The following is a 110,462-nucleotide window of genomic DNA, read 5'->3' as shown; positions in this document are numbered from 1 at the left end:
TCAAATCGGGGGCACCGCGGGCACGGCATGGGCTTGAAGCATAGCGGCGCGGATCAGGCGGCGCCGGCCCGGCGACGGCGCCAGCGAAACAGCCCCAGCGTTGCCAGAGCAAAGGCACACCAGATCAGTGGTTCGAGCCAGAAGCGGGCCCAGAATTTTTGCCACGCCGGCAGGCCGGTCGATTCCGGCGTGAAGAAGTCGAACAGACCGTCGCGCAAAGTCCAGGCGATCCAGCCCCGGAACAGCAGCGTGCCCAGCGACAGCAGCAGCGTGACGCCCAGCGCGAACCGCGAGCCGCCGAAGGCCAGCCAGACCAACGCCACCACCGCAGCCGCGACGGGCCCGAACATCATGAGGAAGAAGGTGTCCACGGTTTTCGAGAGTGATTGCTACAGATGGGGATGGCAGCGCTACGGCCTCGAAGGGTTGGATGCCATGGTGGGCCCGACCGAGTATTACAGCGCCTTCGTGTGATTTCATGGATCACCCGTGACTCCAAACACCGGGCCGGGCGCGGGACGGACGCGGCCACCTAAAATGCCCGGTTCCCCCGCCCGTCACTCCCGAAAGCGCCCTCCCCGATGTCCGCCCCGCGCAAGCTCTTCGTCACCACCGCCCTGCCGTATGCCAACGGCAAGTTCCACATCGGCCACATGATGGAGTACATCCAGGCCGACATCTGGGTGCGGAACCAGCGAATGAACGGCGCCGAGGTCAACTTCGTCTGCGCCGACGACGCGCACGGCGCGGCCATCACCATCGCGGCCGACAAGGCCGGCGTGACACCGCAGGCCTTCGTGGCCGAGATCGCCGCGGGCCGCAAGCCCTACCTGGACGGCTACTACATCTCGTTCGACAACTGGCACTCGACCGACGCGCCCGAGAACCACCAGCTCGCACAAGACATCTACCGCGACCTGCGCGCCAACGGCCTCATCGAGACCAAGAGCGTCGAGCAGTTCTACGACCCCGAAAAGGGCATGTTCCTGGCCGACCGCTTCATCAAGGGCGAGTGCCCGAACTGCCACTCGAAGGACCAGTACGGCGACAACTGCGAGGTGTGCGGCGCCGTGTACGCCCCCACCGAGCTGATCAACCCCTACTCGGCCCTCTCGGGCGCCAAGCCCGAGCTGCGCAGCTCGGACCACTTTTTCTTCAAGCTCTCGGACCCGCGCTGCGAGGCCTACCTGAAGGAATGGACCGCGGCCCCGGGCCATGTGCAGTCCGAAGTGCAGAACAAGATTCGCGAGTGGCTCTACAAGGACGACGAAGGCAAGGGGGGCCTGGGCGACTGGGACATCAGCCGCGACGCGCCCTACTTCGGCATCGAGATCCCCGATGCGCCCGGCAAGTACTTCTACGTGTGGCTCGACGCGCCCGTGGGCTACTTGGCCTCGCTCAAGAACCTGCTCGATAAACGCTGCATCGAGCTGGGCGGCGACGGCATCTCGTACACCGAGTACATGGCCGACCCGGACCTGGAGCAGGTGCACTTCATCGGCAAGGACATCATCACCTTCCACACGCTCTTCTGGCCCGCGATGCTGCACTTTAGCGGCCGCAAGGCGCCCGATGCGGTGTACGTGCACGGCCACCTCACGGTGAGCGGCGAGAAGATGAGCAAGAGCCGCGGCACCGGCATCGACCCGCTCAAGTACCTGTCGATCGGGCTCGATCCCGAATGGCTGCGCTACTACATCGCCGCCAAGCTCAATGGCCGCAACGAAGACATCGACTTCAACCCCGAGGACTTCGTCGCCCGCGTCAACAGCGACCTCGTGGGCAAGTACATCAACATCGCGAGCCGTGCGGCGGGCTTCATCGGCAAGCGCTTCGGCGGCAAGCTGGGCGAGGTGTCGGCCGATGGCGATGCGCTGTTGTTCGCGCTGCGCGACGCGGCCGGCCAGATCCATTCGCTCTACGACGGACGCGACTACGCCCGTGCGCTGCGCGAAGTGATGGCGCTGGCCGACAAGGTGAACGAATACGTCGACCAGAACAAGCCCTGGGAGCTGGCCAAGAAGGAAGGCGCCGAGGCCCGCCTGCACGACGTGTGCACGGTGTGCATCGAGGCCTTCCGCCTGCTCACGCTGTACCTGAAGCCGGTGCTGCCGGCGCTGGCCGTGAACGTCGAGGCCTTCCTCAAGATTTCGCCGCTGGCCTGGCCGGACGCCGCGCAGCCGCTGCCCGCGGGCCACGCCATCGGCGAATACAAGCACCTGATGCAGCGTGCCGATGCGAAGGTGGTCGACAAGCTGTTCGATGCGCCCGAGCCCGTGGCTGCCGCAGCCGTGGAAGCGGCGGCGGATGCGCTGCCCGGCGGCGAAGCCATCGCGCCCACGATCACCATCGACGACTTCGTGAAGATCGACCTGCGCATCGCCAAGATCGTGGCGTGCGAGAAGGTCGAAGGCTCGACCAAGCTGCTGCGCCTGACGCTCGACGCCGGTGAGGGAAAGACCCGCAACGTCTTCAGCGGCATCGCCTCGGCCTACCAGCCCGAGCAGCTCGTGGGCAAGCTCACGGTGCTGGTCGCGAACCTCGCGCCGCGCAAGATGAAGTTCGGCATCAGCGAAGGCATGGTGCTGGCCGCGAGCCACGGCGACGAGAAAGCCAACCCGGGCATCCATGTGCTCGAACCCTGGCCGGGCGCAACGCCGGGCATGCGGGTCCGTTGATCGAGGAGATCACACCATGTTGCTGCGCGCCTTCCTGCTTCTTTCGCTCGTCGCCGCGCTGAGCGGCTGCGCGGTGGTCACCGTCGCAGGCACCGCCGTGAGCGTGGGGGCCGGCGCAGTCGGCCTGGCCGCCGACGCGGCCATCGGCACCGCGCGCATCACCGGCAAGGCCGTGGGCGCGGCAGCCGACGCGGTCATTCCGGACAGTAAGTAAGCCACTGGAATTCAGCGCGGCAGGCCCAGCTGCGCGACGTGCGCGGGCGTGTGCTGCGCTTTTTCCTTGCGCACGAAGGCCGAGCGCAAGGCCGCATGCGGCTCGCTGCGGTCGAAGAAATTGCGGCGCATGTGCGTCAGTTCTTCATCGCGGTACTGCTGCAGCGGTTTCACCGATTCGTCTTCCGCGCGTTTCGCCTGCTTTTTCGCGATGCGGGCGGCCAGGTCGGGCGAGGCCGCAAGTTGCGTGGCCAGCCGCATCACTTCATCGCCCAGTTCTTCCGGCGCGGCCTGCAGCACGCGCTCGGCCATGCCGAGCTCGACCGCGCGCTTCGCGCTCACCGGCAGCGCCGATTGCGTGAGCCGCTGGGCCTCGGCTTCGCCCACGCGGCGCGGCAGCGTGTAGGTCCAGTATTCGGAGCCGTAGAGGCCCATGAGCTTGTAGTGCGGATTGAGGATGGCGCCGTCCCTGCACCACACCTCATCCGCCGCGAGCGCGAGCATCACGCCGCCGGCCGCGGCGTTGCCGCCCAGCGCCGCGACGGTGAGCCGGTCGGTGGTGGTGATCACCGCCTCGACCAGGTCGTTCATCGCATGGATGTTGGCCCAGGATTCCTCGGCCGGATCGGGCGCGGCCTCGATCACGTTGAGGTGGATGCCGTTCGAGAAAAAGTCGCGCAGGCCGCCGAGCACGAGCACCGAGGTCGGCCGGGTGCGGGCGAAGCGGTAGGCCTCCAGCAGGCGGCGGCATTGCACGCGGCTCATCGCGCCGCCGGGGAACGAGAAGTTCAGCACGCCGACCCCGCCATGCTCGCTGTAGCGCATGTCGGTCCAGGTGCGGCGGCCGGCCGGCAGTTGCAGCGGCGCGGGCACTTCGGGCAGGCCGGCGGGAAGCAGATCGCCGAGCGCGTCGGCGGCCGGCAGCTTGAAGCTGGCAAGCCCCGAGCCCGGCGCGCGCCAGGGGCGCATTTGCACGATCCAGACCGCGCCGTCGATCGTGGCGCGGCAGACGGCACCGGCGCGCGTGGCGATCAGCTCGCCGGGCGTGCCGCGCAGCTCGTCTTCGGGGTACGCGCCGTGCAGGTACCACTGCGCGCCGAGCAGTTCGTCGAGCACGCCGGGCTGCGAATCGGCGGCGCGCAGCTGGCGCAGCACCGATTCGGTCGATTCGCGGGTCCAGTCGATGCGGCGCTCCGCCTGCTTCAGGAACGGACGCCAGCCCGCCGCGAGATCGGCCGCCTTCTGCCGCTTCGGCTTGTACTTGCCCGAGGCGAAGCGCTCGACCGCCAGCAGCACCGCGTCGATGGCCGCGTCGGCCACCTCGCCGCGGTAGAGATCGCTCTTGCCGGCCAGCGGCGGCACCTTCAGCGGCGACCATGCCCAGACATCGCCCGCGTCCATCTCCGCCACGGCCGCGAGCACGGTGACACCCCAGCTTTGCGCGCCTTCCCGCAGCGTCCAATCGAGGGAGGACGGGCCGCGGTCGCCCGGCGGACCGGGGTGGACGATCAGGCAGGTGTGGGCGCTCCAGATGTCCTCGGGGATCGCGGTGGTGAGCATCGGCGCCACGATGAGCGCCGGCGCATGCGTTCGCACCGCTTCGCGCAAGGCGTCGTCGTTGCCGAGGGCCAGCGCGACGCCGACGGTGTGGCCATGGTCCTGGAGTTCGGCGAGAACCCTCTGCGTCAGGCTGTTGAACGCGCTTGCGACAAGCAGGATGTGCATGGACCCGGCTCCCTCTGTAATGTCAGTTTCAAATTGTCAATTAATGTGAAAACTGTATCTGCATCCTCCGTTTTGGATAAGTTGATCGAAAGTACGCATCGAGGCGGATGGCCCCCTCGATGGCGCTGCTCGCAGGGCCTGCAGGCCACAATCGGCCATCCATGCAATCGCCGCTGAACCTCACCCGCTTTCGCCCCCGCCTGCTGGACGCGTTGGCGGACTACGACCGGGAGCGTTTCTTCAGGGACCTGGGCGCGGGCGCGACGGTCGGCATCGTGGCGCTGCCGCTGGCCATGGCCTTCGCCATTGCCTCGGGGCTCAAGCCCGAGGCCGGCATCTGGACGGCGATCATCGCGGGCTTTCTGATCTCGCTGCTGGGCGGCTCGGCGGTGCAGATCGGCGGGCCGGCTGGCGCGTTCATCGTGATCGTCTACGGCATCGTCGAGCGCTACGGCGTAGCGAACCTGCTGATCGCCACCGCCTGCGCCGGCGTGCTGCTGTTCGCGGCGGGGCTCTTCGGCCTCGGGCGGCTGGTGCGCTTCGTGCCGCTGTCGATCGTGGTGGGCTTCACCAACGGCATCGCGGTGCTGATCCTGCTGTCGCAGTTGAAGGACCTGCTCGGGCTCTCGGTCGGGAAGATGCCCGCCGACGCGTTCTCGCAGCTGCATGCGATGGCGCTGCAGATCGGGACCTTCAACCCCTATGCCTTCGCGCTCGGCGTGGCCTGCCTGGCCGGGCTGGTGCTGTGGCGGCGGCTGCCTCGCATGGATATCCCGCTTTTGCAGACACGTGCGGCGCAGATGGGCATGCGCGTGCCAGGGCCGATCGTTGCGCTCGTCACGCTCACGCTGCTGTCGTGGGGCTTTGCGCTGCCGGTGGAAACCATCGGCACGCGCTTCGGCGGCATTCCCGAGGGCGTGCCCGATTTCGCGCTGCCCGACTTCTCGTGGGAGACGGTCAAGCAACTGGTGACGCCGACGCTCACCATCGCCCTGCTGGGCGCCATCGAATCGCTGCTGTGCGCGCGCGTGGCCGACCAGCTGAGCGGTCAGCCCCGCCACGACCCGAACCAGGAACTGATGGCGCAGGGCATCGCGAACATCGTCACGCCCTTCTTCGGCGGCATGCCGGCCACCGGCACCATCGCACGCACGGTGACGAACATCCGCTCGGGCGGCAGTTCGCCCATTGCGGGCATCGTGCATGCGGTAACGCTGATGGTCGTGGTGCTGCTGGCCGCGCCGCTCGCGCGCCATGTGCCGCTTGCGGTGCTGGCGGGCATCCTGGTGTTCGTGGGCCTGAACATGGGCGAGTGGCGCGAATTCACGCCGGGCCAGTTGCGGCACTTCAGCCGGCATTACCGGCTGTTGATGCTCGGCACGTTCTTTCTCACCGTCGTGTTCGACCTGACGGTGGCGGTGCAGGTGGGCATCGTGCTCGCGTGCGCGCTTTTCATCCGGCGCATGAGCGGGCTCTTCAGCGTCGAACTCGAGACACTGCAGCCGCCGGTGCTCACTTACCGCATCTACGGCGCGCTGTTCTTCGGTGCCGCGGCCAAGCTCGACGAGGCGGTGAATGCGGCCGAGCGCTCGCCGCGCGGCATGACGGTGGTGCTCGACGCCACGCACCTGATCTACCTCGACGCCACCGGCATCGATGCGCTGCGGCAGTTGCACCGCGCGGTGCTGGCGCGCGATGGGGTGCTGCGGATCGAATCGCTGCAGCCGCAGCCGCGCGAGGTGATCGAGCGCTCGGGCTTTGCGGAAGAGCTGGCGGCCGGAAGGCCGCACACGGCTGAAGGCTAGTTGGCTTCGGTCGCGCGGTCGGGCGACGAGCCGCTGCGCACCACGCGCTGGTCGTCGTTGAGCGTCGCGGTGAACACCATCGGCGAGTTCGGCGGCTGCACCCAGCGCCACTCCCATTCGGTCTCGCGCTTGAGCGCATAGGGCGTGACCTTGGCGGGCTTGCCGAGCAGCTTGCGCAGGTCTTCCATCATCATCCCGGGCTGCACCTTGGCGAAGTTCTCGGGCGTGAGCACTTGGCGCAGCGCGCTCATCTTGCCGTCACGGCCGATGGTGATCATGTAGTTCTTCTGGCCCTGGGGCTGGCGGTTGTATTCGAAGACGCGGCCGCCATCGGGGGCGTCCCAGATGTTCTCGGGCTGGCCGAATTTGGTGCGGACGTCGGCCTCGGTGGCGACGCCTTCTTCGAGTTCGGCGATGCGCTGGTTGTCGCAGCCCGCCAGGCCAATCACCACCGCCAGCAACGCCGTTGCCATGCCGATCTGCCACTGTTGCCGATGTTCCATGCCGTCCCCGGTAAAATTCAGGCTACAAAGGTCCAGTCTATGTCCATCTTCCGCCGCCCCCACTACTCTTCCGAGATCACCAATTTCATCGAGGAGATGAAAGAAAAGAAGCCGACGCTGGAAGCCGAACAGCGCGCCGGCCGCGCCCTCCTCTGGGACAAGCACCTCGACCGCAGCCTGCTCGAGGAGTACAGCGAAGCCCGCGTGCCGATGCAGCCGTACGTCTACCAGACCCAATCCAAGTAAATGGTGCCAGTTTGGCATCCAGCCCTCGTCTGCATTGCGCCGACAGCTATTGAATTGATAGCGCTCGCCCAATGAGCAGAGACGAGGACAACGACACGCCGGTGATGGCGATGCCCGAGGTGGTCGACCAGGTCGCGCTCGCCAGGCTCTATGGCGAGCCGTTGTTCGCGATGCCCAAGGACCTGTACATCCCGCCCGAGGCGCTGCAGGTCTTTCTCGAAGCCTTCGAAGGTCCGCTGGACCTGCTGCTCTACCTCATCAGGAAGCAGAACTTCAACATCCTCGACATCCCGATGGCGGGCCTCACGCGGCAGTACCTCAGCTACGTCGACGAGATTCGCCAGACGAACCTCGAACTCGCGGCCGAGTACCTGCTGATGGCCGCGATGCTGATCGAGATCAAGTCGCGCATGCTGCTGCCGCCCAAGAAGGTGGCCGACGGCGAAGAGGCCGAAGACCCGCGCGCCGAGCTCGTTCGCCGCCTGCTCGAATACGAGCAGACCAAGCTGCAGGCCGCCGCCATCAGCGCCATGCCGACCTACGGGCGCGACTTCTGGAAGGGGCAGGTCTACATCGAGCAGTCGCTCAAGCCCCGTTTCCCCGACGTGAACGTGATCGACCTGCGCGATGCGTGGGCCGACATCATGAAGCGCGCCAAGCTCGTGCAGCACCACAAGATCTCGCGCGAGGAGCTCAACGTGCGCGAGCACATGAGCATCGTGCTGCGCCACCTGCAGGGCCAGCGCTTCGTGGAGTTCGAGAAACTCTTCGACGTGTCGCGCGGCGCGCCCGTGCTGATCGTCACCTTCATCGCGATGCTCGAGCTCGCGAAGGAAACGCTGATCGACATCACGCAGGCCGAAGCCTTCGCGCCGATCTACGTGCGCCTGGCCTATTCGCCAGCCTGACCCCACCACCGAAGATTTCGCCGTGCTCGATTTCGACGTCCTCATCGTCGGCAGCGGCCTCGCCGGCCTCTCCGCCGCGCTGCACCTGGCGCCCACGCACCGCGTGGCCGTGCTCACCAAGCGCGCGCTGAACGACGGCTCCAGCGCCTGGGCGCAGGGCGGCATCGCGGCGGTGCTGGCCGCGGGCGACAGCTTCGATGCGCACGTGGAAGACACGCTCGTTGCCGGCGCGGGCCTGTGCGACCCCGAGGCGACGCGCTTCGTCGTCGAGCACGCGCCCGAGGCCATCGGCTGGCTGCGCGAGCTGGGCGTGCCGTTCTCGGAAGAAGGCGGCGACTTGCACCTGACGCGCGAAGGCGGTCACAGCCAGCGCCGCATCGTCCACGTGACCGACGCCACCGGCGCGGCCGTGCAGCAGGTGCTGATCGAGCGGGTGCGCCGCACGCCGAACATCACGCTCTTCGAGCACCACACGCTGGTCGACCTGGTCACCGGCACCAAGCTCGGGCTGAAAGACCCGTCCTGCGTGGGCCTCTACGCGCTGGACGACGCCACCGACGAGGTGCTCGCCTTCCGCGCGCCGCACACCATCCTGGCGACAGGTGGCGCGGGCAAGGTCTACCTGTACACGACGAATCCCGACACGGCCACGGGCGACGGCATTGCCGCCGCGTGGCGCGCGGGCTGCCGGGTGTCGAACATGGAGTTCATCCAGTTTCACCCGACCTGCCTGTACCACCCGCATGCCAAGTCGTTCCTGATCAGCGAGGCGGTGCGCGGCGAAGGCGGCCTGCTGAAGTTGCCCGACGGCACGCGCTTCATGCCCAGGCACGACGAGCGCGCCGAACTCGCGCCGCGCGACGTGGTGGCCCGCGCCATCGACTTCGAGATGAAGAAGCACGGCCTCGACTGCGTGTACCTGGACATCTCGCACCAGCCCGCCGCCTTCCTGAAAGAGCATTTCCCCAACATCCTCGCGCGCTGCGCCGAGCTGGGCATCGATATCACGCGCGAGCCGATTCCCGTGGTGCCGGCCGCGCACTACACCTGCGGCGGCGTGCTCAGCGACCTTGCCGGCCGCACCGACGTGCCGGGCCTCTACGCCATCGGAGAGACCGCCTGCACGGGCCTGCACGGCGCCAACCGGCTCGCCAGCAATTCGCTGGTCGAGTGCATGGTGTTCGCGCGCGCCGCAGCGGGCGCCATTGCCGGCGCGCCGGTGCATGACGGCATCGCCCTCCCCGCGTGGGACGAAAGCCGCGTCACCGATGCCGACGAGGCCGTCGTCATCTCGCACAACTGGGACGAGCTGCGCCGCTTCATGTGGGACTACGTGGGCATCGTGCGCACCAACAAGCGCCTGGAGCGCGCGAGCCACCGCATCGCGCTGCTGCAGGCCGAGATCCAGGAGTTCTATGCGAACTTCCACGTCTCGCGCGACCTGCTGGAGTTGCGCAACCTGGTCCAGGTGGCCGAGCTGATCGTGCGATCGGCCCAGGCCCGCCACGAAAGCCGCGGGCTGCATTTCAGCCGCGACTATCCTTCGCTTGCCGAACCGACTGGCCCCACCGTACTGGTGCCGCGGGCGGACTGACGACCCACCCGTTTCGCGTTTTTCTTCACTCAAGGATGCCCGGCCACCGACGCCCGCAGGGAGAAACCCAACCATGTCGAACACCACCCACACCCCATCGCAAGAAACCACGCCGGCGTCCCCCTACGGGACGCTGCCTCCGGCCTCGACGCCGGCTTCCCGCAAGCCCGTGAGCCTGCCGCGCCTGGCCGACATGCACGCGCGCGGCGAGAAGATCTCGATGCTCACCGCCTACGACGCCACCTTCGCGGCCATGGCCGATGCGGCGGGCGTCGATTGCCTCCTGGTCGGTGATTCGCTCGGCATGGTCTGCCAGGGTCTGAACAGCACCGTGGGCGTGAGCCTGGAGACCATGCGCTATCACACCGACAGCGTCTCGCGGGGCCTGCGCCGCGTGCAGGGCACGGCCTGGCTGATCGCCGACCTGCCCTTCGGCAGCTACCAGGAATCGCGGGAGCAGGCCCTGCGCAGCGCCACCGTGCTGATGCAGGCCGGCGCGCACATGGTCAAGCTCGAAGGCGGCGGCTGGACGACCGAGACGGTGCGCTTCCTGGTCGAGCGCGGCATTCCGGTGTGCGCGCACCTGGGCCTCACGCCGCAGACCGTGCACGCGCTCGGCGGCTACCGCCTGCAGGGCAAGGGCGACGCGGGCGCGCTCCTCAAGCAGCACGCGCATGCGCTGCAGGATGCGGGCGCCACGATGCTGGTGCTCGAAATGGTGCCGGCCGCGCTCGCCGCCGATCTCACCGCCGAACTGAAGCACTGCGCCACCATCGGCATCGGCGCGGGCAAGGCCACCGCCGGCCAGGTGCTGGTGTTGCACGACATGCTGGGCATCAACCTCGGGAAGATGCCGAAGTTCGTGCGCAACTTCATGGCCGACGCGCCGGGCGTGCTGCCCGCGCTCAAGGCCTACGTTCAGGCCGTCAAGGACGGCAGCTTTCCCGACGATCAACTCCACGCCTGGTAAGGGACCGAACCCATGTACATCGCACACACCATCGCCGAGCTGCGCGACCACCTCTCGGCCTTCAAGCGCCCCGCGTTCGTCCCGACGATGGGCAACCTGCACGACGGCCACATCGCGCTCATCACGCAGGCCAAGCCGCTCGGTGACGTGACGGTGGCGAGCATCTTCGTCAACCGCCTGCAGTTCCTGCCGCACGAGGACTTCGACACCTATCCGCGCACCTGGGAGAACGATTGCGCGAGGCTGCGCGACGCCGGCTGCGACGTGCTGTTCGCGCCCGACGAAAAAGCGCTCTACCCCGAGCCACAGACCTGCAAGGTGCATCCCGACCCGGCGCTGGCCGACATCCTCGAAGGGCACTTTCGCCCCGGCTTTTTCGTCGGCGTGTGCACGGTGGTGATGAAGCTCTTCACCTGCGTGCAGCCGCGCGTGGCGGTGTTCGGCAAGAAGGACTACCAGCAGCTGATGATGATCCGCCACATGGTGCGGCAGTTCGCGCTGCCGATCGAGATCGTGGGCAGCGAGACCTTCCGCGCCGACGACGGGCTCGCGCTCTCGTCGCGCAACGGCTACCTGAGCGAGACCGAGCGCGCGGAGGCGGTGCAGCTGTCGAAGGCGCTGAAGGCGATGGCCGTCGCGGTGCAGTCGGGCGAGCGCGATTTGGCCGCGATCGAAGCGCGGGCAATGCAGACGCTGACGGAACGCGGCTGGCAACCGGACTATCTTGTGCTGCGACGCCGCGCCGACCTGCAGGCCCCGTCGGCTGGCGAGCCGCTGGTGGCGCTCGCTGCCGCACGGCTGGGCAGTACGCGCCTGATCGACAACCTGGAAATCGACGCCCTCACCCCATGACTTACAGCGTCAAGGAAATCTTCTACACACTGCAAGGCGAAGGCGGCCAGGCCGGCATGCCGGCCGTGTTCTGCCGCTTCGCAGGCTGCAATCTCTGGACGGGCCGCGAGGAAGATCGCGACACGGCCGTCTGCCGTTTCTGCGACACCGATTTCGTCGGCACCGATGGCACGCTCGGCGGCAAGTTCAAGAGCGCCGACCAGCTCGCCGACACCATCGCCACGCAGTGGCCGGCCAACGACGCCGAGCACCGTTTGGTGGTGCTGACCGGCGGCGAGCCGCTGCTGCAGGTGGATGCGGCGCTGGTCGATGCGCTGCATGCGCGGCGCTTTCGCATTGCGGTCGAAAGCAACGGCACCGTCGCGGCGCCCGAAGGCATCGACTGGCTCTGCATCAGCCCGAAGGCCGGTGCGCCGTGGGTGCAGCAGCGCGGTCAGGAACTGAAGCTGGTGTGGCCGCAGACCGCGTTCGACCTCGACACGATGGCGCGCACCGGCGAATTCACGCACCGTTTCCTGCAACCCATGGACGGCCCCGACCGCGTGGCCAACACCGAACTCTGCATCGCCGAATGCATGCGCCAGCCGGCCTGGCGCCTGAGCGTGCAGACCCACAAGATCACCGGTATCAGATAGCTCGCCCCCAGGGCTTCGCGCACTTCGTGTCGCTCCTCCCACCCCCTACCGGGGGCAACACCGGTGGCCCGGCAAAGCCGGTTCCACGGTGTTTCCCTAAAAGTCACGTCAATTCGACCCGTCATGCGCTTCACCATCAGCCAACGCTTTTTCTTCGACGCCGCCCACACGCTCAAGCGCGAGATCGAAGTGGAAGGCAGCCGCCGTATCCACGGCCACACGTACCACGCCGAAGTCTGGCTCGAAGGCCAGCGCGATCCCGTCACGGGCATGGTCATCGACCTGGGACTGCTGCGCCGGCGGCTGGAAGACGTGCGCGAACTGCTGGACCATCACCTGCTGGACGACGTGGCGGGGCTGCATCCGCCGACGCTCGAAAACCTCTGCCTCTTCATTGCGGACGCGCTGCCGGAGTTCCGCTCTTCTTCGCTCGCACGGGTGCGTGTGTGGCGCGAAGCGTTGGGCGACAGCTGCACCCTGGAGTTCTAGTCAGGCCGCGCCGATGCCGGCAACGAGGCTGCCGGGCGCCTGACCGTTCTTGAGGCCGGCGGTGAACGCCAGCATCCGGTCGATCGGCAGGCGGGCGCGCAGGCCCAGCGTGGGATCGACGTGGATTTCTCCCGCGCCCGTTTCGAGCGCGTTCGCCAGCTCCGCCAGCCCGTTCATCGCCATCCACGGGCAGTGCGCGCAGCTCTTGCAGGTGCCGCCGTTGCCGGCCGTGGGCGCCTCGATGAAGGTCTTGCCGGGGTTCAGCGTGCGCAGCTTGTGCAGCATGCCGGTGTCGGTGGCGACGATGAATTCCTTGGCGTCCATGCGCTGCGCGGCATTCAGGATCGCCGAGGTCGAGCCGACCGCATGGGCCAGCGCGATCACGTCGGCCGGCGACTCCGGATGCACCAGCACCTTCGCCGACGGGTGTTCCTTGATGAGCAGTTCGAGCTCCAGTGCCTTGAACTCGTCGTGCACGATGCAGGCACCGTTCCAGCTCACCATGTCCGCGCCGGTCTGGCGCTGGATGTAGTCGCCCAGGTGGCGGTCGGGGCCCCAGAGGATCTTGCGGCCCTGCGCGTGCAGCGCGCTCACCACGTCCAGCGCGCAGCTCGAGGTGACGAGCCAGTCGGCGCGCGCCTTCACGGCCGCGCTGGTGTTGGCGTAGACGACCACGGTGCGGTCGGGATGCTCGTCGCAGAACGCGCTGAATTCATCGACCGGGCAGCCCAGGTCGAGCGAGCAGTTCGCGTCGAGGTCGGGCATCAGCACGCGCTTCTCGGGCGAGAGGATCTTGGAGGTCTCGCCCATGAAGCGCACGCCCGACACCACCAGCGTGGTGGCGGCGTGGTCGCGGCCGAAGCGCGCCATCTCGAGCGAATCGCTCACGATACCGCCGGTTTCTTCGGCCAGGTCCTGCAGGTCGGGATGCACGTAGAAGTGCGACACCATCACCGCGTTGCGCTCGCGCAGCAGGCGGCGGATGCGTTCCTTCAGCGCGACGCGCTGGTCCGGCGAGGGCTCGGCGGGCACGCGCGCCCAGGCGTGGCGCGTGTCGCAGACGGCGCCTGCCTTTGCCGTGGGTTGCTCGTAGTCGACATCGATGACCGGGGACGACATGGGCGGATCAGCTTTCCTGGAAACGCATCGAGTAGTCGATGGCTTTGACATCTTTGGTCAACGCGCCAACCGAGATGCGGTCGACACCGGTCTCGGCCAGGGCGCGGAGGCCCTCGAGCGTGACGCCACCCGAAATCTCCAGCACGGCCTTGCGGTCTTCGCCGGCCTCGTCGTTGATGCGGACCGCCTCGCGCAGCGTGGGCAGGTCCATGTTGTCGAGCAGCACCATGCGCGCGCCGGCGCCGAGCGCCTCGCGCAACTGGGCCAGCGTTTCGACCTCGACTTCGACGAAGGCAGCCTGCGAAGCCACCGGTGCTACCGCGCGCAGAGCGGCGGCGACACCGCCGGCTGCGGCGATGTGGTTTTCCTTGATGAGCACCGCGTCGTAGAGGCCGATGCGGTGGTTCAGCCCGCCACCGGTGCGCACCGCGTACTTCTGCGCGAGGCGCAGGCCCGGCAGCGTCTTGCGGGTGTCGACGATGCGGGCGCGCGTGCCCTTGACGGCATCGGCGTACAGGGCGGTCTTGGTGGCGACCGCGCTCAGCAATTGCAGGAAATTGAGCGACGTACGCTCGGCCGTCAGCAGCGCGCGGGCGGCGCCTTCGATCTCCAGCACGGTCTGGTCGGCCGCACAGCGCTCGCCTTCGGCGCAGAGCCAGGTGATGCGCACCTCGGGGTCGAGTTGCCGCAGCGTGGCTTCAACCCACGGCGCGCCGCAGACCACGGCGGATTCGCGTGCCAGCACGCGGGCGCGGGCCTTGCGGGCTGGATCGACCAGCGAGGCGGTCAGGTCGCCATCGGCGACGTCTTCCTGCAGCGCCCGGGTGGCGTCGGCGAGGGCCAGCGCGGCCACGGCCGACGCTGAAAAATCAAAGCGAAGGCTCATGGCTCTTTGTCTCTGCGTTTTTTAAGAGGATTGGCGAGAGGAGGCCGCGGCGCCGGACGGAAGCGATTCCGGCACCGGGTCGCGGCCGGTCAGGGCGGCGACGGCATCCTTGGGGCTCACACGGCCGTCGAGCAACGCGACCACGCCCTCGGCGATCGGCATTTCGAGCCCCAGGCCGCGGGCGCGCTGCACCACGGTACGCGCGCAGTACACGCCTTCGGCGACGTGGCCGAGCGAATCGACGGCCTGCGCCAGCGTGCGGCCCTGGGCCAGCAGCAAACCGACCTTGCGGTTGCGCGACAGATCGCCGGTGGAGGTCAGCACGAGATCGCCCAAGCCCGAGAGGCCCATGAAGGTTTCGGCGCGGGCGCCGAGCGCGAGGCCGAAGCGCGTCATTTCGGCCAGGCCCCGGGTGATGAGCGCCGCGCGGGCGTTGAGCCCGAGCGCGAGGCCATCGCACAGGCCCGTGGCGATGGCGAGCACGTTCTTGACCGCGCCGCCGACCTCGACGCCGACGATGTCCTCGTTGGCGTAGACGCGCAGGGCCGGTCCGTGGAAAGCATCGACCAGCGTGTCGCGCACCACCGCATGCGGGCTCGCGGCGACCAGCGCGGTCGGGCGGCCTTCGGCGACTTCCTGCGCGAAGCTCGGGCCGCTGAGCACACCAGCTATCAAATCGGGAGCAACCTGCGCCCATATTTCGTGGGCGAGCAGGCCAAAGGATGTGGGGGATGCATCGCGCGCAGGCTCGACGCCCTTGCACAGCCATGCGACCGGCGCGGTGCAGCCGCGCAGCGCGATGAGCTGTTCGCGCAGGGCGGCCATCGGGGTGGCGACGATGACGAGATCGGCGCCGGCGTGCGCCTGGCCGATATCGCCCGCCCGCACGGCCAGCGAGGCCGGCAGCGCCAGCCCCGGCAGGTAGCGGGTGTTTTCGCGGGCCTTGGAGATGGCATCGGCCTGGGCGGCATCGCGCGCCCAGAGCGTGACCTCATGGCGGGCAGCGGCATTGACGGCCACTGCCGTGCCCCAGGCACCGGCGCCATGAACGCAGATCTTCATCGGCGTTGGCGGCAGTTGTGCAGGCTTACTGCGCGAGGGTCGGCGCGGGCTGGCCGGCGGCCTGTGCCTGCTGCTGCTCGTACATCGCCTGGAAGTTGATTTCGGCCAGGTGCACGGGCGGGAAGCCGCCGCGCTGGATCACGTCGGCCACGTTGCCGCGCAGGTACGGGTAGACGATCTGCGGGCAGGCGATGCCCAGGATGGCGCCCATCTGGTCTTCGGGCAGGTTGCGGATCTCGAAGATGCCGGCTTGCTTGGCTTCGACCAGGAACACGGTCTTGTCCTGGATCTTGGTCTGCACGGTGGCCGAGACGGTGATCTCGAAGATGCCTTCGGCCACGGGCTGGGCGTCCACGCCGAGCTGGATGTCGACGGTGGGCTGCTCCTGCTCCAGCAGGATCGCGGGCGAATTGGGTTGTTCGAGCGACAGGTCCTTGAGGTAGACGCGCTGGATCTGGAAGATGGGATCTTGGGCTTGCTGGTCGGCCATGGCTGAACTTTCGAGGATCAAAACAATGCCCGCCGGGGAGAGGTTCCCGCAGCGGGCTGCAGATGGATGAGCAGGCGATTATCGCCCGCCCACAAGACGGTTCCGGCTAAGCCCTGTTTCAGGCTGCCTGGAGCAGCGGAACCAGGCCGCCGCGGCTGTCCAGGGCCATCAGGTCGTCGCAGCCGCCCACGTGGGTGTCGCCAATGAAGATCTGCGGCACCGTGCGGCGCTGGGTGATCTCCATCATGGTGTTGCGGGCCTGTGGGTCGGTGTCGATGCGGATCTCTTCGATCTGCTCGACGCCCTTGGACTTGAGGATCTGCTTGGCGCGTATGCAGTAGGGGCAAACGGCGGTGGTGTACATCTTGACGGCTTGCATACGCTGTATCTCGGGGAAGTTTCAGGCCTTTTCAACAGGCAGATTAGCTTCTTTCCACGCCTTGAGCCCGCCGGCGACCGCTTGGGCCTGCTCGTAGCCGAGTTTCTTGGCCATGGCCACGGCGCGCTGAGCGCGGGCGCCGGTGGCGCACACCAGCAAAAGCGGCACGTTCTTGTTCTTGACCGTGCTGGCCAGCTTTTCGTCGAGCTGGTTCAGGGGCACGTTCTTGGCGCCGATCATGTGGCCGGTGGCGAATTCTTCGGGCTCGCGCACGTCGACCAGCACGGCGCGCTCGCGGTTGATGAGCTGCACGGCGCCCTGGGCCGTGAGCGTCCCGCCGCCAGAACCCCGGATCAGCGGCCAGGCCAGCATGCCGCCCGAGCTGAGTGCGATCAGGATCAGCATCCAGTTCGCGGTGACGAATTCGATCAATTTCACGGGGGTTCCTTGGATGGCAAACCCGGGATTTTAGAATGCTGGTTTTCCCAAGCGCATCCAAAGGCCTCCGACATGCACAAACTGGTACTGATCCGCCACGGCGAATCGACCTGGAATCTCGAAAACCGCTTCACCGGTTGGACCGACGTCGATCTGACCGAAACCGGCGTGGAGCAGGCCAAGCAGGCCGGCCGGCTGCTCAAGGCCGAGGGCTACGACTTCGACGTGGCCTACACCAGCGTGCTCAAGCGCGCCACCCGCACCCTCTGGCACACGCTGGACGAACTCGACCGCACCTGGCTGCCCGTGGTGCATTCCTGGCGCCTGAACGAGCGCCACTACGGCGGCCTGCAGGGTCTGAACAAGGCCGAAACCGCCAAGAAGTACGGCGACGAGCAGGTGCTGGTCTGGCGCCGCAGCTACAGCACCCCGCCGCCGCCGCTGGAAGCGGACGACCCGCGCAGCGAACGCAGCGACGTGCGCTACGCCAAGCTTTCGCCCGAGCAGATCCCGCCGACCGAGTGCCTCAAGGACACGGTGGCGCGCGTGCTGCCGTTCTGGAACGAATCGATGGCGCCGGCCATCCGCACCGGGCGCCGCCTGGTCGTGGCGGCCCACGGCAACTCGATCCGGGCGCTGGTGAAGTACCTGGACGGCATCTCGGACGACGCCATCGTCGGACTGAACATCCCGAACGGCATTCCGCTGGTCTACGAGCTCGACGACGATCTGAAGCCCCTGCGCCACTACTACCTCGGCGATGCCGCCGCTGCCGAGAAGGCCGCCGCCGCGGTGGCTTCGCAAGGCAAGGGCTGAAAAAAGAAAACCCCGCGTGCCGGTCCCCCGTGGAACCCCGGCAAACAAATTGCTTCCAAGCTGTGTATATTGGTTCGACAGCCGCCGACAAGGACAACCACTCATGATGGGCCAGAAACTGAAGATCACCGGCTGGGTCGCCGCCGGCGCCGTAGCTGGCGTCCTGACCACCGTCTCCCTGCAGACGGTCGCACGCGGATCGCTTGCGCCGCTCCCGCTCGAGGAATTGCAGCAGCTCGCTGCCGTGTTCGGCATGGTCAAGAGTGACTATGTCGAGCCGGTCGACGAAAAGAAGCTCATCTCCGACGCCATTTCCGGCATGGTCGCCGGGCTGGACCCGCACTCCCAGTACTTCGACAAGAAGTCCTTCAAGGAATTCAGGGAAGGCACGACCGGCCGCTTCGTCGGTGTCGGCATCGAGATTTCCCAGGAAGACGGGCTCATCAAGGTGGTGTCGCCCATCGAAGGCTCGCCAGCCTTCCGTGCGGGCCTCAAGCCCAATGACCTCATCACCAAGATCGACGACACCGCCGTGCGCGGCCTCTCTCTCAACGAAGCCGTCAAGCGCATGCGCGGCGAGGCCAACACCAAGGTGCTGCTGACCATCTTCCGCAAGGACGAGAGCCGCACCTTCCCGGTCACGATCACGCGCGAGGAAATCCGTACCCAGTCGGTGCGCGGCAAGATCATGGAGCCGGGCTACGGCTGGATCCGCTTGTCCCAGTTCCAGGAACGCACGGTCGACGACTTCGTGAAGAAGGTCGAAGACCTCTACAAGGAAGACCCGAACCTCAAGGGCCTGGTGCTCGACCTTCGCAACGACCCGGGCGGCCTGCTCGACGCGGCGGTGGCGGTGTCGTCGGCCTTCCTGCCCGAGAACGTGACGGTAGTGACCACCGACGGCCAGCTGGCCGAAAGCAAGTCGGTCTACAAGGCGGCGCCCGAGTTCTACCAGCGCCGCTCCGGCAGCGACCCGCTGCGCAACCTGCCGGCCGCGCTCAAAAGCGTGCCACTGGTGGTGCTGGTCAACGAAGGCTCGGCCTCCGCCAGCGAAATCGTGGCCGGCGCGCTGCAGGACCACAAGCGCGCGATCGTCATGGGCAGCCAGACCTTCGGCAAGGGCTCGGTGCAGACCGTGCGCCCGCTCGGCCCGGACACCGGCCTCAAGATCACCACGGCGCGCTACTACACGCCGAGCGGCACCTCGATCCAGGCCAAGGGCATCGTGCCCAATGTGCTGGTCGATGAAAGCGCCGAGGGCAGCCCGTTCGCCGCCCTGCGCATGCGCGAGGCCGACCTCGAGAAGCATCTGGCCAGCGGCCAAGGTCCGGAAACCAAGGACCCGGAACGCGAGAAGGCCCGCGACGAAGCCCGCAAGCGCCTCGAGGAAGAAGCCAAGAAGCCGCCGCAGGATCGCAAGGCGCCCGAGTTCGGCACCGACAAGGACTTCCCGCTCGTGCAGGCGCTCAACCGCCTCAAGGGCCAGCCTGTGCTCGTGAGCAAGACGCAGGTCATTGTCGAGAACAAGGACGAGAAGAAGGAAAACTGAAGCCGGTGACCGGGCCGCACGCAACGTGCGGCTCGCGCCGGTAGCGGCTTCTTCATTCGCGAAGGAACGGGGCGCGCATGGACGATCACGACCTGCTGCGCTACTCGCGGCACATCCTGCTTGAAGAGTTCGGCATCGACGGCCAGGCGCGCGTCAGTGCCGGCCGCGCCTTGGTCATCGGCGCGGGCGGATTGGGTTCTCCCGTCGCCCTTTACCTGGCAGCCGCCGGCGTCGGCCACATCGCGCTGGTGGACGACGACGAAGTCGACCTCACCAACCTCCAGCGCCAGGTCGCCCATACCAACGCCCGCGTGGGCCACCCCAAGGTCGAATCCGCCGCGCAGGCGATGCGCGACATCAACCCCGACATCGCCATCGAGACGCATGCCCTGCGCGCCGACGAGGCCCTGCTTTCGCGCCTCGTCGCGGCTGCGGACGTGGTGGTCGACTGCTGCGACAACTTCGCGACCCGCCAGGCCGTGAACCGCGCCTGCGTGGCGCACTGCAAGCCATTGGTGGCAGGCGCTGCCATCCGCTTCGACGGCCAGCTGAGCGTGTACGACACCCGCGACGCGGCCTCCCCTTGCTACGCCTGCCTGTTCCCGCCCGATGCGGCCTTCGAGGAAACGCGCTGTGCGGTGCTGGGTGTGTTCGGCCCCGTGGTCGGCACCATCGGCACGCTGCAGGCCAGCGAGGCGCTGAAACTGCTCGCCGGCATCGGCCCTTCGCTCGCGGGCAAGCTCTTGATGTTCGACGGGCGTAGCACGAGCTTCGACACCCTGCGCGTGGCGCGCGATCCGCACTGCAGCGTCTGCGGGCAGCGACCTTCTTCCAACCCTTAGAGTTGCTCAGGGCTGCTTCGCGCCCTTGGCCCTGGCCGCGCCATTGGCCGCGGCGCCAGCGGTGGGCTTGTTGGCCTCCGCCACCACGTCCTTGCAATTGGCATCCTCTCCCGGCCCGGTCTCGATGGTCGCGGCCAGCGCCAGCAGCGGATTAACGGCGCCCAGCGCAAGCGCCGCCAGACCGCGTCCGGCCAGCGGCCCGATTTCGACCCCACCCGAGGGCGCGCCGAAAGTGCCGCCCACCACCAGCGGCGTGCGCAGCGACAGGATGTTCTTCGACTTGGGCTCCGGCCGCACGACGAAGTCCAGCGTTTCATTGGCCAGGCTGGCCTGACCGGTGGCGGTGAAGAGCGCATTGGTCGTGTCCACCACGAGCGTGCGCCCGGTCATCAGGCCCTTGTTGACGTCGAACGCCACGGCCGCGCAGCGCAGTTCGACATTGCGGTCGCCGCGCAGCAGGAACTTGATGATGTCCCCACCCACCAGCGTCGCGAACACGGGCAGCAGGTTGCCGAACTGACCCCGACCCGCCAACACCGCCACGTCGCCTGACGACCCGCCCAGCCAAGAGGCCACCGAGTTGCCCGAGCCAGAGAGGTTGAGTCGTCCGTCGAGCCGGCCGACGCTGTTGCCCGTGGTTTCCAGCTTGGGGAACAGGCGCGCGAGCTGCATGCCGCGCAGCTCGAGCGAGGCGCGGATGTCCGCCGGATTCTTCGCCGCATCGATGCGGATCGCGCCGGCCAGCTTGCCGCCGCCCACGCCCAGGTCGAGCGGATCGAGCGTCAGCACACCGTCTTTCAGCTTTACCTGCACGCTGCCGCGGTCGAGGGGAATCTCGCGCACGTTCTTGATGCGGTCAGCCGTGTACTTGACGTCGGCGTTCATGGCGCGCAGACGCTCGAAGTCCAGTGGCGCCGTCGGCAGCACCTTGGCGCCGGCCGGGCGTTTGACCTGGGTGATGCTCGGTGGCGGCGCCACGCCTTCGACCGCGCTGGCCGATCGCGCCGTGGGCGGCAAGCCGATGAGCGGGCCGAGGTCGTCCATGTCCATCACCTTGGAGCGCAGGTCGCCGGCCAGGTACGGCACCTGGGTGGCCTGGTCGAAGCGCATGTCGCCGGCGATGTCGGACAGGCCCAGCCTGCCCTTGAGCCCGGCTACCTGCCAGAGGGTGCCGCGCTTGGTCAGGTCACCGCTCAGGGCATAGGGCGAGGTCTGCGGCAGCGCGATGCCCAGCAGGGGGAACAGTGCGCCCAGCGTCTGGCCCTTGAGCTGGAACTTGGCGTCGATGCCGTCGAGCCCCGCCAGTTCTGCCACGGTGCCGGAGGCCTTGAGCTTGGTCTGGCCGGCCGCCGCGTTGATCTCCAGCGGGAATGGCGGCGCGCCGGCCGCATTGATCTGCAGCACGTTGCCCGTGCGCCCGTCGGCCGTCAGCGGCTGTCCCTTGTAGCGGCCCTTGATGCGGTAGCTGAGAGGCATCGCTCCCAGGCTCGTGTCGTATTTCACGTCGGCGTGCAGGTCGACGCCCAGGTGCTTGGCGAGGAAATCGATGGCCCCGCTGTCGATCTGCATGAGGCCGATGCTCGGCACCGTGCCGCCGTCGGAGGTGTCCTTGCCGAACGCCCAGGTGCGGCGCCCGTCCTGCTCCATCTGCAGCCCGAGCGTGGGCGAGAAAAGCGCGAGGCGCGGAATGACGATCTTGCTGGTGACCAGCGGCCAGATGCGAATGTCGAACTCGGCGCGGTCCGCCTTCACGAGATAGGGGTCGCGCGCCCACGAGGGATTGGCGAATTCGATGCCGTCGAATTTCACCGTCGCCGCGCGCCAACCCAGATCGACGTCCAGCCGCCGCGTGATCTCGAACTTGCGCCCGGTCTTCTCGCTCACGTAGCGATTGACCGGTTCTCGCAGCACGTCCCACGGAAAGAACATGAGGACAACCAGCAGGGCGACGAACAGCAGCACGATCGAAGCCAGCAGTTTTTGCCACAGCGGGCGAGTGCGAAGGATGTTCGTAGCCATATCGTCTGAATAACCTTCTTGTGTCTGCCGCCGGGTCGGCAACCAACCGCAACAACCGTGCGGTATTGCCTACGAGCAGCCCACGGCGAACTGCCTCGTCGGAACACGCCTACAGCGCCCGGTCCATGAACCCTGCATGATGCGCTTCGGCGAAGCCTCAAGCTCCGTGCAGAGGCATTCCCGTCAGCGGGACGCTAGGGATGCACCCGCCAACGTGAGAGGAAGCGCGGTTCGGCATGGACTCCAGATTGCAGACATACGTCGTCGAAGACAACCTCACGATCCGTGAAAACCTCATTGGCACTCTGGAAGAACTCACTTGCACCACGGTCGTCGGATTCGCCGAGACCGAAGACCATGCACGCGCATGGCTGCTGCACGCCGACAACGAGTGGGACCTTGCCATCGTCGATCTCTTTCTCAAGCAGGGAAGCGGGCTGGGCGTCCTTCAGGCCTGCCAGTCACGCAAGCCGACCCAGAGGGTGGTCGTGCTCAGCAACTATGCGACACCCGACATCCGGCGGCGCTGCGCCGAATTCGGTGTGGACGCGGTGTTCGACAAATCGAACGAGATCGACGCACTGGTCGATTTCTGCATCGAACAGGCGAAGGCATTGCGCGCTTCGCCCGGAACCTAGCCCGGGGGCTCGCAGTTCAATCGATGAGCTTGTTCTTCAGCGCGTAATACGTGAGGTCGCTGTTGGAGGAGAGGTTCATCTTCTCCATCAGGCGCGTGCGGTAGGTGCTCACCGTCTTCACCGACAGCGACAGTGTCTTGGCGATGTCGCCAGCGGTCTCGCCCTTGGCCAGCTTCAGGAACACCTGGAACTCGCGCTCCGAGAGCTGTTCGTGCGGCGCGGCGTCGTCCTTGCGGTCGAGCTGGCGTGCGAGCAGTTCGGCCACGGCGGGCGTGATGTAGCGCCGGCCCAGCGAGATGGTGCGAATGGCGTTCACGATCTCGATCGGATCGCATTCCTTGTTCAGGTAGCCGCTCGCGCCTTGGCGGATCAGGTTCATCGCGTAGTGCTCTTCGGGGTAGCCGCTCAGGATCAGGATGCCGACATCCGGCGCCTTGGCGCGGATCATGGCGAGCGCGTCGATGCCGCTCTGCCCGGGCATGGAAAGGTCCATTACCAGCACGTCGAGCTCGGTGGTGCGTACGAGCTCGATGGCTTCGCGCCCGCTGGCTGCCTCGCCCGCCACGCGCAGGTCCACGTGCTCGGAGAAGAACTGCCGGAGCCCAGATCGCACGATGGCGTGGTCGTCCACAATTCCAATTTTGATCATCTGTTACTTTCGTCGTTGTGTTGCGCGCATCTCGGCCGCAACATGCCGGTCCCTGAATGTTGTCAATTATTGACGAACTTGCGTTGAACGCAGCTTTGAAAGTTTCATGCACTGGCTAGCCCCTCCAAGAATGGCCTTGAGCCTGCTGCTCGCGGCACTGGCCGCGCTGGCCCTCGTCGGCATCAACGAGGCCGGGTTTCGCCAGTCCACCCGCGCCCTGGCGGACATCGACGAGGCGCAGAGGGGCCGCGGCGTGGTCAACCAGATCCTGCAGAACATGCTGGACGCCGAAACCGGCCAGCGGGGCTATCTGCTGACGGGCGAGGCCAGCTACCGGCAGCCCTACGACACGGCGATCAAGGAGGTCGACGGCAACCTCGCGACCCTGCGGCAGCTGTACGCCGGGCGGCCGGCCGAGATGGCCCAGATCGCCGAGCTCTCGAAGCACGTCCTGCGCAAGATCGCAGAGATGGACATGAGCGTGCGGCTGCGCCAGGACGGCAAGGAAGACGCCTGGAAATTCGTCATCACGACCGACGTGGGACGGGAGGAGATGGACGCCATCCGCGCCACCGCCCTCCAGCTGGTCAATGTGAGCAACAAGACCCTGCACGATGGTCAGGTGCAGGTGCTGCGGTCGCTGCAGCTCGCGCGCATCGGCACGGCCGTGGTGGCGCTCGCGGCGCTGATCGCCTTCTTTCTCTACCTTCGGCAGACGCACGCCCTGCGCTCCATCGGCGAGCGCCAGCAGGAAGCGCTGCAGCGCGAGCGCAACGCGCTCGAGGACGAGGTGCGCGAGCGCACCGCCTCGCTGGCCGAGCTGGCCACCCACCTGCAGGACGTCCGGGAAACCGAGCGCGGCTACCTCGCACGCGAACTGCACGACGAGCTCGGCTCGCTGCTCACCGCCGCCAAGCTGGACGTCGCGCGGCTCAAGTCGCGCCTGGCGGAGTCGCCCGATGCCACCACGCGCCTGCAGCATCTGACCGAGCTGCTCAACAGCGGCATCGCGCTCAAGCGCCGGATCATCGAAGACCTGCGGCCCTCGTCGCTGTCGAACCTCGGGCTGGTTGCGTCGCTGGAGATCCTGGGGCGCGAGTTTGCCGAGCGCTCGGGGCTCCAGGTCGAGATGGCGCTGGAGCCGGTGACGCTGGACGAATCGCGTCAGCTCACGATCTACCGCATGGTGCAGGAGAGCCTGACCAACATCGGCAAGTACGCCGAGGCCGGCGAAGCGACGATCGTGATGAAGAACTACGAGAACCATGTGATCGTGGAGGTCTCGGACAACGGCAAGGGCTTCGACACGCAGCGCATGCGCCCGTCCACGCACGGCCTGGCGGGCATGCGCCACCGGGTGGAAGCGGCGCGCGGCAAGCTCACGATTTCATCGACGCCCGGCCGGGGCACGCGCCTGAGCGCGATGCTGCCCGTGGTCAAGCCGGCATGACGGGACTCGCCCCCAGGCTGCGCGCACTTCGTGTCGCTTCGCCAACCCCTTACCGGGGGCAACACCGGTGGCCCGGCGAAGCCGGTTCCACGGTGTTCACCAACCAAAGCGGCACTCCTTCACGCCTCGGCGCGGGCTGACTCGGTCGTCTCCTACGCTCCCCGCCCCCGGTCGCTGACAGGGTGCAAAGGGGGCCCCGCTTAAGGTTGCTCCTGTGCCATCCGATTCCTCTCACGAAGACCGGATGCGCCGTTCTCAAAAACAACGAGGGAAGCCTCGAAGGAGTTCCACATGTTGCATTACGCCGTGGTGTTTCTGGTCATCGCACTCATTGCCGCCCTGTTCGGCTTCGGTGGGATTGCAGCCAGCGCAGTCGGGATCGCCAAGATTCTTTTCGTGATCTTCGCTGTGCTCGCCATCGCGAGCTTCCTGGCCGGCTTGCTACGACGCAAGTAGCGTAGTTACGATCAACAGGCTCCCGCATTTCATCTTCCCGGAAAGGACTCTCACATGAACACGACGACCAAGACCCCTTCGCAACTTGCCGACGAGGCGCGCCAGACCGCCAACGACGCGGTCGAGACGACCCGCGCCTACGCGCAGAACGCGGTGAATGCGGCGGGCGAAAAGGTCCGCGAATTGCGCCGCGATACCGAGCCTGCCGTCGAGCAACTCGCAGCCCGCGTGCAGCAAGCCGTTCAGCGCGGCCTGGACGCCGCATCGACCACCAGCGCACGTGCGCAGCGCCGCCTGGAGCAGGCTGCCGACGTCACCGGCCGCTACATTTCCGACCAGCCCGTTCGCTCGGTGCTGCTCGCCGCCGCTGCCGGTGCCGCCATCACGGCCCTCATCGTTCTGGCCAGCCGCCGCAGCCGGGACGACTACTGATCGCTTGAGCTTTTTTCTTCGTTCCCTCGCTCCCCGGCACCATGCTTCATCCGATTTTCTCCACGGTGCTCGGGCATCCGGAACTCGTTGCTGAACACCTCGCCAACTACGCCGCCCTCGTCCGCCAGGAATCTGCTGAAGCAGGGCGTGGCCTCGTCGCCCGCATCGTCGCGGGCGTGCTGGCAGCAGCCAGCGTCATGCTGGCCCTCGGGCTGATCGGTGTGGCCGTGCTGCTCGGCGTGCTCCACGGCAGCTTTCACTGGGTACTGGTGGCCGTGCCGGCCGTCGCCGTGGTGATCGCGGCCGTCTGCGGCTGGTATGCGACGCGCCCCAGCCCGAGCTACGGTTTCGACGACCTTCGCTCGCAACTGGATGCCGACCTGCAGGCCTTGCGCGCAGCCGGAGCCGACCATGACCAGTGATACCGAACGTCCCTCGTTGACCCCGCAGCAGCGCCTGGCCATTTCGCGCCGCGCGCTGGTGCGGCAACTCCATGGCGGCGAGGCTCGCGGCCACGATCGTCCGGCGCTCGATGGCGATGGCGATGCCGACGACGAACTCGAATACGCGCACCACGACACCTCGGGCGAGCCGGCGCATGAACGGCGCGCCTCCCGCAACGGCAACAACATCTGGGGCGGCGTGGCCCGCAGCGTCGTGCAGCGCTGGTGGCGCCGCCACCCGGCCCATGCGGTGGGCCAACTCGCTCGCCCGGTGCTGGAGCACTACGCGCGCAAGGAGCCGGCCAAGCTCATGGCCGCCGCCGCGGCCACCGGTGCATTGCTTGTGCTCGTGAAGCCGTGGCGACTGCTGTCGGTCACTGCCGTGCTGGCAGCGGTCCTGAAGACATCCGACGTGGCTGACGTCGTCAACACGTTGATGCAGAAGACCCCAAGCCCCCCACGAAAGGACTCTCCATGAATGCAGATGCTTCCTCCTCTGGCAAAGCTGCGCAGCCCTACAAGCACCTGGTGCTCGACCAGAACGCCATCGACGCTGCCGGCAAGAGCCTCGACGAAGGTGCCGTGACGCCCAGCTACGGGCCATGGCGCGATGACGTCGTCAAGCTCCTGAACGACGCGCTCGCCACCGAACTCGTGTGCGTGCTGCGCTACAAGCGGCACTACTTCACCGCCAACGGTGTCGAGTCGCCCAAGATCGCCGAAGAATTCCTGGTGCACGCCAACGAAGAATCGGCCCACGCCGATCGCATTGCCGAGCGCATCGTGCAACTGGGCGGCGAACCCGATTTCGCCCCGACGCACCTGCTGGAGCGCAGCCATGCCGGCTATGACGAATCGACCGACCTCCAAGCCATGGTGCGCGCCAACCTCGTGGCCGAACGCATCGCGGTGGAGTCGTACCGGCAGATGATCGTGCTGATCGGCGACAAGGACCCGACCACCCGCCGCATGCTCGAAGACATTCTTTCCGACGAGGAAGAGCACGCCGACGAGCTCAAGGATTGGCTCGGCCACTGACCTACCGCCCGATCGACTCGACCGGGCCCGAGCGGCCCGCCCATGAAAAAAGCCCGGTCGAACCGGGCTTTTTCATTGGGAGCGGAGAAGCGCGATCAGCTCTTCACTTCCAGCTCGTTGCTCACCGAAGTCACGCCCTGCACGCCCTTGGCGATTTCCTCGGCACGCGCCTTCGCGGCTGCCGTCGGTGCCGGGCCCTTCAAGCTCACCGCGCCACCCTTGGTGTCGACGTTGATCTTGATCGCGCTCAGGTCCGGGTCCTTCGCAAGGCCCGCGGACACCGACGCTGTGATGGCGGCATCGTCCACCGTCGCGCTCACGGCGGCGCCGGCGTGCTTGGCGGCCTCCTTCACGTTGGCCATGCCTTCCCTGACCTCGGAAGTGGTGCCGGAGGCATCGACCTTCGCCTTGGCGTCCTTCACGGCTTCTCCGGTCTTGGCGGCGGCAGTTTCAGCCGCCTGCTCGGTCTTGGCCACCGCGCTGTCGAGCTTTTCGCCAGCGGTGCGGTTGTCGGACTTGTCGCAAGCCGCCAGCGTCAGCGCGGCGCCGGCCAGGAGCACGGCGAGCCACGCGCGCGAAGACGTCACGGCGATGGGTTGTTGGGGTTTGTTCATGGGAATCCTCCAGAAATGAGTCGCGCCCCGATGGCGCAACCCTGGCCGGTCAAAGCTTGTCGGCACCCGACTTGATGGCGTCCTTGGCCTTTTCCTTCACATCGCCGTAGGTCTTCTGAACCTTGCCGGCGGCCTGGTCGGCGATGCCTTCGCCTTCGAGCTTCTCGTTGCCGACAACCTTGCCGGCCACTTCCTTGAGCTTGCCCTTGGCTTCTTCGACGCGGCCTGCCACTTGATCCTTGTTCATGTCGCTTCCTTCCTGAGTAGATGAGATGGGTGGAACCGAGATGGCCCACTCATTTCAATCTAGTCGCCACCCGCCGTCCCGGGGTATCGCCGGCACCCCGAAGCGGTGTAGGACAACAAGGCTCAAGCCGTGACGATCCATCCTTCAAGCGGATCGAACTGCACGGGCAATCCGTAGCCCGGTCCGGGGCTCGCGGCGCGCTGCAGGCCCCATGCGGCCTGCAGGAGGCACAGCACCGCGTCGATGTGGTCGCCGCGCGCGTCGGCCAGCAGTTCGGCGCGCTGATCGGCATTGAGCTGAAGGCGCAGGCCGAGCCGCGTCGTGCCCGCCTCGAGCCCGGCGAGCAGATCGGTGCGGGCCGCGAGGCGTTCGGGCGTCTGCTTCGCGAGGTCGTCGCTCTTGTAGCTGCGGCGGCCGATCAGTTCGCGCGCGAGCAGGCCCGGGTAGGCCTCCAGCGCGATGCGGTCCTCGTGAATGCCTGCGTGCAGGCCCGGCAGGCTGGCACCGGCCGCCAGCAACAGAGGCACGCCGGCGTGCAGCATGAAGGCGACCGGCGGATTGACCCACTTCATAGACGGGCTCGACCCCGCGGGTGCATCGGCGGCCCGGTGCGCGAACTTGCCACCGGCAGGGCGCGCGGCGCAGAAGGCGGCGAAGGTGTCGCGGATCTCCGCGCGGCCGAGGCTCGCATAGTGCGCCATCAGCGGTGCCCATTCGAGCGGCCATTTCAGGTGCTCGACCAGTTCGCGCGGCAGGCTGAATGGAAAGTCGAAACCGCCGACCCACGCGGGCGTCTCGCGCAGCCCTCGGCCCCAGGCCTCGAGCGTTGCGAAGCGTTGAAGGCTGGCCAGCCTGACGCCGTCCGTGCCGGCCATCTCGCCGACGGCCACCACGATCGGCTTGCGGGTTGTCGGTGCGCTCGAGAAATCGCAACCGAACAGCATGGCCCGCCTTCGTTCAGCCCAGCGCGAGCGCCACGACGCCCGCGGCGATGAAGAGCGCGCCCAGCAGCCGCAACAGCCGATCGCCTTCGCGCAGCAGATGCCCGCCGATCAGCGCAGCGAACAGCATCGACACCTCGCGTGCCGGCGCGACGTGCGAGATCGGCGCCTGCTGCACCGCATAGAGCACGAGCACATACGAAACCGGGCTGATCGCCGCCACCAGCAGCGCGTACTTCCACTGCTCGCGCCACATGCGCGCGGTCGTCGCGCGGTCCTGCAGCGCGGCGGGGAGCAGCAGCGCGAGGCGCACGAAGTTGCTCATGTAGTCGAGCAGGATCGGCGACATCGCGAGGAACTTGACCGCATAGCTGTCGGCCACCGTGTAGGCCGCGATGAACGCGCCCGTCAGCACGCCGTAGCGGATGCCCTTCTGCACGCGCTCGCGCTGGACCGGGTCATGCTTCCTGTGAAAGAGGCGCGGGCCGCCGGCCACGAGGAACACGCCGAGCACCACGCCGAAGATGCCGGCCACGCCAACCAGGCTGATCTTCTCGCCAAGGAACAGGATCGCCACCAGCGACGACAGCAGCGGCCCCGAGCCGCGTGCGAGCGGATAGACCACGGTGAGGTCCGACTTGCGGTAGCCGCGCAGAAGAATGACGTAATAGAAGACATGCAGCACGCCGCTCAGCACGATGAAGCCCCACTCCTTCGTGCCCCAGGTCGGCACGACGCTCCAACCCAGCACGATGCCCACGGGCGCCCACACCACGGCCATGAAGACGCCGCTCTGGAACGCGAAGCGCGCGTCGCCGTTCGCCTTCTTGGCGGCGATGTTCCAGCTGGCGTGAATGACCCCGGCCAGCAGGATCAGCGCAAAGGCGGAAAGCGGCACCCCGGCGGAACCGGGATCAGTGGCGGCCGACGATGGCGGCGGTGGCCATCAGCTCTTCGAGCAGCGCCAGCGAGACCTTGCCCGAGACCTTGTACGGGTCGAGCTCGGGCTTCTCGGAATACTTGAGCAGCGTCGAGGCATTGAGCTTCGAGAGGTTGACCTGCCCCATCGTCCAGCCGCCGAAACGGCGCTCGGAGATTTCTTCGTAGTGCAGCAGCACCACGTCCTTGTGGCGCGCATCGCGCTGGATGTGGCCGTACAGATCGCTGATGGCGTCACGCCCACCCTCGATGGCTTGCAGGAAGGTACCGGCACCGTAGCAAAGGATGCCGGTGATGCCGCACGCCGGGTTGTGCGTGCGCGACTTCGCAAGGATCGCCTCGATGGCCGCGGGGCTGGTGTCGACGGCGCGGCTCGCGTAGAGAAGACGGACCAGCATGTTCAGCTCTTTCTCGGCAGGAGGGAAAGGAATTCGCGGCGCAGGCTCGGGTCTTTCAGGAATACGCCGCGCATGACGGAATTGATCATCTTGCTGTCCATTTCCTTCACGCCGCGCCAGGCCATGCAGAAGTGCTCGGCTTCCATGACGAGCGCAAGGCCGTCGGGCTGCGTCTTTTCCTGGATCAGGTCGGCCAGCTGCACCACGGCCTCTTCCTGGATCTGCGGACGGCCCATGACCCATTCGGCCAGGCGCGCGTATTTCGACAGGCCGATCACGTTGGTGTGCTCGTTGGGCATCACGCCGATCCAGAGCTTGCCGATGATCGGGCAGAAATGGTGCGAGCAGGCGCTGCGCACGGTGATCGGGCCGACGATCATCAGCTCGTTCAGGTGCTCGGCATTGGGGAATTCGGTGAGCGCGGGTGGCGGTACGTAGCGGCCGCGGAACACCTCGTTCAGGTACATCTTGGCCACGCGGCGCGCGGTGTTGTCGGTGTTGTGGTCGTTCTCCACGTCGATGACGAGGCTCTCGAGCACGGCCTTCATCTTGACCTCGACCTCGTCGAGCAGCGACTCCAGTTCGCCGGGCTCGATGAACTCGGCGATGTTGTCGTTGGCATTGAAGCGCTTGCGCGCTGCATTCAGGCGCTCGCGGATCTTGACGGAGACGGGCGTGCCCTCGTCATCGTCTTTTCGATCGGGGAGCGGTTCGACGTCGGTTTTCCTCAGCATGGCGGGGATCGTACCAGTGAATGGCTCCAAGACATTCGGGCTGCAACGCCCGTCCCTTCTCGGAACAATGCTATCAATTAGGTAGCGTGAAGTCAGCTACCAGCGGGAGGTGATCGGACATCCGCGCCCAGATCGGGCCGCGCGGGACGGTGCAGGACAGCGGCTCGAGCTTGCGGCCGTAGACGAAATCGAGCTGCGCCACTGGCAGCCGCGAGGGGTAGGTGAGCGTGCGTGGGCCGCGCAGGTCGCTGGCGTCGCGCAGGCCCATCGCGTTCATGGCATAGCGCATGCGCGCGCCCCAATCGTTGAAATCGCCGGCCACGACCACGGCCTCGTCGGCCGGCACTTCGCGGTCGATGAATTCCCGCAGGCGCGCGATCTGCCGCACACGGCTGCCCTTGATGAGGCCCAGGTGCACCACGATGGCATGCACCGGTTGCCCTTCGACTTCCATCACGACGTGCAGCAACCCGCGTTGTTCGAAGCGGTGGTCGGAGATGTCCTGGTGGCCGGTACGGATCACGGGCCAGCGCGTGAGCAGCGCATTGCCATGCTCGCCATGGCGCGTGACGGCGTTGGTCTCATAGACGGCGGTGTAGCCCTCGGGGGCGAGGAAGTCGGCCTGCGGCAGCTCGGGCCAGCGCGCGAATCGGGCGGCGGCCTGCCGGTTCATCTTGCGCACCTCTTGCAGGCAAATGATGTCGGCGTCGAGTTGCTCGATCGCGTGGCCGAGGTTGTGGATCTCGAGTCGCCGGGCGGGCCCGATGCCCTGCACACCCTTGTGGATGTTGTAGGTCGCGACCCGGAGGTTGTTGGCTGCTGTTGCGGCTACCGGCTGGTTCATCGCGCAAATTCTGGCAGCAACAGAATGGCTTCGGCGTTCGACGGGGAAAAGCACAGGTCGGCGGCCTCGTGGTACGGCAGCCATTTCCAATCGGTGTGTTCGCGCGGATCGAGCCGGGGCGCCAGGCGATCGGGCACGCAGAGGCTGAACAGGTGCTCGGTGTTGTGCGTGACACCGGGCTCGTAGCGGGCACGCCAGCGCGGGTAGATCTCGTAGACGTTGCGCAGTTGCCAGTCGACCAGTTGCGAGGCGAGCGGCGTGCCCTCGCTGCAATCGATGCCGGTTTCCTCGGCCACCTCGCGTGCGGCGGTGAGCGCGAGCGGCTCGTCGACCGCGTCCTTGCTGCCGGTGACCGACTGCCAGAAGTCGGTCTCGGCATCCGCACGCCGGATCAGCAGCACATCGAGTGCCGGCGTGTGGATCACGACCAGCACCGACTCCGGGATTTTCCAGGGCCGGGTGCTGGTCGTCATGGCTGCATCAGGCCGCTTGGGGCGTGTTGCGCAGCTTGATGTGCAGTTCGCGCAGCTGCTTCTCGTCGACCGGGCTCGGCGCCTGCGTCAGCAGGTCTTGCGCGCGCTGGGTCTTGGGGAAGGCGATCACGTCGCGGATCGACTCGGCGCCGGTCATCAGCATGACCAGGCGGTCCAGGCCGATGGCGATGCCGCCGTGCGGCGGGGCGCCGTACTGCAGCGCGTCCAGCAGGAAGCCGAACTTGAGCTGCGCGTCCTCGGCACTGATCTTCAGCGCGCGGAACACCTTGCTCTGCACTTCCTCGCGGTGGATACGCACCGAGCCGCCGCCCATCTCGATGCCGTTGAGCACCATGTCGTAGGCCTTGGCGATGCACTTCTCGGGGGCGGTGTCCATGAGGTCTTCGTGGCCGTCCTTCGGTGCGGTGAACGGGTGGTGCACGGCGCTCCAGCGCTGGCCTTCCTCGTCGAACTCGAACATCGGGAAGTCGACCACCCAGAGCGGCGCCCAGCGGTCGTCGAACAGGCCGCTCTTCTTGCCGAAGGCGCTGTGGCCGATCTTCACGCGCAGCGCGCCGATGGCGTCATTGACGATCTTTTCCTTGTCGGCGCCGAAGAACAGGATGTCGCCGTTGCGCGCGCCCGTGCGGGCGATGATCTCGGCCAGCGTGTTGTCGTCCAGGTTCTTCACGATCGGGCTCTGCAGGCCTTCGCGGCCGGCTTGCGCGTCGTTCACCTTGATGTAGGCCAGGCCCTTGGCGCCGTAGATCTTGACGAACTCTTGATACGCGTCGATCTCGCCGCGCGACAAGCCGCCCTCGGCACCGCCGCCCGGCACGCGCAGCGCCACGACACGGCCGCCGGCCATGGTGGCGGCGTTCGAGAACACCTTGAATTCCACGCGCTTCATGAGCTCGGTGAGTTCGGTGAATTCAAGCTTCACGCGCAGGTCAGGCTTGTCCGAGCCGTACTTGAACATCGCGTCGCCGTACGTCATGGTCGGGAACACCGGCAGGTCGATGCCCGCGGCGTTGCGGAACACGTTGCGGATCATCCCTTCGAACATCTCGCGGATTTCTTCTTCGGCGAGGAACGAGGTCTCGATGTCGATCTGCGTGAATTCGGGCTGGCGGTCGGCACGCAGGTCTTCGTCGCGGAAGCACTTCACGATCTGGTAGTAGCGGTCGTAGCCGGCCACCATCAGCAGCTGCTTGAAGAGCTGGGGCGACTGCGGCAGCGCGAAGAAGCTGCCGTCGTGCACGCGGCTGGGCACCAAGTAGTCGCGCGCGCCTTCGGGCGTGGACTTGCCCAGCATCGGCGTCTCGATGTCGATGAAGCCGTTGGCATCGAGGAACTTGCGCGTCTCCATCGTCACCTTGTAGCGAAGCATCATGTTGCGCTGCATGGCCGGGCGGCGCAGGTCGAGCACGCGGTGCGTGAGGCGGGTGGTTTCCGAGAGGTTGTCGTCGTCCAGCAGGAACGGCGGCGTGACCGACGGGTTGAGCACCTTGAGCTCGTGGCACAGCACTTCGATCTTGCCGCTCTTGAGCTGGTCGTTCACGGTGCCTTCGGGACGGGCGCGCACGAGGCCGGTGATCTGCACGCAGAACTCGTTGCGCAGGCCCTCGGCCACGGCGAAGGTGGAGGCGCGATCGGGGTCGCACACCACCTGCACGTAGCCTTCGCGGTCGCGCACGTCGATGAAGATCACGCCGCCGTGGTCGCGGCGACGGTTGACCCACCCGCACAGGGTGACGGTCTGGCCCAACAGGGCTTCGGTCACAAGACCGCAATAGTGAGTACGCATGGCCATAGGGATGACTTCCGGCGCCGTCGTGGCGCGTTCGTTTTTATGAGTTGGATGGCTTGATCGCCACCGTGGAGGGGCCGCCTGGAACGACCACCCCCATCGAGACGATGTACTTGAGCGCTTCGTCCACGCTCATCTTCAGTTCGACGCAGTCGCTGCGGCGGAGCATGACGAAGTAGCCGCCCGTGGGATTGGGCGTGGTCGGCACGTAGACGCTGAGGAATTCCTCGGTGCCCAGGTGCTCGGCCACCTCGTTGCCGGGCGCGCCGGTCACGAAGGCGATGGTCCACACGTTCTCGCGCGGCCACTGGATCAGCACCGCGGTGCGGAAGGCGTTGCCGTTCTCGGAGAACAGCGTATCCGAGACCTGCTTGACGCTCGAATAGATCGAGCGCACGACCGGAATGCGCCGCACCACCGCATCGCCCCAGCCCAGCAGGCGCTTGCCGACGAAGTTGCTCGCAATGGCGCCGACCACCAGCAGGATCGCCAGCGTGAGCAGCACGCCCAGGCCGCGGATGTTGTTCTCGAACAGCCATTTCTGCCAGACGGCCGGGAGCACCCACAGCGTCTGGTCCAGCGTGTCGATGATCCACTTCAGCACCGCCAGGGTGATGAACAGCGGAACGATCACCAGCAAGCCGGAGAACAACCATTTGCGCAGGGCGAGCATGGGCGGAGTCTCAGTCGGCGCTCTTGGCGGCGGGGGCCGGGGCGGGAGCAGGCGCCGGGGCGGGCGCGGAGCTCGGCGCGGCGGCGCTGGAGGAGGAAGACTCGGCGGGCTTGGCGCCTTCGCTCGCCACGGGGGCGGTGGCCGGCTCGGCCTTCTTGCCGCCGCCTTCGCGGAAATCGGTCACGTACCAGCCCGATCCCTTGAGCTGGAAACCGGCGGCCGTGACCTGCTTTTCGAAGGCGCTGGCGCCGCACGCCGGGCACACCGTGAGGGGCGCGTCGGACATCTTCTGCAAAGCGTCCTTGGCAAAGCCGCAGGCGCTGCACTTGTAGGCGTAGATGGGCATGGGGAAATAGGGTCCAAAAGCGGCGCAGCTGCCGCTCGCAAAGCCCTCGATTATAAGGGCCCACCCTGCTGCCGGGGGCGCTCTCAGGCCGCTTCGGTGGCCAGCGGCCGGTGTGGCGTGTGAGTGTTCGCTACCCACTGCGGCAGCAGCGAGCCGGCCACCATGCCGGTGAACGAAGCCAGAACACCCGCCAGTTGGGCCGGAAAAACGGCGCCCCAGGGCATTGCCAGGAACAGCAGCCAGGTGCCGATGCCCAGCAGGATCGACGCAACCGCCCCCTGCGTGGTGGCGCGGCGCCAGTACAGGCCGCACACCAGCGGCACGAAGGCGCCCACCAGCGGCACCTGGTAGGCGCCCGAAACCAGTTCGTAGATCGGCGTGCCCTGCATGCGGATGGCGTAGGCCAGCACGGCAACGCTGAACAGCAGCACCGTGATGCGCATGGTCATCAGATTCTGGCGGTCGGTGCCCGCGGGGCGGAACTGGCGCCAGATGTTCTCGGTGAAGGTGACGCTGGGCGCCAAGAGCGTGGCCGAGGCGGTCGACTTGATGGCCGACAGCAGCGCGCCGAAGAACAGCACCTGCATCACGAATGGCATCTTCTGCAGCACCAGCGTGGGCAGCACCTTCTGCGGATCTTCCTTCAGCAGCACGGCCACCTCGTCCGGCATGATCAGGAGCGCGCTGGCCACCAGGAACATCGGCACGAAGGCGAACAGGATGTAGGCCACTCCGCCGATCACCGGGCCGCGCTGGGCGGCCTTGACGCTGTTGGCCGACATCACGCGCTGGAACACGTCCTGCTGCGGAATGGAGCCCAGCATCATCGTGATGGCGGCCGCGAAGAAGAACACCATGTCGTGCCAGTTGGGCTCGGGCCAGAACTTGAAGAGGTCCTTGCTGACCGCGAAAGCCACCACCTTGTCGGCGCCGCCGGCCATGTTGCCGGCGAACATGGCGATGATCGCCAGGCCCGCAACCAGGATGATCATCTGGATGAAGTCGGTCACAGCCACCGACCACATGCCGCCAAAGAGCGTGTAGGCCAGGATCGAGACCACCCCGATCACCATGCCCAGCGGAATGCTGATGGCATTGCCCGAGAGCACGTTGAACACCAGCCCGAGCGCCGTGACCTGCGCCGAGACCCAGCCCAGGTAGCTCAGCATGATGATGAGCGTGCAGGCCACCTCGACACTGCGGCCGTAGCGCTCGCGGTAGTAGTCGCTGATGGTCAGCAGCGTCATGCGGTACAGCTTGCCCGCGAAGAACAGGCCCACCAGGATCAGGCAGGTGCCCGCGCCGAACGGGTCTTCGACCACGCCGTTCAGCCCGCCCTCGATGAACTTGGCCGGGATGCCGAGCACCGTTTCGGACCCGAACCAGGTCGCGAAGGTGGTCGTCACGATCATGAAGAGCGGCAGGTGCCGCCCCGCGATGGCGAAGTCGGTGGTGTTCTTCACCCGCTTGGCGGCGTAGAGCCCGATGGCGATGGTGACCAGCAGATAGACGACAACCAACGTCAGCAGCACGGGAATCTCCTCTAGAACAACTTCACACGCACCAGCAACTGCATGGCGAGCAACCCCAATACAAAACCTATGCCACCGTAGATGATGGTCTGGAGCAGCTTGTTGGTGCGCTTTTGCGCGGCCAGCAGCTCCAACAGCTCGCGGCGGTGATCGGGCGGCCGATTTTCCAGGAAATCGTGCAGCAATCGAGGCAATTGCGGCAGCAATTTTGCGTAGCGCGGCGCTTCGGCCTTCAGCTGCTGCAGCAGCTTCTTCGGCCCGATCTGGTCAACCATCCACTTTTCGAGGAAGGGCTTGGCCGTGTGCCAGAGGTCGAGTTCGGGGTCGAGCTGGCGGCCGAGACCCTCGATGTTGAGCAGCGTCTTCTGCAGCAGCACCAGCTGCGGCTGGATTTCCACATGGAAGCGCCGCGAGGTCTGGAACAGGCGCATCAGCACCATGCCCAACGAGATTTCCTTCAGCGGCCGGTCGAAGTACGGCTCGCAGACGGTGCGGATCGCCGCTTCCAGCTCGTCGATGCGCGTGCCCTCGGGCACCCAGCCGCTTTCCAGGTGCAGCTCGGCCACGCGCTTGTAGTCGCGCCGGAAGAAGGCCACGAAGTTCTGCGCGAGGTATTCCTTGTCCGACTCGGTGAGCGTGCCGATGATCCCGAAATCGAGTGAGATGTAGCGCCCGAAGGTCTCGGGCGCCAGGCTCACCTGGATGTTGCCCGGGTGCATGTCGGCGTGGAAGAAACCGTCGCGGAACACCTGGGTGAAGAAGATCGTGACGCCGTCGCGCGCAAGCTTGGGAATGTCGACGCCGGCGGCACGCAGACGGTCGAGCTGGGCAATGGGCACGCCATTCATGCGCTCCATCACGATCACCTCGGGGTGGCAGAAGTCCCAGAACATCTCCGGGATCAGCACCAGGTCGAGCTCGGTCATGTTGCGGCGCAGCTGGGCCGCGTTGGCAGCCTCGCGCACCAGGTCGAGCTCGTCGTGCAGGTACTTGTCGAACTCGCCGACCACCTCGCGCGGCTTCAGGCGCTTGCCGTCGGGCGAAAGTTTCTCGACCCAGCCGGCCATCATGGCCATGAGCGCCAGGTCCTTCTCGATCACGCCGCGCATGCTCGGGCGCAGCACCTTCACCGCCACGTCGCGGATCTCGCCCTGGTTGGTGCGGATGGTCGCGAAGTGCACCTGCGCGATCGAGGCGCTGGCGATCGGCGTCTCGTCGAACTGCACGAACACATCGCCGACCGGCCGGCGGAACGCGCGCTCGATGGTGGCAATGGCCACTGCCGAGGGGAACGGCGGCACGCGGTCCTGCAAGAAGGCGAGTTCGTCGGCGATGTCGGGCGGCAGCAGGTCTCGCCGTGTCGACAGCACCTGGCCGAACTTCACGAAGATGGGCCCCAGGCGCTCGAGCGCCTCGCGAAGCCGCTGGCCGCGCGGCGCGTCGAGGTTGCGTCCGATGGAAACCACGCGTGCCACCACGCGCAGCCAGGGCTTCTGAAAGCTCGTGAGCACGAGCTCGTCCAGGCCGTAGCGCAGCGCGACCCAGACGATGAACAGGCCGCGATAGAAGCGCCTCATTCGGCGTTGCCCGCCGAACCGCCAGCCTTGGCCGTGCGGTCGCCGACGAACTGGCGCAGCGCCGTCACCACGCGCCGCACGCCATTGCCCAGGGTGTGTGCGGGCACATCGCCGATCACGCGCGCGAGGTCGTCCTCGACGTCCCAGCGCACGTGGTCGACCAGCCAGTTGACCTCGGCGGCCAGTTGCACGTCGCCGACGATCTGCACCGAGGGCTTGTCGCCGCGCAGCGTGGCGCGGGCGATCTCGAAGGGGGAATCGTCGGTGACGGTCAGCGTGAGTTCAGGCGTGGAGCCTGCGGGCGCCAGGTCGAGCAGGCCGGCCGGTGTAGCGACCAGTTCCATCGTCACGAAGCGCCATTGGAAGCGCACCACCCTGCCCTGTTGGCGCAGCAACCGCTGCTGAGCCTCGGGCTCCTGCTGGAGCACATGGTTGAGGAACAGGACCGCGCGGTGCTGGATCTCGTGGACCGCCCAGTCCGGCGGCTGAAGACGCTCGCCGATGCGGTTGAAGAGGTCGCCGAGAAAAGAAAAAGGGGACGATGGTGTGGCCATGTCCCCATTATCGTTTCTGTACGCGGCGCGGCGGCCGCGAACATCTCTGACCGTTTACTGCAGCGCTTGCACGCCGGCAACCAGCCAGCCGCCGGCACCACTGGTCGGCTTGGTCATGTTCCACACTTCGCGGAACGGACCCGGGCCCGCCGAGGCGTCCTCGCGGATCATGCCGGAGAACTCCACGCTCGCCATGTAGGCGTCGGGCAGTTCTTCGATGCCGAGCAGCTTGGCGTCGAGCATCACCACTTCGGTCTTGTTCGACGCGCCACCGGTGTGGCTTGCGCGGTCGGCCAACTGCGTACGGATTTCCTCGACCATCTCGTCGGTCATCATCGAGCGCAGCATCGACACGTCGGCGCGGTCCCATGCGTCCTGCAGCGTCACGAAGTTGCGCTTGGCGGCGCCGAGGAAACCGTCGACATCGAAGCCCGCGGGAATGCCCCAGGACTGCGAGCCGCCCAGCGCGGAGCCGATCATGCTGCCGCCAGCTGCGGCGCCTGCCGCAGAGAGGCTGCTGCCATGGCGATCACCGTCGGCCGGCGTGGCGTCGAAGGCCGTGGCCGAACGCTCCCATGGCCGTGCCGAGGCATCGTTGCCCACGTTGTTCGGGCTGTACTGCGCCGGCGCGCTGGCGTTGGAGGGACTGGCGCCCGCGCCCTGGAACGCGAATCCGCCCTGGCGATTGGCACCACCCGAAGCGGCCGAGCGCGCCTTGAAGATGCGCCACACGGCCAGCGCCGCGAAGATCAGCAGGCCGATCAGCAGGATGTTGGCGAAGCCGGCGCCCAGGCCGAGCGAGCTCGCGAGCCATGCGAGGCCGAGGCCCGCGGCGAGACCGCCGAGCATTGCGCCCCAGGGACGCTTCGGTGCAGCGGCTGCCGGCGCAGGCGTTGCGGGCTTGGCAGCCGAGTTGGTCGCGTTCTGCTGCGCAGGTGCAGCGGGCGGCGTGGACTGGCGCTGCGTCACGTTGGACGATTGGCGGCCGATGGACTTGCCACCACCCACACGGGCGGCGTCGGCCTGCACGCTCACGAGCACCAGCGCAGCTGCCAGAAACAAAGAACCCAAACTTTTCATGTCGTCTCCTCTAGAGCGAAAAATTTCGCTTCATCAACACTTGATTCCAACATGCAGGGCAGCGATGCCACCCGTCATGTTGTGATAGTCCACATGTCCGAAACCGCCCTCTTTCATGAGGGTCTTGAGCTCCTCTTGCGAGGGATGCATGCGGATGGATTCGGCCAGGTAGCGATAGCTCGCGTCGTCGCCGGCCACGAGCTTGCCAAGGCGCGGCAGCACGTTGAAGGAGTACCAGTCGTAGGCCTTGGTGAGCGGCTTGGCGATCTTGGAGAACTCGAGCACCAGGAGCTTGCCGCGCGGCTTGAGCACGCGGTTCATTTCCTTGAGCGCGATGTCCTTGTGTGTCATGTTGCGCAGGCCGAAAGCCACGGTCACGACGTCGAAATGGTCATCGGGAAACGGCAGCTTCTCGGCATCGCAAACCAGCGTGGGCAGTGCAACGCCGGCATCGAGCAGGCGATCCCGGCCGGTGCTCAGCATGGCTTCGTTGATGTCGGTGTGAACCACCTGGCCGGTGGCACCGACCTTCTTCGAGAACGCGAGCGCGAGGTCGCCGGTGCCACCTGCGATGTCGAGCACGCGCGAGCCTTCGCCCACGTTCGCCACCATCACGGTGTAGGCCTTCCACGCGCGATGCAAGCCCACCGACATCAGGTCGTTCATGACGTCGTAGCGCGAGGCCACCGAATCGAAGACGCCGCGGACACGTTGCGCCTTCTCGCTTTCGTCGACTTTCTCGAAGCCGAAGTGGGTTGTACTCATGCAACCGATGTTAGGCCGGAAGCCTACACATCAAGCCGACGACCCCGCACCCACGGCGGGCATTTGTTGCTTTTTCTTCAAACGAAGAGGCGCCGCAACGCGCGTCCTTGCTACCTGCAGAGCTATCGTTTCAGTAGCACCGCAAGATTTGAAAGCATCAGTGGCTGCTGCACGAAGACCCGCCCTTGTCGATCATCGGTGCATCGCGATCGACGCCCGCCTCGGCGAGCCGGCGCTCGTACTGCGCCCACAGGTCGGCCTGGTTCGCGCCGAGTTCGTAGAGCAGGTCCCACGAGTAGATGCCGGTGTCGTGGCCATCGCTGAAGGTCGGCTGCACGGCGTAGTTGCCGACGGGCGCGAGGCCGGCGAGCTCGACATCGCGCTTGCCCGTCTGCAGCACTTCCTGGCCCGGGCCGTGGCCCTGCACTTCGGCCGACGGCGAGTAGATGCGCATCAGCTCGAACGGAATGCGAAAGGTCGCGCCGTCCGAGAAGCCCACTTCGAGCACGCGCGACTGGCCGTGCACGGTGATCGATTGCGGCGTCGGTGCGCCCGGTTTCAAGCCTGCCATAGCGGTATTGGGTGTTCCGTTCGGAAAAATTCTCGGAGGCGCGCAGTATGCCGCGCGGTTGCGCCTGCATGCGACCCGGCGCGCAAAGACCAGCGCTTAGCATCGCGGCATGCAGACACCTCAACGCCATCGATCGTCGCGCCCGGGCTGGGCAGCACTTGTCCTCTGCGCCGCGCTGACGGCCGGCGCCGCCGTGCCGGCGCATGCCTTCCTGGGCCTGCTCGGCAAGGCAGCTGGCAAGGCTGCGACCGCAGGCAAGGCGGCCGGTACGGCCGGCAAGGGCGCGGCGGTCGGCGCGGGCGCCGTCGCGGCGGAGAGCGCGACCGGCGTGGCGGGAGTTGCGGGCAAAGGTGCGGCGGCGCTGGGCGACGACGCGGCGCATGCCGCGCAGTTCGGGACGCGGACCGCAGGGCCCGAATTCAGCGCAGTGAACGCCGCGCTGCCGCCCGAAGTCGCCGCCTACCTCGCAAAGCCCGCCAAAGACCTGACGCCCAAGGACACTTCGCGAATGATGGACAGCTATCGCCAGATGGTCGAACGCGCAGGCAAGAGCGGCGACTTCACCGCGGTCGAGCGACTGCCCACATCGGCGGGCACAGGCCGCACGCTGCCGGTGAACGAGCCAAGCAAGCCGGCCACATCCGCACCCAAGACCGAAGCAGCGACCTCGTCGACGAGCATGCCGGCCGCATTGCCCATCCACGCACTGCGCGTGCTGGCCCACGCATCGCACGCAGGCAACCGTGACGCGCAGGCCGAACTGGACCGTGTGTGCCGCGATGGCAGCGTCGCATCGAAGCGCTTCTCGAAGGAAATGCGTGCCACGCCGGAATTCAAGGAGACCTGCGCGAACCGCAAGCTCGCGACGACGCGCACGGCCGCCGCGCGCTGAGGCGCCATCGCCCTCCCGCTCAGCCCTGCAGCAGCACCAGCCGGCGGACCATCTCGGCCTCAAGCTCCGGCAGCAGTGCCTGCAGTTCCGCCACGCGATCGACCGGCGCCGCGCGCTGCGCGGCCGCCCAGAACGGCGAAGGAAAGTGGCTGTCCCAGTCGAAGCGCGCGATCACATGCCAATGCAGGTGCGGCACCATGTTGCCGAGTGCGGCGAGGTTGATCTTTGTGGGCTTCAGTTGCTCGCGCAGGCATTGCTCGACAACCGTCACCGCCTCCATGCACAGCACGCGGTCCGCGGCGTCGAGGTCCGAAAACTCCGGCGCATGCTCGCGCCAGATCACGCGGTAGAAGGCCGGAAAGCCCACCTCCTCCGCATGAATCACGCGCAGCTTCGCGCCCTCGAACACGACGCGCCCGCCCGGGCCTTCGCAGAACGGGCAGCCCTGTTGCGCCGAGCCGCCGCCGGGCCGCCCCGAGGCGGCGAGCGCCCCCTCGGGGGCCAGCGAGGACACGCCAGTGCCGAGCGTGGGGGCCATGCTCATACCAGCACTCGCTCGATGCCGCCCTGGTTGGCCGCGGCCACGTACTCGGGCATCCAGTCGGCGCCCAGGATCTTGTTGGCCATCTCGACCACGATGTAGTCGGCTTCGAGCAGGCCGTTGTTCAGGTCGTTGCCGTAGCGCGAGAGGCCCTGCAGGCAGCTCGGGCAGCTGGTGAGGATCTTCACGTTGTCCTTCGCGCCGACCTGGCCGGCGTCGCGCAACGCGGCTTCGCCCTTCTTCAGTTCCTCTTCCTTGCGGAAGCGGATCTGCGTGGAGATGTCCGGCCGCGACACGCCCAGGGTGCCCGATTCGCCGCAGCAGCGGTCGTTCTTGAGCACGTTGTCGCCCACCAGCGCCTTCACCGTCTTCATCGGGTCCTGCAGCTTCATCGGCGAATGGCAGGGGTCGTGGTACAGGTAGCCGCCACCGCCGGCATCGGCGAGCGTGATGCCCTTCTCGAGCAGGTACTCGTGGATGTCGATGATCCGGCAGCCCGGGAAGATCTTGTCGAATTGGTAGCCCTGCAGCTGGTCGTAGCAGGTGCCGCAGCTCACCACCACCGTCTTGATGTCCAGGTAGTTGAGCGTGTTGGCCACGCGGTGGAACAGCACGCGGTTGTCCGTGATCATCTTCTCGGCCTTGTCGAACTGGCCGCTGCCGCGCTGCGGATAGCCGCAGCACAGATACCCGGGCGGCAGCACCGTCTGCACGCCCGCATGCCAGAGCATGGCCTGCGTGGCCAGGCCCACCTGCGAGAACAGGCGCTCGGAACCGCACCCAGGGAAGTAGAAGACCGCCTCGGTTTCCGACGTGGTCGCCTTCGGGTTGCGGATGATCGGCACGTAGTCCGCATCCTCGATGTCGAGCAGCGCGCGCGCCGTCTTCTTCGGCAGGTTGCCCGGCATCTTCTTGTTGATGAAGTGGATCACCTGCTCCTTGACCGGCGCCGGCCCCAGCGTGGCTGGCGGCGCCGCGGTCTGCTTCTTCGCGAGGCCGCGCAGCAGGTCGTTGGCCAGTCGCTGCGCCTTGAAGCCGATGCCCACCATGCCCGCGCGCACCGCCTTGATGGTCTGCGGGTTGGTCGCGTTCAGGAAGAACATCGCGGCCGCGTTGCCGGGACGGAAGCTCTTCTGGCCCATCTTGCGCAGCAGGTTGCGCATGTTCATCGACACGTCGCCGAAGTCGATCTTCACCGGGCACGGCGTCAGGCACTTGTGGCAAACGGTGCAGTGGTCGGCCACGTCCTCGAACTCTTCCCAGTGCTTGATGCTGATGCCGCGCCGGGTCTGCTCCTCGTAGAGGAAGGCTTCGACCAGCAGCGAGGTCGCGAGGATCTTGTTGCGCGGGCTGTAGAGCAGGTTGGCGCGCGGCACGTGCGTGGCGCACACCGGCTTGCACTTGCCGCAGCGCAGGCAGTCCTTCACGCTGTCGGCAATGGCGCCGATATCGCTCTGCTGCATGATCAGCGATTCGTGCCCCATGAGGCCGAAGCTCGGCGTGTAGGCGTTGGTCAGGTCGGCGTGCAGCGTGACCGCCTCGCCCGCCGGGGCGCGCAACAGCTTGCCCTTGTTGAAGCGGCCCTCGGGATCGACGCGGGCCTTGTATTCGGTGAAGGGGCGCAGCTCTTCATCGCTCAGGAACTCGAGCTTCGTGATGCCGATGCCATGCTCGCCCGAGATCACCCCGTCGAGGCTGCGCGCCAGCGCCATGATGCGCACCACCGCGGCATGCGCGGTCTGCAGCATGTCGTAGTTGTCGCTGTTCACGGGGATGTTGGTGTGCACGTTGCCGTCGCCCGCATGCATGTGCAGCGCAACCCACACGCGGCCCTTGAGCACGCGCTTGTGGATGGCCGTGCATTCGGCCAGGATCGGCGCGAACTCGGCACCCGAGAAAATCTCCTGCAGCGGCTGGCGCAGCTGCGTCTTCCAGCTCGCGCGCAGGCTGTGGTCCTGCAGTTGCGGGAACAGCGAATCGACGTTCTCCAGCCAGCTGGCCCACAGCGCACGCACCTCGTGCACCAGCGCCACGGCCTGCGCCACGCGGTCTTCGAGCAGCTCGGCGGTCGGAATCTCGTGCGCGTCGTCGGTCTTGCCCAGCGGCAGGTTGCCGCGCGCGAGGAAGGCCTCGAGCTCGTCGGTGAGCGCGAGCTTGTTCTGCAGCGACAGCTCGATGTTGATGCGCTCGATGCCATCGCTGTACTCGGCCATGCGCGGCAGCGGGATCACCACGTCTTCGTTGATCTTGAAGGCGTTGGTGTGCTTGCTGATGGCGGCCGTGCGCTTGCGGTCGAGCCAGAATTTCTTGCGCGCCTCGGGGCTGATGGCAATGAAGCCTTCGCCGCTGCGCGAGTTGGCGATGCGCACCACTTCCGAGGTGACGCGCGCCACCGCATCGGCGTCGTCGCCCGCGATGTCGCCGAACAGCACCATCTTCGGCAGGCCGCCGTGCTTCTTCGACTTGGTGGCGTAACCCACGGCCTTCAGGTATCGGTCGTCCAGGTGCTCCAGGCCGGCCAGCAGCACGCCCGAGCGCTTCTGCTCGGCGAACATGAAGTCCTTGATCTCGACGATGCTGGGCACCGCGTCCTTCGCGTTGCCGAAGAATTCGAGGCACACGGTGCGCGTGTGCGATGGCATCTTGTGCACCACCCAGCGGCAGCTCGTGATGAGGCCGTCGCAGCCCTCTTTCTGGATGCCCGGCAGGCCCGAGAGGAACTTGTCGGTCACGTCCTTGCCGAGGCCTTCCTTGCGGAAGGTGCGGCCGGGGATGTCCAGGCGCTCGGTGCGCAGCTTGGTCTTGCCGTCGGCCGCGTAGTACTGCAGCTCGAACAGGGCGCTCTCGGCGTCGTGGATCTTGCCCAGGTTGTGGCCGATGCGCGTGACCTCGAGCCATTCGGCCTGCGGCGTGACCATGCGCCACGAAGCGAGGTTGTCGAGCGCCGTGCCCCAGAGCACGGCCTTCTTGCCGCCGGCGTTCATCGCGACGTTGCCGCCGACGCACGACGCTTCGGCGGAAGTCGGGTCGACCGCGAACACGAAGCCCGCGCGCTCGGCCGCATCGGCCACGCGCTGCGTGACGACGCCCGCTTCGGTCCAGATGGTGGGCACGGGCTGGTCGAGACCGGGTAGCGGCATGTGCTCGACCTCGGTCATCGCCTCGAGCTTCTCGGTGTTGATGACGACGCTGTTCCAGGTCAGCGGAATCGCGCCGCCGGTGTAACCGGTGCCGCCCCCGCGCGGAATGATGGTCAGGCCCAGCTCGATGCAGCCCTTCACCAGCAGCGCCATCTCGGCCTCGGTGTCGGGGCACAACACGACGAAGGGGTACTCCACGCGCCAGTCGGTCGCGTCGGTCACGTGCGATACGCGGGAGAGCCCGTCGAACTTGATGTTGTCCTTGGCGGTGAGCCGGCCCAGCACGCGCGTGGCCTTGCGGCGCAGCGCCGCGACGTCGCGGAACTTGGTGTCGAAGGCTGCCACCGCATCGCCGACCAGCGCGGTGAGCTCGCCGACCAGCTGGTCGCGCGGCATGTCGCTGTCGGGAGTGCGGCGCTTCTGGACTTCGGCCAGCCGGTGCCGCAGTGCCTCGACCAGTTGGCCGCGGCGGCGCGGGTTGTCCAGCAGGTCGTCGACGAGGTAGGGGTTGCGCTGCACCACCCAGATGTCGCCGAGCACTTCGTAGAGCATCCGCGCCGATCGGCCGGTGCGGCGCTCGGCGCGCAAGGTCTGCAGCAGTTCCCAGCCGCGTTCGCCCAGCAGGCGAATCACGATCTCGCGATCGGAGAAGCTGGTGTAGTTGTACGGGATCTCGCGCAGTCGGACAGGCTCTGCGGCCTGTGCCAACAGCGTGTTCAACGCGGTCGGAGCATTCATCGGGTGGGGCGCCTCGGCCGGGCGCTGCGCGCCCATAGCCGGGCTGGGGATTTTAGGACAGGGCCTGGGGTCTTGCCGCGTGGTGCGCCCGTTGCCCTTGTGCTAGGCGTCGGCCCGACGGCCGCGGGCCCTGCAAGCCACTCCGCTCGGCCCCTTCAGTTCAGAACAGCACGCGGCTGCGGATCGTCCCGGCGACCTTCGCCAGCTTCTCCAGCGCGAGGTCGGAGGAAGCCGCATCGATGTCCATCACCACGTAGCCGATCTTCTCGTTCGTCTGCAGGAACTGCGAGGAGATGTTGATGTGGTTGTCCGAAAAGATCTTGTTGATCTCCGACAGTACGCCCGGCACGTTCTGGTGCACGTGCAGCAGCCGGTGCTTGCCCGGGTGCGCGGGCAGCGCGACCTCGGGGAAATTGACCGAGGAGGTCGACGTGCCGTTGTCGCTGTACTTCACCAGCTTCTCGGCCACTTCGAGCCCGATGTTGGCCTGCGCCTCCATCGTCGAGCCGCCGATGTGCGGGGTCAGGATCACGTTGTCCAGGCCGCGCAGGGGCGACTGGAACTCGTCCTTGTTGCTGCGCGGCTCCACCGGAAACACGTCGATCGCAGCGCCCAGCAGCTTCTTTTCCTTCAGCGCGCCGGCGAGCGCGTCGATCTCGACCACGGTGCCGCGCGAGGCGTTGATGAGGATCGAACCCGGCTTCATGGCCGCGATCTCGGCGGCGCCGATCATCCATTGCGTGGCCTGCGTCTCGGGCACGTGCAGCGTGACGATGTCGCTCTGCCCCAGCAACTGGTGCAGGTCGCGCACCTGGCGCGCATTGCCCAGCGGCAGCTTGGTGACCACGTCGAAGAATGCCACCTGCATGCCCAGCGCCTCGGCCAGCACCGACAGCTGCGCGCCGATCGAGCCGTAGCCCACGATGCCCAGCGTCTTGCCGCGGATTTCGAATGCGTTGTCGGCCGACTTGAGCCAGCCGCCGCGGTGCGCCACCGCGCTTTTCTCGGGTACGCCGCGCAGCAACAGGATCGCTTCGGCCAGCACCAGCTCGGCCACCGAGCGCGTATTCGAATAGGGGGCGTTGAACACGGCCACGCCATGTTCGCGGGCGGCTTCCAGGTCGACCTGGTTGGTGCCGATGCAGAAGCACCCGGCGGCCACCAGCTTGTGGGCCGCGGCGAACACCTCGGCCGTCAGTTGCGTGCGCGAGCGGATGCCCAGGAAGTGAACGTCGGCGATCTTCGCCTTGAGTTCGGCGTCGGGCAGCGCACCCGGCAGCGACTCGATGTTGGTGTAGCCGGCGGCGCGCAGCACCTCCACGGCCGAAGGGTGGATGCCCTCGAGCAAGAGGAACTTGATCCTGCTTTTGTCGAGGGAGGTTTTGCTGCTCATGACGGTCTCGCAAAGGGCCCCGGCCGTGGCGACAAGCTGGGCCAAAAAAGGGAGGGCGATGCTAGCATGGTGCGGCGCAGCATGCAGGCCCGCAACCCGCGCCGAGCTTGATGCCAAAGGGGTTTCCCCGATTGGAAGATGACAGCGGTCCGTGCGCCAATGTGACGCGGCTGTGTCATTCACATGCCCTAGCATCCGCGCTTTCATTTTCCCTTCAGGAGTCTTCATGCGATTCAAGACGCTCGCGCTGGCATCGGCGTTGGCCGCGACCACGCTGTTCAACGTGGCCCAGGCCCAGACCGAGATCCAGTGGTGGCATTCCATGACCGCCGTCAACAACGAGTGGGTCAACGACCTGGCCAAGCAGTTCAACGAGAGCCAGAAGGAATACAAGATCGTGCCGACCTTCAAGGGCACGTACGACGAATCGATGACGGCTTCCATCGCGGCCTTCCGCGCCGGCAACGCACCGCACATCCTGCAGGTGTTCGAAGTGGGCACCGCCACCATGATGGCCAGCAAGGGCGCGATCGTGCCGGTCGGCCAGGTCATGAAGGACGCGGGCGAGAAGTTCGATCCGGCCGCCTACATCCCCGCCGTGGCCGGCTACTACACGGCCCCCAACGGCCAGATGCTGAGCTTCCCGTTCAACAGCTCCACCACCATCTTCTATTTCAACAAGGACGCCTTCAAGGCGGCGGGCCTGCCCACCGACAAGGCACCGTCGACCTGGCCTGAAGTGGTCGCGGCAGCGGCCAAGCTCAAGGCGAGCGGCCACAAGTGCCCGTTCACCACCGCCTGGCAGAACTGGACGCAGGTCGAGAGCTTCTCGGCCTGGCACAACGTGGAGTTCGCGAGCAAGGCCAACGGCCTGCAGGGCCTGGACGCCCGCCTGAAGGTGAACTCGCCGCTGCACCAGCGCCACATCGAGAACCTCGCCAGCATGGCCAAGCAGGGTCTCTTCATCTACAAGGGCCGCGGCAACGTGCCCGAGGCTTCGTTCGTCTCGGGCGAGTGCGCCATGATCAACACGTCGTCGGGCTTCTACGGCAACGTGGCCAAGAACGCCAAGTTCGCTTACGGCCTCGCACCCCTGCCCTACTACCCGGACGTGCCGGGCGCACCGCAGAACACGGTGATCGGCGGCGCGAGCCTGTGGGTCATGTCGGGCAAGAAGCCGGCCGAGTACAAGGGCGTGGCCAAGTTCTTCAGCTTCATCTCGACGCCTGAAGTGCAGTCCGCCAGCCACAAGCGCACCGGCTACCTGCCGGTGACCACCGCCTCGTACAAGCTCACCGAGGAATCGGGCTTCTACAAGCAGAACCCCGGCACCGACGTGGCCGTGACGCAGATGATCCGCAAGGTCACCGACAAGAGCCGCGGCATCCGCCTGGGCAACTACGTGCAGATCCGCGCCATCGAGGACGAAGAGCTCGAACAGGTCTGGAACGGCAAGAAGACCGCCAAGGAAGCCCTGGACGCCATCGTCACGCGCGGTAACGAGCAGCTGGAGCGCTTCCAGAAGGCGAACAAAAGCTAACGATCGTTAACCGGGCCTCTGTGTCCGGCTAATATCGCCCGCCCCGTTCGCTCTTGCACAAGGGCGGGCCGGGCGGGATTTTTTATTCAGAGGGATCATGGAAAAACGCGTTTTCTTTCGCTCGGGCTGGCTGCCCTGGCTGTTGCTGACGCCGCAGATGGCGGTGATCCTCGTGTTTTTCTTCTGGCCGGCGGGGCAGGCCATCCTGCAATCGCTGCAGCAGCAGGACGCGTTCGGCACCTCGATCGAGTTCGTCGGGCTGCAGAACTTCAGGGAACTGTTCCACGACCCGGCCTATGCCGAGTCGTTCAAGACGACCGCCGTCTTCTCGCTGCTGGTGGCCAGCATCGGCATCAGCCTGTCGCTGATGCTCGCGGTGTTTGCCGACCGCATCGTGCGCGGCGGCGTGTTCTACAAGACCATGCTGATCCTGCCCTACGCCGTGGCGCCCGCCGTGGCAGCGGTGCTGTGGGTCTTCATGTTCTCGCCCTCGCTGGGCGTGGTGGCCTATGCCCTGGGCAAGATCGGCATCAACTGGAACCACCTGCTCGACTCCGGCCACGCCATGACGCTGATCGTGATGGCCTCGGTGTGGAAGCAGATCTCCTACAACTTCCTGTTCTTCCTGGCGGGCCTGCAATCCATTCCGAAGTCGCTGATCGAGGCCGCGGCCATCGACGGCGCGCGCCCGTGGCGCCGGTTCTGGACCGTGCAGTTCCCGCTGCTGTCGCCCACCACCTTCTTCCTTCTGGTGATCAACGTGGTCTACGCCTTCTTCGACACCTTCGCGATCGTCGATGCGGCCACGCAGGGTGGCCCCGGCAAGGACACGACCATCCTGGTCTACAAGGTCTACCACGACGGTTTCAAGGGGCTGGACCTCGGCGGCTCGGCCGCGCAATCGGTGGTGCTGATGGTGATCGTGGTGGCGCTGACCGTCATCCAGTTCCGCTACGTCGAGAAGAAGGTGCAGTACTGATGAAGCAACAAGAAAAAACCAAATTCGGCGGAGCGCAGCATGGTTGAAAAGCGCGGCACCCACGGCATCCTGGCCCACGTCATCATGATCCTGGGCGTCTTCATCGTCGCCTTCCCGCTCTACCTGGCGTTCGTGGCTTCCACCCACACCGCGCAGGAGATCGTGCAGGCGCCGATGCCGCTCCTGCCCGGCTCGAACATCGTGGACAGCTACAAGGGCGCGCTCTTCGGGCGCGAGAACAGCGCGGGCTCCAACGCCCCGGTGGCGCACATGATGTGGGTGAGCTTTGTCACGGCGATGGTCATCGCCATCGGCAAGATCTCCATCTCGCTGCTGTCGGCCTTCGCCATCGTCTACTTCCGCTTCCCGTTCAAAAAAATCTGCTTCTGGGCGATCTTCGTGACGCTGATGCTGCCGGTGGAGGTGCGCATCCTGCCCACCTACAAGGTGCTGTCGGACCTGAACATGCTGAACACGTACGCGGGCCTCACGGTGCCGCTGATCGCGTCGGCCACGGCGACGTTCCTGTTCCGCCAGTTCTTCCTCACGGTGCCGGACGAGCTCACCGAGGCCTCGCGCATGGATGGTGCGAGCCCCATGCGCTTTTTCTTCGACGTGCTGCTGCCGCTGTCGAAAACCTCGATCGCAGCGCTCTTCGTGATCCAGTTCATCTACGGCTGGAACCAGTACCTCTGGCCGCTGCTGGCGACCACGAGCGAAGACATGTACCCGGTGGTGGTCGGCATCAAGCGAATGATTGCCGGCGGCGACGGGCAGAACGAATGGAATGTCGTGATGGCCACCGCCATCCTCGCGATGCTGCCGCCCGCGCTGGTGGTGGTCTTGATGCAAAAGTGGTTCGTCAAGGGCCTTGTGGATACCGAGAAATAGGCTCGCCCCCAGGCTGCGCGCACTTCGTGTCGCGCGCGCCTTCCCCCTACCGGGGGCACCACCAGCGGCCCGGCAAAGCCGGTTCCGCGGTGGTTCTGGAAATAACAGTGCCTCGTGATAGAGGTCGAAATCGAGAAGAACATGGCTGCTCTTTCTTTACGCAACGTCATCAAGCGCTACGGCCACGGGCCGAAAGCCAACCAGGTCATCCACGGCGTGAGCGCCGAGATCGCCGACCATGAGTTCATCGTGATCGTGGGCCCCTCGGGCTGCGGCAAGTCGACGCTGCTGCGCATGGTCGCGGGCCTGGAGGAAATCTCGGCCGGCGAGATCGCCATCGGCGGCAAGGTCGTGAACCAGCTCGAGCCCTCCGAGCGCGACATCGCGATGGTGTTCCAGAACTACGCGCTCTACCCGCACATGAGCGTGTTCGCGAACATGGCCTACGGCCTGAAGATCGCCAAGGTGCCCACGCCCGAGATCAAGGTGCGCGTGGACAAGGCCGCCAAGATCCTGGAGCTCGGCCACCTGCTCGAGCGCAAGCCCCGCGAGCTCTCGGGCGGCCAGCGCCAGCGCGTGGCCATGGGCCGGGCGATCGTGCGCCAGCCGCAGGTGTTCCTGTTCGACGAACCGCTGTCGAACCTGGACGCCAAGCTGCGCGCGCAGACCCGCCTCGAAATCCAGAAGCTGCATCGCGAGCTGGGCATCACCTCGCTCTTCGTCACGCACGACCAGGTCGAGGCGATGACGCTCGCGCAGCGCATCATCGTGATGAACGGCGGCGTGATGGACCAGTTCGCGACACCCGAAGAGGTGTACTCGCGCCCGGCCACCACCTTCGTGGCGAGCTTCATCGGCTCGCCGCCGATGAACCTGCTCAAGCACGCACCGGGCGTGCGTCCGGGCCAGATCCTGGGCATCCGCCCCGAGCACATGAAGCTCGACGAAAGTGGCTGGACGGTACAGGTCGAACAGGTCGAACTGCTGGGCGCCGAGCGCCTGGTGTACGGCCGCATCGGCGACGAACAGATCATCATGCGCACCGATGAAGGCGATCACCCGCCGGTCGCGGGCGACACGGTGAAGATCGCCGCGCGCGAAGACAAGCTGCACTGGTTCGACGCCGGATCGGGCAAGCGGGCGGACTAATGCTCGCCCCCAGGCTGCGCGCACTTCGTGTCGCTTCGCCAACCCCCTGCCGGGGACGACACCAGCGGCCCGGCAAAGTCGGTTCCGCGGTGTCTCGCGAAGGAGTCAGGGGCCCACTCGAAAAATGACAATGAACTCCTGGCCCTACCCTCGCTGGGTCGCGCACCGCGGCGCCGGCAAGCTCGCTCCTGAAAACACGCTCGCGGCCTTCCGCTTCGGCGCGGCGCATGGCTACCGCATGTTCGAGTGCGATGCCAAGCTCAGCGCCGACGGCGTGCCGTTCCTCATGCACGACGCCACGCTGGAGCGAACCACCAACGGCCGCGGCATCGGCGGCGCGCAGACATGGAGCGCGCTGTCGCAGCTCGACGCGGGCGGCTGGCATTCGCGCGCCTTCGTCGGCGAGCCGCTGCCCACGCTGGAGAACCTGGCGCGCTTCTGCCTGGCCAACGATTACCTGCTCAACATCGAGATCAAGCCGACGCCCGGTACCGAGCGCGAGACCGGCGAGGTCGTGGCGCGCGAAGCGGCGCGCCTTTGGCAAGGCGCCGCGATTCCCCCGCTGCTCACCTCGTTCCAGGTCGAATCGCTCAAGGGTGCCGCCGCGGTGCAGCCCGAGCTGCCGCGCGGCCTGCTGCTCGATTCGCTCCGCGAAGGCTGGCTCGACGCCGCGCTCGACCTCGGCTGCCAGGCCATCGTCTGCAACCATGCGCTGTGGGACGCCGCCACCGTCGCAAAGGTGCACGGTGCGGGCCTGCGCTCGTTGAGCTACACCGTGAACGACGACTGGGCCGCGCAACGGCTCATCGCGCTGGGCACCGACGGCATCATCACCGACCGGGTGGACCTGTTCAGCCCCGCAGGTTGAGGCTGCCGCCGGCCGAAGCTGCACTTCTTACCGGTTCTTACGAGATGGCGGCTTCTATGATGCGGCCATGAAACGGACCTCTCGCCTGGCGGGCTTCTGCCTTCCCGCCATCCTGGCCCTGCTGGCCCTCTCGATATGCGGTGGCGCCTTCGCGCAGCCGGACGCCGGCAACGGCAACCCCAACAACAACGCCAACACCGCCGCCGCGGCGCCGGTGCCCACCGTCGCCGAATTGCGTGCGCAGTTCGCCAGGATCGCACCCGCGGGCAAGGCCAATGCCAACGCCATTCCGGGCGTCGAGGAAGATGTGCGCAAGCAGCTCGCGCAGATCAATGACATCGGCGCCCAGGCCGACAAGTTCGTCGCCTCCCGCACCGGCGACCTGGCCGACCTGAACGCGCGGCTCGGAGAATTGGGCAACCCGCCCGCCGCCGGCGCCACCGAAGACCCCAACATCACGCGCCAGCGCGCGCAGCTCACCAAGGAGCGCAATGCGCTCGATGCGGACATCCGCCTGGCCAAGCTGCTGTCGATCGACGTGCGCCAGCGCGGCACCGACCTCGTGTCGCAGCGACGCCAGCAGTTCGAGGCGGAGCTCACCAGCCGCGCCGCCTCGCCGCTCAACGGCACGTTCTGGAACGACCTGCGCGAAGCCTGGCCCGACGACCTCGCCCGGCTGCAGGCGATCGGGCTGGCGCTCGACGACGGTTTCACGCAGGCGCTGGAACCCGAGAGCCGCACGCCGGTGCTCGCCGCGCTCGTCGGTGCGCTGCTGCTCGCATGGCTGGGCGTGTGGGCCGCCGAGCACGGGCTGGCGCGCCTGGCGATGCGTGTGCTGCCGGCCGGGAGGCTGCGCCGCTCGCTGCTGGTGATCGCCATCGTCGCGACCCACGTGCTGCTGGTCGCGGTGGCCGCGCACGGCTTCGTGGAGGTGCTCAAGGCCTATGCCACCTGGGACGCGCAGGCCCGCAAGGCGCTGCAGTCGGCGGCGCAGGCGCTGACCTTCATGGCGTTCGTCATCGGCCTGGGGCGCGCGCTGCTGGCCACCGCCCGGCCGTCGTGGCGCCTGCCGCCCATTCCCGACGCCACGGCCAAGCGGCTGTCGGCGCTGCCGTGGCTTGTGGCGCTGGTGGCCGCACTCGCATGGACACCCGCGGAGATCAACGCGCTCATCGACGCCAGCTTCGCCGCCGTGGTGGGCACGCATGTGCTGACGGCGCTGCTGCTCACCGCGCTGGTGGGCACGGTCGTCTATCGCCTGAAGGCCCTGCGCGCCGACGCACCCGAGGCCGGCCTGCCCGAACGGCCGATGTGGGTCGGCCTGCTGGTCGCGCTCATCGGCGTGCTGATGATCGTGACCTGGGTCCTGGTGGCCGTGGGCTACGTCGCGCTCGCAAGCTTCCTGGCCACGCAGCTCACCTGGAGCGGCATCGTGGCCGCGGCGTTCTACGTGCTGTTCAAGTTCGCCGACGACGTGTTCATGGCACTGGTGTCGTCGCGCAGCACCTTCGGCCAGAAGCTGCAGAAGAGCTTCAACCTCGCGCCGCAGACGCTCGACCAGACGGCCACGGTGCTCTCGGGGCTGAGCCGCGTGGCGCTCTTCTTCTACATGCTGATCGCGCTGGCCGCGCCGCTGGGCACGGGGCCGGGCGAGGTGTTCCAGCGCAGCGGCAAGTTCGGCACCGGCGTGAAGGTGGGCGAATTCCAGCTGGTGCCGGGCGCCATCTTCAGCGCCATTGCAGTGGCGGTGGTCGGCTTCATCGTGCTGCGGGTGTTCAAGCGCTGGCTCACGCGCAGCTACCTGCCCAACACGAAGCTGGAGCCGGGCATGCAGAGCTCGCTCACCACGCTGCTGGGCTACGTGGGCGGCATCCTGGTGGTGGCGTTCGCGCTTTCGGCGATGGGCATCGGCATCGAGCGCATCGCGTGGGTGGCGAGCGCGCTGTCGGTGGGTATCGGCTTCGGGCTGCAGGCGATCGTGCAGAACTTCATCTCGGGGCTGATCCTCCTGGCGGAGCAGCCGGTGAAGGTGGGCGACTGGGTGGTGCTGGGCACGGCCGAGGGCGACGTGCGGCGCATCAACGTGCGCGCCACCGAGATCGTGCTGGGCGACCGCTCCACGCTGATCGTGCCGAACTCGGAGTTCATCACCAAGACGGTCCGCAACATGACGCTGTCCAATGCCGAGGGCCGCGTGCTCATCCGCCTGCCGATGCCGCTGACCACCGACGCGCAGCGGGTGCGCGAGCTGATCCTGGAAGCCTGCCGGGCGCACGAAGGCGTGCTGGAAACGCCGGCGCCTTCGCTCACGCTCGAGGGCATCGAGAACGGGCTCCTGATCTTCCAGGCCATCGCCTATGTGGCGAGCCCGCGACTGGCGGGCGGCGTGCGCAGCGACCTGCTGTTCGTGATCCTGGACGAGCTGAAGAAAGCCGGCCTGCCGATGGCGACGCCGACCACGTTCATGATGGCGCCCGCCGAGCCTGCCGCCGCTGCGCCGGCACCCGCGACGCAGAACTCGCCGATTCCCGGCATGCCGACCTGAGGCTCACTCCAGCGGCAGGGCCGTGGTGCACTTGATCTCGTTGAGACACACGCTCGAGCGCACCGCCGACACGCCCGGCATGTGCATCAGCGTGTGCATCAGGAACTGCGACAGCGACTCCAGATCGCGCGCGACCACCTTCAGCACATAGTCGAAGTCGCCGGTCACCGAGTAGCACTCCAGGATCTGCTTCAGGTCGGCGATCAGGTCCTGGAACTTGGGCAGCTCGTCGACATGGCCGCGCGCCATGGTCACGTGGATGAAGGCGATCACGCCGAGGCCGACGTGGCGCGCATTCAGCCGCGCCGCATAGCCGCTGATGAGCCCCAGCTCTTCGAGCCGCCGGTGCCGCCGCAGGCACTGGGCGGGCGAGAGATTCGCGATTTCGGAGAGCTCCAGGTTCGATGCGCGGCCATTCGCCTGCAAATGCTCAAGAATCCGCCGGTCGATGCGGTCTAGTTCAATCTCGTGCAATTTCATCTCTTACATCCTCGTTTGGATGCAATTATGTTTCTTAAAGCGGGGTAAGCACTAGCCGTCCATGCACCTTAATTGTGCAAAGTACGGTCTAGACTTCGAGGCTGCCGGGATTGCACGCGCAATTCCCGACGCCGCTGAATTCCCCGCCCCGGCGCACGCCGACGGCCCACTCAGACGCCCTCATCCCCATCCGGAGATCCTCACGTGAAAAACGCCCTGCTTCGCACCCCTTTCAGCGCCGTCGCCCTGGCCCTCGGCATGCTGGCCGCCGCGCCCTCGTTCGCAGCCGACACCAAGTCGGTGGCCGTGACCGCCATCGTCGAACATCCCGCGCTCGATGCGGTGCGCGACGGCGTGAAGGCCGAACTCAAGGCGGCGGGCTACGAAGAAGGCAAGAACCTCAAGTTCACCTACCAGAGCGCGCAGGGCAACGTGGGCACCGCCGCCCAGATCGCCCGCAAATACGTGGGCGATGCGCCCGATGTGATCGTCGCCATCGCCACGCCGTCGGCCCAAGCCGTGGTGGCCTCCACCAAGACCATTCCGGTCGTGTACTCGGCCATCACCGACCCGGTGGCCGCCAAGCTGGTGAAGAACTGGGACGCCACCGGCACCAACGTGACCGGCGTGTCGGACCTCTCGCCGCTGGAAAAGCACATCGGCCTCATCAAGCAGGTGGTGCCGAACGCCAAGCGCATCGGCGTGATCTACAGCCCCGGCGAAGCGAACTCGGTGGCCATCGTCGCCTCGCTCAAGAAGGCCGCGGCCGACGCCGGCATGACCGTGGTGGAAGCCGCCGCCGCCCGCACCGTCGACGTGCCGACCGCCGCGCAGAGCCTCGTGGGCAAGGCGGACGTGATCTACACGCCGACCGACAACAACGTGGTCTCGGCCTTCGAAGGCATCGTGAAAGTCGCCCAGCAAGCCAAGCTGCCGGTGGTGGCGGCCGACACGGCCACCGTCGAGCGCGGCGCCGTGGCGGCGCTGGGCCTGAACTACAGCGACATCGGCCGCCAGACCGGCAAGATCGTCGTTCGCATCCTCAAGGGCGAGAAGCCCGGCACCATCGCCTCGCAGACCAGCACGAACTTCGAGCTGGTGGTGAACCCCACCGCCGCCAAGGCGCAGGGCGTGACGCTGTCCGAATCGCTGCTCAAGACCGCCAAGGTCGTCGCCACGAAGTAAGAAGCCCGCTTCTTTTTCCTTATGTCGCTCATCGCTTCGCTGGGCGCCATCGAGATCGGTCTGATATTCGGACTGGTCGCGTTGGGCGTCTTCATGTCGTTCCGCATCATCAATTTTCCCGACCTCACGGTGGACGGCAGCTTTCCGCTGGGCGCCGCCGTGGCCGCGACGCTGATCGTTCTGGGCTGGAACCCGGCCGCCGCCACCGCGGTCGCCTGTGTCGCCGGCGCCGCGTCCGGTTGGGTCACGGCCTGGCTCAACGTCAAGCTCAAGATCATGCAGTTGCTCGCGAGCATCCTGGTGATGATCGCGCTGTACTCCATCAACCTGCGCGTGATGGGCAAGCCCAACGTGGCACTCATCACCGAGCCCACCGTGTTCACCATGGTCGACTTCGGCGGCATGCCGGAGCAATGGGCCAAGCCGCTGTTGCTGCTGTTGATCGTGATCGTCGCGAAGATCCTGGTCGACATGTTCTTCGCCTCTGAATCGGGTCTCGCAATGCGCGCCACCGGCGGCAATGCGCGCATGGCGCGGGCCCAGGGCATTTCGACCGACTTCCACACGATGGCGGGGCTGGCCCTCTCCAACGCGCTGGTGGCGCTGGCCGGCGCGCTCTTCGCGCAGAGCCAGGGCACGGCGGACATCTCGATGGGCGTGGGCACGATCGTCATCGGCCTGGCGGCGGTGATCATCGGAGAGACACTGCTGCCCGCGCGCAGCATGGTGATCACCACGCTGGCCTGCGTGCTGGGTGCGCTGCTCTACCGCTTCTTCATCGCGATGGCGCTCAACACCGATTTCATGGGCCTGCAGGCGCAGGACCTGAACCTGGTGACCGCCGTGCTGGTCGCGTTCGCGCTGCTGGTGCCCGCCTACAAGCGCAAGCTGGGCGGCCTCTTCAAGGGGAAAAACTGATGCTGCGCGCTCAAAACCTGGAGATGACCTTCAACCCGGGCACGCCGATCGAGAACCGCGTACTGCGCGGGCTCAGCCTGGAAATCCCGACGGGCCAGTTCGTCACCGTGATTGGCTCGAACGGCGCGGGCAAATCGACCTTTCTCAATGCGGTGAGCGGCGACCTGATCGTCGACAAGGGCAGCATCGAGATCGACGGCAAGGACGTGACGCGCCTGAACGCCTGGCAGCGCTCGGGCATGGTGGCCCGTGTGTTCCAGGACCCGATGGCCGGCACCTGCGAGGCGCTGACCATCGAGGAGAACATGGCGCTCGCGTGGAAGCGCGGCGAGCGGCGGGGTTTCGGCTTCTCGCTCAACCGGAGCCTGCGCGAGTTGTTCCGCGAAAAGCTGTCGATCCTGAAGCTGGGGCTGGAAAACCGGCTGGCCGACCGCATCGGCCTGCTCTCGGGCGGGCAGCGGCAGGCGGTGAGCCTGTTGATGGCGTCGCTCAAGCCTTCGCGCATCCTGCTGCTGGACGAGCACACCGCCGCGCTCGACCCGAAGACCGCCGCCTTCGTGCTGGAGCTGACCGCGAAGATCGTCGAAGGCAGCCAGCTCACCGCGATGATGGTGACGCACAGCATGCGACAGGCGCTGGACTACGGTTCGCGCACCGTCATGCTGCACGAGGGGCAGGTGATCCTCGACGTGGCCGGGCCGGAACGCTCGGGCCTCGATGTGCCCGATCTGCTGCGGATGTTCGAGCAGACGCGCGGCGAAAAGCTCGACGACGACAAGCTGCTGCTGGCCTGATGGTGGCAAGTGCCGTCTTCGTGCGTGCGATGCATGCGGACGACCTGGACGCGGTGCTCGCGATCCAGCTCGCCTGCTACGGCGCGGGCTTCGTGGAAGACGGTGCGCTGATCGCGCGGCGGCTGGCCGCGGCGCCGGAGACGGGGTGGGTGGCCGGACAGGACGGGGAAGTCAGGGCCTATCTGGCGGCCTATCCCTCGATCGCCGGCAAGCTCACGGCGTTGCATGGCGAGTTCGAGGTCGCATCGAAAGCCGACGCGCTGTACCTGCATGACCTGGCGGTGCACCCGGCCGCTTCAGGCCTGGGCCTCGGGCCGCGGCTCGTGCGGCATGCGTGGGAGCACGCGGCAGAGGCCGGCTGGCGGCAATCGACGCTGGTGTCGGTGCAGGCGTCGATGGGTTTCTGGGAGCGGCAGGGCTATGTGGCGACGCAGCCGGACGGCCCAGCGCAGCAGGGGCGGCTCGCGACTTACCCCGGCGATGCGGTCTACATGGTTCGCCGCATCGGCTGAACCTGTTATTTTTACCTGTTGTTTTTCAGCGGCGCCAACCGCGCATGGCGAGCCACTGCATGGTGCCGCAGACCGCCACCAGCGCGGCATAGGTCGTCATCACGCCATCGCGGCCGAACACCACCAGGCCCGCGACGAGGACCAGCACGCCGGCGCCAAAGGTGATTGCCCACTGCACCCACCAGCGCGGCGCGCCGGTGCTGCGCCCACCGAGAAAACGTGCCACGGCGGCCAGCACCAGGGCGACGAAGGCCGCGGGTGCGACGAAATTGAGCAAGTGGTTCAGGAGGGCCGAAAGGTCCATCGGGCGGGCCGCGAACATGCGGCGAGGGTTATGGCTGTCATAGGGAAAGCCATTTGTCCCTCGTCAAGCCTGGTGCGGTTGCTGATTTTATAATCACGCCCATGTCTGTCTGGGCTCTTGGCTTGAACCACACGACCGCGCCGCTCGATCTGCGCGGTCGTTTTGCGTTTGCGCTCGACCAGATCGCCCCGACGCTGCAGAGCCTGCGCAGCTCCTTCCCCAGCAGCCGCCACCCCCAGGTGGAGGCCGCGATCATCTCGACCTGCAACCGCACCGAGATCTACTGCGCCTCCGAACACATCGCGCTCGACCACACGTTCGGCTGGCTGGCCGAGAGCGGCGGCGTCGCCCCCACCCTGCTGCGCTCCCACGCCTACACCCTGCACGACGACGAGGCTGCGCGCCACGTCTTTCGCGTGGCCAGCGGGCTCGATTCGATGGTGCTCGGCGAGGCCCAGATCCTCGGCCAGATGAAAGATGCGGTGCGCGCGGCCGAGAACGTCGGCGCCCTGGGCACCACGCTCAACCAGCTGTTCCAGCGCTCGTTCGCCGTCGCGAAGGAAGTGCGTACCGCCACCGAGATCGGCGCGCACTCGATCAGCATGGCCGCCGCGGCCGTGCGGCTGGCCGGACAACTCTTCGAAGACCTGCGCAAGACGCGCGTGCTGTTCGTCGGCGCGGGCGAAATGATCGATCTCGCGGCCACGCACTTCGCGGCCAAGGAGCCGAAGTCCATTGCCATTGCCAACCGCACGCTGGAGCGCGGCGAAAAGCTCGCCACGCGCTTCGGCGGCGAGGCAATGCGGCTGGCCGACCTGCCGGCGCGGCTGGCCGAATTCGACATCGTGGTGAGCTGCACCGCGAGCACGCTGCCGATCATCGGCCTGGGCGCCGTCGAGCGCGCGCTCAAGGCGCGCAAGCACCGCCCGATCTTCATGGTCGATCTGGCTGTGCCGCGGGACATCGAGCCCGAGGTGAAGGCGCTGGAAGACGTCTACCTCTACACCGTGGACGATCTCGCGCACGTGGTGCAGCAGGGCCAGGCCAACCGCCAGGCCGCGGTGGCGCAGGCCGAAGTCATCATCGATGCGGGCGTGCAGAGCTTCATGCACTGGCTGGGCCAGCGCAGCACGGTGCCGTTGATCCAGCAGCTCAATGCGCAGGCCGACGAATGGCGCGCCGCCGAGATGGCGCGCGCCCGCAAGCTCCTGGCCAAGGGCGAATCGGTCGATGCGGTGCTCGAGGCGATGTCGCGCGGGCTCACGCAGAAAATGATGCACGGCGCCATGGCCGAGCTGCATTCGGGCGATGCCGCATCGCGGGAGCAGACGGCACAGACCATCTCGCGCCTGTTCCTGCGCAAAGAGCGTTAGCGACGCTCGTCAGCGGCCCGGCCCTGCGTGCCGCGGTCTTCCTGCGCCCTGCCGCTGCATGCGGCATTCATCCCCCATTTTTCGAGCTCCTTCTTCCGTGAAATCCTTTCTGCGTCATCAACTCGAACGCTACGTCCAGCGCCTTGGCGAGCTCGACTTCCTGCTCTCGCGCGAAGACATCATGAGCGACATGGCGCAGTACCGCACCATCTCGCGCGAGCACGCCGAGGTCACGCAGATCGCTGGCCGCTACGAGCGCTACAAGCAGCGCGAGGCCGACATCGCCGGCGCGAAGGAAATGCTCGACGACCCCGACATGGCCGAAATGGCGCGTGAGGAAATCGCGGGTGCCGAAGCCGAGCTGGTGCAGCTCGAAGAGGAACTGCAACGCCTCTTGCTGCCCAAAGACCCCGACGACGCGCGCAACGCCTTCATGGAAATCCGCGCCGGCACAGGCGGCGACGAATCGGCCCTGTTCGCGGGCGACCTGCTGCGCATGTACACGCGCTACTGCGAGCGCGCCGGCTGGCGCTGCGAAGTCGTGAGCGAGAGCGAGAGCGAACTCGGCGGCTACAAGGAAGTGGTGATCCGCATCGTGGGCGACGACGTCTTCGGCCACCTGCGCTTCGAGTCGGGCGGCCACCGCGTGCAGCGCGTGCCGGCCACCGAGACCCAGGGCCGCATCCACACCAGCGCCTGCACGGTGGCCGTGCTGGCCGAGCCCGACGAGGCCGTGGCGGTGCAGATCAACCCCGCCGACCTGCGCATCGACACCTACCGCGCGAGCGGTGCGGGCGGCCAGCACATCAACAAGACCGACTCGGCGGTGCGCATCACGCACATCCCGACCGGCATCGTGGCCGAGTGCCAGGACGACCGCAGCCAGCACCGCAACAAGGCCAAGGCGCTGCAGGTGCTGTCGGCGCGCATCCAGGAAAAAGACCGCAGCGAGCGCGCCGCCAAGGACGCGGCGATGCGCAAGGGCCTGATCGGCAGCGGCGACCGCTCGGACCGCATCCGCACCTACAACTTTCCGCAGGGGCGGCTCACCGACCACCGGATCAACCTCACGCTCTACAAGCTGCTGGCGATCATGGAAGGCGACCTGGGCGACGTGCTGGACGCCCTGCGCGCCGCCCGCGAGGCCGAGCAGCTGGCCGAGCTGGAATCGAGCCTGCCGGCGTGATGACCGACGCCACTGCACCGTCCACCGTGGCACAGGCGCTGTCTGCGGCTGTCGCCCTGGGGGTCGATCGCCTCGATGCCCAGTTGCTGCTGCTGCACGCGCTGGGCCGTGCACCGCACGACCGCGCCTGGCTGCTCGCGCACGACACCGATGCCATGTCCCATGCCGCATGGGCGGCGCTCGCGGCGCAACTGTCGCGCCGCCTGGCGGGCGAGCCGGTGGCCTATCTGCTCGGCACGAAGGAATTCCACGGCCTCGACCTGCAGGTGGATGCGCGGGTGCTGGTGCCGCGCCCGGACACCGAAACGCTGGTCGATTGGGCCCTGCAATGTCTCGAAGGCCGCGCCGCACTGCGCGTGCTCGACCTCGGCACGGGCAGCGGCGCGATCGCGCTGGCGCTGCAGCATGCGCGCCCGGATGCGCAGGTCGATGCGGTCGATGCCAGCGCCGACGCGCTCGCGGTCGCCGAAGCCAACGCCCGGCGCCTCGGACTGCCTGTGCGTTTCGCCCAGGCCCACTGGCTTGACGGTGCCGCCGGCGGCTACACGGTCATCGCCAGCAATCCGCCGTACATCGCCGCCGACGACCCGCATCTGCCGGCGCTGAAGCACGAGCCGTCCTCCGCGCTGATCGCGGGCGCGGACGGCCTCGACGACATTCGCCAGATCGTCCAGAACGCCCCCGACCACCTCGCCGACAGCGGCTGGCTGCTGCTCGAGCACGGCCACGACCAGGCCGCCGCCGTGCGCCAACTGCTCGAAACCCGCGGCTTTGCCGAAGTCCAAAGCCGGGACGACCTGGCAGGCATCCAGCGCTGCTCGGGCGGAATCTGGCGCACGGTGAAATAATCCCCTCAGCCCCCACTTTTCAGGAGTCCCCATGTCCGACGCCCAGCAACGCATCGACGACCTCGTCAAAACCAACGACCTCGTGCTCTTCATGAAGGGCAATGCCAGCTTCCCGATGTGCGGTTTCTCGGGCCGCGCGATCCAGATCCTCAAGGCCGTGGGCGTCGACACCAAGACACTCAAGACCGTCAACGTGCTCGAGGACGACGGCATCCGCCAGGGCATCAAGGAATACAGCAACTGGCCCACCATTCCCCAGCTCTACGTCAAGGGCGAATTCGTCGGCGGCTCGGACATCATGATGGAGATGTACGAGTCGGGCGAGCTGCAACAGGTGCTGAACGGCAACCCCGCCTGATTCTTCTCGGGGCCCGCCATGAGCCACGATCACGCGGACCACGGCCACTCGCATGACCATCCAGGCGATGGCGATGGCGATGACGCCGCCCCGGCCTGGAAGCACGACGGCGTGCGCGTGATCGGCGCCAACCAGCTCGACGTCAACACGGCGCAGACGCCCGGCATGAACCGGGCCGCCGCCATCAACTTCGCCCGCGTGGGCGCGCAGAAACTCTGGGCCGGCACGGTCACCATCCATGCCGATGCCAAGACCGGCGCCCATCACCACGGGCACCTCGAATCGGTGATCTACGTCGTGCGCGGCCGGGCCCGCATGCGGTGGGGCGAGAAACTCGAATTCACCGCCGAGGCCGGCCCGGGCGACTTCATCTACGTGCCGCCCTATGTGCCGCACCAGGAAATCAACGCCAGCGCGACCGAGACGCTCGAATGCGTGCTGTGCCGCAGCGACGGCGAGGCGGTGGCGGTGAATCTCGACATCGAGCCTGTAGAGAAACCCGAATCGGTCCTGTGGGTCGACCCGACCCATCCGCACGGCGGCGTCTGAGGGTTTTTCGCGGGCCGAGTCATGGCACCATGGCACTCTTCGACGTGCCACCATGACTCTCACCCAAAGCCTGCTCATCATCGTCCTGCTGATCGCGATGAGCGCGTTCTTCTCTCTTGCCGAAATCACCCTGGCCGCCTCGCGGCGCCTTCGCCTGCGCCAGATGGCCGACGAAGGCGATGCGCGCGCCGAGCGCGTGCTGCGCGTGCAGGAGCAGCCCGGCCACTACTTCACCGTGGTGCAGATCGGCCTCAACGCGGTGGCGATCCTCGGCGGCGTCGTGGGTGAGGGCTCGCTCAGCCCCTATTTCGCGCGTTTCTTCGAGAGCTGGCTGAGCGTGGAGGCGTCTGCCAATGTGGCCTTCCTTTGCTCCTTCGTGATCGTGATCGCGGTGTTCCTGGTGTTCGCCGACCTGTTCCCCAAGCGCCTGGGCATGAGCGACCCGGAGCGCATCGCGGTGCGCATGGTCGGGCCGATGCTGGTGCTGATCACCACCTTCAAGCCGCTGGTGTGGTTCTTCACCCGCTGCACCGACCTGCTGTTCAAGCTGCTGGGCATGCCGATGGCGCGGGACGACAAGATCACCTCGGCCGACATCCTCGCGATGACCGAGGCCGGTGCGCGGGCCGGGGTTCTGGCGGTGCGGGAGCAGCAGGTGATCGCCAACGTGTTCGAGCTCGACACGCGGCTCGTGAGCAGCGTGATGACGGCGCGCGACAGCATCGCCTGGTTCCTGCACGACGACCCCGAATCGGTGCTGCGCGCGCGCATCGTGGCCGAACCGTTCTCCGCCTACCCGGTGTGCGACGGGGACATCGACCACGTGCTCGGTTATGTCGATGCCAAGGACATGTTCCAGCGCGTGCTCAGCGGCCAGCCGCTCGCCTTCGACCAGGGCCTCACGCTGCACAAGGCGCTGGTGATTCCCGACCGCCTCTCGTTGACCGAGGTGCTGGAGCAGTTCCAGCAGGCGCACGAGGACTTCGCGATCATCGTCAACGAGTACAGCCTCGTGGTGGGCGTGATCACGCTCAACGACGTGATGAGCACGGTGATGGGCGACCTCGTCTCCATGCCCGACGAGGAGCAGATCGTGAAGCGCGACGAGAACTCGTGGCTGATCGACGGCATCACGCCGATCCAGGATGTGCAGCGCGCATTGCACATCGACGAGCTGCCGCATGCGGACGAATACGAGACGCTTGCGGGCTTTTTGATGGTGATGCTGCGCCGCGTGCCCAAGCGGACGGACAGCGTCGCCTGGGGCGGCTACACCTTCGAGGTGATGGACGTCGACAGTTATCGCATCGACCAGGTCATGGTCACAAAAACCTAGCCTGTCGCTTCGGCCGTTTCCGGCCAGGCGAAGCCGGTTCCGCGGTATTCCTGAAACAGAGATTCAAGCTGCCGAACGGTCGCGTTCGCGATCCCGCTCGCGTTCCCGCGCCTTGTCGTCGTAGGCCCAGAGCCGCTGGTTCGCAAACACGGCGTTCGGGTACGGCGACTTGCCGCGGCTGCCGTTGTAGCGGCCGAGGGTCATGTACAGGTCACCGTTCTCGCGGTCGAGGTAGTGGCGCAGGATCACGCAGCCAAAGCGCAGGTTGGTCTGCATGTGGAAGAGCTTGGCCGGGTCGCTGTCGCCGATCACGCGGGTCCAGAACGGCATGACCTGCATGTAGCCCCGCGCACCGGCGCTCGACACGGCGAACTTGCGGAAGTTGCTCTCGACCTGAACCAGCCCGAGCACCAGGCTCACATCGAGCCCCGAGCGCTTGGCTTCGTACCAGATGGTCTGCAGGAATTCCTTGCGCGAAGGCCAGTCTGCGATCTTCTTCTTGAGCCGCTCGCTCATTTCGCCAAGCCAGCGCAGGTAGGCCAGGCGCGCCTCGGTGGTCGTGAATTCGGGTACCGGCGGCGCCTTGTTGTGGATGGCCGAACTCAGCGCGGTGCGCACCGAGTCGATCAGGGGCTCTTCGATCTGGGCACCGGCGAAGGCGACCTGCGGCAACGCCGTCAGCGACAGGACGCCCGAAGCCGCGGCAACGCCAAGGCACTTGCGCCGCGAGATGGCCATGCCATCCGCCGCGGCGGCGGCCCCTGGGTCGTCGTTGCAACGGCCGGGGAAGCTCATGCGGCGAGCTTGCCGGCGATGAAGTCGGCGATGCCGGCCGACGGCACCTTCGTCGCCGCCGTATCGCGGCGGTGCTGGTATTCGAGCTGGCCTTCCTTCAGGCCCCGATCGGAGATGACCACGCGGTGCGGCACGCCGATCAGTTCCCAGTCGGCGAACATCGCGCCGGGGCGTTCGCCGCGGTCGTCCAGCAGCACGTCGACGCCCTTGGCGAGCAACTCTTCGTAGAGCGCCTCGGCCGCGACCTTGACCTCGGGGCTGCGGTCCATGCCGATCGGGCAGACCACCACGGTGAACGGCGCCAGCGCGTCGGGCCAGATGATCCCGCGCTCGTCGTGGTTCTGCTCGATGGCGGCGGCCGGCAGGCGGGTGATGCCGATGCCGTAGCAGCCCATCTCGAGGAACTGGGGCTTGCCGCCTTCGTCGAGGTAGGTGGCGTTCATGTCCTTGCTGTACTTGGTGCCGAGCACGAAGACGTGGCCGACCTCGATGCCGCGCTCGATGGCCAGCACGCCCTTGCCGTCGGGCGAGGCGTCGCCCGCCACCACATTGCGGAGGTCCGCCACGATTTCCGGCTCGGGCAGGTCGCGCCCCCAGTTGACGCCAGTCATGTGGAAGTCGACTTCGTTGGCGCCGGTGATCCAGTCGGCCAGCACGGCGGCCTCGCGGTCGGCGACGAGCTTGACGGGCTTCTTCAGGTTCAGCGGGCCGAGGTAGCCGGGCTTGCAGCCGAAGTGCTCGTCGATCTCGGCAAGCGTGGCGAAGCGGAAGCCCTGGTCCAGGCCCGGCACCTTGCTGACCTTGATCTCATTCATGTCGTGGTCGCCGCGCAGGAGCAGCAGCCAGACCTGCGAGCCCTTCGGGTTGCCGGCCTCATCGAGGATATCGGTGGCCAGCACCAGCGACTTGATGGTGGTCGAAAGCGGCACGCCAAGCAGTTCGGCCACGTCTGCGCAGGTGCTCTTGCCCGGCGTCGGCGTCTTCTCGAGTGCCTTGGCGGCCGCAGGACGCGGACCGGCCGGGGCGAGCGCCTCGGCCTTTTCCATGTTGGCGGCGTAATTGCTGTCGGGGCAGTAGACGATGGCGTCTTCGCCGGTGGCGGCGATCACCTGGAATTCTTCGCTCAGGTCGCCGCCGATGGCGCCGCTGTCGGCCGCGACAGCGCGGTAGCGCAGGCCGAAGCGGTCGAAGATGTTGCGGTACGCCTGTGCCATGACCTGGTAGCTGGCCTTGGCCGCGTCGAGGTCGCGGTCGAAGCTGTAGGCGTCCTTCATGATGAATTCGCGCCCGCGCATCAGGCCGAAGCGCGGACGGCGTTCATCACGGAACTTGGTCTGGATCTGGTAGAAATTCTTCGGCAGCTGCTTGTAGCTGCGGATTTCCTGGCGCGCGATGTCGGTCACCACCTCTTCGCTGGTCGGCTGGATGACGAAGTCGCGATCATGCCGGTCCTTGATGCGCAAGAGCTCGGGGCCCATCTTCTCGAAGCGGCCGGTCTCCTGCCAGAACTCGGCCGGCTGGACCACCGGCATCGTGAGCTCGACGGCGCCGGCGCGGTTCATTTCTTCCCGCACGATGGCCTCGACCTTGCGGATCACGCGCAGTCCCATGGGCATGTAGGTGTAGATGCCCGTGCCGAGCTTCTTGATCATGCCGGCCCGCATCATCAGCCGGTGGCTCGCCACCTCGGCATCGGCGGGCGCTTCCTTGAGGGTGGAGACAAAAAATCGGGAAGCTTTCATCGGGATCGGTGGGTGATGGATTCGCTGGATTCGAGGTTCGGAAGTGGGGAACTGCTCCCCCGGAGAGACCCTGAGAGCCTGCATCGCAGCTTGCCGAGGACAACCCGGCATGCATAATCGACTCAGTTCAAAAATTGGGGTTTGATTATGCTCGACCGGGACGGCTTCAGGCCCAACGTCGGCATCATCCTGCTCAACCAGAGAAACCAGGTTTTCTGGGGCAAACGCATACGCACGCATTCCTGGCAGTTTCCGCAAGGCGGCATAGACCGCGGCGAAAGTCCCGAGCAGGCCATGTTCCGGGAACTGCACGAGGAAGTGGGGCTCCACCCGGAGCATGTGCGCATCGTGGCCCGTACCCGCGACTGGTTGCGCTACGAGGTGCCGGATCGGTTCATCCGCCGTGACGCACGGGGCCACTACAAGGGCCAGAAACAAATCTGGTATTTGCTGCAACTCGTCGGACACGACTGGGATCTCAACCTGCGTGCAACCGACCATCCTGAATTCGACGCATGGCGCTGGCATGACTACTGGGTGCCGCTCGACGTTGTCGTCGAGTTCAAGCGCGGCGTCTACGAGATGGCGCTCACCGAGCTTGCTCGCTACCTGCCACGGCAGGATTTCCGCAACCGCTTCCTGCGCAGCAACGTGCGCGCCCGAGAATTCGAGCGCCATTCGCTGGACTCCGGAGCGCCCGCGGGTCTCGACTTGCCGCCCGGCGGCAGTTTCGATCCGCATCCCGACATTCCTTCTGCGAGCGATGAACCTCCTCTTCCCAACGACACGCACGGCAAAGCGCCCTTCTTTCCGACGCAACGCTGAGCGCATCCTGCTGCTTGCGTGCTTCGGCATCCTTGCTGGCTGTGCCTCTGGCAAGTACGACACCGACAACCCCGACTGGGCGCAAGCGGGTTCAGCGCCTCCGCCAAAGCGGTCCGAAACGGACAAGGAATGGGAAGAGTCCGCGGCCCCACCGCCGCCGGCCTTCAGCGAAAGCCGTCTGCTGCCGATCGAGATGCCCCCCTACATGAGCTTGAAGTTCGCCATCGACCCGGGAACCATCACGATCACGCCTGACGGCATCGTGCGCTACGTGGTGGTGGCCAGCAACCGCAGCGGTGGTGCCGTCAACGCTTTCTACGAAGGCGTGCGTTGCTCGACCGCCGAGATGAAAAGCTACGCGCGCTACAACAGCGGCGCATGGCAGGAAGTGACGAAGCAGGAATGGAAGCGCATCAAGGACCTGAATTCGCGCTATACGATGGCGTTGTCCAGCCAAGGCATCTGCCGCGGCAACGCACCGCGCAGCTCGGTCGGTGAGATGGTGCAGAACATTCGCAATCCGGTTCGCGAAGTGCAGTAAGAGCAAAGCAACGCCGAGATGAACGAACGGGGCCTTGGGCCCCGTTTTTCTTTTGGCGATCAGCTGGGCATCAGCACCATGTTGTCGCGGTGAACCATCTCGGGCTCCGCGACGTAGCCCAGCAGGCGCTCGAATTCGGCAGACGGCTTGCGGCACAGGAGCCGCGCCTCGACGCTCGAATAGTTGGCCAGGCCTCGGGCCAGCTCGACGCCCTCTGCATCGCGCACTGCGATCACGTCGCCGCGCGAGAACTCGCCCGACACGCCCGTCATGCCGATCGGTAGCAGGCTCTTGCCCTCGCCGCGCACCTTGGCCGCAGCTCCTGCGTCGACGACGACGGCGCCGCGCAGTTGCAGGTGGTCCGCCATCCAGCGCTTGCGCGCCTGGTGCTTGGCCGTCTGCGCCACCAGGAGCGTGCCGATGGCCTCGCCGCGCGTCAGGCGCAACAGGGCATCGGCCTCGCGACCCCAGGCGATCACGGTCGACGCACCCGAGCCGGCGGCTCGCTTGGCGGCCAGAATCTTGGTGATCATTCCGCCGCGGCCGATGCTGGAGCCCGCACCGCCGGCCATGGCCTCGAGCGCCGGGTCGCCGGCTGCCGCTTCGTGCACGAACTTCGCGTCCGGATCCTTGCGCGGATCGGCCGTGTAGAGGCCCTTCTGGTCCGTCAGGATGATCAGTGCATCGGCCTCGACCAAGTTGGCCACGAGCGCACCGAGCGTGTCGTTGTCGCCGAACTTGATCTCGTCGTTGACGACGGTGTCGTTCTCGTTGATGACCGGCACCACCCCCAGGCGCAGCAGCGTGACGAGCGTCGAGCGCGCATTGAGGTAGCGCTCGCGGTCGGCCAGGTCGGCGTGGGTCAGCAGGACCTGGGCGCTGCCGATCTCGTTCTCGCGCAGCTTGGTCTCGTACATCTGGGCCAAGCCCATCTGGCCGACTGCCGCAGCGGCCTGGAGCTCGTGGATTTCGTGCGGACGGGTGCGCCAGCCGAGCCGCTTCATGCCTTCGGCAATGGCACCACTGGACACCATCACGACCTCGCGCCCGTCGCGCACCAGCTGCGCGAGCTGCCGGCACCACTCGCCGATGGCCGCCTCGTCAAGACCGCGCCCCTCGTTGGTCACGAGGCTGGAGCCCACCTTGACGACGATACGGCGGGCATCCCGCAAGGCAGTGGATCCGGAATTCGAGGTCATTGAGGCGTGTCGCGGTCGTGAATGCTGCTGATTTTGCTATCTATGGAAGGGCATCGATTTTCGATGCCAGATGCCATACCGCACTCAGGCCGGATCGGGCGGCAGCGGAACAAAGCGGGGATCGACCTCGACCGGCACCTGCTCGGCCACCTGCTGGGCCTTGACCTGCTGGTAGACGGCCTGCACCAGATGCTCGCAGCCCTCGCGCGTGAGCGCCGATATTTCAAACACAGGGCCCTTGAAGCGCAGGCGCTTGACGAAGTCCTTGACCAGTGCTGCGCGCTCGTCGCCGGGCACCATGTCGAGCTTGTTCAGCACCAGCCAGCGCGGCTTGTCATACAGCGCAGCATCGTATTTCTTCAGCTCGCCCACGATGGCCTTGGCCTGGGCGACCGGGTCGACGGCATCGTCGAACGGTGCCATGTCGACCACGTGCAGCAGCAGCCGCGTGCGTTGGAGATGGCGCAGAAAGAGATGACCGAGGCCAGCGCCTTCGGACGCGCCTTCGATCAGGCCGGGCAGGTCGGCCACCACGAAGCTTTGTTCCGGGCCGACGCGCACGACGCCGAGGTTCGGATGCAGGGTGGTGAAGGGATAGTCCGCGATGCGGGGGCGCGCGTTCGAGATGGCACTGATCAGCGTCGACTTGCCCGCGTTCGGCATGCCGAGGAGGCCGACGTCGGCAAGCACCTTCAGCTCGAGCTTCAGGCTTTTCTTTTCACCGGGCCAACCGGGCGTCTTCTGGCGCGGGGCGCGGTTGATCGCGCTCTTGAAGCGCATGTTGCCGAAGCCGCCGTCGCCGCCCTTGGCGATGGTGATGACCTCGCCTTCGGTCAGGAGCTCGTACAGCACTTCGCCCGTCTCGGCGTCGCTGATGATCGTGCCGACCGGCACCTTGAGCGTGATGTCGTCGCCGGCCGCGCCGAACATGTCGGACCCCATGCCGTGCTCGCCGCGCTTGGCTTCGTGCCGTCGCGAATAGCGGAAATCGACCAGGGTGTTGAGGTTCGAGTCGGCCACTGCGAACACGTGGCCGCCGCGGCCGCCGTCGCCGCCGTTGGGGCCGCCGAATTCCTTGTACTTCTCATGACGGAACGACACGCAGCCGTTGCCGCCATCGCCGGCGGCGATGTCGATGAAGGCTTCGTCGACGAACTTCATGGGATGTCCAGTTTACAAATGAAGAAGCCCCGGCAATGCGGGGCCTCGGGTGATCAAAGTGACTGCGAGGCTTACGCCGCGGGGGTCACGTTGACCGTGTGCTTGTTCAGAGCACCCTTCTGACCGAACGACACATGGCCGTCGACCAGGGCAAACAGCGTGTGGTCCTTGCCCACGCCGACGTTCACGCCGGGGTGGAACTGGGTGCCGCGCTGGCGCACGATGATCGAGCCTGCGCTGATCAATTCGCCACCAAAAGCCTTCACGCCGAGCATCTTGGGCTTGGAATCGCGCCCGTTTCGCGTTGAGCCGCCGCCTTTTTTCTGTGCCATGGAATGTGCTCCTTAGCCGGCGATCGCGCCGATTTGCAGTTCGGTGAACTGCTGGCGATGGCCTTGACGTTTCTGATAGTGCTTGCGACGGCGCATCTTGAAGATGCCGACCTTGTCGTGCTTGCCGTGCGACAGTACCGTGACTGTCACCGTTGCGCCGGACACCAGGGGCGTACCAACCTTGATTTCAGCGCCGTTTCCGACGGCCAGAACCTGGTCGATCACGATTTCCTGGCCTACGTCCGCAGCAATCTGTTCTACTTTAATTTTTTCGCCGGAAGCAACGCGATACTGCTTGCCACCGGTTTTTATGACCGCGTACATGTATAACCTCTTAGAAATGAGTCCCCACGGCGAATTCCGCAGAGCCCAAGATTATAGCGCGGTTTGCGCCCGCTAACACCCATCGCCTCCGCGGAACCCAAGCAACCAGACGACCCTCCCTATAATTTGCGCCTTCCGGCCCCTGGGCCGCCCTCATCTTCAGCAGCGCCCCCGCGCCTCCGCTTTGCCAGTCCCCGCCGCCGACACCTCCCCCACCGCCACCGTGCTGGACCTGATTGCCGGCGACATGGTCGAAGTCGACCGCGTGATAGCGCGCCGCCTAAACACGGGCGTGCCTCTTGTCAGCCAAGTCTCTCAATACATCATCTCCGCCGGCGGCAAGCGCCTGCGGCCAGCGCTGCTGCTGCTGATGTCGGGCGCGCTGGGCTATACGGGTGAGCAGCGCTTCAATCTTGCCGCCGTGGTGGAGTTCATTCACACCGCCACTTTGCTGCACGACGATGTGGTCGATGAATCGACGCTGCGACGTGGTCGCGCAACCGCCAACGAATCGTTCGGCAATCCGGCCAGTGTCCTAGTCGGCGACTTTCTGTACTCGCGCGCATTTCAGATGATGTTGGATGCAAACAACATCCGTGTGATGGAAATCCTGGCCGAAGCAACCAACGTGATTGCCGAGGGCGAAGTGCTTCAGTTGATGAACATGCACGACGCATCACTGGACGAAACGGCGTACCTGCGCGTGATCCGCTCGAAGACAGCCAAGCTTTTCGAAGCCAGCACTCGGCTTGCCGCCGTGCTGGCCGGCGTCACGCCGGAAGTCGAGGAAGCCTGCGCCACTTACGGACAGGCACTGGGCACCGCCTTCCAGGTGATCGACGATGTTCTTGATTACGCAGGCGACGCCCAGGAAACCGGAAAGAACGTCGGCGACGACCTCCGCGAAGGCAAGACCACGTTGCCTCTTATCTTTGCCATGCAGCGCGGCACTTCGGCGCAAAGCGGGTTGGTTCGCGCCGCCATCGAGGCTGGCGATACAGCTCAGCTGGGCAAGGTGGTGGAGATTGTTCGCGAAACCGGTGCGCTGGATGCGTCCCGTGCGGCTGCGGCAGCCGAGGCAAAACGCGCAATCGATGCTTTGCGCGACCTCCCCTCCAATTCGCATGCCTCTGGTTTGCTACAATTGGCGGCTCAGTTGCTTGAGCGACGTGCCTGAAACACCTCACAAGAGTTGGCATCTAGGACGACTTCTTTTTCTTGCAACCAATCGGGGTGTAGCTTAGCCTGGTAGAGCGCTACGTTCGGGACGTAGAGGCCGGAGGTTCGAATCCTCTCACCCCGACCAGCCTTTGGCTGGCATAAATAATGGCCATGCCTGTTGCTGTGTAGCGATTTACAGCACAGGAGCGATGAGCGATGATCGTGAAGCACTTTCTCACATCTTTTGCATTCGCTGAATGGCCGCTGCCGAACTTCCAGTTAAAGAACTCTCGCAAATTGCCCTCCCGGGCTTGGCGCGTGCTCTCGTTTCGGCCGGCAAACTGCCCGCGAAGATCGCCGAGGACATTTATCAAAAGTCATTGAGCGGCCGCACGAGCTTCATCGCCGAACTGACCGGCACCGGCGCCGTCTCGGCAGCGGACCTCGCCCACACGCTTTCCACCGCCTTCGGCGCCCCGCTGCTCGATCTCGATGCGATCGATCACCAGCGCCTGCCCAAGGATCTGCTCGACCCGAAGCTGTGCCTCGCATACCGCATCGTCGTCCTCAGCAAGCGCAATAACCGCCTCATTGTTGCAACGGCCGATCCGTCGGACCAGCAGGCGGCCGAGAAGATCAAGTTCGCCTCCCAGATGGGGGTCGACTGGGTCATCGCGGAGTACGACAAGCTCTCGAGAATGATCGAAGCCGCCGCAGCAAGTGCGGCGGAGACCATCAACAGCATCGTCGGCAGCGAATTTGAGTTCGACGACGTCAGTGCGGATACATCAGGCGATGTCAGCGAGCAGGCCGTCGCCGAGGTCGAAGATGCGCCGGTGGTGCGCTTTCTGCATAAAATGCTGCTCGACGCCGTCAGCATGCGGGCCTCGGACATTCACTTCGAGCCCTACGAGCATCACTACCGAGTGCGCTTCCGGGTCGACGGCGAGTTGCGAGAAATCGCGAGTCCGCCCACGGTCATCAAGGACAAGCTGGCATCCCGCATCAAGGTCATCTCCCGGCTCGACATCTCCGAGAAACGCGTGCCGCAGGACGGCCGCATGAAGCTCAAGATCGGGCCGGACCGCGTGATCGACTTTCGTGTGAGCACGCTGCCCACGCTGTTCGGCGAGAAGATCGTGGTTCGTATTCTTGACCCGAGCAGTGCGCGCATGGGCATCGACGCGCTGGGCTACGACGCCATCGAAAAGGAACGCCTCCTTCATGCGATCGGCCGCCCCTACGGCATGGTGCTTGTGACCGGACCCACGGGCTCCGGCAAGACGGTGTCTCTCTACACCTGCCTGAACCTGCTGAATCAGCCGGGCGTCAACATCGCGACAGCGGAAGACCCATCCGAAATCAACCTGCCGGGCGTCAACCAAGTCAACGTCAATGAACGGGCCGGGCTGACCTTCGCCACGGCACTGCGAGCCTTTCTGCGCCAGGATCCCGACATCATCATGGTCGGCGAAATCCGCGACCTGGAAACCGCTGACATCTCGATCAAGGCTGCACAAACCGGGCACTTGGTGCTCTCGACGCTGCACACCAATGACGCGCCGACCACGCTCACACGCATGCGCAACATGGGCATCGCGCCGTTCAACATCGCATCGAGCGTGATTCTCATCACTGCACAGCGACTGGCACGGCGGCTGTGCACCGTGTGCCGTGTGCCGATCGACATTCCGCGTGAAGCGCTGCTTGAGGCTGGCTTCAAGGAATCGGATCTGGACGGCACCTGGAAACCCTATCGCCCGGTCGGCTGCTCTGCGTGCAGCAGCGGCTACAAGGGCCGGGTAGGCATCTATCAGGTGATGCCGATCACCGAGGCCATTCAGGAAATCATCCTGCGCGATGGCAGTGCGCTCGACATCGCGCAGCAATCCGAAGCCGAGGGCGTACGTTCGCTGCGCCAGTCGGGCCTCGAAAAAGTCAGGCAGGGCCTCACCTCACTCGAAGAAGTGGTGGCCTGCACCAATGAATAACAAACACTGAATACCGGAGATCGAATGGCAACAGTGGCATCCCCCCGCTCCTCCCAGGTCACGCACAAGGAATTTGTGTACGAGTGGGAAGGCAAGGACCGCAACGGCAAGCTGGTGCGCGGTGAACTTCGGGCCGCGGGCGAAAATCAGGTGCAGGCTGCGCTGCGACGCCAGGGTGTACTTGCCTCCAAGATCAAAAAGCGCCGCATGCGTTCGGGCAAGGCCATCAAACCAAAGGACATCGCGATCTTCACGCGCCAATTGGCGACGATGATGAAGGCTGGCGTTCCATTGCTTCAATCCTTCGACATCGTTGGACGCGGCAATGCGAATGCCAGCGTTGCGAAGTTGCTCAACGATATCCGCAGCGATGTGGAGACAGGTACATCCCTCTCGGCTGCCTTCCGCAAGTTCCCCAAGTACTTCGACAACCTGTACTGCAATCTGGTGGAAGCAGGCGAGGCGGCCGGCATCCTGGAGGATCTGCTGGATCGTCTTGCCACTTACATGGAGAAGACCGAGGCGATCAAGTCCAAGATCAAGTCGGCATTGATGTATCCGACCTCGGTGGTGGTCGTCGCATTCATCGTGGTCGCGATCATCATGATCTTCGTGATTCCCGCTTTCAAGCAGGTCTTCACGTCGTTCGGCGCTGACCTGCCCGCCCCGACACTGTTCGTGATGGCCATGAGCGAGTTCTTTGTGTCTTACTGGTGGCTGATCTTCGGAGGCATCGGTGGTGGGCTCTACTTTTTCATGCAGGCGTGGAAACGCAACGAGCGCATGCAAAAGTTCATGGACCGTCTGGTTCTGCGCATTCCGATTTTTGGCACGCTGATTGAAAAATCCTGTATCGCACGTTGGACGCGAACGCTTGCCACGATGTTTGCTGCCGGCGTGCCCCTGGTCGAGGCCCTGGATTCGGTGGGAGGCGCTTCGGGCAACTCCGTCTACGGCGATGCCACGGCCAAGATCCAGCAGGAGGTCTCGACCGGCACCAGCCTCACTGCGGCCATGACCAACGTCAATCTTTTCCCCTCGATGGTGATCCAGATGACCGCCATCGGCGAAGAATCCGGCTCCATCGACCACATGTTGGGCAAGGCGGCGGACTTCTACGAATCCGAAGTGGACGACATGGTGGCCGGTCTCTCCAGCCTGATGGAACCCATCATCATCGTGTTCCTCGGCACCATCATCGGCGGCATCGTGGTATCCATGTACCTGCCCATCTTCAAGCTCGGCCAAGTCGTCTGATGCCGGTTTCGCAAGGGTTCGACGCCGTCCTCGCCGGCGTGCTGGGGCTATTGATCGGCAGCTTCCTGAATGTCGTGATCTATCGCACACCGGTCATGATGTACCGCGAGTGGCTGTCCGATGCCGTCGCCAACCTGATGACGTCGAAGGATGTGCCCTCGCTTTGGTCGCTGGTCTTCGGTCCGAAGGCCACACCGCCCGAGGGACTCGAGGCGGCAGCAGACAAGGCCGCCGTTGCCATCGAGAAGCTTCCGCCGTTCGACCTCACCCGCCCCGCCTCGCGCTGCGGCGCCTGCGGCCACAAGATCCGCTGGTACCAGAACATCCCTGTCCTGAGCTACCTGTTCCTGCGCGGCCGCTGCGCGTCGTGCAAGACTTCGATCAGCCCGCGCTATCCGTTGGTCGAACTGGTCACCGGCGCTCTTTTCGCCCTGTGCGGCTGGCGTTTCGGCCTTACGCCGACCGGCGCGCTGTGGGCAGCGTTCGCCGCACTGCTGATCTGCCAGTTCCTGATCGACTTCGACACCCAGTTCCTGCCTGATTCGTTGAACTACACCCTGCTCTGGCTCGGCCTCGTCGGCGCAGCCATGGGCTGGACCGGCGTGGCCTTGAGTTCGGCCGTGTGGGGCGCCGTGTTCGGCTACCTCAGCCTCTGGCTTGTGTACCATGCCTACCGCCTCGTCACGGGCAAGGAGGGCATGGGTTATGGGGACTTCAAACTGCTCGCAGCATTGGGCGTCTGGCTCGGGGCCGACTACCTCATCGCCATCATCCTCGTGTCTTCGCTGGTGGGCGCCGTGATCGGCCTCACCCTGCGTTTCGTCGGCAAGCTGGCGCACAAGGACATCCCGATCGCCTTCGGCCCCTTCCTGGCCGGAGCAGGCCTCGTGTGCCTGGTGATCGGTCCAGAACTCGTGAGGCAATGGGTCCCCTTCGCGTTCCCTCTCGGCGCGCTGATCCATTGACGCCACGCATGGTGCGGCGCATCGGCCTGACGGGCGGCATCGGCAGCGGCAAGAGCACCGTGGCCGGGCTGCTGGTTGCCCAGGGCGCCGTGCTGGTCGACACCGACGCGATCGCTCGCAGCATCGCGCAAGCCGGCGGTATTGCGATGCCGGCGCTCGAGGCCGCATTCGGCCGCAGCGTCATCGCGCCGGACGGCGGCCTCGACCGGGCCGCCATGCGCCAGATCGCGTTCGCCGATGCGGGCGCCAAGCGCCGGCTCGAATCCATCCTGCATCCACTGATCGGCACGGAAACCCAGCGCCAGGCCGCGGCCGCAGGCGAAAACGCCGTGGTGGTGTTCGATGTGCCGCTGCTCGTCGAATCCGGGCGCTGGCGCGCGATCGTGGACCGGGTGCTGGTCGTCGACGCCACCGAAGCCACCCAGCGCAAGCGCGTCGTCGCGCGCTCGGGCTGGACGCCCGACGCGGTCGATGCGGTGATCGCCCAGCAGGCACCGCGCCGGCTGCGCCGGGCTGCCGCGGACGCGGTCGTTTTCAACGAGTCATTGACGCTCGCGGAACTCGAAACAGAAGTGCAGGGTCTCTGGAAGCAGTGGGCTGCGGCCACCACGCGATAATCCGAGACCTGCCGCCGCCGCGGCCGCATAACGATTACGACAAAAAGGCGCTCGCCGCAGTGCCCTCCCCGAGATGCTTTTCAACTCGTATCCCTTCATTTTTGTCTTTTTCCCGCTGGTCCTGATCGGGTTCTTTCTGATCGGCAAGCGCAACGCCCGCGCCGCCGCCGGCTTCCTCGCACTGGCCTCGCTGTTCTTCTACGGCTGGTGGAGCGTGCAGGCCCTGCCGCTGCTGCTGGGCTCGATCTGCGTCAACTACTGGTTCGGCCTGCAGTTGACGCCCGCACCGGGCCGCGACGACCGCAAGCGCAAGACGCTGCTGATCGCGGCACTGGTGGTCAACCTGGGCGTGCTGGCCGTCTTCAAGTACGCCAACTTCTTCCTTGAAAACGTCGACGCCGGACTGGTCGCGGCAGGCCTCACGCCCATCGAACTCGTGCACATCGTGCTGCCGATCGGCATCTCGTTCTACACCTTCACGCAGATCGCCTTCCTGGTCGACTGCTGGCAAGGCAAGGTGCACGAGCGCAGCTTCATCCACTACGTGCTGTTCGTGACCTACTTCCCGCACCTGATCGCGGGCCCCGTGCTGCATCACGCGCAGATGATGCCGCAGTTCGCGAACAGCGCCACCTACCGCGTCGACCCGAACAAGGTGGCCATCGGCATTGCGATCTTCGTCTTCGGCCTTGCCAAGAAACTGCTGATTGCCGACCCGCTGGGCCAGTACGCCGACATGATGTTCAACGGCGTGCACAAGGGCATCGAGCCCACGCTCTACACCGCCTGGTTCGGTGCGCTGGCCTACACGCTGCAGATCTATTTCGATTTCTCGGGCTACTCGGACATGGCGGTGGGCCTCTCGCTGTGCCTGGGCGTTCAGTTGCCGCTCAACTTCCGCTCACCCTACAAGTCGACCAACATCATCGAGTTCTGGCGCCGCTGGCACATCTCGCTGTCGACGTTCCTGCGCGACTACCTCTACGTGCCGCTGGGCGGCAACCGCAAGGGCCCGGCCCGGCGCTACCTGAACCTGTTCCTCACGATGCTGCTGGGCGGCCTCTGGCACGGCGCCGCCTGGACCTTCGTGATCTGGGGCGCCCTGCACGGCATCTTCCTGATGATCAACCACCTCTGGAACGCCAAGGTGCGACGCAATGCGACGCCCGGCCGCATCGCCCGGGTGCTCGGCTGGTTCCTGACCTTCCTGTGCGTGGTGGTCGCCTGGATCGTCTTCCGCGCCGATGGCATGCACACGGCCATGGCCATCTACAAGGGCATGCTCGGCCTGCACGGCGCGCCGCCGTCGGCGTTCAGCGAGCTGGGCCCGGTTCCGTTCCGCAAGCCCGAGTTCTTCCAGACCCTGCTGGTGGGCATCATCATCTGCCTGGCGCTGCCGCCAACGATCACGCTGGAGCGCTGGATTCCGCATCCGAAGGCCGTGGCAGGCCGACCGGTCATGGCGTGGCTCTCCACCGCGGTGCTGGCCATCGGCACCTTCGCGCTCTTCGCGTGGTGCGTCTCGAAGCTGGGCAACTACAGCCCGTTCCTCTACTTCCAATTCTGATTCGACATGACGATGCCCGCGAAAGTCTGGCTGCGGTTCTTCTTCATCGGCTACATCGTGCTGATGGGGCTGTGGATCGTTTCGCTGACCAGCCCCATTCCCTACGGCGACCTCACGCGGATCGGGCGCCTGTCCGAGCGCGAGTTCGGCTGGACCGCGCCCCCGCCGAAGGTCGACCCGGCGCTGCTCAAGGGGACGCCGGTCGATCAAGCCGACATCATGGTGATCGGCGACAGCTTCTCCATGACCTTCCGCTGGCAGTCCAAGCTCGTTGCGGCGGGCTACCGCGTCTCGACCAGTTACTGGGGTCAGTACGAGAACGCGCTGTGCGGCGACTTCGACCAGTGGGTCCAGCGCTCGGGCTTCAAGGGCAAGCTGATCATCATCGAGAGCGTCGAGCGCCTTTTGGGCGACCGCACCAAGGACAGTGCGAAGTGCCAGAAGATGCGCATGCCCTACGACGCCATGCTGCATCCCCTCGTCAAGCCGGACGAGACCGTGCCCGACCCCGCGCCCAACTGGAACGTCCAGTTCATGACCGGCATCACCACGTACTACAACACGTGGAAAGCGAAAAAGTCTGCAACCGACACCTACTTCGACTGGAACACCTGGGTGCGCCCGGTGCCGAATGGCTGCAAGTACTTCTCGCATCACGCGTGCGACAAGATGCCCTTCTTCGCCGAGGATGAGGACAACGGTCCGCTGACCCTCGCGCACCTCGAGTGGATGAAGAACTTCACAGCGGCGCACACAGCCATCCCGATCATGTGGATGGTGATTCCCAACAAGACCACGGTGTACCTGAAGCCCGACTATTCGAAGGATTTCGAAACGGGCTTCCGTGAATCGAAGTTGACGGGACCTGACCTCTTCGCTTTTACACGTGAGAAACACTCTCAGGTTCGCGATTTCTATTTCTCGAACGACACTCACATGTCGATGCACGGACAGCTCCTGCTCGGCGACCGCATGCTGGCCGCCGTGCGCGAGGTGCTTCCGACGCCCCCTTCCAAATCACCCTGAAGTTATGATCCCGCGACAGGAAACCGATAAACACGCGTGATCCTTTACGAGTACCCCTTCAACGAGCGCATCCGCACCTACCTGAGGCTGGAACACCTGTTCCGTCGCCTCGGAGAGTTGGTGCCCTCGGATTCGCCGCTGTCCCATCACTACGCCCTGGTCACGATCTTCGAGATCATGGACGTGGCCGCGCGCGCCGATCTCAAGGCCGATGTGCTTCGGGATCTCGACAAGCACAAGAACGTCTTCAACAGCTACCGGGGCAATCCGGCCATCGCTGAAGCCGTGCTCGACCAGGTCGTCGGCCAGCTCGAAGGCAACTTCGCGGCGCTCAACGGCGTCGCCGGCAAGGCCGGCCAGTCGCTGACCGACAACGAGTGGCTCATGAGCATCCGCAGCCGTGCCGGTATTCCGGGTGGCACCTGCGAATTCGACCTGCCCGCCTACTACGCCTGGCAGCACCGCACGCCGGCCAGCCGCCGCGCGGATCTGGAGCGCTGGTCGAACACGCTCTCGCCGCTGGCCTCCTCCATTTACCTCCTGCTCAAGCTGCTGCGTGACGCCGATGTGCCCTACAAGGTCATCGCCACGAACGGGCAGTTCCAGCAGAACCTGCCGCAGGGCCGCAGCTTCCAGCTGCTGCGCCTGCGCATCGATCCCCGGCTGGGGCTGGTCCCCGAAATCAGCGGCAACCGCCTGATGGTTTCGGTCCGGCTCATGCGGCACGAGGCCGACGACCGCCTGCACCAGAGCACGGAAGACGCGCCTTTTGAACTGACGCTCTGCGCATGAGCCGCCGGGCCGCTCCCAAGGCGAATGCCGCAGCGCGCAGCACAGAGGCCATCGAATGACGGGCAAGGTAAACGACAAAGGCGAGCGGATCGTCCGTTGCCCCAGTTGCGGCGGCGACAGCATCTACGCGCCTTCCAACCCCTATCGGCCCTTCTGCAGCGCGCGCTGCAAGGGCGTCGATCTCGGTGCCTGGGCCAGCGAGGAATTCCGGATGCCGGCCGAGGCGCCGCCCGACGACGATCCATTCGGCGACCCCAAGCTCCAGTAAGTAGAGCGTCGCCGCTCTAGCGGCCGCCGTCCCCGAGAAACACCTTGTCCAAATAACCCGCGTGCTCCCGCACGTAGAAGGGCCGCAGGTGCTCGCGGTCCTTGTAGACCGGCGTGCCGTCCGGCATGGACCGCACGCACTCGCCCGACTTGCAAAGCTGCGCGAGCACGTCGATGGCCTCCGCGCCGCTCGATGCAGCAATGCGCTTCAACCGTTCGTTGAGCTGCGCCTGCTCGGGCGGCAGCGGGCCGGTGGTGGTGCTGGTCAGCGCCGTCATCTGCCCCATGCGGCTGCCCTCGATCAGGCGGCGCGGTTCGAACTCCACGCTGCGCGCGTTGTCCAGCAGCAGATACACCTTCTTCTTGCTCTGGACCAGGGTGGTCAACAACTTCTCGAGCGCATCGAGCGAGCGTCCGAGCCCCGGGCCGCCGTTGTTGATCGGGTAGGCCGCGGTGCCGTCCTGGAAGTAGAAGGCCAACGGGAAATTCCCGGTGAAATAGCAGTTCCAGCAGGCGCCGACGACGACCGTGTCGATCCGCGAGTCGAGTGCCAGTTCGAGCATGCCGGTGCGCGCCTTGTCGCAACCTTCGTTGCCGTCGGACAGCACGCCCGGCACGGGCGGGCAGGCGCCGTAGGTCGCGAAATACGCCGTGGCCATCTGCCCAGGTGCGCTGCGTGCGAGCTCCAGCGCCCGGGGCGCGTACTGCTGCACATGGCTGTCGCCGATCAGCAGCACCTTGCGCGCGCCGTTGCCGGTGCGCTCGACCTTGTGCACTCCCAGCTTCTCCTGCTTGAAGCCGTCGTAGTAGTTGTCGTCCACCGTGGCGTCGGTCACCTTGCGCAGCAGGTCGCTGCCGTTGCGCGGCGGCATGCCGCCCAGCGCCAGCACACCGACCAGTGCGACCGCCACGCCGGAACCAGCCAGCGCGCGCAGCATGCCGACGCCCGTCCGCGCCCGGGTGAAACGCTCGAGAAAACGGTAGGTGGCCCACGCCAGCACGACGCTCGCGACCACCGCGCCCGCGCGCACCCACGCCGAAGGGTGGCCTTCTTCCACGATCCGCGCGTACACCAGCAGCGGCCAGTGCCACAGGTAGAGCGGATAGCTGATGAGGCCGATCCACACCATCACCCGGTTCGAAAGCAGGTACTTGTTGAGCAGCCCGGTCGGACCTGCCGCGATGCAGCTCACAGCCCCCAGCGTCGGCAACAGCGCCCACCAGCCCGGGAAGGCCTTGTCGCTGCGCGTCATCACGAGCCCCAGCACGATCAAGCCTGCGCCGAGCACCGATTGAAAATGGCTGCGCCACGCGCTCGGCGCGACGGGTTTGAGCCGCATGCACGCCAGGATGCCGCCGACCATCAGCTCCCAGAAACGCGAGGCCGGCGAATAGAACGCCGCCTCGCGGAATGGATGCACCGTCGTCACGTTGACCAGGAACGACGCCACCGCGATCACCCACAGCAGCCGCACGATCGGCCAGCGCCGACGCCACGCCACGCCCAGCAGCAGTGGCCAGAAAATGTAGAACTGCTCCTCGATGCCCAGCGACCACAGGTGCAGCAGCGGCTTGGTCTCGGCCGCGGTGTCGAAGTACCCCGACTCACCCCAGAAGATGAAGTTGGCCACGAAAGCCGCGCCGCCCGCGGCCTGCTTGCCGAGTTCGGCAAACTCCCTCGGCAGCAGCGCATACCAGCCGAAGGCCAGCGTGGCGGCGAGCACCAGCATCAGGGCCGGAAAGATGCGCCGGATGCGCCGCGCATAGAAGTCGCGGTAGCTGAAGTCGCTCGCCGCGTGGCTCTGCATGATGATCGTCGTGATCAGGAAGCCCGAGATCACGAAGAAGATGTCGACCCCGATGAAGCCGCCCGGCAGCGCATCGGGAAACGCATGGAATGCCAGCACCGACGCGACGGCGACGGCGCGCAGGCCGTCGATGTCGGGGCGGTACTTGGGATGCATCTTCGGAGTCAGGCCTCAGGCGACTTGCGGCCGATGTGCCGGCCGGTGCCGCGCATCAGGCCAGCGTCGAGACGGCCAGCGCCGCCGAAGCGGGCAGGCCGCGCTCCTGCACCAGCCATTCGAGCACCGGCAATGCGCCCGGCAGCACAGGTGCCACGTCCAGCGGCAGTTGCTGCCACGCCATGGCCTGGCCTTCGCGCATCTCGAACTCGCCGGTCCAGGCCGTCACCTTGCACCAATGCAGGCGCACCAGCGCATGCGGATAGTCGTGCTCCGTGACCTTCCACACCGAGGCACCTTCGATGGTGATGCCGAGCTCTTCCTGCAGTTCGCGCCGCAGGGCCTCTTCGACGGTTTCGCCGGCTTCGATCTTGCCGCCCGGAAACTCCCAGTAGCCCGCGTAGGCCTTGCCTTCGGGCCGGGTCGAGAGCAGCAAGGCGTCATCGGCCAGGCGGATCAGCACGCCGACCGCGACCTCGGTGTGCTTGCGCGCGCCGTTCTTCTCTTCTGCGCTCACGCGGTGCCCCGGCCTGCGTAGTCGCGGGCGAACTGGTAGGCCACGCGGCCACTGCGCGAGCCGCGTTCCAGCGCCCAGACCAGCGCTTCGGGCCGCGCCGCCGCGATGGCGGCCGCATCGACGCCGAACGACGAGAGCCACTGCCCCACGATCGTCAGGTACTCGTTCTGGCTGAAGGGATAGAAGCTCACCCAGAGGCCGAAGCGCTCGGACAGCGAAATCTTTTCCTCGATCACCTCGCCCGGATGCACTTCGCCATCGTCGGTGTGGGTGTACGTGAGGTTTTCCTTCATGTACTCGGGCAAGAGGTGGCGCCGGTTGCTGGTCGCGTAGATCAGCACGTTGGGCGTCGATGCCGCAATCGACCCGTCCAGGATCGACTTGAGCGCCTTGTAGCCCGGCTCGCCCTCGTCGAAGCTCAGGTCGTCGCTGAAGACAATGAACTTCTCGGGACGCTGCGAGACCACCTCGACGATGTCGGGCAGGTCGACCAACTCGGCCTTGTCCACCTCGATCAGGCGCAGCCCCTGGGGCGCATAGGCCTGCAGGCAGGCGCGAATGAGTGACGACTTGCCCGTGCCCCGCGCGCCCGTCAGGAGCACGTTGTTGGCCGGCTTGCCTTCGACGAACTGGCGCGTGTTGCGCTCGATCTTTTCCTTCTGGACGTCGATTTCCTTGAGCGAATCGAGCGCCATCGTGGCCACGTGCTTCACCGGTTCCAGCACGCCATGGCCGGAATTGCGGCGGCGGTAGCGCCAGGCGATGGAGGCATTCCAGTCGGCCGGCGCCGACAGCGGCTGCGGCAGGATCGATTCGATGCGGGTAATGAGCTGCTCGGCGCGCTCGATCAGCTTCTGGAACTGCTCGTTCATCGACGCCCGCCCGGCCGCCCCAAGAGCGTTGAGCGCCCCCTCGGGGGGCAGCGACGACACGAAGTGCGGAGCGTGGGGGACATCATGATCTGTAGTCGGCGTTGATGGTCACGTATTCGTGGCTGAAGTCGCAGGTCCACACTGTTTCGCTGGCGTTGCCGCGGCCGAGGCCGACGCGCACCGTGATCTCGCTCTGCTTCATCACGCGCTGGCCGTCTTCCTCACGGTACGACGGGTTGCGCCCGCCCTTGACGGCCACGTGCACGTCGTCCAGGAACAGATCGATGCCGGTCTGGTCGAGGTCGGCAATGCCTGCATAGCCGACCGCCGCCAGGATGCGGCCCAGGTTCGGGTCGCTGGCGTAGAACGCGGTCTTGACCAACGGCGAATGCGCGATCGCGTACGCGACCTGCTTGCACTCGGCTGCATCGCGCCCGCCTTCGACCTGGATGGTGATGAACTTGGTCGCGCCTTCGCCGTCGCGCACGATGGCTTGCGCCAGGAGGCGCGCCACATCCTGCATGGCCGCCACGAGGGCCTGGCCGTCGGCAGATTCGAGCGAGGTGATGGTTGCGTGCGCCGCCTTCTGCGTGGCGATGACAACGAACGAATCGTTGGTCGATGTGTCGCCGTCGATGGTCACGCGATTGAACGAGCCATCGGCCAGGCGCTTGGCCAGCGGTTGGATCAGCGACGGATCGATCTTCGCGTCGGTCGCCATGAAGCCGAGCATGGTCGCCATGTTCGGACGGATCATGCCGGCGCCCTTGCTGATGCCGGTGATGGTGACGGTGGCGCCGCCGATCTGCACCTTCTGGCTGAACGCCTTGGGGATCGTGTCGGTGGTCATGATGCCTTCGGCGGCACGTGCCCAATGGTTTTCCGAGGCGTCGGCCAGCGCGGCGGGCAGGCCGGCTTCGATGCGGTCCACGGGCAGCGGCTCCATGATCACGCCGGTGGAGAACGGCAGGATCTGCTCGGGCGCGATCTCCAGCTTGCGCGCGAGTGCGATGCAGGTGGAGCGCGTGCGCATCAGACCGTCTTCGCCCGTGCCGGCATTGGCGTTGCCGGTGTTGATCACCATCGCGCGGATGCCGTAGTTGGCGGCCAGGTGGTCGCGGCAGACCTGCACCGGCGCCGCGCAGAAGCGGTTCTGGGTGAACACGCCGCCGACCGCCGAGCCTTCGTCGATCAGCACGACGGTCAGGTCCTTGCGGTTGGCCTTTCGCACGCCCGCTTCGGCCACGCCGATGCGGACGCCGGGCACCGCGAACAAGGCGGCAGGATCAGGGGCGGACAGGTTCACGGGCATGGCGATTTCTCTAGGGGAGTTGCTGGGTCAGCTGAGTTTGCCGTGGCAATGCTTATATTTTTTGCCACTGCCGCACGGACACGGGTCGTTGCGGCCGACGCGGGCAAAGGCGGCGGCTTCGGCGCTCAGGGCGCCGGTGCCGACGGCCGCGAGGCGGCGCTGGCTTTCCTCGTCCACACGCACCTCGACTTCGCCGGTTTCGGTCGGCGCGGAATAGGTGATGTTGGCCACGTTCTCGCCGCGGCTTTCCATGGCTTCCGCGGCTTCCTCGAGTTGCTCGCCCGACTGCACGCGCACCGTCATGAGCTGGCGCGTGACTTCGTTCTTCACCGAGTCGAGCAGTTGGCCGAAGAGCTCGAAGGCCTCGCGCTTGTATTCCTGCTTGGGTTGCTTTTGGGCATAGCCGCGCAGGTGGATGCCCTGGCGCAGGTAGTCGAGCGATGCCAGATGCTCTCGCCAGTGGGTGTCGATGCTCTGCAGCAGCACCATGCGCTCGAACTGGGTGAAGTTTTCCTGGCCGATCAGTGCCACCTTGGCGTCGAAGGCCTCGTTGGCGGCCTTGACCACCTTCTCGAGCACGTCTTCGTCGGAGATCGCGTCGGAGGCCTCGACCTCCTTCTTGATCGGCATGTCCAGGCCCCATTCGGTGAAGAGGCTCTTTTCGAGGCCGTCCAGGTCCCACTGCTCCTCGACCGATTCGGCGGGCACGTACTGGCGCACCACGTCCATGAAGCAGCCTTCGCGCAGCGCGGCGATCTGCGCCGTGAGGTCGGCCGCGTCCAGGATGTCGTTGCGCTGCTGGTAGATCACCTTGCGCTGGTCGTTCGAGACGTCGTCGTACTCGAGCAACTGCTTGCGGATATCGAAGTTGCGCGCCTCGACCTTGCGCTGCGCGCTCTCGATGCTGCGCGTGACGATGCCGGCTTCGATGGCCTCTCCATCGGGCATCTTCAGGCGGTCCATGATCGCCTTCACGCGGTCGCCCGCGAAGATGCGCATCAGCGGATCGTCCAGGCTCAGGTAGAAGCGCGAGGAGCCCGGGTCGCCCTGGCGGCCCGAACGACCGCGCAGCTGGTTGTCGATACGGCGCGATTCGTGGCGTTCGGTCGCGATGATGCGCAGGCCGCCGAGCGACTTCACGAATTCATGGTCCTTGGTCCACTCGGCACGCACGTGCGCGATGTCGGCCTGCTTCGTCGCTTCGTCACGGCCTTCGTCGTTCTCGATGGCCTCGATCATCTTCTCGATGTTGCCGCCCAGCACGATGTCGGTGCCGCGGCCGGCCATGTTGGTCGCGATGGTGATCATCTTCGTGCGGCCGGCCTGCGCCACGATATCGGCTTCGCGCGCATGCTGCTTGGCGTTCAGCACCTGGTGCGGCAGGCCCGCCTGCGTGAGCAGGCCGTCGATGATTTCGGAGTTCTCGATGGACGAGGTGCCCACCAGCACCGGCTGGCCGCGTTCGTAGCACTCGCGGATGTCCTGGATCGCCGCCTCGTACTTCTCGCGCGTCGTCTTGTAGACGCGGTCGAGCTGGTCTTCGCGCTTGCTGATGCGATTGGGCGGAATGATGACCGTCTCGAGGCCGTAGATTTCCTGGAACTCGTAGGCCTCGGTGTCGGCCGTGCCGGTCATGCCGGCCAGCTTGCCGTACAGGCGGAAGTAGTTCTGGAAGGTGATCGAGGCCATCGTCTGGTTCTCGGCCTGGATCTCGACGCCTTCCTTGGCTTCCACGGCCTGGTGCAGGCCATCGCTCCAGCGACGGCCCGTCATGAGGCGGCCGGTGAATTCGTCGACGATGGTCACTTCGCCCTGCTGCACCACGTAGTGCTGGTCGCGGTGGTAGAGGTGACGCGCACGCAGCGCCGCATTCAGGTGATGCATCAGCGTGATGTTGGCCGGGTCGTAGAGCGACGCGCCCTCGGGAATCAGCTTGAGCTCGCCCAGGATGCGCTCGGCGTTCTCATGGCCGTCTTCGGTCAGGAACACCTGGTGCGTCTTCTCGTCGACCGTGAAGTCACCCGGCACCGTGACGCCCTCGCCCGTGCGCGGGTCGGCTTCGCCTTCCTGCTTCTTGAGCAGCGGCACCACTTTGTTGATGGCCAGGTAAAGGTCGGTGTGGTCTTCGGCCTGTCCGCTGATGATCAGCGGGGTGCGGGCCTCGTCGATCAGGATCGAGTCCACCTCGTCGACGATCGCGTAGTTCAGCTCGCGCTGGACCCGGTCGCCCGGCTCGTACACCATGTTGTCGCGCAGGTAGTCGAAGCCGTATTCGTTGTTGGTGCCATACGTGATGTCGCTGCCGTAGGCTTCCTGCTTTTCTTCCCGCGGCATCTGCGGCAGGTTGATGCCCACCGTGAGGCCCAGGAAGTTGTAGAGCCGGCCCATCCACTTGGCGTCGCGGCTGGCGAGGTAGTCGTTCACCGTGACCACATGCACGCCCTTGCCCGACAGCGCATTCAGGTACACCGGCAGCGTGGCGGTCAGCGTCTTGCCCTCGCCGGTGCGCATTTCGGAGATCTTGCCGTTGTGCAGCGCCATGCCGCCGAGCAGCTGGACGTCGAAGTGGCGCATCTTCATGACGCGCTTGGAGCCTTCGCGCACCGTGGCGAAGGCCTCCGGCAGCAGGGCGTCGAGGCTTTCGCCCTTGGCCACGCGGTCCTTGAACTCCTGCGTCTTCGCGCGCAGCGCGTCGTCACTGAGCTTCTCGAACTCGGGTTCGAGCGCATTGATGCGTTCCACCGTCTTGCGATACTGCTTGAGGAGCCGGTCGTTGCGGCTGCCGAAGATCTGGGTCAGGAAGTTGGTTGCCATTGGGTGGAGATGGGCGGGCACCTGACACGACAGGCACTGCGACCGGATTCCCTAAGATATGGTGAAAGCAGTTGGGCGCGCTCGTTTCGAAATCAAGTTCGGCCCCGAGCAGCCTTTTTCCCGGCGCGAACGCCGGCAAACCGGGCATTTTAGCTGTCTTGTTTCTGTCCTCAGGATTACTCATGTATCGCCGCCTCGCCCCCGCCATCAGCCTGCACCAGGCTGCGGAAGGCTCGCCCACGCTGGGCAGCCTGATGGCGCGCGCCCGCGACAGCGCCGAGCGCCTGAAAGCCGTGGAAGGACTGATTCCGCCCGCCATGCGCGGCGCCGTGCAGGCCGGGCCCGCCGAGGGCGACGTGTGGTGCCTGCTGGTCAAAGGCAGCGCGGCGGCCGCCAAGCTGCGCCAGCTCGCGCCGATGCTTGTCACGCGGCTCAAGAACAGGGGCTGGGACGTGGCGACGATCCGCATCAAGGTGCACACGGGCCGCTGATCGGCCGGCTGGCGTCTTGAATTGATTTTTTGTCTGGAAGTAGATAATATTTCCAGATGAAACCATCGACGTCGCCCGCCGACGCACGCCTCCTGCTGCTCGACAAGCACCAGGTCAACGCCCTTCTCTCTCCCGACGACGTGCTTCATGCCGTGCGCGAGGCCTTCGTGCTCCACAGCGACCGCGAAGGCCGCGTCTTTCCCGTCGTGCGCGAGCCGCTCGCCACCGGCGGCGTGTTCGGCATCAAGTCGGGCGACGTGCAGACGCAGGGACTGCTCGGCTTCAAGGCTGCCGGGTTCTGGCCCGCCAACCGGCAGCGCGGCGGCGAGCCGCACCAGGCGACGATCCTCCTGATCGACCCCGCCACGGGCCGGCCGCTGTGCATGATCGACGGCAATGCGATCACGACCGTGCGTACCGGCGCGGCCGGCGGCCTCGGCTTGCAGCAACTCGCGCGGCCCGGCAGCACGCGGCTTTGCATCTTCGGCACCGGCGTGCAGGCGCGCATCCAGCTCGACTTCGCATTGCGCCTGATGCCCTCGCTCCAGGAGGTACGCTACGTGAGCGCCACTGGCCACCGCAACACCGCCTTCGAAGAAAACTTTGCGGCCCGCTGCCGCGTCGCACCTGCCACCGACCGGAATGCCGCGGTCGCGCAGAGCGACATCGTCATCACCGCGACACCGGGCGGCGGCGCACTGTTCGACCTGGAGGCTGTGCAACCTGGCACGCACCTGAACTGCGTCGGCGCCGACACGCGAGGCAAGCGCGAACTCCCTGAGGGTTTGCTGCCGCGCGCGCGCCTTTTCGTCGACGACCGAACGCAGGCACAGCAAATCGGCGAAACCCAATGGGCGCCCGATGCGCCGAGCACCGAACTGGGCGACCTGCTGAGCGGCAAGACCCCGTTCGAGCGTGCTCCGGACGACATCACCGTGTTCGACATGACCGGCCTCGCGCTGCAAGACCTGACCGTCGCGCGCCTGCTTCACGAACGCGCGATCGGGACGGGCACAGGCACGCGCCTGGCCTGGCCCTGGTAGATCGAGGGATCAGGCGGCAGCGCCGCCGAACAACTCGGTCATGAACTGCGTCGATTTCAGACCCGTGCCCGTCAGCAGCACGACCGTGGTTTCGCCGGCCCGGATGTCGCCCCGCTGCGCCAGCACATCGATGGCCGCAGCCGCCGTCGCGGAAGTCGGTTCGGCATAAAGACCCGTCGAAGCCAACCGGCGCACCGCCGCAGCGATCTGCTCTTCGGTCAGCGCCACTGTCTTGCCATTCGTCTCGCGCAGCGCCTGGAGAATCTCCTGCAGTCGCACGGGCCGCTTGATGGCCGTGCCTTCGGCGATGGTGGGCTTCACGATGCGATCCACCAGCGTGTCCACACCCGCGACAAAGCTCGCATCCACCGGCGAGCAGTTCAGTGGCTGCGCCACGAAGATCCGCGGCAGCTTCGCGATCTGCCCCGCCGCCAGCAGTTCCTTGAAGCCAATCCAGCACCCGAGCACATTGCTGCCCGCGCCGGCGGGAATCACCACGTTGTCGGGCGCGACGAAGCCCAGGTCTTCCCAGAGTTCATAGGCCAGCGTCTTCGTACCCTGCAGGAAGAACGGATGCCAGTTGTGGCTCGCGTAGAAGATCGATTCGGACTGGCGCACCGCTTCGTATTCGGACTCTTCGCGCGGGCCCGGCACGAGTTGCACCTCGGCGCCGAAAGCGCGAATTTGCGCCACCTTCGGCGCTGGCGTGTAGCTGGGCGCGAGCACCTTCACCTGGATGCCCGCCGCCGCGCCCGCGGCCGCGATGGCCGCGCCGCCGTTGCCCGAGCTGTCTTCCAGCACCGCGTCGATGCCCAGTTGGCGCAGGAATGAAATCATCACGGACGCGCCGCGGTCCTTGAAGCTGCAGGTCGGGTTGAACCATTCGAGCTTGAAGTACGGATCGAGTCCGCCCCAGCGCTTCTGAACCAGCGGCGTACAGCCCTCGCCCATGCTCGCAGGCTTGTCGATCACGACCGGCAGCGCCGCGCGATAGCGCCACACCGAGCGCTCGCGCGCATCGATGTCGTCCCGCGTGATGCCCGCAAGCGGCGTCACCATCATCGGATTGCCGTCGTCGGAACGCCAGCGGCGCTCCGACAACTCGTGCGTACGGCCGGTGCGGGGATCGATATAGCGGGCGGGTTCCTGGCGTGTCATGCGCGGTTCTCCTGGAGGATCTTTCTAGATTTGGATAATATATCCAGATATGGACTTTCCGTACAGTTTGGATTCTTCGTCCAGAACTGGATACATTCCCGCCATGAAGAAGAAGTCCAACAAGCAGCTCCTGGAGATGCTGCGCAACATGGCCGAAGGCCTCGGCGAAACCTTCGCGCCCTTCTGCGAAGTCGTGGTGCACGACCTGAGCAATCCGAAGAACGCGATCTACGCGATCGAGAACAACCTGAGCGGCCGGCAGGTGGGGCAATCGGTCACCGAGCTAGGCCTCGCCCGCATCCGCGACCCCGAGTACCCCGCGGTGATCGCGAACTACGCCAACACCTTTTCCGACGGCCGCAAGGTCAAGAGCACCTCCATCGGCGTGAAGGACGAGAGCGGAGAGTACGTGGCCGCGCTGTGCCTCAACGTCGACCTGACGCTGTTCCAGAGCTTCCAGGGCGCGATCTCGCAGTTCACGCGCATCGACGACAGGGAGGTGCACGAGAGCCTGGACACCGGCGCGGGCCATTCGGAGCGCATCCACGCGCGCATCGATGAATTCGCAGCATCGCGCGCCACCAGTTCGCGGTCGCTCAAGCCCGCGGACCGCAAGCAGCTCGTGCAGGAACTGAAGAAAGCCGGCTTCCTGGAGATTCGCCGCGGCGCCGAGATCGCAGCGGCGCACATGGGCGTCTCGCGCGCCACCGTGTACAGCGACGCGAAGTAGCGGCGATTCGGGGTCTATTGCGGCTGCAAGCCGACCTCGTGCGCCACCTTCTGCCAGCGCTCGGCCTCGGAGCGCAGGAAGGCGCGCAGCTCGCCCGGCGTCGAGCCCTTCATCTGCACGCCCAGCACCGACATCCGCTCCTTCACCGAGGGATGCTCGAGCGCCGTGATGGCTTCGCGGCGCAGCTTCTCGATCACCTCGAGCGGCGTGGTGGCCGGCGCGACCATGGCCCACCACTGGTCGATCTCCATGCCCTTCAAGTTGCTCTCCGCGAGCGCCGGCACGTTCTGCAGGCCGGTGATGTTCACGCGCTGCGTGCTCGTGACGAGCAGCGGCCGGATCCTGTTGCCGCCCGCGAGGCTGGAGCCGCTGGCCAGCGTCGCGAAGTGGCCGGCCACCGTGCCGGCGGCCACGTCGGTCAGCGCCGGCGCCGACCCCTTGTACGGGACCATGTTGAAACGGATCTTCGTGCGGCTCGCGAGCATCTCGGCCGCGAGATGGCTCACGGTGCCTGCGCCGCTGTGCGCAATGGCCGGTGGCGACGACCTCGCGGCGGCCGACTTGATGAAGGTCCTGAAGTCCTTGCTGTCCTCGTCCATGCCCGCGAAGAACACCAGCGGCGAGGTGCCGATCATGGTCACTGGCGTGAAGTCGCGCAGCAGGTCGTAGGGCAGCCTGGCCGTCACCGCCGGCGCGATCGCATGCGGCAATTCGACGATGGCGATCGTGTAGCCATCGGGCGCCGCCTTGGCCGCCGCATCGGTGCCGATCATCCCGGCCGCACCGGGCCGGTTGTCGACGATCACCGGGCTGCCGATGGTCTGGCTCATGCGCTGCGCCATGGCGCGTGCGATGGCATCGGTGCTGCCGCCCGCGGCCCAGGGCACGACGAGCTTGATGGGCCGTTCGGGATAGGCCGCCCACGCGGGTTGCACAGCGGCGAGCAGGGTTGTACAGCCGGCGGCCAGAAAGGCCCGGCGATGAATCGTCGGCATGAAGGTTCCTTCGAAGGTCAAACGGCCGGATCGGGCCAGCTCGGATCGCTCGACGCATTGGCCGTGAGCATCACCACCACATGCGCGTCGGCGGCGATGGCACCGCTCTCGCGCAGTTGCCGCAGCGCGGCCAGGCCGCCGGCCGCGCACAGTTCGGCGCTCACGCCGGCGGCGGTGAGCAGCCGCCGCGCCGCGCGCGCTTCGTCGTCGCTCACCACCACCGCACCGCCGCCCGTGGCCGTGGCGGCCTGCCACTGCAGGTAGGTCACGGTGGCGCCCGCCGTCGAGAACTGCGCGGTGTGGCCGGGGTAGCTGCCGTTGATCGCTCCTCCCGCGAACACGCGCGCGAGACGCGGGAACGGCTCCACCAGCCAGAGCCGCGGCAGGCGCGGAATACGCCCGGCGGCCAGCAGGTCGCGAAAGCCCGCATAAATGCCCCAGGCAAGGTCACCGCGCGCGGTGGGAATCACGATGTGGTCCGGCAGGCCGGCGTCGGCCACGCATTCGGGGGCGATGGTCTTGTAGCCCTCGATGGCCAGCGGCGCGCTGCCGAGCGCGGGCAGGCGGTAGTTGGTCAGCGCGAAGTAGCCGGGGTACTGCGAGCGCTCGCGCACGAAGGCCCAGCGGCCGGCGTTGTCGGCGAACACATAGCGCCGCGCGCCCAGCGCATCGAGCTGGCGCGTGTAGGTGGCCGGCATGCCTTCGTAGGTGGCGACCTCGCAGCGCAGCCCTGCCGCCCACGCGTAGTGCGCCGCCGACACCGCCGCATTGCCCGACGACGCGAGCACCAGCGTGTGGGCGCCGAAGTCCAGCGCCTGCGCCACGCCGACCGCCGTCATCCGGTCCTTGTGGGAGCCGGTGGGATTGCTCGATTCGTCCTTGAGGCCGAGCCGCGCGACGCCGAAATGCCGCGCCAGCTCCATCATCTCCAGCATCGGCGTCCGGCCCTCGCCGAGGGTGAAGCCGGGCGCATAGGGCATGGGGATCGCGTCGTGGCCTTCCGCCATGTCCGCCGCGTCTGCCTCGTCCGCCAGGTCGGGCAGGTAGCTCGCACGCAAAGCGACATGAAACCCCGCACGCTTGCACGCGGGGCAGCCGTCGTGCGTCAGCGTGACCGGGTAGAGCGCATCGCAGCGCAGGCACTGCAGGCCCCGCAAGCGCGGATTGCGCACCGGCTTGAGCGTGCGGGCCAGCGCGGAGGGCGTGGGGCTCCCCGTGGGATGAGCCGAGGGGTCCGCTGGCAAGGCGGCGAACTTGAAGTCCAGAACTGGCGAGGGCGTCACGGGGAGGGCAGGTTGGAAGTTGTGCCTAAATCTTATGCATTCGGAAATAAAATTACGCACCTCCAGATACTCAATCGATAAATAAACTTATCGGTGGCCATCGATGCGATTTGCCGAAATCGAGACGTTCCGGGCCCTGATGCGCGGCAGCTCCACCCGCAAGGCCGCGGCCTTGCTGCATGTGACGCAGCCCGCCATCAGCCAGTCGCTCAAGCGGCTCGAAGCACAGGCGGGCATGCTGCTGTTCCAGCGCACGGGCGGGCGGCTGGTCCCCACGCCCGAGGCGCGCGCGCTGTGGATCGAGGTGGAGCGCGTGTTCATCGGCATGGACGCCATCGAGCACCGCGTGCGGAGCCTGCGCGACTTCGGACTCACCCAGCTGGAGCTCAGTTGCTTTCCCGCCTACGGCCTGGGCTTCATGCCGCGCGCCCTCGCCCGCCTGAAGGCGCACCGCGGCGCGAGCCCCTGGCCGCAGGTGTCGCTGCAGGTGCTCAGTTCCAAGGACGTGCGCGACCGGGTGGCGATGGGCATCTCCGATTTCGGGCTCATGGCCGACGAGCTCTCGCTCGAGGGCATCGACCATTCGACGTTCTCGCGCTTTCCCGGTGTGGTGGTGATGCCCGAGGGCCATGCGCTCGCGCGCTTCAAGACCATCAAGCCCGAGCAGCTGGCGGAAGCGCCCTTTCTCGCGCTCAACCCCGAGGACCCCTCGCACCAACGGCTCGAGGCGGCGCTTGCGCCCTACGGCGTGGCGCTGCGCGTGCTGGTGCAGACCCCGTACGCGGCCAGCGTGTGCGAGATGGCGCTGCGCGGCCTGGGCGTGGGGCTGGTCAATCCGATCACCGCGCTCGACTACGCGGAGCGCGGGCTGGTGGTGCGCCGGCTGTCGATCGACGTGCACTTCACCTGCATCCTTGCCCTGCCGGCGGGCAAGGTGCTCTCGGCAACGGCGCGCGACTTTCTCTCGCTCATGCGCCTGCAACTGGCCGAGGACGAGAAGCGCATGCAGCGCTATCTGCGCTGAATACCTCGATTCACTTCCAGCTGAACTCGTGGTTCAGGCCGACCACGAAGCCCGTTACGCCCCGCCCGCCCACCGGCCGGGTGCGCGAGGCGCTGATGTCCACGCTGATGAGCGGCGTGAGGCTGAAGCGGCCGCCCACGCGCGAAGTCCAGGCACCCGAGGCGCGATTGCGTTCGGCGATCAGCGACACGACATCGGTCAAGGCCCACTCTGCGGCCAGGCCAACGCGCGGCGTGCGCACGCCGGTGCCGAGCGCCCAGTCGGCGCCGAGGTTCGCGTGGATCTGCAGGCTGCTGCTCGGGCGCCAGGTCACCGGCACCACGAACTGCCCGCCCATGCGGCCGCCGCGCCGGAGATCGGACACGGTGCCCATCGACACGGCCGCGCTGAGCGGCGCGTCGCCGGCCTGGCCCAGGAAGGTCCACTTGAGCTGCGGCCCGGCGGTGATCGAGTGAACGTGCTGCACCGAGAGCCGATCGACGTTCAGCCCCAGCTCGACAGGCCCGATGCGGCACGACGGCCCGATGTGAAAACCCGTGACCGGCTCGACGCCGGTACGGCCCCACCAGGTCTCGTACTGGCATTGACCGGGATCGAGCATGCCCGCGTCGTCGACGTCGAAGTGGCCTGCGGCCTCAGCGCCCATGCTCATCAGCGCGCAGGACACCATCCACAGCCAGCCGGGATGCCAGCCGCGGCTCGATCGTCGGATTGTTGTTCTCTGCCTGTTGTTCTTCATCGCGCATCCCAGGGCACTCGGACCATTCTAGGGAGGCGGAAAGTCGGCGCGGTGACGCAGCTCAGCGGACTCAGATCTCGAACTGTGGCTGCAGCTCGCGGATGCGCTTGATGGCCACGCCGGCCGCTGCGGTGCGCGTCTCCACGCCCAGCTTCACGTACACCCGCTCCAGGTGCTTCTTGGCCGTGGCCGGGCTGCTGCCCAGGATCTCGCCGATGTCCTTGTTGGTCTTGCCCTTGACCACCCAGTACAGCACCTCGGCCTCGCGCGCGGTGAGCTTCAGGCTCAGGCTCATCGCCTCGATCACGCCGGTGTCGGACACCTCTCGCATGATGATCATCCACTCGTCGCCGTCCTCGTCCTGCCCGGTTTGCTGGTGCAGCCGCAGCGTGAGGCTGCTCGCGCCCTGCGCGATCGAGAGCGCCGGCGGCTCGATGCCGCGCTGGCGCGCATCGGGTGTGTGGCGCAGCAGCCATTCGAGCACCGCGGGCGGCGTCTCGGGCGCGCGGGTTTCGCAGTAGCGGTGCAGCAGGTCGCGCGCAAGGGCCGTCTGCCAGATCAGGCGCCCCTCGGGCAGCCGCACGGTGATGCTCGCGTAGCCGAAGGCATCGAGCGCATTGCGCGCCTGGCCGGCCTGCCGTGCGTCCTGCCGCGCGCGGCGCGCGCCCTGAAGGTGCACGTTCATGCGTGCCAGCACTTCCTTGGGCTTGATGGGCTTGGTGACGTAGTCGACGCCGCCCGCTTCGAGCGCGGCCACGAGGTGCTCGGTTTCGGTGAGGCCCGTCATGAACACGATGGGAATGTGCGCCGTCGCGGCGTCGGCCTTGAGCCGGCGCGCCACCTCGAAGCCGTCGATGCCCGGCATCATCGCGTCGAGCAGCACGATGTCGGGCCGCGCCTGCGCAACCCGTTGCAGCGCCTGCTCGCCGCTGGTGGCAATGAGCACCGTGTAGCCCGATTCGTCGAGCGCGTCGTGCAGCACCGCGAGGTTGTCGGGCACGTCGTCCACGATGAGCACGAGGTCGGCGTTGACGCCCTCGTCGCGCAGGGTTCGCGCGAGGGGCGACGTTTCGGGAGGCGGGGTGGTTGTCATGGCGCACTCACTGCTTCGGCCAGCGCCCGGCTCATGGCCTCGAACTGGAACTGGCGCGCCAGCACGCGCTGCGCCTCGGTCCATGCCATGCACTCGGGCTGTTCGGTGTCGATGTCGTCGAGCTGGTTCATGATGCCGCGAAAGTAGCCGAGGCTCACCGCTTCGTCGAGTGCGCGCAGGCGCTCGCGCGAGGGCGGCTGCATCGTCTTCGGTGCGGCCGGCGCAGGCAATGCGGCTGCGGTGTCGGTCCACTTGAGGCCGAGCCGGCGTTCGAGCCAGTCGAGCAGTTCGGTGTGGCGCACGGGCTTCACGAAGAAGTCCTCGGGCACGATGCCCACGTCGTTGTCGAGTCCCTTGTCGAAGGCGTTGGCCGAAACGATGGCGACGGAGGCATCGGTCAGCCCGAGCTTGCGTGCGCGGCGAATCGTTTCCCAGCCGTCGATGCCGGGCATCGCGAGGTCCACGAACATCGCATCGGGCCGGTAGCCCGCGGCGATGAGGTCGAGCGCATCGTGGCCGCTGGCGGCCGTGCGCAGTTCGAAGCCCAGCGGCGCAAGCACATGGTCGAGCAGGTCGCGGTCGGCCTCTTCGTTGTCGACCACGAGCAGCTGGCGGCGCGCACCTTCGTAGCCGCGGCGCGCGCGCGCCACCGGCACCGGCCGGCTCGCGCCTGCCGCCGTGTCGTGCACGCGCGGCAGGAAGAGCCGCACGCAGAACAGCGACCCCACGCCCGGCGTGCTCTGCACCTTCATCTCGCCGCCCATCAGGTCGGTCAGCATCTTGGCGATGGTGAGGCCCAGGCCCGCGCCCGGCGCCGACGCGGCGGCCGCATTGCCACGCGCGAAAGGCTCGAAGATGCGGTCGATGTCTTCGGTCGTCATGCCCGGGCCCGTGTCCTCGATCTCGATGGCCGCGAACTCGCGCGCATACGCCAGCCGCAACGTGACCTGCCCCGCCGCCGTGAACTTGATCGCGTTGCCCAGCAGGTTGATGAGGATCTGGCCCACCCGTTTTTCGTCGGCGCGCACCACCTCGGGCAAGGCGCCTGCCGCCTCGAAGCGGAACTGGAGCCCCTTCTCGGCCGCCTGCAGCTCGAACATGTCGGCCAGCTCCCGCATGGTGTCGGCAAAGCGCATCGGCCGCGCATGCAGCGTGAGCTTGCCGGCCTCGATATGCGCGATGGCCAGCGTGCCTTCGATGAGCGACAGCAGATGCTCGCCGCCGCGCTTGATGACCGCCACCGCCTGCTGGCGATGCGGCGGCACCGAGTGGTCTTCGCCCATCAGTTGCGCGTAGCCCAGGATGCTGTTGAGCGGTGTGCGCAGCTCGTGGCTGATGGCGCTGATGTAGCGGCTCTTGGCCTGGTTGGCCTGGTCGGCGGCGCGCTGGGCCTGCTCGGCGACGGCGCGCGCTTCTTCCGCGGTTTGCTTGGCGGCCTGCAGGGCGCGGTCGGTTTCGCGGTGCAGCTCGATCTCGCGCACCAGCAGATGGGTCTGGCGGTTCGACTCTTCCTGCGCGACCTTGCGGCTCTGGTGCGCGAGCACCAGCCACCACGCCACGATGCCCGCGATGACCAGCAGCGCCATGTAGGCCTTGAGAAACCCCGAGCGCAGCGCCGACTGCTGCACGCCCGCCCATGCCTCGGACACGCTGGTCTGCGACGCGAGCTCGACCGCGCTTTCGGCCAGCGCCCGCAGTTCCTGTTTGTAGAGCACGCCGAACACCACGGCCAGCAGCGGCACGATGATCAGCATGAGCAGCAGGAAATGCCCGAGCCCCGTGTCCAGGTAGCGCCAGCTGCGCCGCGGCAGCAGCCAGCGCAATGCGGCCGACCACTGCGACGACAGGCTCGCATGCGGCTTGCACAGGTCGCCGCAGCGCGCATCGAGCGTGCAGCACAGCGAGCAGATCGCACCCTGGTACGCGGGGCAATGCGCCATGTCCGGCCCTTCGTACTCGCGCTCGCAGATCACGCAGTGCTGCACCTTCAGGCGCTGGTAGCTGCCGTTCTCGTCCGATTCGACCTTCGCCCAGCGCACCGTGCGCCCGCCCGCCGCCGGAGCGAAGTGCACGGCGCCGGTCGCATCCGACGCCCGCGCCAGGTAGTACTTGCCGCCGGTTGCCCACGCCAGCACCGGCGAGGCGACGAGCGCGGTGCCCAACGCGATCAGCGCCGAGAAGGCCTGCGCCAGCGGCCCGAACAGGCCCAGGTGCGCGGTGATCGACAGCACCGAGGCCAGCGCCATCGCGCCCACGCCCACCGGGTTGATGTCCCACAGGTGCGCGCGCTTGAACTCGATGCCCGGCGGCGAGAGACCAAGCGGCTTGTTGATGACCAGGTCGGCCACCACCGACATCATCCAGGCGATGGCGATGTTGGCGAAGAGCCCGAGCACGTCGCCCAGCGCCTCGAACACGTTCATCTCCATCAGCATGAAGGCGATGAGCGCGTTGAACACCACCCACACCACCCGCCCCGGATGGCTGTGCGCCACGCGCGAGAAGAAATTGCTCCAGGCGAGCGAGCCTGCGTAGGCGTTGGTCACGTTGATCTTGAGCTGCGAGATCACCACGAACAGCGCCGTCGCGGCCACCGCCCAGCCGTAGTTCGGGAACACGTACTCGTAGGCCGCCAGGTACATCTGGTTCGGATCGACCGCGCGCTCCACCGGCACCATGTGCGTGATGGCAAGGTACGCCAGCAGCGCCCCGCCCAGCATTTTGAAGACGCCCAGCACCACCCAGCCCGGACCGCCGGCCAGCACGCCCGCCCACCAGCGCCGCCCCGTGGTGGCGGTGCGCGCGGGCATGAAGCGCAGGTAGTCGGCCTGCTCCCCCATCTGGGTGATGAGTGCGATGCCGACTGTCAGGGCGGCGCCAAACAGGTGCAGATCGAAGCCCTTGGTGCTGGCCTTGACCCCGTTGTAGTGCACGATGCCCGCGAATGCACCAGGATCGCGCACAAGCACGAACACAAAAGGCACCACCAGCATCAGCAGCCAGAGCGGCTGCGTCCAAAGCTGCAGCCGGCTGATCGCCGACACCCCGTGCGTAACCAATGGAATGACCACCAGCGCGCACACCAGATAGCCCCAGACCGGCGGGATGCCCAGCGCCAGCTCCAGCGCATAGGCCATCACGGCTGCTTCGAGCGCGAAGAAGATGAAGGTGAACGAGGCGTAGATCAGCGAGGTGAGCGTCGAGCCGATGTAGCCGAAGCCCGCACCGCGGGTGAGCAGGTCCATGTCGACGCCGTAGCGCGCCGCGTACACGCTGATCGGCAACCCTGCCAGGAAGATGATGAGCCCGGTGACCAGGATCGCCCAGAAGGCGTTGGCAAAACCGTACTGCACCAGCAGCGTGGCGCCCACCGCCTCGAGGATCAGGAACGACGCCGCCCCGAAGGCCGTGTTGGCCACCCGCCATTCGGACCACTTGCGAAAGCGCTGCGGCGTGTAGCGCAACGCATAGTCTTCGAGCGTTTCGCTCGCGACCCAGCTGTTGTAGTCGCGCCGGACCTTGACGATGCGCTGAGGCGCGTCGTCGGAGGGGATGGGCGGGACGTCGGAATTCACACCGTTTCGGTGCATCTTTCGTGCCATCCGTACGACTTTTGGCGAACAGGGCACGACTGTTGCAAAGAAGAAGGCTTGCCCATAATGGCCGACTCTTCTCCCAGCCACCCGATGCCGCTCCCATGGAACTGACCCCGCGCGAAAAAGACAAGCTGCTGATCTTCACCGCGGCGCTGCTGGCCGAACGCCGCAAGGCCCGCGGCCTGAAGCTCAACTACCCCGAAGCCGTCGCGCTGATCTCCGCCGCCGTGATGGAAGGCGCCCGCGACGGCAAGAGCGTCGCCGAACTCATGAGCGACGGGCGCTCGGTGCTGACCCGCGCCGACGTGATGGACGGCATCGCCGAGATGATCCCGGACATCCAGGTCGAAGCCACCTTTCCCGACGGGACCAAGCTGGTCACCGTCCATCAACCCATCGTTTGACCCCATTCAAAAAAAGAACTGTCATGCGCCACAGCACTTCCAAGACCCTCGCCCTGCTCGCCCTCCTGCTGCCCCTGGCAGCCAGCGCCCACACCGGCGTCGACGGCGGCCTGCACCACGGTTTCACCACCGGTTTCCTGCACCCGCTGACCGGCGCGGACCACCTCGCGGCCATGGTCGCGGTCGGCCTCTGGAGTGCGCTGGCCGCACGCCGTGCCTGGCCCGACTTGCTGTGGGCGCCGCTGGCCTTCGCCGGCATGCTGCTCGTGGGCGCGCTGATGGGCCTGGCCGGCGTGCAGTTGCCGGCCGTCGAACCGATGATCGCGGCCTCGCTGCTGGTGCTGGGCCTGCTGGTGGTCACGCGCATTCACCTGCCGGCCGTCGTCGCCATGGCGGTGGTCGGCGTGTTCGCGGTCTTCCACGGCGTGGCCCACGGCCACGAACTCGCGAGCGAAGAAGGCGCGGCGCTCACGCTGGCCGGCATGGTCAGCGCGACCGTGCTGCTGCACCTCGCAGGCATCGCGCTCGGCTGGGCACTGCGCCACGCCAACGCGTGGCTCCCGCGCGTGGCCGGTGCCGCCGTGGTGGTGCTGGGCGCAACGCTGCTGGCACAAGCCGTCTGATCGCGATGATCCCCGGCGAACTCCTCACCGACGACGGCGACCACACGCTCAACCCCGGCCGCCGCACCCTCACGCTGGTGGTGCAGAACACCGCCGACCGGCCGATCCAGGTCGGCTCGCACTATCACTTCGCCGAGACCAACGGCGCCCTCGGCTTCGACCGCGAAGCCGCGCGCGGCATGCGGCTGAACATCGCCTCGGGCGCCGCGGTGCGCTTCGAGCCGGGGCAGCAGCGCACGGTCGAACTGGTCGACTACTCGGGCGATCGCATCGTCTACGGCTTTCGCGGCCTGGTTCAAGGAAAGCTCTAAACATGGCCACCATCGGGCGACGCGCCTATGCAGAAATCTTCGGCCCCACCGTGGGCGACCGGGTTCGCCTGGCAGACACCGAACTGCTGATCGAAGTCGAGGCCGACTACACGCTGCGCGCCGGCGGCTACGGCGAAGAGGTGAAGTTCGGCGGCGGCAAGACGATTCGCGACGGCATGGCGCAATCGCAGCGCACTCGCGCCGAGGGCGCGGTCGATACGGTGCTCACCAACGCGCTCATCCTCGACCACTGGGGCATCGTGAAAGCCGACATCGGCCTGAAGGACGGTCGCATCGCCGCCATCGGCAAGGCCGGCAATCCCGACGTGCAGCCGGGCGTGGACATCGTCATCGGCCCGGGCACCGAAATCATCAGCTGCGAGGGCAACATCGTCACCGCGGGCGGCATCGACAGCCACATCCACTTCATCTGCCCGCAGCAGATCGAAGAGGCGCTGTCTTCCGGCGTGACGACGATGCTCGGCGGCGGCACCGGCCCCGCCACCGGCACTTTCGCCACCACCGCCACGCCCGGCCCCTGGCACATCGAGCGCATGCTGCAGGCGGCCGATGCGTTCCCGATGAACCTGGGCTTCCTCGGCAAGGGCAACGCGAGCCTGCCGCATGCGCTGCACGAGCAGATCGAGGCCGGCGTCATCGGCCTGAAGCTGCACGAAGACTGGGGCACCACGCCCGCAGCAATCAGCAATTGCCTCGATGTGGCCGACGCCACCGACACGCAGGTGGCGATCCACAGCGACACGCTGAACGAATCGGGCTTCGTCGAGAACACCATCGCGGCCGTCGGCGGCCGCGCGATCTGCGCCTTCCACACCGAGGGCGCGGGCGGCGGCCATGCCCCGGACATCCTGCGCGTGGTGGGCGAGGCGAACTTCCTGCCCTCTTCCACCAACCCCACGATGCCCTACACCGTGAACACGCTCGACGAGCACGTCGACATGCTCATGGTGTGCCACCACCTGGACGCCGGCATCGCCGAGGACCTGGCGTTTGCCGAGTCGCGCATCCGCAAGGAAACCATCGCCGCCGAGGACGTGCTGCACGACCTGGGCGCGATCAGCATGTTCAGCTCCGACAGCCAGGCCATGGGCCGCGTCGGCGAGGTGATCATCCGCACCTGGCAGACCGCGCACAAGATGAAGGTGCAGCGCGGCACGCTGCCCGAAGACAGCGAGCGCAACGACAACTTCCGCGCGAAGCGCTACGTCGCCAAGTACACGATCAACCCGGCCATTGCGCACGGCATCGCGCATGAGGTGGGCTCGCTCGAGATCGGCAAGTGGGCCGACATCGTGATCTGGAAGCCGGCGTTCTTCGGCGTGAAGCCTTTCACCATCCTGAAGGGCGGGACCATCGCGATGGCGGCGATGGGCGACCCGAGCGCGTCGATCCCGACGCCGCAGCCGGTGCACTTTCGCCCGATGTTCGGCGCGTATGGCGGCTCGCTCGCGAAGAGTTCGCTCACCTTCGTGTCGCAAGCCGGGCTCGCTTCGGGCATCAAGGAGCGCTACGGCCTCAGCAAGAACCTCAGTGCGGTGAAGAACATCCGCAATGTGCGCAAGAAGGACCTGATCCACAACGGCTACGCGCCGAAGATGGAGATCGACGCGCAGACCTACGCGGTGCGCGCCGACGGCCACCTGCTGACCTGCGAGCCGGCGAAGCTGCTGCCGATGGCGCAGCGGTATTTCCTCTTTTGAAACGGGGTCGGGCGCGCGCTTGACAGGCTGCGTATCCTCGAAGGTATCCGCCTCGTCATCCGGCGCCCCAGGCGCCCCTTCGCCCTTCGCAACACCCGCACCATGCTCACCGCCAACAAACTCATGCCCCAGGGCCGCGGCCTCGCGCCCGTGCTCCTCAAGCGCGCCGCCACCATCGAACTCGACTGGGACGTCCGCCAGAAAAGCCGCTTCGATGCCACCGATTCGCAAGGCCGGCAGATCGGCATCTTCCTCGCGCGCGGCACCGCGGTGCGCGGCGGCGACGTGCTGGTGGCCGAAGACGGCTCGCTGATCCGCGTCATCGCAGCGCCCCAGCCAGTGCTGCGCATCACGCATTGCACCGCCCACGGCACGCCTTTCGACCTGACGCGCGCGGCCTATCACCTGGGCAACCGGCATGTGCCGATCGAGCTCAAGCCCGATCACCTGAAGATCGAACCCGACCACGTGCTGGCCGACATGCTGCGCTCGATGCACCTGATCGTGGTTGCGGTGGAAGAAGCCTTCGAGCCCGAGGGTGGCGCCTATGGCTCGCACGAGCATGGCCACGGCAGTCACGACCATCATGGCCACGACCACAGCCACGATCACGGCCATTCGCACGCCAAGGGCCCGAAGCCGCTCGTGCTTGCTCCGGAGCTGCTTGACGACCATGACCACGCCTGAGCCAGGGCAGTCGTTGATCGGCCTCACACCGGCAGCGCCCCAAGATGCACAGGGCATCGGGTGCTTCCCGCAGCGAAATCAAGGAGGAGGCGAAGCCGGGGGACATTTGCGGAGGGAAGTACCCGGTGGCCTGTGCATTCGCCCTGAACAACAGCGGCCGGGGACCTGAAGTGGCCGAAGATAAAGCCGCCGCCCAAAGCCTCCTGCAGCTCATCTGGCTCGCCTCCCCCGCCCTGCCCGTGGGCGGCTTCTCGTATTCAGAAGGCGTAGAGGCCGCCGTGGAATGGGCCGGCATCGATTCCGAAGCCAAGGCCACTGAATGGCTTGCCGACCAGTTGCACCTGAGCTTCGCCCGCGGCGACCTCGCACTGGTCGCACAAGCCATCCCCGCCTGGCGCGCGAGCGACGCAGCGCGTATCCGCAAGCTCAACGAGTGGGTGATGACCACCCGCGAATCGGCCGAATTCTTCCTGCAGACCGAGCAGATGGGCCGCTCCTTCGTCGAGTGGCTCAAGCTGCACCACGCGGACACGGCCGAGGTTTTCGCGGACCTGCCCGCGAGCTACCCCGTGGCCTTCGCCTTCGCGCTCAGCCGCACGGGCGCCACGGTGCACGACGGCTGCCTGGCCTTCGCCTTCGGCTGGGCCGAGAACATGGTGGCAGCGGCCGTCAAGGCCGTGCCGCTCGGCCAGAGCGCGGGCCAGCGCATCCTCGCGCGGCTGGCGAACGAAATCCCCGCGGCCGTCGACCGCGCGATGCAACTGGGCGATGGCGAACGCCAAGCCTTCGCGCCCCTCCTGGCCGTGCTGTCGGCCCGCCATGAAACACAATATTCCCGCCTCTTTCGAAGCTGACCGAACCGGACAACGCCCATGACCTCCGCCCTGCACCACATCCCCCACCGCACCAAGAGACTGCCCCCCCTGCGCGTGGGCATCGGCGGCCCCGTCGGCTCGGGCAAGACCACGTTACTCGAAATGCTCTGCAAGGCGATGCGCGACAAGTACGACCTCGTCGCGATCACCAACGACATCTACACCAAGGAAGACCAGCGCCTGCTCACCGTGGCCGGTGCGCTGCCCGCCGAACGCATCATGGGCGTGGAAACGGGCGGCTGCCCGCACACCGCGATCCGCGAGGACGCATCGATCAATCTCGAAGCCATCGACCGCATGCTCGAGGACTTTCCGGATGCCGACGTGGTGTTCGTCGAGTCGGGCGGCGACAACCTCGCGGCCACCTTCAGCCCTGAGCTGTCGGACCTCACGATCTACGTGATCGACGTGGCGGCCGGCGAAAAAATCCCGCGCAAGGGCGGCCCCGGCATCACGAAAAGCGACCTCTTCGTCATCAACAAGACCGACCTCGCACCCTACGTGGGCGCCAACCTCGACGTGATGGAGCAGGACACGCAGCGCATGCGCCGCCAGCGGCCCTACGTGATGACGAACCTCAAGACCCACACGGGCGTGGCCGAGGTGGTGGCCTTCATCGAGCAGCGCGGCATGCTCACCGCCGCCTGAACAGGTTCTCGCTCAGAGTTCGCTGCCGTCCCGCAGCTGCCGCGCCTTGTAGACGAGCCGCACGCTCGCGCGGCGCGGGTCGCTGATCTGCTGCACGTAGACGTCGGTGTCGCCGCTCGTCCACGCGGCATAGGCACTGCCCGGATCGCGCGACGCGAGTTCGTTGCCGAACACGCCGCGGCCCCATTGCACGAGCTGGCCGAATGCGGAGGCGCCGCTGTCGGGCGCGGACTGCGCAGTGGCCACATATTCGACGCGCCGCAACTCCGAAGCTGCGAAGAAGAAGGTCGGCTCGAACACCAGTCCCGCCATTTCGACTGGGGCCGCGCGCCAGCTTCCGAGCAGGCCGCCGGTCAGGCGTTGCGGGCGGTGCACGCGCTCGGCGGCAGGCAGTGCCGCCTGCAACTCATCGGCCGTCATGCCGAGCCGCACGCCCGGGGGCAAGGCTTGCGCATGCAGCGCACCGGTCGCTAGAAAAATCGCGCTCGCGGCGAGCACGCGAAGAAGGGACGACAGGGTTGGAATTCGCACGTTCGGCATCGGGAGGAAAGGCGGCGGCACCGTGGGACCGCGAGTATGACGCGGAGTTCCACGGTGCCGCCGCCCACCCCCTTCAAGCCCCCGCGGTGGACCCGTGCAGCGGCAGCCGGAGCGTCAGGCCCAGCGCGCCATCGGCATGCGGCGCCGAATAGATGCGCCCGCCATGGTGGCTCGCAATGCGCTCGCAGACGCGCGCACTGGCCTGCGAAGCGGCGTCGAGCGCATCCAAGAACCGCGCGAGCGGCGGTCGCACATCTTCTGCATCGAGATCGCGCCAGTGAACGACGGCGTGCCCTCGCTCCACGCGCGCAGAAACCTGCAGCGTCGCACCGGCGGACATCACGCTCGCCGCATGCGCTGCGATCTTGGCCAGCAGTTCGCACAACTCGGCCTTGACGGCGAAGACATGCACGGCTTCGGACGGAAGCTGGATATCGAAGCGGACCGCCGCATCCGGTATTGCCCCGATCAGCGGTCGCAGGTCCTGCACGCTGCTGGCCAGCATCTTCTGCCGCGTGTCGTGGCGCGCCTGCAGCGCCACCTTGCGGGCCGATGCGCCCGCCCGCATGTTCACGACGACGAGAGAGCCCATCATCGCGAGCACGCCGGCAAGGCCAAGCGCGATGGCCACCGCAATGAAGAAGCCCAGACTGCCGGAGTACATGTGTGTACAGCCTTTCCTCAGCGCGGTCCGGGCGCGCGGTATTCCAGCGCCCCCGAGGCACCGCGCTCGCAGCTTCCAGACAGTGCATCCGCGCGCGGCCCCGGCAACGCGGGCCGCGCACCTTCAGGCTGGCCTTCGCACAGATCCCACGGCGCCATCGGCGGCCCGCGATGCTCGAAGGCCATCGGAAAGGGCGGTGGCCCACCGCGAAGCATCGGTGGCGGCCGGGGTGGCATGGGCGGCGGCAGCATGATGCAACCCGACAGGCCGGCCGCTGCCAGCATGCCCGCGAGGTGATGGATTCGTCGCGTCATTTTTTTCAATCAACTCATGGCGTTGACCAGCTGTCCGGATGCGACAGGACGAACGCCCCGCCGCACCGGCCGGCTCGTCGTCAGAACGCGTGGCGGATGCCGAAGTCGTAGCCCGTCGACGAGCGCGGCAGGTCCGTGTAGCCCACGCCCGTGCTGCCGTAGCCCGTGGTGGCCGCGGCCGCCAGGCTGCCGGTGTAGGCCGCATCGTTGCGGTTGTTCACACGCGCGACGGTGGCGTACAGCGCGGTGCGCTTGGACAGGTTGTGCACATAGCCGATGGCGAACTTGTTCACTCGCGGGTCTTCACCGGTGATGCCGACCGCGCCTTCGTTGTAGCGCACCGTGGAGTACGAAGCGCGGATCAGGCCCGCGCCCACCGGCATGCTCGCGCCGATCAGGTAGCCGTTGTAGCTGTCGTGGCTGTTGCCGACGGCCAGGTCGAACTTGTTCTTCACGTTCGAGAGCTCGCCGAACAGCTTGACCGGCCCGAAGTCGTACGACGCGCCAAGGTTGATGGTCTGCACCTTGCGCGTGAGCGAGGTGGTGTCGACCGCGACGTTCTGGCCCACCGCCAATGCGATGTCGAGCGGCCCGTTCGCGTAGCCGAAACGGCCGCCGACATAGCGGCCCGCGCTGCTGCTGGTGGCGGCGGTGGTGTCGGTGGCGCTGGTCTTGGTGTTCTCGTTCAGGCCGTACTGCACCTGGCCATAGAAGCCACCGAGGTTCGGCGGCAGGAAGTAGCCGACCATGTTGCTCGCACGCACGTAGTTCGAGTTGCCGAGGCCCGCGCTGCTGCTCACCGAATAGATCGCGCTGGTGCCCGAGCCATTGGTGCCGAACGGATCGAACACCGTGTCGTTCCAGAAGGTGGCCGTGTAGTCGCGGCCCAGCCGCAGTTCACCGAAGCCGCCGGAGAGGCTGACGGTGGAGCGGCGGTTGAAGCTGGCGATGCCGGTGGCGCCGTCGTCGTTGCTGATCGGCGATTCGAGCCAGAAGCTCGCAGCCAGGCCGCCGCCCAGGTCTTCGGTGCCGCGAAAGCCGATGCGGCTGGAGTTGTAGCCGGAGTTGGCAAGACTCCATTGGCTCTGCTTGCTGCTCGCACCCGTGACCGGGTCGCGCGACGTGGCGCTCTGGTAACTCACGCCGGCATCGATGACACCGAACAAGGTAACGGACGATTGGGCAGAGGCCAGGCCGGTGACGGCCAGCGCGGCGAGTGCCGTGAGGGATTTCTTCATTCAGGTTTCTCCGGGTTTTCAGCTGCTCTACATCGAGCGGCTGAACGGATGGTCTCGTTCAAATTTGGAGGAATCTGGTGGACGCCGCGTGCTTTGCATGCGGTGTTGTTTTGAGCGCACTCGCCGCGACACGAACGACCGACGGCATCAAGGCCACGACAGGCGCGGGGGGGGGGGGGGGGGGCCGCGCCCCCCCCCCCGCCCCCCCCCCCCCCCCCCCCCCCCCCCCCCCCGGGGGGGGCCCCGGGGCCCGCCGCCGCGGGGGGGCCGGCCCCCCCCCCCGCGGCCGCGGGGCGCCCCGCC

The 110,462-nt window shown here is 66.5% G+C and carries 113 protein-coding genes and 1 tRNA gene; 60 read left to right on the top strand and 54 right to left on the bottom strand.

Features of this window, described 5'->3' with window-relative positions; translation table 11 throughout:
• Positions 1 to 53: 53 nt before the first annotated feature.
• Positions 54 to 371 (bottom strand): hypothetical protein, encoded by a 318-nt coding sequence (locus J2W23_RS09830; protein WP_307648569.1) that lies wholly within the window; start codon positions 369 to 371, stop codon positions 54 to 56.
• 210 nt (positions 372 to 581) lie between these two features.
• On the opposite strand from J2W23_RS09830, the gene metG reads away from it, so the two are divergent.
• Positions 582 to 2,678 carry a methionine--tRNA ligase gene (metG, locus tag J2W23_RS09825; RefSeq protein WP_307648568.1) on the top strand — a complete coding sequence of 699 codons (2,097 nt, stop codon included), beginning with the start codon at positions 582 to 584 and terminating at the stop codon, positions 2,676 to 2,678.
• A 16-nt stretch (positions 2,679 to 2,694) separates the two neighbouring features.
• On the top strand, positions 2,695 to 2,892 hold the full coding sequence (locus J2W23_RS09820; RefSeq protein WP_176659435.1) for a hypothetical protein: 198 nt from the start codon (positions 2,695 to 2,697) through the stop codon (positions 2,890 to 2,892).
• Positions 2,893 to 2,903: 11 nt separating this feature from the next.
• Here J2W23_RS09820 and J2W23_RS09815 read toward each other — a convergent pair whose 3' ends face one another.
• Entirely contained in the window at positions 2,904 to 4,616 is a 1,713-nt protein-coding gene (locus J2W23_RS09815) for an enoyl-CoA hydratase-related protein (protein ID WP_307648567.1), read from the bottom strand.
• A gap of 161 nt (positions 4,617 to 4,777) precedes the next feature.
• On the opposite strand from J2W23_RS09815, the gene J2W23_RS09810 reads away from it, so the two are divergent.
• Positions 4,778 to 6,421, top strand: coding sequence for a SulP family inorganic anion transporter (locus J2W23_RS09810; RefSeq protein ID WP_307648566.1), 1,644 nt, complete (start codon positions 4,778 to 4,780; stop codon positions 6,419 to 6,421).
• Here J2W23_RS09810 and J2W23_RS09805 read toward each other — a convergent pair.
• On the bottom strand, positions 6,418 to 6,894 hold the full coding sequence (locus J2W23_RS09805; protein WP_176659849.1) for an outer membrane protein assembly factor BamE: 477 nt from the start codon (positions 6,892 to 6,894) through the stop codon (positions 6,418 to 6,420). The genes J2W23_RS09810 and J2W23_RS09805 overlap by 4 nt on opposite strands.
• Positions 6,895 to 6,963: 69 nt before the next feature.
• On the opposite strand from J2W23_RS09805, the gene J2W23_RS09800 reads away from it, so the two are divergent.
• From J2W23_RS09800 to J2W23_RS09770, 7 genes are all read left to right on the top strand, one after another.
• A complete protein-coding gene (locus tag J2W23_RS09800) occupies positions 6,964 to 7,170 on the top strand; it encodes a DUF3460 family protein (protein ID WP_013543127.1) in 207 nt (68 codons plus the stop codon).
• A 71-nt stretch (positions 7,171 to 7,241) separates the two neighbouring features.
• Complete coding sequence (locus J2W23_RS09795; RefSeq protein WP_042580524.1) at positions 7,242 to 8,078, top strand: segregation and condensation protein A; 837 nt, start codon at positions 7,242 to 7,244, stop codon at positions 8,076 to 8,078.
• 22 nt (positions 8,079 to 8,100) lie between these two features.
• Entirely contained in the window at positions 8,101 to 9,672 is a 1,572-nt protein-coding gene (gene nadB / locus J2W23_RS09790; RefSeq protein ID WP_307648565.1) for an L-aspartate oxidase, read from the top strand.
• Positions 9,673 to 9,745: 73 nt separating this feature from the next.
• Positions 9,746 to 10,642, top strand: coding sequence for a 3-methyl-2-oxobutanoate hydroxymethyltransferase (panB, locus tag J2W23_RS09785; RefSeq protein WP_307648564.1), 897 nt, complete (start codon positions 9,746 to 9,748; stop codon positions 10,640 to 10,642).
• A gap of 12 nt (positions 10,643 to 10,654) precedes the next feature.
• A complete protein-coding gene (panC, locus tag J2W23_RS09780) occupies positions 10,655 to 11,494 on the top strand; it encodes a pantoate--beta-alanine ligase (protein ID WP_307648563.1) in 840 nt (279 codons plus the stop codon).
• Positions 11,491 to 12,129, top strand: a complete 639-nt coding sequence (queE, locus tag J2W23_RS09775) for a 7-carboxy-7-deazaguanine synthase (RefSeq protein WP_176659428.1) — start codon at positions 11,491 to 11,493, stop codon at positions 12,127 to 12,129. The genes panC and queE overlap by 4 nt, the downstream gene beginning before the upstream one ends.
• A 123-nt stretch (positions 12,130 to 12,252) precedes the next feature.
• Complete coding sequence (locus J2W23_RS09770) at positions 12,253 to 12,618, top strand: 6-carboxytetrahydropterin synthase (protein WP_307648562.1); 366 nt, start codon at positions 12,253 to 12,255, stop codon at positions 12,616 to 12,618.
• On the opposite strand, the gene nadA is transcribed toward J2W23_RS09770, so the two are convergent.
• The 6 genes from nadA to J2W23_RS09740 all read right to left on the bottom strand — a co-directional run bounded on the left by nadA (position 12,619) and on the right by J2W23_RS09740 (position 16,959).
• The gene (nadA, locus tag J2W23_RS09765) at positions 12,619 to 13,737 is read right to left on the bottom strand and encodes a quinolinate synthase NadA (protein WP_307648561.1); all 1,119 of its coding nucleotides are present in this window, start codon (positions 13,735 to 13,737) and stop codon (positions 12,619 to 12,621) included. It lies immediately after the preceding gene.
• 7 nt (positions 13,738 to 13,744) lie between these two features.
• Entirely contained in the window at positions 13,745 to 14,623 is an 879-nt protein-coding gene (gene nadC, locus J2W23_RS09760; protein WP_307648560.1) for a carboxylating nicotinate-nucleotide diphosphorylase, read from the bottom strand.
• A gap of 21 nt (positions 14,624 to 14,644) precedes the next feature.
• Complete coding sequence (locus J2W23_RS09755) at positions 14,645 to 15,685, bottom strand: NAD(P)H-dependent glycerol-3-phosphate dehydrogenase (RefSeq protein ID WP_307648558.1); 1,041 nt, start codon at positions 15,683 to 15,685, stop codon at positions 14,645 to 14,647.
• 25 nt (positions 15,686 to 15,710) lie between these two features.
• Entirely contained in the window at positions 15,711 to 16,175 is a 465-nt protein-coding gene (secB, locus tag J2W23_RS09750) for a protein-export chaperone SecB (protein ID WP_013543137.1), read from the bottom strand.
• A gap of 118 nt (positions 16,176 to 16,293) precedes the next feature.
• Positions 16,294 to 16,554, bottom strand: coding sequence for a glutaredoxin 3 (grxC, locus tag J2W23_RS09745; RefSeq protein WP_176659423.1), 261 nt, complete (start codon positions 16,552 to 16,554; stop codon positions 16,294 to 16,296).
• Positions 16,555 to 16,575: 21 nt separating this feature from the next.
• On the bottom strand, positions 16,576 to 16,959 hold the full coding sequence (locus J2W23_RS09740) for a rhodanese-like domain-containing protein (RefSeq protein ID WP_218104659.1): 384 nt from the start codon (positions 16,957 to 16,959) through the stop codon (positions 16,576 to 16,578).
• Positions 16,960 to 17,064: 105 nt separating this feature from the next.
• Between J2W23_RS09740 and gpmA the strand changes: the two genes are divergently transcribed.
• The 3 genes from gpmA to J2W23_RS09725 all read left to right on the top strand — a co-directional run bounded on the left by gpmA (position 17,065) and on the right by J2W23_RS09725 (position 20,199).
• Entirely contained in the window at positions 17,065 to 17,808 is a 744-nt protein-coding gene (gene gpmA, locus J2W23_RS09735; protein ID WP_307648557.1) for a 2,3-diphosphoglycerate-dependent phosphoglycerate mutase, read from the top strand.
• 106 nt (positions 17,809 to 17,914) lie between these two features.
• Positions 17,915 to 19,357 carry a S41 family peptidase gene (locus J2W23_RS09730; protein WP_176659847.1) on the top strand — a complete coding sequence of 481 codons (1,443 nt, stop codon included), beginning with the start codon at positions 17,915 to 17,917 and terminating at the stop codon, positions 19,355 to 19,357.
• Between the two features lie 77 nt (positions 19,358 to 19,434).
• The gene (locus tag J2W23_RS09725; protein ID WP_176659422.1) at positions 19,435 to 20,199 is read left to right on the top strand and encodes a HesA/MoeB/ThiF family protein; all 765 of its coding nucleotides are present in this window, start codon (positions 19,435 to 19,437) and stop codon (positions 20,197 to 20,199) included.
• A gap of 6 nt (positions 20,200 to 20,205) precedes the next feature.
• Here the strand turns inward: J2W23_RS09725 and J2W23_RS09720 are convergent, their stop codons facing one another.
• Positions 20,206 to 22,218 carry an AsmA family protein gene (locus J2W23_RS09720; protein WP_307648556.1) on the bottom strand — a complete coding sequence of 671 codons (2,013 nt, stop codon included), beginning with the start codon at positions 22,216 to 22,218 and terminating at the stop codon, positions 20,206 to 20,208.
• 236 nt (positions 22,219 to 22,454) lie between these two features.
• On the opposite strand from J2W23_RS09720, the gene J2W23_RS09715 reads away from it, so the two are divergent.
• Positions 22,455 to 22,856 (top strand): response regulator, encoded by a 402-nt coding sequence (locus J2W23_RS09715; RefSeq protein WP_176659420.1) that lies wholly within the window; start codon positions 22,455 to 22,457, stop codon positions 22,854 to 22,856.
• Between the two features lie 16 nt (positions 22,857 to 22,872).
• Here the strand turns inward: J2W23_RS09715 and J2W23_RS09710 are convergent, their stop codons facing one another.
• Positions 22,873 to 23,505: a response regulator gene (locus tag J2W23_RS09710; protein WP_007837167.1), complete on the bottom strand. Its 633-nt coding sequence runs from the start codon at positions 23,503 to 23,505 to the stop codon at positions 22,873 to 22,875.
• A gap of 130 nt (positions 23,506 to 23,635) precedes the next feature.
• Here J2W23_RS09710 and J2W23_RS09705 point away from each other — a divergent pair, with 130 nt between their 5' ends.
• From J2W23_RS09705 to J2W23_RS09680, 6 genes are all read left to right on the top strand, one after another.
• A complete protein-coding gene (locus J2W23_RS09705) occupies positions 23,636 to 24,955 on the top strand; it encodes a CHASE3 domain-containing protein (protein ID WP_307648555.1) in 1,320 nt (439 codons plus the stop codon).
• Between the two features lie 291 nt (positions 24,956 to 25,246).
• Positions 25,247 to 25,411 carry a DUF1328 domain-containing protein gene (locus J2W23_RS09700; protein ID WP_013543146.1) on the top strand — a complete coding sequence of 55 codons (165 nt, stop codon included), beginning with the start codon at positions 25,247 to 25,249 and terminating at the stop codon, positions 25,409 to 25,411.
• 54 nt (positions 25,412 to 25,465) lie between these two features.
• The gene (locus J2W23_RS09695; RefSeq protein WP_176659418.1) at positions 25,466 to 25,843 is read left to right on the top strand and encodes a hypothetical protein; all 378 of its coding nucleotides are present in this window, start codon (positions 25,466 to 25,468) and stop codon (positions 25,841 to 25,843) included.
• Positions 25,844 to 25,884: 41 nt separating this feature from the next.
• Complete coding sequence (locus J2W23_RS09690; RefSeq protein WP_176659417.1) at positions 25,885 to 26,265, top strand: phage holin family protein; 381 nt, start codon at positions 25,885 to 25,887, stop codon at positions 26,263 to 26,265.
• Positions 26,255 to 26,764 carry a hypothetical protein gene (locus J2W23_RS09685; RefSeq protein ID WP_307648554.1) on the top strand — a complete coding sequence of 170 codons (510 nt, stop codon included), beginning with the start codon at positions 26,255 to 26,257 and terminating at the stop codon, positions 26,762 to 26,764. Before J2W23_RS09690 ends, J2W23_RS09685 begins: the two co-directional genes overlap by 11 nt.
• Positions 26,761 to 27,324 (top strand): ferritin-like domain-containing protein, encoded by a 564-nt coding sequence (locus tag J2W23_RS09680; RefSeq protein ID WP_176659415.1) that lies wholly within the window; start codon positions 26,761 to 26,763, stop codon positions 27,322 to 27,324. Before J2W23_RS09685 ends, J2W23_RS09680 begins: the two co-directional genes overlap by 4 nt.
• Positions 27,325 to 27,419: 95 nt before the next feature.
• Here J2W23_RS09680 and J2W23_RS09675 read toward each other — a convergent pair whose 3' ends face one another.
• The 17 genes from J2W23_RS09675 to J2W23_RS09595 form a co-directional block, all read right to left on the bottom strand.
• Positions 27,420 to 27,938, bottom strand: a complete 519-nt coding sequence (locus tag J2W23_RS09675) for a BON domain-containing protein (RefSeq protein ID WP_307648553.1) — start codon at positions 27,936 to 27,938, stop codon at positions 27,420 to 27,422.
• Positions 27,939 to 27,987: 49 nt separating this feature from the next.
• Positions 27,988 to 28,185, bottom strand: coding sequence for a CsbD family protein (locus J2W23_RS09670; RefSeq protein ID WP_093198234.1), 198 nt, complete (start codon positions 28,183 to 28,185; stop codon positions 27,988 to 27,990).
• Positions 28,186 to 28,307: 122 nt separating this feature from the next.
• Positions 28,308 to 29,129 (bottom strand): DUF429 domain-containing protein, encoded by an 822-nt coding sequence (locus J2W23_RS09665; protein ID WP_307648552.1) that lies wholly within the window; start codon positions 29,127 to 29,129, stop codon positions 28,308 to 28,310.
• A gap of 13 nt (positions 29,130 to 29,142) precedes the next feature.
• Positions 29,143 to 30,024, bottom strand: a complete 882-nt coding sequence (locus tag J2W23_RS09660) for a DMT family transporter (protein WP_176659412.1) — start codon at positions 30,022 to 30,024, stop codon at positions 29,143 to 29,145.
• A gap of 16 nt (positions 30,025 to 30,040) precedes the next feature.
• Entirely contained in the window at positions 30,041 to 30,463 is a 423-nt protein-coding gene (locus J2W23_RS09655) for a BLUF domain-containing protein (RefSeq protein WP_013543155.1), read from the bottom strand.
• A gap of 2 nt (positions 30,464 to 30,465) precedes the next feature.
• Entirely contained in the window at positions 30,466 to 31,197 is a 732-nt protein-coding gene (folE, locus tag J2W23_RS09650; protein WP_176659411.1) for a GTP cyclohydrolase I, read from the bottom strand.
• Positions 31,198 to 31,270: 73 nt separating this feature from the next.
• Positions 31,271 to 32,041 carry an endonuclease/exonuclease/phosphatase family protein gene (locus J2W23_RS09645; protein WP_176659410.1) on the bottom strand — a complete coding sequence of 257 codons (771 nt, stop codon included), beginning with the start codon at positions 32,039 to 32,041 and terminating at the stop codon, positions 31,271 to 31,273.
• The gene (gene nudB, locus J2W23_RS09640; RefSeq protein WP_307648551.1) at positions 32,038 to 32,514 is read right to left on the bottom strand and encodes a dihydroneopterin triphosphate diphosphatase; all 477 of its coding nucleotides are present in this window, start codon (positions 32,512 to 32,514) and stop codon (positions 32,038 to 32,040) included. The genes J2W23_RS09645 and nudB overlap by 4 nt, the downstream gene beginning before the upstream one ends.
• A 7-nt stretch (positions 32,515 to 32,521) precedes the next feature.
• On the bottom strand, positions 32,522 to 34,327 hold the full coding sequence (aspS, locus tag J2W23_RS09635; RefSeq protein ID WP_307648550.1) for an aspartate--tRNA ligase: 1,806 nt from the start codon (positions 34,325 to 34,327) through the stop codon (positions 32,522 to 32,524).
• Between the two features lie 37 nt (positions 34,328 to 34,364).
• Positions 34,365 to 34,997 carry a DUF502 domain-containing protein gene (locus J2W23_RS09630; RefSeq protein ID WP_176659407.1) on the bottom strand — a complete coding sequence of 211 codons (633 nt, stop codon included), beginning with the start codon at positions 34,995 to 34,997 and terminating at the stop codon, positions 34,365 to 34,367.
• Between the two features lie 10 nt (positions 34,998 to 35,007).
• Positions 35,008 to 35,343, bottom strand: coding sequence for an FmdB family zinc ribbon protein (locus J2W23_RS09625; protein WP_176659406.1), 336 nt, complete (start codon positions 35,341 to 35,343; stop codon positions 35,008 to 35,010).
• Between the two features lie 83 nt (positions 35,344 to 35,426).
• Entirely contained in the window at positions 35,427 to 36,875 is a 1,449-nt protein-coding gene (locus J2W23_RS09620) for a sodium:solute symporter family protein (RefSeq protein ID WP_176659405.1), read from the bottom strand.
• A gap of 11 nt (positions 36,876 to 36,886) precedes the next feature.
• The gene (gene ubiB / locus J2W23_RS09615; RefSeq protein ID WP_307648549.1) at positions 36,887 to 38,452 is read right to left on the bottom strand and encodes a ubiquinone biosynthesis regulatory protein kinase UbiB; all 1,566 of its coding nucleotides are present in this window, start codon (positions 38,450 to 38,452) and stop codon (positions 36,887 to 36,889) included.
• Positions 38,449 to 39,006, bottom strand: a complete 558-nt coding sequence (locus tag J2W23_RS09610) for a ubiquinone biosynthesis accessory factor UbiJ (protein ID WP_176659403.1) — start codon at positions 39,004 to 39,006, stop codon at positions 38,449 to 38,451. The genes ubiB and J2W23_RS09610 overlap by 4 nt, the downstream gene beginning before the upstream one ends.
• Positions 39,007 to 39,060: 54 nt before the next feature.
• Positions 39,061 to 40,086, bottom strand: coding sequence for a Tim44 domain-containing protein (locus J2W23_RS09605; protein ID WP_307648548.1), 1,026 nt, complete (start codon positions 40,084 to 40,086; stop codon positions 39,061 to 39,063).
• Between the two features lie 33 nt (positions 40,087 to 40,119).
• Positions 40,120 to 40,851, bottom strand: coding sequence for a bifunctional demethylmenaquinone methyltransferase/2-methoxy-6-polyprenyl-1,4-benzoquinol methylase UbiE (gene ubiE / locus J2W23_RS09600; protein WP_093438975.1), 732 nt, complete (start codon positions 40,849 to 40,851; stop codon positions 40,120 to 40,122).
• A 157-nt stretch (positions 40,852 to 41,008) separates the two neighbouring features.
• A complete protein-coding gene (locus J2W23_RS09595; RefSeq protein WP_176659401.1) occupies positions 41,009 to 41,422 on the bottom strand; it encodes a gamma-butyrobetaine hydroxylase-like domain-containing protein in 414 nt (137 codons plus the stop codon).
• 109 nt (positions 41,423 to 41,531) lie between these two features.
• On the opposite strand from J2W23_RS09595, the gene J2W23_RS09590 reads away from it, so the two are divergent.
• Complete coding sequence (locus J2W23_RS09590; RefSeq protein WP_176659400.1) at positions 41,532 to 42,314, top strand: hypothetical protein; 783 nt, start codon at positions 41,532 to 41,534, stop codon at positions 42,312 to 42,314.
• A 19-nt stretch (positions 42,315 to 42,333) separates the two neighbouring features.
• On the opposite strand, the gene J2W23_RS09585 is transcribed toward J2W23_RS09590, so the two are convergent.
• The 3 genes from J2W23_RS09585 to serA form a co-directional block, all read right to left on the bottom strand.
• Positions 42,334 to 42,858, bottom strand: coding sequence for an HIT family protein (locus J2W23_RS09585; protein ID WP_307648547.1), 525 nt, complete (start codon positions 42,856 to 42,858; stop codon positions 42,334 to 42,336).
• Positions 42,855 to 46,733 carry an FAD/FMN-binding oxidoreductase gene (locus tag J2W23_RS09580; RefSeq protein WP_307648546.1) on the bottom strand — a complete coding sequence of 1,293 codons (3,879 nt, stop codon included), beginning with the start codon at positions 46,731 to 46,733 and terminating at the stop codon, positions 42,855 to 42,857. Before J2W23_RS09580 ends, J2W23_RS09585 begins: the two co-directional genes overlap by 4 nt.
• Before the next feature lie 160 nt (positions 46,734 to 46,893).
• On the bottom strand, positions 46,894 to 48,126 hold the full coding sequence (gene serA / locus J2W23_RS09575; RefSeq protein ID WP_307648545.1) for a phosphoglycerate dehydrogenase: 1,233 nt from the start codon (positions 48,124 to 48,126) through the stop codon (positions 46,894 to 46,896).
• Positions 48,127 to 48,352: 226 nt separating this feature from the next.
• Between serA and ugpB the strand changes: the two genes are divergently transcribed.
• The 6 genes from ugpB to J2W23_RS09545 all read left to right on the top strand — a co-directional run bounded on the left by ugpB (position 48,353) and on the right by J2W23_RS09545 (position 56,098).
• Positions 48,353 to 49,666 carry a sn-glycerol-3-phosphate ABC transporter substrate-binding protein UgpB gene (gene ugpB / locus J2W23_RS09570; RefSeq protein WP_176659397.1) on the top strand — a complete coding sequence of 438 codons (1,314 nt, stop codon included), beginning with the start codon at positions 48,353 to 48,355 and terminating at the stop codon, positions 49,664 to 49,666.
• Between the two features lie 97 nt (positions 49,667 to 49,763).
• A complete protein-coding gene (gene ugpA / locus J2W23_RS09565; protein WP_176659396.1) occupies positions 49,764 to 50,645 on the top strand; it encodes a sn-glycerol-3-phosphate ABC transporter permease UgpA in 882 nt (293 codons plus the stop codon).
• A gap of 39 nt (positions 50,646 to 50,684) precedes the next feature.
• Positions 50,685 to 51,536, top strand: coding sequence for a sn-glycerol-3-phosphate ABC transporter permease UgpE (gene ugpE, locus J2W23_RS09560; RefSeq protein ID WP_176659395.1), 852 nt, complete (start codon positions 50,685 to 50,687; stop codon positions 51,534 to 51,536).
• Positions 51,537 to 51,677: 141 nt separating this feature from the next.
• Positions 51,678 to 52,685, top strand: a complete 1,008-nt coding sequence (gene ugpC / locus J2W23_RS09555) for a sn-glycerol-3-phosphate ABC transporter ATP-binding protein UgpC (RefSeq protein ID WP_176659394.1) — start codon at positions 51,678 to 51,680, stop codon at positions 52,683 to 52,685.
• A 124-nt stretch (positions 52,686 to 52,809) separates the two neighbouring features.
• Positions 52,810 to 53,553: a glycerophosphodiester phosphodiesterase gene (ugpQ, locus tag J2W23_RS09550; protein ID WP_307648544.1), complete on the top strand. Its 744-nt coding sequence runs from the start codon at positions 52,810 to 52,812 to the stop codon at positions 53,551 to 53,553.
• 67 nt (positions 53,554 to 53,620) lie between these two features.
• Positions 53,621 to 56,098, top strand: coding sequence for a DUF3772 domain-containing protein (locus J2W23_RS09545; protein WP_176659392.1), 2,478 nt, complete (start codon positions 53,621 to 53,623; stop codon positions 56,096 to 56,098).
• Between the two features lie 3 nt (positions 56,099 to 56,101).
• On the opposite strand, the gene J2W23_RS09540 is transcribed toward J2W23_RS09545, so the two are convergent.
• Positions 56,102 to 56,572 (bottom strand): Lrp/AsnC family transcriptional regulator, encoded by a 471-nt coding sequence (locus tag J2W23_RS09540; RefSeq protein WP_176659845.1) that lies wholly within the window; start codon positions 56,570 to 56,572, stop codon positions 56,102 to 56,104.
• A 210-nt stretch (positions 56,573 to 56,782) separates the two neighbouring features.
• On the opposite strand from J2W23_RS09540, the gene J2W23_RS09535 reads away from it, so the two are divergent.
• From J2W23_RS09535 to J2W23_RS09520, 4 genes are read left to right on the top strand one after another with little or no spacing between them, the layout of a single operon-like run.
• Positions 56,783 to 57,763 carry an ABC transporter substrate-binding protein gene (locus J2W23_RS09535; RefSeq protein ID WP_176659391.1) on the top strand — a complete coding sequence of 327 codons (981 nt, stop codon included), beginning with the start codon at positions 56,783 to 56,785 and terminating at the stop codon, positions 57,761 to 57,763.
• A 21-nt stretch (positions 57,764 to 57,784) separates the two neighbouring features.
• Entirely contained in the window at positions 57,785 to 58,681 is an 897-nt protein-coding gene (locus J2W23_RS09530) for an ABC transporter permease (RefSeq protein ID WP_307648543.1), read from the top strand.
• Positions 58,681 to 59,475 carry an ABC transporter ATP-binding protein gene (locus J2W23_RS09525; RefSeq protein WP_307648542.1) on the top strand — a complete coding sequence of 265 codons (795 nt, stop codon included), beginning with the start codon at positions 58,681 to 58,683 and terminating at the stop codon, positions 59,473 to 59,475. Before J2W23_RS09530 ends, J2W23_RS09525 begins: the two co-directional genes overlap by 1 nt.
• Positions 59,475 to 59,987 carry a GNAT family N-acetyltransferase gene (locus tag J2W23_RS09520; protein WP_307648541.1) on the top strand — a complete coding sequence of 171 codons (513 nt, stop codon included), beginning with the start codon at positions 59,475 to 59,477 and terminating at the stop codon, positions 59,985 to 59,987. Before J2W23_RS09525 ends, J2W23_RS09520 begins: the two co-directional genes overlap by 1 nt.
• 25 nt (positions 59,988 to 60,012) lie before the next feature.
• Here J2W23_RS09520 and J2W23_RS09515 read toward each other — a convergent pair whose 3' ends face one another.
• The gene (locus J2W23_RS09515) at positions 60,013 to 60,291 is read right to left on the bottom strand and encodes a hypothetical protein (protein ID WP_307648868.1); all 279 of its coding nucleotides are present in this window, start codon (positions 60,289 to 60,291) and stop codon (positions 60,013 to 60,015) included.
• 101 nt (positions 60,292 to 60,392) lie between these two features.
• On the opposite strand from J2W23_RS09515, the gene hemA reads away from it, so the two are divergent.
• From hemA to J2W23_RS09485, 6 genes are all read left to right on the top strand, one after another.
• On the top strand, positions 60,393 to 61,664 hold the full coding sequence (hemA, locus tag J2W23_RS09510) for a glutamyl-tRNA reductase (protein ID WP_176659386.1): 1,272 nt from the start codon (positions 60,393 to 60,395) through the stop codon (positions 61,662 to 61,664).
• 97 nt (positions 61,665 to 61,761) lie between these two features.
• On the top strand, positions 61,762 to 62,850 hold the full coding sequence (gene prfA, locus J2W23_RS09505) for a peptide chain release factor 1 (protein WP_176659385.1): 1,089 nt from the start codon (positions 61,762 to 61,764) through the stop codon (positions 62,848 to 62,850).
• Complete coding sequence (prmC, locus tag J2W23_RS09500; protein ID WP_307648540.1) at positions 62,850 to 63,698, top strand: peptide chain release factor N(5)-glutamine methyltransferase; 849 nt, start codon at positions 62,850 to 62,852, stop codon at positions 63,696 to 63,698. The genes prfA and prmC overlap by 1 nt, the downstream gene beginning before the upstream one ends.
• A 31-nt stretch (positions 63,699 to 63,729) precedes the next feature.
• On the top strand, positions 63,730 to 64,056 hold the full coding sequence (grxD, locus tag J2W23_RS09495) for a Grx4 family monothiol glutaredoxin (RefSeq protein WP_176659383.1): 327 nt from the start codon (positions 63,730 to 63,732) through the stop codon (positions 64,054 to 64,056).
• A gap of 18 nt (positions 64,057 to 64,074) precedes the next feature.
• Positions 64,075 to 64,605: a cupin domain-containing protein gene (locus J2W23_RS09490; protein WP_307648539.1), complete on the top strand. Its 531-nt coding sequence runs from the start codon at positions 64,075 to 64,077 to the stop codon at positions 64,603 to 64,605.
• 52 nt (positions 64,606 to 64,657) lie between these two features.
• Complete coding sequence (locus J2W23_RS09485) at positions 64,658 to 65,941, top strand: hemolysin family protein (RefSeq protein ID WP_307648538.1); 1,284 nt, start codon at positions 64,658 to 64,660, stop codon at positions 65,939 to 65,941.
• A 63-nt stretch (positions 65,942 to 66,004) separates the two neighbouring features.
• On the opposite strand, the gene J2W23_RS09480 is transcribed toward J2W23_RS09485, so the two are convergent.
• Positions 66,005 to 66,679: a lytic transglycosylase domain-containing protein gene (locus J2W23_RS09480; RefSeq protein ID WP_176659844.1), complete on the bottom strand. Its 675-nt coding sequence runs from the start codon at positions 66,677 to 66,679 to the stop codon at positions 66,005 to 66,007.
• Between the two features lie 53 nt (positions 66,680 to 66,732).
• Positions 66,733 to 68,478 (bottom strand): proline--tRNA ligase, encoded by a 1,746-nt coding sequence (locus J2W23_RS09475; protein WP_307648537.1) that lies wholly within the window; start codon positions 68,476 to 68,478, stop codon positions 66,733 to 66,735.
• A gap of 147 nt (positions 68,479 to 68,625) precedes the next feature.
• Between J2W23_RS09475 and J2W23_RS09470 the strand changes: the two genes are divergently transcribed.
• Together J2W23_RS09470 and J2W23_RS09465 are read left to right on the top strand one after the other, a co-directional pair.
• On the top strand, positions 68,626 to 69,303 hold the full coding sequence (locus J2W23_RS09470) for an RNA pyrophosphohydrolase (RefSeq protein WP_176659843.1): 678 nt from the start codon (positions 68,626 to 68,628) through the stop codon (positions 69,301 to 69,303).
• On the top strand, positions 69,242 to 69,844 hold the full coding sequence (locus tag J2W23_RS09465) for a CNP1-like family protein (protein WP_176659379.1): 603 nt from the start codon (positions 69,242 to 69,244) through the stop codon (positions 69,842 to 69,844). The genes J2W23_RS09470 and J2W23_RS09465 overlap by 62 nt, the downstream gene beginning before the upstream one ends.
• 59 nt (positions 69,845 to 69,903) lie before the next feature.
• Here the strand turns inward: J2W23_RS09465 and proB are convergent, their stop codons facing one another.
• The 4 genes from proB to rplU form a co-directional block, all read right to left on the bottom strand.
• Entirely contained in the window at positions 69,904 to 71,043 is a 1,140-nt protein-coding gene (gene proB, locus J2W23_RS09460; RefSeq protein ID WP_176659378.1) for a glutamate 5-kinase, read from the bottom strand.
• Between the two features lie 84 nt (positions 71,044 to 71,127).
• Positions 71,128 to 72,204: an Obg family GTPase CgtA gene (gene cgtA, locus J2W23_RS09455; RefSeq protein WP_176659377.1), complete on the bottom strand. Its 1,077-nt coding sequence runs from the start codon at positions 72,202 to 72,204 to the stop codon at positions 71,128 to 71,130.
• A gap of 71 nt (positions 72,205 to 72,275) precedes the next feature.
• The gene (rpmA, locus tag J2W23_RS09450; RefSeq protein WP_081267930.1) at positions 72,276 to 72,536 is read right to left on the bottom strand and encodes a 50S ribosomal protein L27; all 261 of its coding nucleotides are present in this window, start codon (positions 72,534 to 72,536) and stop codon (positions 72,276 to 72,278) included.
• A 12-nt stretch (positions 72,537 to 72,548) separates the two neighbouring features.
• Positions 72,549 to 72,860, bottom strand: a complete 312-nt coding sequence (gene rplU / locus J2W23_RS09445) for a 50S ribosomal protein L21 (RefSeq protein ID WP_042578903.1) — start codon at positions 72,858 to 72,860, stop codon at positions 72,549 to 72,551.
• A gap of 184 nt (positions 72,861 to 73,044) precedes the next feature.
• Between rplU and J2W23_RS09440 the strand changes: the two genes are divergently transcribed.
• From J2W23_RS09440 to J2W23_RS09395, 10 genes are all read left to right on the top strand, one after another.
• Positions 73,045 to 74,037, top strand: a complete 993-nt coding sequence (locus J2W23_RS09440) for a polyprenyl synthetase family protein (protein ID WP_307648536.1) — start codon at positions 73,045 to 73,047, stop codon at positions 74,035 to 74,037.
• 52 nt (positions 74,038 to 74,089) lie between these two features.
• Positions 74,090 to 74,166: transfer RNA gene (locus J2W23_RS09435), tRNA-Pro, on the top strand.
• A 112-nt stretch (positions 74,167 to 74,278) separates the two neighbouring features.
• On the top strand, positions 74,279 to 76,012 hold the full coding sequence (gene pilB / locus J2W23_RS09430) for a type IV-A pilus assembly ATPase PilB (RefSeq protein ID WP_307648535.1): 1,734 nt from the start codon (positions 74,279 to 74,281) through the stop codon (positions 76,010 to 76,012).
• Between the two features lie 24 nt (positions 76,013 to 76,036).
• On the top strand, positions 76,037 to 77,269 hold the full coding sequence (locus J2W23_RS09425; RefSeq protein ID WP_307648534.1) for a type II secretion system F family protein: 1,233 nt from the start codon (positions 76,037 to 76,039) through the stop codon (positions 77,267 to 77,269).
• Positions 77,269 to 78,234, top strand: a complete 966-nt coding sequence (locus J2W23_RS09420) for a prepilin peptidase (RefSeq protein WP_307648533.1) — start codon at positions 77,269 to 77,271, stop codon at positions 78,232 to 78,234. The genes J2W23_RS09425 and J2W23_RS09420 overlap by 1 nt, the downstream gene beginning before the upstream one ends.
• 8 nt (positions 78,235 to 78,242) lie before the next feature.
• Positions 78,243 to 78,851, top strand: a complete 609-nt coding sequence (coaE, locus tag J2W23_RS09415; RefSeq protein ID WP_176659842.1) for a dephospho-CoA kinase — start codon at positions 78,243 to 78,245, stop codon at positions 78,849 to 78,851.
• Positions 78,852 to 78,924: 73 nt separating this feature from the next.
• A complete protein-coding gene (locus J2W23_RS09410) occupies positions 78,925 to 80,418 on the top strand; it encodes an MBOAT family O-acyltransferase (protein ID WP_176659372.1) in 1,494 nt (497 codons plus the stop codon).
• Between the two features lie 12 nt (positions 80,419 to 80,430).
• A complete protein-coding gene (locus J2W23_RS09405) occupies positions 80,431 to 81,444 on the top strand; it encodes a hypothetical protein (protein WP_307648532.1) in 1,014 nt (337 codons plus the stop codon).
• Positions 81,445 to 81,480: 36 nt separating this feature from the next.
• Positions 81,481 to 82,236, top strand: a complete 756-nt coding sequence (gene zapD, locus J2W23_RS09400) for a cell division protein ZapD (protein WP_307648531.1) — start codon at positions 81,481 to 81,483, stop codon at positions 82,234 to 82,236.
• A gap of 55 nt (positions 82,237 to 82,291) precedes the next feature.
• Positions 82,292 to 82,504, top strand: coding sequence for a DNA gyrase inhibitor YacG (locus tag J2W23_RS09395; RefSeq protein WP_176659369.1), 213 nt, complete (start codon positions 82,292 to 82,294; stop codon positions 82,502 to 82,504).
• A 16-nt stretch (positions 82,505 to 82,520) separates the two neighbouring features.
• Here the strand turns inward: J2W23_RS09395 and J2W23_RS09390 are convergent, their stop codons facing one another.
• The 5 genes from J2W23_RS09390 to secA all read right to left on the bottom strand — a co-directional run bounded on the left by J2W23_RS09390 (position 82,521) and on the right by secA (position 89,982).
• Positions 82,521 to 84,467 carry an acyltransferase family protein gene (locus J2W23_RS09390; RefSeq protein ID WP_307648530.1) on the bottom strand — a complete coding sequence of 649 codons (1,947 nt, stop codon included), beginning with the start codon at positions 84,465 to 84,467 and terminating at the stop codon, positions 82,521 to 82,523.
• Between the two features lie 55 nt (positions 84,468 to 84,522).
• Positions 84,523 to 84,984 carry a (deoxy)nucleoside triphosphate pyrophosphohydrolase gene (locus J2W23_RS09385; protein WP_176659367.1) on the bottom strand — a complete coding sequence of 154 codons (462 nt, stop codon included), beginning with the start codon at positions 84,982 to 84,984 and terminating at the stop codon, positions 84,523 to 84,525.
• Positions 84,981 to 85,856, bottom strand: coding sequence for an ATP-binding protein (locus tag J2W23_RS09380; RefSeq protein WP_176659366.1), 876 nt, complete (start codon positions 85,854 to 85,856; stop codon positions 84,981 to 84,983). The genes J2W23_RS09385 and J2W23_RS09380 overlap by 4 nt, the downstream gene beginning before the upstream one ends.
• Positions 85,857 to 85,938: 82 nt before the next feature.
• Entirely contained in the window at positions 85,939 to 87,168 is a 1,230-nt protein-coding gene (gene argJ, locus J2W23_RS09375; protein WP_307648529.1) for a bifunctional glutamate N-acetyltransferase/amino-acid acetyltransferase ArgJ, read from the bottom strand.
• 27 nt (positions 87,169 to 87,195) lie between these two features.
• Positions 87,196 to 89,982 (bottom strand): preprotein translocase subunit SecA, encoded by a 2,787-nt coding sequence (gene secA / locus J2W23_RS09370; RefSeq protein ID WP_176659364.1) that lies wholly within the window; start codon positions 89,980 to 89,982, stop codon positions 87,196 to 87,198.
• A gap of 182 nt (positions 89,983 to 90,164) precedes the next feature.
• Between secA and J2W23_RS09365 the strand changes: the two genes are divergently transcribed.
• Complete coding sequence (locus tag J2W23_RS09365) at positions 90,165 to 90,473, top strand: hypothetical protein (RefSeq protein ID WP_176659363.1); 309 nt, start codon at positions 90,165 to 90,167, stop codon at positions 90,471 to 90,473.
• A gap of 56 nt (positions 90,474 to 90,529) precedes the next feature.
• Positions 90,530 to 91,516, top strand: coding sequence for an ornithine cyclodeaminase family protein (locus J2W23_RS09360; protein ID WP_307648528.1), 987 nt, complete (start codon positions 90,530 to 90,532; stop codon positions 91,514 to 91,516).
• A 9-nt stretch (positions 91,517 to 91,525) separates the two neighbouring features.
• On the opposite strand, the gene J2W23_RS09355 is transcribed toward J2W23_RS09360, so the two are convergent.
• Entirely contained in the window at positions 91,526 to 92,674 is a 1,149-nt protein-coding gene (locus tag J2W23_RS09355; RefSeq protein WP_307648527.1) for a threonine synthase, read from the bottom strand.
• Between the two features lie 103 nt (positions 92,675 to 92,777).
• Here J2W23_RS09355 and J2W23_RS09350 point away from each other — a divergent pair, with 103 nt between their 5' ends.
• Entirely contained in the window at positions 92,778 to 93,404 is a 627-nt protein-coding gene (locus tag J2W23_RS09350; protein WP_307648526.1) for a helix-turn-helix transcriptional regulator, read from the top strand.
• 14 nt (positions 93,405 to 93,418) lie between these two features.
• Here the strand turns inward: J2W23_RS09350 and J2W23_RS09345 are convergent, their stop codons facing one another.
• Both J2W23_RS09345 and J2W23_RS09340 read right to left on the bottom strand, forming a co-directional pair.
• Entirely contained in the window at positions 93,419 to 94,399 is a 981-nt protein-coding gene (locus tag J2W23_RS09345) for a Bug family tripartite tricarboxylate transporter substrate binding protein (RefSeq protein ID WP_307648525.1), read from the bottom strand.
• A 17-nt stretch (positions 94,400 to 94,416) separates the two neighbouring features.
• The gene (locus J2W23_RS09340) at positions 94,417 to 95,682 is read right to left on the bottom strand and encodes a pyridoxal-phosphate dependent enzyme (protein WP_307648524.1); all 1,266 of its coding nucleotides are present in this window, start codon (positions 95,680 to 95,682) and stop codon (positions 94,417 to 94,419) included.
• Between the two features lie 103 nt (positions 95,683 to 95,785).
• Here J2W23_RS09340 and J2W23_RS09335 point away from each other — a divergent pair, with 103 nt between their 5' ends.
• Positions 95,786 to 96,706, top strand: coding sequence for a LysR substrate-binding domain-containing protein (locus J2W23_RS09335; protein ID WP_176659357.1), 921 nt, complete (start codon positions 95,786 to 95,788; stop codon positions 96,704 to 96,706).
• 10 nt (positions 96,707 to 96,716) lie between these two features.
• Here the strand turns inward: J2W23_RS09335 and J2W23_RS09330 are convergent, their stop codons facing one another.
• From J2W23_RS09330 to J2W23_RS09320, 3 genes are all read right to left on the bottom strand, one after another.
• Positions 96,717 to 97,358, bottom strand: coding sequence for a hypothetical protein (locus tag J2W23_RS09330; protein ID WP_307648523.1), 642 nt, complete (start codon positions 97,356 to 97,358; stop codon positions 96,717 to 96,719).
• Positions 97,359 to 97,515: 157 nt separating this feature from the next.
• On the bottom strand, positions 97,516 to 98,538 hold the full coding sequence (locus J2W23_RS09325; protein WP_307648522.1) for a response regulator transcription factor: 1,023 nt from the start codon (positions 98,536 to 98,538) through the stop codon (positions 97,516 to 97,518).
• Entirely contained in the window at positions 98,535 to 102,128 is a 3,594-nt protein-coding gene (locus tag J2W23_RS09320; RefSeq protein WP_307648521.1) for a hybrid sensor histidine kinase/response regulator, read from the bottom strand. Before J2W23_RS09320 ends, J2W23_RS09325 begins: the two co-directional genes overlap by 4 nt.
• Before the next feature lie 107 nt (positions 102,129 to 102,235).
• Here J2W23_RS09320 and J2W23_RS09315 point away from each other — a divergent pair, with 107 nt between their 5' ends.
• The 7 genes from J2W23_RS09315 (at position 102,236) to ureG (ending at position 107,403) form a co-directional block, all read left to right on the top strand.
• Entirely contained in the window at positions 102,236 to 102,538 is a 303-nt protein-coding gene (locus J2W23_RS09315) for an urease subunit gamma (protein ID WP_093198389.1), read from the top strand.
• A 23-nt stretch (positions 102,539 to 102,561) separates the two neighbouring features.
• The gene (locus J2W23_RS09310) at positions 102,562 to 103,161 is read left to right on the top strand and encodes a HupE/UreJ family protein (protein WP_307648520.1); all 600 of its coding nucleotides are present in this window, start codon (positions 102,562 to 102,564) and stop codon (positions 103,159 to 103,161) included.
• Positions 103,162 to 103,166: 5 nt separating this feature from the next.
• Positions 103,167 to 103,472, top strand: a complete 306-nt coding sequence (locus tag J2W23_RS09305) for an urease subunit beta (protein WP_307648519.1) — start codon at positions 103,167 to 103,169, stop codon at positions 103,470 to 103,472.
• A gap of 2 nt (positions 103,473 to 103,474) precedes the next feature.
• A complete protein-coding gene (ureC, locus tag J2W23_RS09300; protein ID WP_176659350.1) occupies positions 103,475 to 105,193 on the top strand; it encodes an urease subunit alpha in 1,719 nt (572 codons plus the stop codon).
• A gap of 102 nt (positions 105,194 to 105,295) precedes the next feature.
• A complete protein-coding gene (gene ureE / locus J2W23_RS09295; protein ID WP_176659349.1) occupies positions 105,296 to 105,880 on the top strand; it encodes an urease accessory protein UreE in 585 nt (194 codons plus the stop codon).
• Between the two features lie 170 nt (positions 105,881 to 106,050).
• Complete coding sequence (locus J2W23_RS09290; protein WP_307648518.1) at positions 106,051 to 106,734, top strand: urease accessory protein UreF; 684 nt, start codon at positions 106,051 to 106,053, stop codon at positions 106,732 to 106,734.
• Between the two features lie 18 nt (positions 106,735 to 106,752).
• Positions 106,753 to 107,403 carry an urease accessory protein UreG gene (ureG, locus tag J2W23_RS09285; protein ID WP_176659347.1) on the top strand — a complete coding sequence of 217 codons (651 nt, stop codon included), beginning with the start codon at positions 106,753 to 106,755 and terminating at the stop codon, positions 107,401 to 107,403.
• Positions 107,404 to 107,415: 12 nt separating this feature from the next.
• Here ureG and J2W23_RS09280 read toward each other — a convergent pair whose 3' ends face one another.
• The 4 genes from J2W23_RS09280 to J2W23_RS09265 form a co-directional block, all read right to left on the bottom strand.
• Positions 107,416 to 107,943: a hypothetical protein gene (locus J2W23_RS09280; RefSeq protein WP_307648517.1), complete on the bottom strand. Its 528-nt coding sequence runs from the start codon at positions 107,941 to 107,943 to the stop codon at positions 107,416 to 107,418.
• 73 nt (positions 107,944 to 108,016) lie between these two features.
• A complete protein-coding gene (locus J2W23_RS09275) occupies positions 108,017 to 108,607 on the bottom strand; it encodes an ATP-binding protein (protein WP_307648516.1) in 591 nt (196 codons plus the stop codon).
• A gap of 17 nt (positions 108,608 to 108,624) precedes the next feature.
• A complete protein-coding gene (locus tag J2W23_RS09270) occupies positions 108,625 to 108,921 on the bottom strand; it encodes a hypothetical protein (RefSeq protein WP_307648515.1) in 297 nt (98 codons plus the stop codon).
• A gap of 80 nt (positions 108,922 to 109,001) precedes the next feature.
• Positions 109,002 to 110,159 (bottom strand): porin, encoded by a 1,158-nt coding sequence (locus J2W23_RS09265; protein ID WP_307648514.1) that lies wholly within the window; start codon positions 110,157 to 110,159, stop codon positions 109,002 to 109,004.
• Between the last annotated feature and the right edge of the window lie 303 nt (positions 110,160 to 110,462).

This window comes from Variovorax boronicumulans (genome assembly GCF_030812215.1).
Lineage (GTDB): Bacteria > Pseudomonadota > Gammaproteobacteria > Burkholderiales > Burkholderiaceae_C > Variovorax > Variovorax boronicumulans_C.
Note: the sequence above shows the minus strand (reverse complement) of the source record. Positions and strands in the feature narration are given on the sequence as shown.

Bases quoted from the DNA above. Each gene is read 5' to 3' on its own strand.
- J2W23_RS09330 (WP_307648523.1), bottom strand. From the start codon at position 97,358: ATGAGCATGGGCGCTGAGGCCGCAGGCCACTTCGACGTCGACGACGCG.
- grxC (WP_176659423.1), bottom strand. From the start codon at position 16,554: ATGCAAGCCGTCAAGATGTACACCACCGCCGTTTGCCCCTACTGCATA.
- J2W23_RS09310 (WP_307648520.1), top strand. From the start codon at position 102,562: ATGCGCCACAGCACTTCCAAGACCCTCGCCCTGCTCGCCCTCCTGCTG.
- J2W23_RS09395 (WP_176659369.1), top strand. From the start codon at position 82,292: ATGACGGGCAAGGTAAACGACAAAGGCGAGCGGATCGTCCGTTGCCCC.
- prmC (WP_307648540.1), top strand. From the start codon at position 62,850: ATGACCGACGCCACTGCACCGTCCACCGTGGCACAGGCGCTGTCTGCG.
- proB (WP_176659378.1), bottom strand. From the start codon at position 71,043: ATGACCTCGAATTCCGGATCCACTGCCTTGCGGGATGCCCGCCGTATC.
- J2W23_RS09315 (WP_093198389.1), top strand. From the start codon at position 102,236: ATGGAACTGACCCCGCGCGAAAAAGACAAGCTGCTGATCTTCACCGCG.
- nudB (WP_307648551.1), bottom strand. From the start codon at position 32,514: ATGACGACCAGCACCCGGCCCTGGAAAATCCCGGAGTCGGTGCTGGTC.
- J2W23_RS09520 (WP_307648541.1), top strand. From the start codon at position 59,475: ATGGTGGCAAGTGCCGTCTTCGTGCGTGCGATGCATGCGGACGACCTG.
- J2W23_RS09630 (WP_176659407.1), bottom strand. From the start codon at position 34,997: ATGCTCGCCCTGCGCAAATGGTTGTTCTCCGGCTTGCTGGTGATCGTT.
- panB (WP_307648564.1), top strand. From the start codon at position 9,746: ATGTCGAACACCACCCACACCCCATCGCAAGAAACCACGCCGGCGTCC.
- J2W23_RS09420 (WP_307648533.1), top strand. From the start codon at position 77,269: ATGCCGGTTTCGCAAGGGTTCGACGCCGTCCTCGCCGGCGTGCTGGGG.
- J2W23_RS09700 (WP_013543146.1), top strand. From the start codon at position 25,247: ATGTTGCATTACGCCGTGGTGTTTCTGGTCATCGCACTCATTGCCGCC.
- J2W23_RS09345 (WP_307648525.1), bottom strand. From the start codon at position 94,399: ATGCCGACGATTCATCGCCGGGCCTTTCTGGCCGCCGGCTGTACAACC.
- ugpQ (WP_307648544.1), top strand. From the start codon at position 52,810: ATGACAATGAACTCCTGGCCCTACCCTCGCTGGGTCGCGCACCGCGGC.
- aspS (WP_307648550.1), bottom strand. From the start codon at position 34,327: ATGGCCATGCGTACTCACTATTGCGGTCTTGTGACCGAAGCCCTGTTG.
- J2W23_RS09810 (WP_307648566.1), top strand. From the start codon at position 4,778: ATGCAATCGCCGCTGAACCTCACCCGCTTTCGCCCCCGCCTGCTGGAC.
- rplU (WP_042578903.1), bottom strand. From the start codon at position 72,860: ATGTACGCGGTCATAAAAACCGGTGGCAAGCAGTATCGCGTTGCTTCC.
- nadA (WP_307648561.1), bottom strand. From the start codon at position 13,737: ATGTCGTCCCCGGTCATCGATGTCGACTACGAGCAACCCACGGCAAAG.
- J2W23_RS09715 (WP_176659420.1), top strand. From the start codon at position 22,455: ATGGACTCCAGATTGCAGACATACGTCGTCGAAGACAACCTCACGATC.
- J2W23_RS09270 (WP_307648515.1), bottom strand. From the start codon at position 108,921: ATGACGCGACGAATCCATCACCTCGCGGGCATGCTGGCAGCGGCCGGC.
- J2W23_RS09355 (WP_307648527.1), bottom strand. From the start codon at position 92,674: ATGACACGCCAGGAACCCGCCCGCTATATCGATCCCCGCACCGGCCGT.
- ureG (WP_176659347.1), top strand. From the start codon at position 106,753: ATGACCTCCGCCCTGCACCACATCCCCCACCGCACCAAGAGACTGCCC.
- J2W23_RS09725 (WP_176659422.1), top strand. From the start codon at position 19,435: ATGGACGATCACGACCTGCTGCGCTACTCGCGGCACATCCTGCTTGAA.
- cgtA (WP_176659377.1), bottom strand. From the start codon at position 72,204: ATGAAGTTCGTCGACGAAGCCTTCATCGACATCGCCGCCGGCGATGGC.
- J2W23_RS09475 (WP_307648537.1), bottom strand. From the start codon at position 68,478: ATGAAAGCTTCCCGATTTTTTGTCTCCACCCTCAAGGAAGCGCCCGCC.
- gpmA (WP_307648557.1), top strand. From the start codon at position 17,065: ATGCACAAACTGGTACTGATCCGCCACGGCGAATCGACCTGGAATCTC.
- J2W23_RS09675 (WP_307648553.1), bottom strand. From the start codon at position 27,938: ATGAACAAACCCCAACAACCCATCGCCGTGACGTCTTCGCGCGCGTGG.
- ureE (WP_176659349.1), top strand. From the start codon at position 105,296: ATGCTCACCGCCAACAAACTCATGCCCCAGGGCCGCGGCCTCGCGCCC.
- J2W23_RS09280 (WP_307648517.1), bottom strand. From the start codon at position 107,943: ATGCCGAACGTGCGAATTCCAACCCTGTCGTCCCTTCTTCGCGTGCTC.
- J2W23_RS09580 (WP_307648546.1), bottom strand. From the start codon at position 46,733: ATGAATGCTCCGACCGCGTTGAACACGCTGTTGGCACAGGCCGCAGAG.
- J2W23_RS09470 (WP_176659843.1), top strand. From the start codon at position 68,626: ATGCTCGACCGGGACGGCTTCAGGCCCAACGTCGGCATCATCCTGCTC.
- hemA (WP_176659386.1), top strand. From the start codon at position 60,393: ATGTCTGTCTGGGCTCTTGGCTTGAACCACACGACCGCGCCGCTCGAT.
- metG (WP_307648568.1), top strand. From the start codon at position 582: ATGTCCGCCCCGCGCAAGCTCTTCGTCACCACCGCCCTGCCGTATGCC.
- J2W23_RS09730 (WP_176659847.1), top strand. From the start codon at position 17,915: ATGGGCCAGAAACTGAAGATCACCGGCTGGGTCGCCGCCGGCGCCGTA.
- J2W23_RS09410 (WP_176659372.1), top strand. From the start codon at position 78,925: ATGCTTTTCAACTCGTATCCCTTCATTTTTGTCTTTTTCCCGCTGGTC.
- J2W23_RS09800 (WP_013543127.1), top strand. From the start codon at position 6,964: ATGTCCATCTTCCGCCGCCCCCACTACTCTTCCGAGATCACCAATTTC.
- J2W23_RS09655 (WP_013543155.1), bottom strand. From the start codon at position 30,463: ATGCTGGTCCGTCTTCTCTACGCGAGCCGCGCCGTCGACACCAGCCCC.
- J2W23_RS09740 (WP_218104659.1), bottom strand. From the start codon at position 16,959: ATGCTGATCCTGATCGCACTCAGCTCGGGCGGCATGCTGGCCTGGCCG.
- J2W23_RS09695 (WP_176659418.1), top strand. From the start codon at position 25,466: ATGAACACGACGACCAAGACCCCTTCGCAACTTGCCGACGAGGCGCGC.
- secA (WP_176659364.1), bottom strand. From the start codon at position 89,982: ATGGCAACCAACTTCCTGACCCAGATCTTCGGCAGCCGCAACGACCGG.
- J2W23_RS09305 (WP_307648519.1), top strand. From the start codon at position 103,167: ATGATCCCCGGCGAACTCCTCACCGACGACGGCGACCACACGCTCAAC.
- J2W23_RS09465 (WP_176659379.1), top strand. From the start codon at position 69,242: ATGAACCTCCTCTTCCCAACGACACGCACGGCAAAGCGCCCTTCTTTC.
- J2W23_RS09805 (WP_176659849.1), bottom strand. From the start codon at position 6,894: ATGGCAACGGCGTTGCTGGCGGTGGTGATTGGCCTGGCGGGCTGCGAC.
- nadC (WP_307648560.1), bottom strand. From the start codon at position 14,623: ATGAGCCTTCGCTTTGATTTTTCAGCGTCGGCCGTGGCCGCGCTGGCC.
- J2W23_RS09525 (WP_307648542.1), top strand. From the start codon at position 58,681: ATGCTGCGCGCTCAAAACCTGGAGATGACCTTCAACCCGGGCACGCCG.
- ugpB (WP_176659397.1), top strand. From the start codon at position 48,353: ATGCGATTCAAGACGCTCGCGCTGGCATCGGCGTTGGCCGCGACCACG.
- J2W23_RS09680 (WP_176659415.1), top strand. From the start codon at position 26,761: ATGAATGCAGATGCTTCCTCCTCTGGCAAAGCTGCGCAGCCCTACAAG.
- J2W23_RS09685 (WP_307648554.1), top strand. From the start codon at position 26,255: ATGACCAGTGATACCGAACGTCCCTCGTTGACCCCGCAGCAGCGCCTG.
- J2W23_RS09590 (WP_176659400.1), top strand. From the start codon at position 41,532: ATGCAGACACCTCAACGCCATCGATCGTCGCGCCCGGGCTGGGCAGCA.
- grxD (WP_176659383.1), top strand. From the start codon at position 63,730: ATGTCCGACGCCCAGCAACGCATCGACGACCTCGTCAAAACCAACGAC.
- J2W23_RS09425 (WP_307648534.1), top strand. From the start codon at position 76,037: ATGGCAACAGTGGCATCCCCCCGCTCCTCCCAGGTCACGCACAAGGAA.
- J2W23_RS09320 (WP_307648521.1), bottom strand. From the start codon at position 102,128: ATGCACCGAAACGGTGTGAATTCCGACGTCCCGCCCATCCCCTCCGAC.
- J2W23_RS09610 (WP_176659403.1), bottom strand. From the start codon at position 39,006: ATGGCCACACCATCGTCCCCTTTTTCTTTTCTCGGCGACCTCTTCAAC.
- J2W23_RS09595 (WP_176659401.1), bottom strand. From the start codon at position 41,422: ATGGCAGGCTTGAAACCGGGCGCACCGACGCCGCAATCGATCACCGTG.
- J2W23_RS09690 (WP_176659417.1), top strand. From the start codon at position 25,885: ATGCTTCATCCGATTTTCTCCACGGTGCTCGGGCATCCGGAACTCGTT.
- J2W23_RS09325 (WP_307648522.1), bottom strand. From the start codon at position 98,538: ATGACAACCACCCCGCCTCCCGAAACGTCGCCCCTCGCGCGAACCCTG.
- J2W23_RS09390 (WP_307648530.1), bottom strand. From the start codon at position 84,467: ATGCATCCCAAGTACCGCCCCGACATCGACGGCCTGCGCGCCGTCGCC.
- serA (WP_307648545.1), bottom strand. From the start codon at position 48,126: ATGAGCAGCAAAACCTCCCTCGACAAAAGCAGGATCAAGTTCCTCTTG.
- J2W23_RS09405 (WP_307648532.1), top strand. From the start codon at position 80,431: ATGCCCGCGAAAGTCTGGCTGCGGTTCTTCTTCATCGGCTACATCGTG.
- J2W23_RS09545 (WP_176659392.1), top strand. From the start codon at position 53,621: ATGAAACGGACCTCTCGCCTGGCGGGCTTCTGCCTTCCCGCCATCCTG.
- J2W23_RS09360 (WP_307648528.1), top strand. From the start codon at position 90,530: ATGAAACCATCGACGTCGCCCGCCGACGCACGCCTCCTGCTGCTCGAC.
- J2W23_RS09625 (WP_176659406.1), bottom strand. From the start codon at position 35,343: ATGCCCATCTACGCCTACAAGTGCAGCGCCTGCGGCTTTGCCAAGGAC.
- J2W23_RS09770 (WP_307648562.1), top strand. From the start codon at position 12,253: ATGCGCTTCACCATCAGCCAACGCTTTTTCTTCGACGCCGCCCACACG.
- J2W23_RS09350 (WP_307648526.1), top strand. From the start codon at position 92,778: ATGAAGAAGAAGTCCAACAAGCAGCTCCTGGAGATGCTGCGCAACATG.
- J2W23_RS09605 (WP_307648548.1), bottom strand. From the start codon at position 40,086: ATGAAAAGTTTGGGTTCTTTGTTTCTGGCAGCTGCGCTGGTGCTCGTG.
- rpmA (WP_081267930.1), bottom strand. From the start codon at position 72,536: ATGGCACAGAAAAAAGGCGGCGGCTCAACGCGAAACGGGCGCGATTCC.
- J2W23_RS09380 (WP_176659366.1), bottom strand. From the start codon at position 85,856: ATGAACGAGCAGTTCCAGAAGCTGATCGAGCGCGCCGAGCAGCTCATT.
- secB (WP_013543137.1), bottom strand. From the start codon at position 16,175: ATGGCCGACCAGCAAGCCCAAGATCCCATCTTCCAGATCCAGCGCGTC.
- J2W23_RS09585 (WP_307648547.1), bottom strand. From the start codon at position 42,858: ATGAGCATGGCCCCCACGCTCGGCACTGGCGTGTCCTCGCTGGCCCCC.
- ubiB (WP_307648549.1), bottom strand. From the start codon at position 38,452: ATGAGGCGCTTCTATCGCGGCCTGTTCATCGTCTGGGTCGCGCTGCGC.
- ugpE (WP_176659395.1), top strand. From the start codon at position 50,685: ATGGTTGAAAAGCGCGGCACCCACGGCATCCTGGCCCACGTCATCATG.
- J2W23_RS09710 (WP_007837167.1), bottom strand. From the start codon at position 23,505: ATGATCAAAATTGGAATTGTGGACGACCACGCCATCGTGCGATCTGGG.
- J2W23_RS09275 (WP_307648516.1), bottom strand. From the start codon at position 108,607: ATGTACTCCGGCAGTCTGGGCTTCTTCATTGCGGTGGCCATCGCGCTT.
- J2W23_RS09705 (WP_307648555.1), top strand. From the start codon at position 23,636: ATGGCCTTGAGCCTGCTGCTCGCGGCACTGGCCGCGCTGGCCCTCGTC.
- ureC (WP_176659350.1), top strand. From the start codon at position 103,475: ATGGCCACCATCGGGCGACGCGCCTATGCAGAAATCTTCGGCCCCACC.
- queE (WP_176659428.1), top strand. From the start codon at position 11,491: ATGACTTACAGCGTCAAGGAAATCTTCTACACACTGCAAGGCGAAGGC.
- J2W23_RS09665 (WP_307648552.1), bottom strand. From the start codon at position 29,129: ATGCTGTTCGGTTGCGATTTCTCGAGCGCACCGACAACCCGCAAGCCG.
- J2W23_RS09720 (WP_307648556.1), bottom strand. From the start codon at position 22,218: ATGGCTACGAACATCCTTCGCACTCGCCCGCTGTGGCAAAAACTGCTG.
- ubiE (WP_093438975.1), bottom strand. From the start codon at position 40,851: ATGAGTACAACCCACTTCGGCTTCGAGAAAGTCGACGAAAGCGAGAAG.
- J2W23_RS09480 (WP_176659844.1), bottom strand. From the start codon at position 66,679: ATGGCCATCTCGCGGCGCAAGTGCCTTGGCGTTGCCGCGGCTTCGGGC.
- J2W23_RS09490 (WP_307648539.1), top strand. From the start codon at position 64,075: ATGAGCCACGATCACGCGGACCACGGCCACTCGCATGACCATCCAGGC.
- J2W23_RS09265 (WP_307648514.1), bottom strand. From the start codon at position 110,159: ATGAAGAAATCCCTCACGGCACTCGCCGCGCTGGCCGTCACCGGCCTG.
- J2W23_RS09795 (WP_042580524.1), top strand. From the start codon at position 7,242: ATGAGCAGAGACGAGGACAACGACACGCCGGTGATGGCGATGCCCGAG.
- J2W23_RS09645 (WP_176659410.1), bottom strand. From the start codon at position 32,041: ATGAACCAGCCGGTAGCCGCAACAGCAGCCAACAACCTCCGGGTCGCG.
- J2W23_RS09365 (WP_176659363.1), top strand. From the start codon at position 90,165: ATGTATCGCCGCCTCGCCCCCGCCATCAGCCTGCACCAGGCTGCGGAA.
- argJ (WP_307648529.1), bottom strand. From the start codon at position 87,168: ATGCCCGTGAACCTGTCCGCCCCTGATCCTGCCGCCTTGTTCGCGGTG.
- panC (WP_307648563.1), top strand. From the start codon at position 10,655: ATGTACATCGCACACACCATCGCCGAGCTGCGCGACCACCTCTCGGCC.
- J2W23_RS09485 (WP_307648538.1), top strand. From the start codon at position 64,658: ATGACTCTCACCCAAAGCCTGCTCATCATCGTCCTGCTGATCGCGATG.
- J2W23_RS09335 (WP_176659357.1), top strand. From the start codon at position 95,786: ATGCGATTTGCCGAAATCGAGACGTTCCGGGCCCTGATGCGCGGCAGC.
- J2W23_RS09820 (WP_176659435.1), top strand. From the start codon at position 2,695: ATGTTGCTGCGCGCCTTCCTGCTTCTTTCGCTCGTCGCCGCGCTGAGC.
- J2W23_RS09755 (WP_307648558.1), bottom strand. From the start codon at position 15,685: ATGAAGATCTGCGTTCATGGCGCCGGTGCCTGGGGCACGGCAGTGGCC.
- ugpA (WP_176659396.1), top strand. From the start codon at position 49,764: ATGGAAAAACGCGTTTTCTTTCGCTCGGGCTGGCTGCCCTGGCTGTTG.
- ugpC (WP_176659394.1), top strand. From the start codon at position 51,678: ATGGCTGCTCTTTCTTTACGCAACGTCATCAAGCGCTACGGCCACGGG.
- J2W23_RS09815 (WP_307648567.1), bottom strand. From the start codon at position 4,616: ATGCACATCCTGCTTGTCGCAAGCGCGTTCAACAGCCTGACGCAGAGG.
- pilB (WP_307648535.1), top strand. From the start codon at position 74,279: ATGGCCGCTGCCGAACTTCCAGTTAAAGAACTCTCGCAAATTGCCCTC.
- coaE (WP_176659842.1), top strand. From the start codon at position 78,243: ATGGTGCGGCGCATCGGCCTGACGGGCGGCATCGGCAGCGGCAAGAGC.
- J2W23_RS09515 (WP_307648868.1), bottom strand. From the start codon at position 60,291: ATGGACCTTTCGGCCCTCCTGAACCACTTGCTCAATTTCGTCGCACCC.
- J2W23_RS09670 (WP_093198234.1), bottom strand. From the start codon at position 28,185: ATGAACAAGGATCAAGTGGCAGGCCGCGTCGAAGAAGCCAAGGGCAAG.
- folE (WP_176659411.1), bottom strand. From the start codon at position 31,197: ATGCTGAGGAAAACCGACGTCGAACCGCTCCCCGATCGAAAAGACGAT.
- J2W23_RS09530 (WP_307648543.1), top strand. From the start codon at position 57,785: ATGTCGCTCATCGCTTCGCTGGGCGCCATCGAGATCGGTCTGATATTC.